Genomic DNA, 115343 nt, shown 5'->3' with positions numbered 1-115343 from the left:
TGTGTAAACACCAACACACCAGGCTTATTCCTGTGGAGTTATTATGAGCGATAAAATTATTCACCTGACTGACGACAGTTTTGACACGGATGTACTCAAAGCGGACGGAGCTATCCTCGTTGATTTCTGGGCAGAGTGGTGCGGTCCGTGCAAAATGATCGCTCCGATTCTGGATGAAATCGCTGACGAATATCAGGGCAAATTGACGGTTGCGAAACTGAACATTGACCAAAACCCAGGCACCGCGCCGAAGTATGGTATTCGTGGTATCCCGACCCTTCTGCTGTTTAAAAACGGTGAAGTTGCGGCGACTAAAGTCGGCGCGCTGTCCAAAGGTCAGTTGAAAGAGTTCCTCGACGCTAACTTAGCGTAAGGAAGTATCATGATCGGGCGGCCATACTTCGAAATGATTCGGATGACTGGACGCCCGACTTGAGTCGTGCTAAGTTAGTGTTGACTTCGTATTAAACATACCTTATTAAGTTTGAATCTAGCTTTATCCAATACTTCCCGTTGTTTCTCGTGCGAGAAGTAGACAGATTCAGGGCCTTGTCACTCAATCCGTCTTGTCGTTTCAGTTCTGCGTACTTTCCTGTGACCAGACAGCGAACAGACATGAGTCGATGGCCGTAAACAGGCATGGATGACCCTGCCATACCATTCACAACATTAAGTTCGAGATTTACCCCAAGTTTAAGAACTCACACCATTATGAATCTTACCGAATTAAAGAATACGCCGGTTTCTGAGCTGATCACTCTCGGCGAAAATATGGGCCTTGAAAACCTGGCTCGTATGCGCAAGCAGGACATTATTTTTGCCATCCTGAAGCAGCACGCAAAGAGTGGCGAAGATATCTTTGGTGACGGTGTGCTGGAGATATTGCAGGATGGATTTGGTTTCCTCCGCTCTGCAGACAGTTCCTACCTCGCCGGTCCTGATGACATCTACGTTTCTCCAAGCCAAATCCGCCGTTTCAACCTCCGCACTGGTGATACCATTTCTGGTAAGATTCGCCCGCCGAAAGAAGGTGAACGCTATTTTGCGCTGTTGAAAGTTAACGAAGTTAACTACGACAAACCGGAAAACGCCCGTAACAAAATCCTCTTCGAAAACTTAACGCCGCTGCACGCAAACTCTCGTCTGCGTATGGAGCGTGGTAATGGTTCTACCGAGGACTTAACGGCGCGCGTACTGGATCTGGCATCGCCGATCGGTCGTGGTCAACGTGGTCTGATTGTGGCACCGCCGAAAGCGGGTAAAACCATGCTGCTGCAGAACATTGCGCAGAGCATTGCCTACAACCACCCGGACTGTGTGCTGATGGTTCTGCTGATTGACGAACGTCCGGAAGAAGTGACCGAGATGCAGCGTCTGGTTAAAGGTGAAGTTGTGGCTTCTACCTTTGACGAACCCGCATCTCGCCACGTTCAGGTTGCGGAAATGGTAATCGAGAAGGCGAAACGTCTGGTTGAACACAAGAAAGACGTTATCATCCTGCTCGACTCCATCACGCGTCTGGCGCGTGCTTATAACACCGTGGTTCCGGCTTCCGGTAAAGTCCTGACCGGTGGTGTGGACGCTAACGCCCTGCACCGTCCGAAGCGTTTCTTCGGTGCGGCACGTAACGTGGAAGAGGGCGGCAGCCTGACCATCATCGCGACTGCGCTTATCGATACCGGCTCTAAAATGGATGAAGTTATCTACGAAGAGTTTAAAGGTACCGGCAACATGGAACTGCACCTCTCTCGTAAGATCGCTGAAAAACGCGTCTTCCCGGCTATCGACTACAATCGTTCCGGTACCCGTAAAGAAGAGCTGCTTACCACCCAGGAAGAGCTGCAGAAAATGTGGATCCTGCGCAAAATCATCCATCCGATGGGTGAAATTGATGCAATGGAGTTCCTCATTAACAAGCTGGCGATGACGAAGACCAATGATGACTTCTTCGATATGATGAAGCGCTCATAATTCAGGTATCATCCGAAAACGCCACGTTTTTACGTGGCGTTTTGCTTTTATGCCTGTAATCTTAACGACACGATAACAATAATACGGTATGACATACCGCCAGGTTGAAAAAGATTCGTAATTTGTATCTTGTGGTTGATAATTATACAGAACCATCGGATATGGAGACGGGTTTCCCTTCTGAATAAAGGTCTTCGTGGTTATACTTCTGCTATTAATTTTCTCTGAGAGCATGCATTGTGAATTTACTGACAGTAAGCACTGATCTCATCAGTATTTTTTTATTCACAACACTGTTTCTTTTCTTTGCGCGTAAGGTCGCAAAAAAGATTGGTTTAGTGGATAAACCCAACTTTCGCAAACGGCATCAAGGATTGATCCCGCTGGTTGGGGGGATTTCAGCTTACGCAGGTATTTGCTTTACGTTTGTGATTGCTGATTATTACATCCCGCATGCTTCTCTCTATCTGGCCTGTGCCGGCGTGCTGGTTTTGGTTGGCGCGCTGGACGATCGTTTTGATATCAGTGTAAAAATCCGCGCAACTATCCAGGCCGCGATCGGCATTATCATGATGTCGGTTGGCAAACTCTATCTTCTTAGCCTTGGGTATATTTTTGGCCCCTGGGAGATGATTCTTGGTCCGTTTGGCTATTTACTGACGCTGTTTGCCGTCTGGGCGGCAATTAATGCTTTCAATATGGTGGACGGTATTGACGGCCTGTTAGGTGGGCTGTCCAGCGTTTCATTTGCGGCGATGGGGTTTATCCTGTGGTTCGATGGGCAGACGAGTCTGGCCGTATGGTGTTTTGCGATGATCGCCGCCATTCTGCCTTATATTCTGCTGAACCTGGGCGTTCTTGGGCGCCGTTATAAAGTCTTCATGGGTGATGCCGGCAGTACGCTGATTGGTTTTACCATCATCTGGATCCTGCTGGAAACCACGCAGGGCAAAACACATCCTATAAGCCCAGTTACCGCACTGTGGATTATCGCCATCCCGTTAATGGATATGGTGGCGATCATGTACCGCCGTTTGCGTAAGGGCATGAGCCCGTTCTCAGCCGATCGCCAGCACATTCATCATTTGGTGATGCGGGCAGGGTTTACTTCCCGCCAGGCATTTGTTCTGATTACGCTGGCGGCGGCCGTGCTGGCATCGATCGGTGTGCTGGCTGAATATTTCCGTTTGGTTCCGGAATGGGCCATGCTGGTGCTGTTTTTAATGGCATTTGGCCTCTACGGATACTGTATCAAGCGTGCCTGGAAAGTGGCGAGATTTATCAAGCGAGTGAAGCGCAGACTGCGAAGAATTCGTGAAGGCAAACCAAACTTAACCAAGTGAATTGAGGATGCGATGACACAACCATTACCGGGGGAAGACGCCATGAGCGCTGAAAATGAACTGGATATCCGTGGGTTGTTTCGTACCTTATGGGCAGGGAAAGTGTGGATTGTCGGTATGGCGCTCGCATTTGCACTTATTGCTCTCGCCTATACTTTTTTCGCCCGTCAGGAGTGGAGCGCAACGGCTATTTCAGACAAGCCTACGGTGAATATGTTGGGGGGCTATTACTCTCAACAACAGTTCCTGCGCAACCTGGATATTAAGGCCAGCCTCGCATCAACGGACCAGCCGTCGGTGATGGATGAAGCCTATAAAGAATTTATCATGCAGCTTGCCTCTTGGGATACGCGTCGTGAATTCTGGCAGCAGACTGATTATTACAAGCAGCGTATGGTCGGAAACAGTAAAGCCGATGCCGCGCTGCTGGATGAACTGATCAATAACATTCAGTTTATGCCAGGTGATGCGTTGCGGAACACCAATGACAGCGTGAAGCTTATTGCGGAAACGGCGCCTGATGCCAACAATCTGCTGCGCCAGTACGTGGCCTTTGCCAGCCAGCGAGCAGCACGTCATCTGAACGATGAGCTGAAAGGCGCATGGGCTGCGCGGACGGTGCAAATGAAAGCGCAGGTCAAACGGCAGGAAGAGGTAGCAAAATCGATTTTCTCTCGCCGTGTTCATAACATTGAACAAGCGCTCAAAATTGCTGAGCAGCATAATATTTCGCGTACTTCTACCGATGTCCCTGCTGAAGAGTTGCCTGATTCTGAGTTGTTTTTACTCGGACGCCCTATGTTGCAGGCGCGACTCGAAAACCTGCAATCTGTTGGCCCAGATTTTGATATGGACTATTTTCAAAACAGAGCCATGCTGAACACGCTGAACGTAGGACCGACCCTGGATCCGCGTTTTCAGACCTATCGTTATTTGCGGACGCCGGAAGAACCGGTAAAACGTGATAGCCCACGTCGTGCTTTCCTGATGATTATGTGGGGCATCGTTGGGGCTCTGATCGGTGCTGGTGTCGCGTTAACCCGTCGCCGTTCGATTTAGCAATACCGTTGCAGTGAGGGGCTGGGCTCTCACTGCCAATCCGAAGAGAATCGATGTGAAAGTACTGACTGTATTTGGTACGCGACCGGAGGCCATTAAGATGGCTCCTCTGGTTCATGCGCTGGCTAAAGATCCTGATTTCGACGCGAAAGTTTGCGTCACTGCACAGCATCGGGAGATGCTCGATCAGGTATTGCACCTCTTTTCCATCGTACCTGACTACGATCTCAATATTATGCAGCCAGGTCAGGGACTGACAGAAATTACCTGCCGAATTCTGGAAGGATTAAAACCAATCCTCGCTGAGTTTAAACCTGATGTGGTGCTAGTCCACGGTGACACAACAACAACCCTTGCGACCAGTCTGGCCGCGTTTTATCAGCGTATTCCGGTGGGACATGTTGAGGCTGGGTTGCGAACTGGCGATCTCTATTCTCCCTGGCCGGAAGAGGCAAACCGTACACTGACCGGACGCCTGGCAATGTATCACTTTTCCCCAACTGAAAATTCACGCCAAAACCTGTTGCGTGAAACCATTCCGGATGGCCGTATTTTTGTCACGGGGAACACGGTTATTGATGCGTTGATCTGGGTTCGCGATCGTGTACTCGGAAATGAAGCGCTGCGCGCTGAACTGGCTGAGCGCTATCCTTTCCTGGATGCGGATAAGAAGATGATCCTGGTGACCGGTCATCGTCGGGAAAGCTTTGGTCGCGGCTTTGAGCAAATCTGCCATGCACTGGCGGAAATTGCCGCGGCTAATCAGAATGTACAGATTGTCTATCCGGTACACCTGAACCCCAACGTTAGCGAGCCGGTAAATCGAATCCTGGGTCATGTTGAAAACGTGATCCTGATTGAGCCACAGGACTATCTGCCATTCGTCTGGCTGATGAATCATGCCTGGCTTATCCTTACCGATTCCGGCGGGATTCAGGAGGAAGCCCCTTCTCTGGGCAAACCGGTGTTGGTGATGCGAGAAACAACGGAACGGCCAGAAGCCATTACCGCAGGCACAGTACGTCTGGTTGGGACTGACCCTCAGCGTATTGTGGCAGAAGTCACGCGCTTGCTGCATGACGAAAATGAATATCAGACCATGAGCCGCGCCCATAATCCGTATGGTGATGGGCAGGCGTGTGGCCGCATTTTACACGCGTTAAAAAATAATCGGATATCGCTATGAGTTTTACGACCATTTCTGTCATTGGGCTGGGTTATATCGGACTGCCGACGGCGGCCGCTTTTGCTTCCCGTCAAAAACATGTTATTGGCGTAGATGTAAATCAACATGCGGTGGATACCATTAACCGCGGTGAAATCCACATCGTTGAACCTGATTTGGGTGCTGTGGTGAAAACAGCAGTCGAAAATGGCTTTCTGCGTGCGGTTACAACACCTGTTGAAGCAGACGCTTATCTGATTGCTGTGCCGACCCCCTTCAAGGGGGAGCATGAACCCGATATGGTCTATGTTGAAGCCGCAGCGAAGTCGCTTGCGCCGGTGCTGAAAAAAGGGGCGTTGGTGATCCTTGAATCGACGTCACCCGTCGGGGCAACGGAACAGATGGCAGCATGGCTTGCAGAAATGCGCCCTGATCTGACTTTCCCGCAGCAGACGGGGGAACAGGCTGACGTAAATATTGCTTATTGTCCGGAGCGCGTGCTGCCAGGGCAGGTGATGGTTGAACTGATTAAAAATGACCGTGTGATTGGCGGAATGACCCCCGTTTGCTCTATGCGCGCCAGTGAACTGTACAACATCTTCCTCGAAGGTGAATGCGTGGTGACTAATGCCCGCACCGCAGAAATGTGCAAGTTGACCGAAAACAGCTTCCGCGATGTCAATATCGCCTTTGCTAATGAACTGTCGCTGATTTGCGCCGATCAGGGGATTAACGTCTGGGAACTGATCCGTCTGGCGAACCGTCACCCGCGGGTTAATATTTTGCAGCCTGGACCTGGCGTTGGCGGACACTGTATCGCAGTCGACCCGTGGTTTATTGTGGCGCAGAACCCACAGCAGGCGAGATTGATCCGCACCGCACGTGAGGTAAATGACAGTAAGCCTCATTGGGTTGTCGATCGGGTAAAAGCCGCGGTAGCGGATTGTTTGACGGAGACTAATAAACGTGCCAGCGACGTAAAAATTGCCTGTTTTGGTCTGGCGTTCAAACCGAATATTGATGATTTACGTGAAAGCCCGGCAATGGGGGTGGCGCAAAGTATCGCACGCTGGCACAGCGGTGAGACGTTGGTGGTTGAACCGAATATCCATCAGTTGCCGAAAAAACTGGATGGCCTGTGTCAACTGGCGAAACTGGATGCTGCGTTGGCAAGTGCCGATGTGCTGGTGATGCTGGTTGACCATAATGAATTTAAAGCGATTAAAGGCGATGCGGTGCACCAGCAATACGTGGTTGATACCAAAGGAGTCTGGCGCTAATGAAACGAATTCTGGTTACCGGTGGTGCAGGATTTATTGGCTCAGCGGTTGTGCGTCACATCATTAATGAGACTCGGGATGCCGTGGTAGTAGTTGATAAGTTAACCTATGCCGGAAACCTGATGTCGCTGGCGCCGGTTGCACAGAATGCCCGTTTTGCCTTTGAACACGTGGATATCTGCGATCGCCTGGCGCTCGACAACGTGTTTCAACAGTATCAGCCGGATTGCGTGATGCACCTGGCGGCAGAAAGTCATGTCGATCGTTCTATTGATGGTCCCGCCGCATTTATTGAAACCAATATTGTCGGGACCTACACGTTGCTGGAAGCCGCTCGCGCATACTGGAATGTGTTAACCGATGATAAAAAGCAGGCGTTTCGTTTCCACCATATATCAACCGACGAAGTGTACGGCGATCTGCATTCTACGGATGATTTCTTTACCGAAACGACGCCGTATGCACCGAGTAGTCCTTATTCCGCGTCAAAGGCCAGCAGCGATCATCTGGTACGAGCCTGGTTGCGTACCTACGGGCTGCCAACGTTAATGACTAACTGCTCCAACAATTATGGGCCCTACCATTTCCCGGAAAAACTGATCCCGCTGATGATACTCAATGCACTGGCGGGAAAACCTCTGCCGGTGTACGGCAACGGACAGCAGATTCGTGACTGGCTGTATGTGGAAGATCATGCCCGGGCGCTCTATTGCGTCGCGACAACAGGTGCGGTTGGCGAGACCTATAATATTGGTGGTCATAACGAGCGTAAAAACCTGGACGTGGTCGAAACGATTTGCAGCTTGTTGGAAGAACTGGCGCCGCAAAAACCAAAAGGTGTTATGCGGTATCGTGAACTGATCACCTATGTTGAAGATCGCCCAGGCCATGATTTGCGCTATGCCATTGATGCGTCAAAAATTGCGCGTGAACTTGGCTGGGTGCCGCAGGAAACGTTTGAAAGTGGGATGCGTAAAACCGTGCAATGGTATCTGGCAAATGAGGCCTGGTGGAAACCCGTGCAGGATGGCAGCTACCAGGGTGAGCGTTTGGGCCTGAAGGGCTAACAGCCTGGTTTTGGCGCCCGGAGGAGGGATCATATGAAAGGTATCATTCTGGCTGGTGGCTCAGGTACTCGCCTGTACCCCATTACGCGCGGCGTATCGAAGCAGCTATTGCCTATTTACGATAAGCCCATGATCTATTACCCGCTATCGGTACTGATGCTGGCGGGAATTCGCGAGATCCTGATTATTACCACACCGGAAGATAAAGGGTATTTCCAGCGTTTGCTGGGAGATGGCTCTGAGTTCGGTATTGCATTGCACTATGCAGAGCAGCCCAGCCCGGATGGTTTAGCACAGGCGTTCATTATTGGTGAAACGTTCCTTAACGGCGAACCGTCATGTCTGGTACTTGGGGACAATATCTTCTTTGGTCAGGGATTTAGTCCAAAACTTCGCCATGTCGCCGCCCGCACGACAGGTGCGACGGTATTTGGCTATCAGGTAATGGATCCTGAGCGTTTCGGTGTGGTGGAGTTTGATGACAATTTTCGGGCAGTCTCGCTGGAAGAGAAGCCGAAAGAACCAAAATCAAACTGGGCGGTGACAGGACTCTATTTCTACGACAGTAAGGTAGTGGAATATGCAAAGCGCGTGAAACCTTCTGAGCGTGGGGAACTGGAAATTACCTCCATTAACCAGATGTACCTTGACGATGGCAATCTGACCGTTGAGCTGCTTGGCCGTGGCTTTGCCTGGCTGGATACCGGTACGCACGACAGTCTGATTGAAGCGAGTACTTTTGTGCAGACGGTAGAGAAACGTCAGGGCTTTAAAATCGCCTGCCTGGAAGAGATAGCATGGCGCAATGGTTGGCTGGATGATGAAGGTGTAAGACGTGCCGCCAGCTCTCTGGCTAAAACAGGCTACGGCCAATATTTGCTGGAGCTTCTCCGTGCCCGTCCGCGCCAGTATTGAGCCTCTGGATTGGGAAAATACGTTCTTTGGCGTGAATAGCGCCATCGTACGGTTTGACCCGCACGCACCGATCCTGACAGCAGAAGTTTTACAGCGCTGGGAACGGGTGCAGGCAAAAATACCTTCCGCTAATGTTCATGAATTAGATGCCCTGCAGCAGTTGGGCTTTTCACTGGTCGAAGGTGAGATGGACTTTGTTCTGCCGGTGGCGTGTGCCCGTGAAAATCCCGGTGCACAGGTGGCGCAAGCTGCGGATATCCCGCTACTGCGTCGACTGGCAGGAGAGGCGTTCGCCCAAAGTCGTTTCCGCGCACCGTGGTATCCCGTGGAGGCCAGTGCGCGTTTTTATGCACAGTGGATAGAAAACGCTGTGCTGGGCACGTTCGATCATCAGTGCCTCATTTTTCGCACACAGACAGGTGGGATTCGCGGTTATGTCTCACTACGTGACGTCAATGATACTGATGCACGTATTGGCTTACTGGCTGGTCGTGGTGCGGGTGCCGAACTCATGCAAGCTGCGCTTTGCTGGGCACAGGCTCGCGGTAAAACAACATTGCGGGTGGCGACCCAGATGGGCAACACCGCCGCGCTTAAACGTTATATACAGAGCGGTGCAAATGTGGAAAGCACCGCGTACTGGTTATACAGGTGACAAAATGATTCCATTTAACGCACCGCCGGTGGTGGGAACCGAGCTTGAATACATGCAGTCAGCGATGAGCAGCGGCAAGCTGTGTGGCGATGGTGGTTTTACCCGCCGTTGCCAGCAATGGCTGGAGCAGCATTTTGGCAGTGAGAAAGTACTGCTGACGCCTTCCTGTACCGCATCACTGGAGATGGCGGCATTATTGCTGGACATCCAGCCCGGCGATGAAGTCATCATGCCCAGTTACACATTCGTTTCTACCGCGAACGCATTCGTGCTGCGTGGCGCAAAAATCGTCTTTGTCGATATCCACCCGGATACCATGAACATTGATGAGACGCTGATTGAAGCGGCGATTACCGAGAAAACCCGTGCTATTGTGCCGGTGCACTACGCCGGGGTTGCCTGTGAAATGGATACCATTATGGCGTTGGCGTCACAGTACAACCTGTTCGTGGTGGAAGATGCTGCTCAGGGCGTCATGTCGACTTACAAAGGTCGTGCGCTGGGGACCATTGGTCACATCGGCTGCTTTAGCTTCCATGAAACCAAAAACTATACCGCAGGCGGTGAGGGCGGGGCGACGCTGATCAACGACCGTAAATTAGTTGAACGTGCAGAAATCATCCGTGAAAAGGGGACGAATCGCAGTCAATTTTTCCGCGGTCAGGTTGATAAATATACCTGGCGTGATATTGGCTCCAGTTATTTGATGTCCGATCTCCAGGCGGCCTATCTGTGGGCGCAACTGGAAGCGGCAGAGCGTATTAATCATCAGCGTCTGGTGCTGTGGCAGAATTATTATGATGCCCTCGAACCGCTGGCGCGTGCCGGGCGTATTGATTTACCCGTCATCCCGGAAGGTTGTGCGCAGAACGCCCATATGTTTTATATCAAGCTGCGTGATATTGACGATCGCACGGCGTTGATTAACTTCCTGAAAGAAGCCGAAATTATGGCGGTATTCCATTATATTCCGCTGCATGATTGTCCGGCTGGCGATAAATTTGGCGTGTTTTCCGGAGTCGATCGTTACACCACCAAAGAGAGTGAACGCCTGTTGCGTCTGCCGCTGTTTTACAACCTGTCGCCGGTTAACCAGCGCACAGTGATTACGACCTTACTCAACTACTTCTCCTGATATGTCGCTGGCTAAAGCGTCCTTGTGGACGGCTACCAGTACGCTGGTAAAAATTGGTGCGGGCTTGTTGGTGGTAAAACTGCTGGCGGTCTCTTTCGGCCCTGCGGGTGTGGGCCAGGCGGGAAACTTCCGTCAGATGGTCACCGTGCTTGGCGTGTTGGCGGGCGCTGGGATTTTCAACGGCGTCACGAAATACGTTGCGCAGCACCATGATGACCCGGCGCGGTTGCGTAAGGTGGTGGGGACATCATCCGCTATGGTGTTGGGATTCTCTACGCTGATGGCGGCGATTTTTTTGCTGGCAGCAGCGCCTATCAGTCAGGGATTGTTTGGTCATACGCATTTTCAGGGGCTGGTACGCCTGGTTGCGTTGGTACAGATGGGGATTGCCTGGGCAAACCTGTTGCTGGCGTTGATGAAAGGATTCCGTGATGCCGCAGGTAATGCGCTATCGCTGATTATTGGCAGCCTGGTCGGCGTCGTGGCCTACTACGGTTGCTATCGGTTGGGCGGATACGAAGGTGCTTTGCTGGGGCTGGCGCTGGTGCCAGCGCTGGTGGTGGTGCCCGCCATGCTTATGCTGATCAAGCGTGGAGCCCTCCCTGTGCAATACCTGAAACCTTCCTGGGATAACGGGCTGGCAGGGAAACTCAGCAAGTTTACGTTGATGGCGCTCATTACCTCTGTGACGCTGCCAGTGGCGTATGTGATGATGCGAAACCTATTGGCGGCGCAATACAGCTGGGATGACGTGGGGATTTGGCAGGGGGTGAGCAGTATCTCTGATGCGTACCTGCAATTTATTACCGCTTCATTCAGTGTGTATCTGCTGCCAACACTGTCTCGCCTGACTGAAAAGCGCGACATCACGCATGAAGTTATCAAATCGCTGAAATTTGTATTGCCGGCAGTTGCCGCCGCGAGTTTTACCGTCTGGCTGTTACGTGATTTTGCTATCTGGCTGCTTTTCTCCGCTAAATTCACCGCCATGCGTGATTTGTTTGCCTGGCAACTGGTGGGGGATGTACTGAAAGTGGGTGCCTACGTATTTGGCTATCTGGTGATCGCGAAGGCCTCGCTGCGGTTTTATATTCTGGCCGAAATTAGCCAGTTCATTTTGTTGACGGCATTTGCTCACTGGTTGATCCCCGTGCATGGTGCTCTGGGCGCGGCACAGGCCTATATGGCAACGTACATCGTCTATTTTTCTCTTTGTTGTGGCGTGTTTTTACTCTGGCGTAGGCGGGTATGACTGTACTGATTCACGTTCTGGGATCGGATATCCCTCACCATAACCAAACCGTGCTGCGGTTCTTCAACGACGCGTTGGCTGCAACAAGCGAGCACGCGCGCGTGTTTATGGTTGCCGGTCAGGATACGGGATTTAGCGAGAGCTGCCCGGCATTATCACTGAGTTTCTACGGCGGAAAGAAGGCGCTGGCAGAGGCCGTTATCGCCAAAGCTAAGACGGATCGCCAGCAGCGTTTCTTCTTTCATGGGCAGTTCAATACCAGCCTGTGGCTGGCATTGCTGAGCGGGGGGATTAAGCCTGAGCAGTTTTACTGGCATATTTGGGGTGCCGATCTGTATGAAGTCTCCAGTGGGCTGAAATTCCGTCTGTTTTACCCGATTCGCCGAATGGCACAAAACCGCGTGGGTTGTGTCTTTGCCACGCGAGGCGATCTGAGTTATTTCGCTGAGCTGCATCCACGTGTACGCGGGGAATTGCTCTATTTCCCGACGCGGATGGATCCCGCGCTCAATAACATGAGCAGTGAATGTCAGCGTAGTGGCAAGATGACGATCCTGGTCGGGAACTCTGGCGATCGCAGTAATGAGCATATTGCCGCGCTACGCGCTGTTCATCAGCAGTTTGGTGATACGGTGAACGTGATTGTGCCAATGGGTTACCCGGCAAATAATGCAGGCTATATTGAAGACGTGCGCCAGGCGGGTCTGGCGTTATTTAGCGCCGATAACCTGCAAATTCTCAGTGAAAAGCTGGAGTTTGATGCCTATCTGGCGCTACTGCGTCAGTGCGATCTGGGTTACTTTATTTTTGCCCGTCAGCAGGGGATTGGTACATTGTGTCTGCTGATTCAGGCGGGGATCCCGTGCGTGCTCAATCGTGAAAACCCATTCTGGCAGGATATGGCAGAGCAAAACATCCCGGTTCTGTTTACGACAGATGTACTCAATGAAGGCATTGTACGCGAGGCGCAGCGCCAGCTGGCATCGGTTGATAAAAGTGCAATTACTTTCTTTAGCCCGAATTATCTGCAACCGTGGCATAACGCGCTGCGCATTGCCTCAGGAGAAACCGTATGAGTCTGATGCAATTCAGCGGTCTGCTGGTGGTGTGGCTGCTCTCGACTTTGTTTATCGCCACGCTGACCTGGTTTGAATTCCGACGCGTGCGGTTTAACTTCAATGTCTTCTTCTCATTGCTGTTTTTATTGACGTTTTTCTTTGGTTTTCCGTTGACCAGCGTGCTGGTCTTTCGCTTTGATGTGGCGGTGGCCCCGCCGGAAATTCTGCTGCAGGCGTTGCTGTCCGCTGCCTGTTTCTACGCAGTGTACTATGTGACCTATAAAACACGTCTGCGGAAACGGAGCCCGGAGAGAACGCGCAAACCGCTGTTTACCATCAATCGCGTTGAAGCACATTTGACCTGGATTATCCTGATGGCGATTGCGCTGGTGAGCGTGGGCATTTTCTTTATGCACAACGGTTTCCTGCTATTCAGGCTGCAATCCTATAGCCAGATTTTCTCCAGTGAAGTCTCCGGGGTGGCTCTGAAACGCTTCTTCTACTTCTTCATTCCGGCGATGCTGGTGGTCTACTTCCTGCGTCAGGACAGCAAAGCGTGGCTGTTCTTCCTGGTGAGTACCGTTGCATTTGGTTTGCTGACGTACATGATTGTTGGCGGAACCCGCGCCAATATTATTATCGCGTTTGCCATTTTCCTGTTTATCGGCATTATTCGCGGCTGGATTTCGCTGTGGATGCTGGCCGCGGCGGGTGTATTGGGTATTGTCGGGATGTTCTGGCTGGCGCTGAAACGCTACGGGATGAACGTCAGCGGCGATGAGGCGTTCTATACGTTCTTGTACCTGACGCGCGACACCTTCTCGCCGTGGGAGAATTTGGCGCTATTGCTGCAAAATTACCACAATATTGAGTTTCAGGGACTGGCGCCGATCGTCCGTGATTTCTACGTCTTTATACCGTCCTGGCTGTGGCCGGGCCGACCTGGCATTGTGCTCAATTCCGCAAACTATTTTACTTGGGAAGTGCTGAACAACCACTCGGGCCTGGCTATCTCCCCGACGCTGATTGGTTCGCTGGTGGTGATGGGAGGTGCCTTGTTTATACCGTTAGGTGCGATTGTGGTTGGCCTAATTATTAAATGGTTCGACTGGTTGTATGAATTAGGCAACCGGGAAACTAATCGCTATAAGTCGGCGATTTTGCACAGTTTCTGTTTCGGTGCCATTTTTAATATGATCGTTTTGGCACGTGAAGGGTTAGATTCGTTTGTCTCGCGAGTTGTCTTTTTCCTCGTGATTTTCGGTATTTGTCTGTTGGTGGCAAAATTGTTGTACTGGCTGTTTGATAGTGCGGGACTCATCCATAAACGAATAAAGTCGGTGCCCCGGACACAGGTTGAAGGATCGTAATGACAGATAACACAACTGCGCCGCTGTATTCACTGCGCGGATTAGAACTGATTGGCTGGCGCGATATGCAACATGCGCTGAATTACCTGTTTGCCGAGGGACGTCTCAGGCAGGGGACGCTGGTAGCAATTAACGCTGAAAAAATGCTGACAGCGGAGGATAACCCAGAGGTTCGGACGTTGATCGAAGCCGCTGAGTTTAAATATGCGGATGGGATCAGCGTGGTGCGTTCCGTGTGTAAAAAATTCCCGCAGGCGCAGGTATCACGTGTGGCGGGTGCCGATCTCTGGGAAGCGCTGATGGCACGCGCCGGGAAGGAAGGAACGCCCGTATTCCTGGTTGGCGGTAAGCCTGATGTTCTGACACAAACAGAGGCAAAACTGCGCGCACAATGGCACGTCAATATTGTTGGCAGTCAGGACGGCTATTTTACCGCCGATCAGCGTCAGGCGCTGTTTGAGCGTATTCATGCCAGCGGCGCGCAACTTGTTACCGTGGCGATGGGTTCGCCGAAACAAGAAATTTTTATGCGCGATTGTCGCCAGGTCCATCCGCATGCGCTGTATATGGGCGTGGGCGGCACCTACGATGTGTTTACCGGGCACGTAAAGCGCGCGCCCAAATTCTGGCAGAGCCTGGGATTGGAGTGGCTGTATCGCTTGCTGCTGCAACCGAGTCGTATCACCCGCCAACTTCGTTTATTACGTTATCTCCGCTGGCACTATACCGGCAATCTCTGACATCACCTCTGCGTTGTTCAGTAGCGCGTTATGCTAAACGTGCTACTTATTCACAACATAATCGCTGCTTTCTCGCACAATCTATTCATTTTTTGAATGCTTTAATTGCCATTTAGGCGATTTTAAGAAACCATTCGCAACAATCATTGCAGTGCCGTGGTGTTTTTGGCGCCAACCGTAAAGTGGTCGGTGCTGAATGGCCTGTTATGGCAAAAAAACGATGTACCCATAACGATAACCGGTAATACCGGAAACAATGCAAACACAACAAGAGGATCTATGGCAGAGAATAAATCTGAGCTACAGCGTGGGCTGGAGGCTCGTCACATCGAATTAATTGCCCTTGGCGGCACCATTGGCGTCGGACTGTTTATGGGGGCTGCCAGTACCCTGAAATGGGCTGGACCGTCGGTTCTGCTGGCGTATATCGTCGCTGGGCTGTTCGTCTTCTTCATCATGCGCTCCATGGGGGAGATGTTGTTCCTGGAGCCGGTCACCGGCTCATTCGCCGTTTACGCTCACCGTTATATGAGCCCCTTCTTTGGCTATCTTACCGCATGGTCATATTGGTTTATGTGGATGGCGGTGGGGATCTCGGAGATTACCGCCATTGGGGTCTACGTGCAGTTTTGGTTCCCGGAAATGGCGCAATGGATACCCGCGTTGATTGCGGTGGGTCTGGTGGCGCTGGCAAACCTGGCAGCAGTTCGCTTGTATGGTGAAATCGAATTCTGGTTTGCCATGATTAAAGTGACCACCATCATTGTGATGATTGTCATTGGCGTAGGGGTGATTTTCTTCGGCTTTGGTAACGGTGGTCAGGCGATCGGCTTTGGCAATTTGACCGAGCATGGCGGCTTCTTCGCGGGTGGCTGGAAAGGGTTCCTGACAGCATTGTGTATTGTTGTTGCTTCCTATCAGGGCGTGGAGCTGATCGGCATCACGGCTGGTGAAGCGAAGAATCCACAGGTCACACTACGTAGCGCAGTGGGTAAGGTCCTGTGGCGTATCCTGATTTTCTACGTGGGCGCGATTTTTGTTATCGTCACTATCTTCCCGTGGAATGAGATTGGCAGCAACGGCAGCCCGTTCGTTCTCACTTTTGCCAGGATTGGTATTACAGCAGCCGCTGGGATTATCAACTTTGTGGTCCTGACGGCGGCGCTGTCTGGCTGTAACAGCGGGATGTACAGCTGCGGGCGCATGCTCTATGCGCTGGCAAAGAATCGCCAACTACCCGCCGCTGTTGGAAAAGTTTCTCGCCATGGCGTACCGGTTGCCGGTGTGGCCATTTCTATCGCGATCCTGCTGATTGGTTCGTGCCTGAACTACATCATTCCCAACCCGCAGCGCGTATTCGTTTATGTTTATAGCGCCAGCGTACTGCCGGGGATGGTGCCATGGTTTGTGATCCTGATAAGCCAGCTGCGTTTCCGTCAGGCCCATAAGGCGGCGATCACCAGTCATCCTTTCCGCTCGATTTTGTTCCCGTGGGCGAATTATTTGACGATGGCGTTCCTGATTTGCGTATTAATTGGCATGTACTTTAATGAAGATACCCGAATGTCGCTGTTTGTTGGCATTGGCTTCTTACTGGCGGTGACGCTCATTTATAAGGTTTTTGGCCTGAATCGTCATGGCACAGCCCAAAAATTGCAGGAATAAGCGACAAAACGCACAAAGCGTGACCAAACGATAATTTATTTTAAAAAAGCACTAGACAGCAGACCGAGACCTCCGTAATATCCAGCCCCGCAACGGCGCTAAGCGCCCGTAGCTCAGCTGGATAGAGCGCTGCCCTCCGGAGGCAGAGGTCTCAGGTTCGAATCCTGTCGGGCGCACCATTTAGTAAGGTGCCGGAGCTGCGGTGGTTTTAATACCGCGTAAAAGATTTGCAGTGGTGGCTATAGCTCAGTTGGTAGAGCCCTGGATTGTGATTCCAGTTGTCGTGGGTTCGAATCCCATTAGCCACCCCATTAATTTAAAGTTGTGAAATGCGAAGGTGGCGGAATTGGTAGACGCGCTAGCTTCAGGTGTTAGTGTCCTTAGGATGTGGGGGTTCGAGTCCCCCCCCTCGCACCACGACTTAAAGAATTGAACTAAAAATTCAAAAAGCAGTAAAACGGCGAGTAGCGCAGCTTGGTAGCGCAACTGGTTTGGGACCAGTGGGTCGGAGGTTCGAATCCTCTCTCGCCGACCAATTTTGAACCCCGCTTCGGCGGGGTTTTTTGTTTTCTGTTCTTCACTTTTGTCCCTCTTCTCCCCCAAATGTCATGAAGTCCTAAAAAGCCGCAATCCCTGGTTTTTACAGTGCAATCACCGCATACGCTGTGTAATAATATGCGTGTAGATGCTCATTCCATCTCTTATGTTCGCCATCAGGCCTCATAAACTCAGGAATGATGCAGAGCCGTTTACGGTGCTTATCGTCCACTGACAGATGTCGCTTTAGCTTCATCAAACACCATGGACATAACGTTGAGTGAAGCACCCATTTATGTTGTCATACAGACCTGTTTAACGCCTGCTCCTTACCGAGCGGGCGTTTTTTTATGCATATACACGCCATCCTTCAAGCTGCTTCATGAATGATTTGCATATAGGGAGTGGGCCCGGTAAGCAAAACGCCACCGGGCAAGAGGGAGTTACTGCGGAGGGTTGTTGTTCTGCAAGGTCAACATCAGGCCATCACGCCGCATTGTTGCCGCCTCTTCTGGCTGATGCAGCCTGTCCAGTGCGTCGGCAAGCCAGGCGTAGTCGTATGCATCCGGGCGTTGTTTAAGCGCGGCACGGAAGGCGAGCGTAGCTTCCTGCCATTCACCGTGCTTCATCAATGACTGACCAAGCGTACTCCACAGCAGTGGGCGGTCGCCCACCACTTTAATTTGCTGGCGCAGTACTTTTTCTATCTGTTCCGGGTTGTTGGTTTTCAGACGTGGGATCGGCAGCACCAGGCGGTCGTCATACTGACGTTTCAGACCATCGATGATGATTTGCTGTGCCGTATCGTGATCGTCACACTCAATCAGATGTTCTGCCATCGCCACCTGCAGGGCAACCTGATGACGAGTCTTACGGCTCTGGTTTTTCCACCATGCGCGTAACCCCTCGCTGCCCTGATCGGCGCGAACCTGATCCATCAGACCCACCCATGCCTGCTGTTCCAGCATCACACGGTGTTCTTCATCACCAACATGCGCTTTCGCCATTGATGGAATGATATCCAGCAAAGAACTCCACGCACCGGTGCGAATATAAGCCTGTTCAGCCAGGCGCAAGACTTCCGGATGACGTGGCGTCACTTCCAGCAGTTTGTCTACGCTGTGGCGTGCGGCATGGTTTTCATTACGCGCCAGTTGCAGGCGAACACGGGCGATTTCGACCGGGATCGTATCATTTCCGGCGAGTTCGGCTGCGCGTTCAAGGTGTTGATTAGCTCGGGCTTCATCACCACGCTGCTGAGCCGCTTCTGCCGCCAACAGGTAATTCACCACCGGCTGTTCTGCGTGATCGGCATTTTTTGACATCAGCTTTTCAACCTGCTGATAGTCGCCTTCTGCCAGTTTAAGCAGCGCCTGCTCGGTCTGCTTACGCGCACGACGGCGTTTACGCCCCACGAACCAGCCGCGGGTATGCGCACCAGTACGGAATATACGGCGCAGCAGCCACTCAATCGCAAAAAGAATGACCATCGCGACGATCAGAATGATCACCAGACCCGTCACGCTGGTTTCGATGTTGTAGTTATCCGTCTGGATCAGAACATAGCCCTGATGACCAGCAATCATCGGACCAACGACGATCCCGGCAATCAACAGCACAAAGAGCAATAATACTTTTAGCATCATTATTCTCCCTGCGGCGCGGTTGCCGGTACGTCTGCCTGAGGTACTGGTGCAGGTGCGGCTTCAGCCGGAGATGTGGACGGCTGGGCCAGCAAATTACGCACACGAGTCTGCATTAGCTTCTCAAGAATAACCTGGCTCTGCAGCGTTTCCGGTACGTCCATGCTGATGCTTTGCTGGCTCAGTTGATCGACCTCTTCAAGGAACGCTTTTGTCGCCGCATCGTCAGTATCGTAATAGGCGCGAACCCACGTGGAGACATTTTCCAGCGCCTGGCGGTATGTTTCTTCCTGATGGCGAGGTACGGCTTGCGCCGCCACTAGCAGGCGTGAACGGATGTTCTCACGTAAGTAAACATCCTGGTTTGGTGCCAGTAGCGGGACGGCGGTTTCATCACGACGGCGAATGGTGATAAAACTGTCCATAAAGTTCTGCCAGCTTTTTTGCAGATTGACGCGCCATTCGCTAATGGAGCTGGAAAGCTCGCTGCTGTCAGAATCCATCGGTGAATCATCGGTATCGTTATCAGCCAGACGCAGGTTATCAATTTGGTTAGCGAGCTGGTTTACCTTGAGGATAATGCCGTCATAGTCGACCTGAGTTACCGCAGAGAGGCTGGCGATATCGTCGGTAATCGCGCGACGAGCGGCAATTAAACTGGGGTCATTCATGTCAGCCAGGCTGGCATCGGCGCTTTTCAGCAACGCTGCGGCGGTGGTCACGTCCTGATCGCTCCATAATTTACGCCCCGCCAGTTTCACCAGAAAATCGGCCTGCGCCAGCAGCCAGGTTTTGGCATCGCTTCCGGAGATAGTGGCGATTTTTTGCTGAACCTCATCAAGCTGTTTGGCCAGCGCAGTCTGCTGGCGATTGGCTTCATCCAGCTGTGTTGCCTGCTGCTTAATAATACCTTCCAGCTCAGCTTTTTGGCTTTCCTGCGCTTTTTGCAGTGCCGTCAGTTGGTTCGCCAGCGCATCGCTGGTTGCCGTTTGTGTTGTTGCCTGTTGTTTTCCCCAGCCGTACAGCCCAACGCCTGCTGCCAGTGCAATAGCAATCGCCACAGCGCTCAGAATCAGCGCCGTGCTGTTTTTACTCTTTTTTTCAGTATTAACTGGCTGTGACGTGGTTTCCACGGCCTCCCTGGTCTCTTCAACCACGGCGGAGGATTTTTCTTGTTCCGTCATTATGGCATCCCATTATGAGAGTTATTGTAATGCGCGTAGTAGCGCATCGTTGTCGGCGTTATCAGCGACCTTAATATCTTGCCAGCCCAGTTCCCGGGCGAGGTGCGCCAGACGCTCACTGACGACCAGCAGCCGACAGCGTAGTAACCAGTGCTCACGATACCACTGTGGAATAAGCGTCCAGAGCTGTTGTAGCATCTCTCCGCTAGTGACGACCACCGTGGTTACGCCACGGGATTGCCAGCGCATCGCTTCTTCTGCACCATCGTAATATTTTGCACTGCGTTGATAACATTCACAAAAATCGACATCGGCTCCGCGTGCCGTCAGGGTTTCACCTATCAGCTCACGGCCACCGTTGCCGCGTAATATAAGCGCGCGTTTTCCCGCAATATTTTGTAATTCAGGTAATTGTAGCAAGACTTCGCTAATTTCCCGATCCAGAGGGTAGTGAATATTGAAGCCGCTGACAGTATGCAGCGCCAGCGCCGTTGTACGGCCAATGGCAAAATATCGCGGAAGGGATGGCCAGCTTTTCTCTTGCTGCTGAAGCTCGGCATCGGCAAAGGTAACGGCGTGCTGCGAGAGGGCGAAGACCAGATCGTTCTCCGTCAGCGCCGACAGTCGGGAAGCAAGTGTTGCCAGTTCCCGACCAGGTGAAAACTCGATGAGCGGAAAACTCCAGGCCACCTGCCCCAGTGTGCGCAGACGGCTCACTAACTCTTCCCCAGCGGGAGATGGGCGGGTGACCAGAATACTCATGCGGGGGCATCTCCGTTATAAACTTCAGCCAGAATGGCGCGAGCACCGTTTTCCAGCAGCTCTTCTGCCAGAGATATGCCCATTTGTTCAGCATCCTGCGCGGCGCCACGACGTTCTCCACATACCATCTGTGAACCGTCAGGCGCGCCAACCAGCGCCCGCAGCCAAATCTCACCGTTGATGAGTTCGGCATAACTGCCGATAGGCACCTGACATCCCCCTTCCAGGCGGGTGTTCATGGCACGTTCTGCTTTTACGCGCAGGGCTGTTTCTTCATGGTTGAGTGGCGCTAACAGTGCCTGAGTGCGCTGATCGTCGAGTCGACATTCGATCCCCACCGCGCCTTGTCCGACCGCAGGCAGAGACACTTCTGGTGCCAGTGCTGCGCGGATTCGCGACTCCAGTCCTAAGCGTTTTAATCCGGCGACGGCCAAAATAATGGCGTCGTAGTCGCCGTTGTCCAGTTTGCTCAGGCGAGTGCCTACGTTGCCGCGCAGTGAGCGGATGATGAGATCCGGGCGCTGTTTTGCCAATTGGCACTGGCGACGTAAGCTGGACGTTCCAACGATGCTACCTGCTGGCAGCTCATCCAGCGTGTTGTACTTATTGGAGACAAAAGCATCACGCGGATCTTCACGCTCGCAAATAGTAACCAGCCCAAGACCCTCAGGAAATTCGACCGGCACATCCTTCATGGAATGCACGGCGATGTCTGCGCGTTTTTCCAGCAGTGCGACTTCCAGCTCTTTAACAAATAACCCTTTCCCCCCGACCTTCGCCAGCGGGGTATCCAGAATCACGTCGCCACGGGTTACCATAGGAACCAGTTCCACGATCAGACCGGGGTGGTTTGCCATTAAGGCGTCTTTGACATAATGTGCCTGCCAGAGCGCAAGGGGGCTTTGGCGTGTGGCAATTCTCAAAACATTGTCTAACATGCTTGTTACCGTCATTATCAATCATTGACCATCCTAACATCCTTATCAAAGGGATGTCAGCGTTACGCTCAAACGTAAGTGAGAGGAAAAGGCGCTGCATCATCACTGGCAGTGATTAATGACGAGAAACCTCCCGACCGTATGAAGGAATTTACACGTAACGAACGGTGCTACACTTGTATGTAGCGCATCTTTCTTTACGGTCAATGAGCAAGGTGTTAAATTGATCACGTTTTAGACCATTTTTTCATCTGTAACTAATAAAAGTGCAGGGGAAAAAGGTAACGGTTATTTTTGACATACGGTTTATCCGGATTGATGAGCGAGGGTGGTGAGCGTTTGCGCCGCCGCTATCGACACCATGATGGATGCAACATCAGGCGATACGTCTTGTACCTCTATATTGAGACTCTGAAACAGAGACTGGATGCCATAAATCAACTGCGTGTGGATCGCGCGCTTGCTGCCATGGGACCTGCTTTCCAGCAGGTATACAGTCTGCTGCCGACATTATTGCACTACCACCATCCGCTGATGCCGGGTTACCTCGATGGTAACGTTCCCAAAGGCATATGCCTTTACACGCCTGATGAAACCCAACGCCACTACCTGAACGAGCTGGAACTGTACCGCGGCATGTCGCCGCAGGACCCGCCGAAGGGCGAACTGCCGATCACTGGCGTTTACTCGATGGGCAGTACCTCTTCGGTAGGGCAAAGCTGTTCGTCTGACCTTGATATCTGGGTCTGCCATCAATCCTGGCTGGATAGCGAAGAGCGGCAGTTGCTGCAACGTAAATGCAGCCTGCTGGAAAGTTGGGCCGCTTCGCTGGGCGTGGAAGTCAGTTTCTTCCTGATTGATGAAAACCGTTTCCGTCACAATGAAAGCGGCAGTCTGGGGGGGGAAGACTGTGGCTCGACGCAGCATATCCTGTTGCTGGATGAATTCTATCGCACCGCTGTGCGCCTCGCGGGTAAACGTATTCTGTGGAATATGGTGCCGGGCGACGAAGAAGAGCACTACGACGATTACGTCATGACGCTCTACGCACAAGGGGTGCTAACGCCAAATGAATGGCTGGATCTCGGCGGGCTCAGTTCGCTCTCTGCCGAAGAGTATTTTGGCGCCAGCCTCTGGCAGCTGTACAAGAGTATCGACTCCCCGTACAAAGCGGTGCTGAAAACGCTGCTGCTGGAAGCGTATTCCTGGGAATACCCCAATCCACGCCTGTTGGCGAAAGACATTAAACAGCGCCTGCACGACGGCGAGATTGTCTCTTTTGGTCTCGACCCATACTGCATGATGCTGGAGCGCGTGACCGAATACCTCACGGCGATCGAAGACCCGACGCGTCTGGATTTAGTGCGTCGATGTTTCTACTTAAAAGTCTGTGAGAAACTGAGCCGTGAACGCGCCTGCGTGGGCTGGCGTCGTGAAGTATTAAGTCAATTAGTGACAGAGTGGGGCTGGGATGATGCTCGCCTGACCATGCTGGATAACCGCGCTAACTGGAAAATTGACCAGGTACGCGAAGCGCACAACGAACTGCTCGATGCGATGATGCAGAGCTATCGTAACCTGATCCGCTTTGCGCGGCGTAATAACCTCAGCGTCAGCGCCAGCCCGCAGGATATCGGCGTGCTGACCCGTAAGCTGTATGCCGCATTTGAAGCCTTGCCCGGCAAAGTGACGCTGGTGAACCCGCAGATCTCACCGGATCTCTCAGAACCCAATCTGACCTTTATCCACGTGCCGCCAGGTCGCGCTAACCGTTCGGGTTGGTATCTCTACAACCGTGCGCCGAACATGGACTCGATCATCAGCCATCAGCCGCTGGAATATAACCGCTACCTCAATAAGCTGGTAGCGTGGGCGTGGTTTAATGGCCTGCTGACCTCGCGTACGCATTTGTTCATTAAGGGCAACGGCATCGTTGATTTGCCGAAGCTGCAGGAAATGGTTGCCGATGTGTCGCACCACTTCCCGCTGCGTCTGCCGGCACCGACGCCAAAAGCGCTGTACAGCCCGTGCGAAATTCGCCATCTGGCGATTATTGTTAACCTCGAATATGACCCGACGGCGGCATTCCGCAATCAGGTGGTGCATTTTGATTTCCGTAAGCTGGATGTCTTCAGCTTTGGCGAAGAGCAAAATTGCCTGGTGGGTAGCGTAGACCTGCTGTATCGCAACTCGTGGAATGAAGTGCGAACCCTGCACTTCAACGGCGAGCAGGCGATGATTGAAGCGTTAAAAACGATTCTGGGCAAAATGCATCAGGATGCCGCGCCGCCGGATAGCGTTGAGGTCTTCTGCTATAGCCAGCATCTGCGCGGTTTAATTCGTACCCGCGTACAGCAACTGGTGTCTGAGTGCATCGAATTACGCCTGTCCAGTACGCGCCAGGAAACCGGACGCTTTAAAGCACTGCGTGTTTCCGGCCAGACGTGGGGGCTGTTCTTCGAACGCCTGAATGTCTCGGTACAGAAGCTGGAAAACGCGATTGAATTCTATGGCGCGATTTCGCACAACAAACTGCACGGTCTTTCCGTCCAGGTTGAGACCAACCATGTGAAATTGCCGTCGGTGGTGGACGGTTTTGCCAGCGAAGGGATCATTCAGTTCTTTTTTGAAGAGACGGGTGATGAGCAGGGCTTTAATATCTACATTCTGGACGAAAGCAATCGGGCCGAGGTGTATCACCACTGCGAAGGTAGTAAAGAGGAACTGGTACGCGACGTCAGCCGTTTCTACTCATCGTCGCACGATCGTTTTACCTACGGCTCCAGCTTCATCAACTTTAACCTGCCGCAGTTCTATCAGATTGTGAAAACCGACGGGCGCGCGCAGGTGATTCCGTTCCGCACCCAGCCGATTAGCGCTGTTCCGCCCGTCAATCAGGACAACGACGCGCCGCAGTTGCAGCAGTATTTCTCTTAAGCATAGTGCCGGATGGCGGTGTAAACACCTTATCCGGCCTACAAATGCGCGACATACCCAGGGCGGATAAGCGAAGCGCATCCGGCACTACAACTTAACGGAAGCTAACCTCTTCACCCGCTTGTTGCGTTGCCGCCTGTTCCAGCAGATCCCAGAACGTTTCGCCGCTACGATCGCAGATCCACTCGTCGCCTTTCAGATCAAAGTGGTAGCCGCCCTGTTTGGTCGCCAGCCACACCTGGTGCAGCGGCTCCTGACGGTTAATAATAATTTTGCTGCCGTTTTCGAAGCTGATGGTCAGCACGCCGCCGTTGATTTCACAATCGATATCGCTGTCGCCATCCCAGTCGTCCAGGCGCTCTTCAATGGTCATCCACAGGGTGTCGGCAAGGCGATGAAATTCACTGTCGTTCATTTTTTTATCCTGTTTTTCGTGATGGTCGCAGTATAACGCGGAATAAATCACGTTGCAGTTTTTAGCCAAACTCTTGCTTTTACGCCTTCTCCTGCGATGATAGAAAACAGAAAGCATGAACTTACAGGCAATCCATAATGAAAAACGTGTTTCAGGCACTCGCTGTACTTTTTACACTGTTCAGCCTGACGGGCTGTGGTCTGAAGGGACCTCTCTATTTCCCGCCAGCAGACAAAAACGCGCCGCCTCCGACGAAGAGCATTCAGTCACCAGCACAATCTACGACGCCGGATAAAAACGATCGTGGAATCAGTGATGGACCTTCTCAGGTGAATTACTGACGGTAAGTTTCTGTACCCGCGTGAACGGAGTGAATGATGCAATTCTCTAAAATGCATGGCCTTGGCAACGATTTTATGGTCGTCGACGCGGTAACGCAGAATGTCTTTTTCTCACCCGAGCTGATCCGTCGCTTGTCTGACAGACATCTGGGTGTTGGGTTCGATCAACTGCTGGTCGTCGAGCCGCCGTACGATCCGGAGCTGGATTTCCATTACCGCATTTTTAATGCTGATGGCAGTGAAGTGTCACAGTGTGGCAATGGCGCTCGTTGCTTTGCCCGCTTTGTGCGCCTGAAAGGGCTGACCAATAAGCGTGATATTCGTGTCAGTACTGCGAATGGCCGCATGGTATTAAGCGTAACGGATGATGAGCTGGTGCGGGTCAACATGGGGGAACCCAACTTTGAACCCTCGCAGGTTCCTTTCCGTGCCAATAAAGCAGAGAAGACCTATATTATGCGAGTGGCCGAGCAGACAGTATTGTGCGGCGTGGTTTCAATGGGTAATCCGCACTGCGTAATTCAGGTTGATGATGTTGATACAGCCACGGTAGAAACACTGGGGCCGGTTCTGGAAAGCCATGAACGCTTCCCTGAACGCGCTAATATTGGCTTTATGCAGGTGGTGAAGCGCGAGCATATCCGACTGCGCGTCTATGAGCGTGGTGCGGGTGAAACGCAGGCTTGTGGCAGCGGCGCGTGTGCGGCTGTCGCTGTCGGTATTCAGCAGGGCCTGCTGGCAGATGAAGTGAGGGTGGAATTACCGGGCGGCCGACTTGATATCGCCTGGAAAGGTCCGGGTCATCCGTTATATATGACTGGCCCGGCGGCACATGTCTACGACGGATTTATTCACTTATGAAGCAACCAGGGGAAGAACTACAGGAAACGCTCATGGAACTGGACGACCGGGCGGTCGTCGATTATCTGCAACGTAATCCTGAGTTTTTTATCCGTAATGCTCAAGCGGTTGAAGCGATGCGCGTCCCGCACCCGGTGCGGGGTACGGTCTCTTTAGTTGAATGGCATATGGCTCGGGCACGCAATCATATCAACGTGCTGGAAGAGAATATGGCGTTGTTGATGGAACAAGCGAATGCCAACGAAAGCCTGTTCTATCGACTGTTAAATCTGCAAGGACGACTGGTGTCCGCGAACAGTCTCGACGACATGCTGATGCGACTTCATCGCTGGGCGCGTGAGTTAGGGCTGGCGGGAGCGACGGTTCGTTTGTTCCCGGATCGCTGGCGACTTGGCGCGCCCTCAAAATTCACCCATCTGGCATTAAGCCGCCAGGCTTTCGAACCGCTGCGCATTCAGCGTCTTGGTCAGTCACAGCACTACCTTGGGCCACTCCACGGCCCGGAACTGTTGATCATGATGCCGGAAGCGAAAGCCATCGGCTCGGTGGCGATGTCGATGCTCGGGCAGGATGGATCCCTTGGCGTGATGTTGTTCAGCAGTCGTGACGTTAATCATTACCAGCAAGGGCAAGGAACACAGTTATTGCAGGAAATCTCGCTGATGTTGCCGGAGCTGTTGGAGCGCTGGATTGAACGCATATGACCGATTCACCCCTTTCTCAGGATGTGGCGCGCTTTCTGCGCTATCTGGGCGTTGAGCGCCAGCTTAGCCCGATCACCTTGCTTAATTATCAGCGTCAGCTTGATGCCATTATCGCTTTAGCCGGTGAAACCGGTCTGAAAAGCTGGCAGCAGTGTGATGCGCTCATGGTTCGTAGTTTTGCCGTGCGCAGTCGCCGTAAAGGGTTGGGACCGGCGAGCCTGGCTTTGCGACTTTCCGCGTTACGCAGTTTCTTCGACTGGCTGGTTAATCAGGGCGAGCTGAAAGCCAATCCGGCAAAAAGCGTTTCCGCACCCAAAGCACCGCGTCATCTGCCTAAAAATATCGATGTCGACGACGTTAATCGCCTGCTGGATATCGATCTCAACGATCCCCTCGCCGTGCGCGACCGCGCGATGCTGGAAGTGATGTACGGCGCGGGACTGCGTTTATCTGAACTGGTTGGGCTGGATATTAAACATCTCGATCTCGACACCGGTGAAGTGTGGGTGATGGGTAAAGGCAGCAAAGAGCGACGTCTGCCGATTGGCCGCAATGCGGTGGCGTGGATTGAACACTGGCTGGATCTGCGCGGGCTATTTGGCAGCGATGACGATGCGCTATTTTTGTCAAAACTGGGCAAACGTATCTCGGCGCGGAACGTGCAGAAACGCTTTGCTGAATGGGGTATCAGGCAGGGGCTGAACAGCCACGTACATCCCCACAAATTACGCCACTCCTTTGCGACGCATATGCTGGAGTCGAGCGGCGATCTGCGTGGCGTGCAGGAGTTATTGGGTCATGCCAATCTCTCCACGACCCAAATCTATACCCATCTTGATTTTCAACACCTGGCTTCAGTGTACGATGCGGCGCATCCGCGCGCCAAACGGGGGAAATAATGCGTTTTTACCGGCCTTTGGGGCGCATTTCTGCGCTCACCTTTGACCTTGATGACACCCTTTACGATAACCGTCCCGTTATCACACGCACCGAGCAGGAAGCGCTCGCGTTTGTACAGAATTACCATCCGGCGCTGAGTTCGCTGCAAAATAGCGACCTCCAGCGCTTACGTCAGGCCGTTCGCGACGCCGAGCCGGAAATCTACCACGACGTTACCCAATGGCGTCACCGTGCTGTAGAGCGCGCTATGCTGGAGGCGGGGTTGTCAGCGGCAGAAGCCAGAATGGGAGCGAATGCGGCGATGATGAATTTCGCCAAATGGCGTAGCCGTATTGATGTCCCGCAGGCGACGCATGACACGCTGAAGGCGCTGGCCCGCAAATGGCCGCTGGTGGCGATTACCAACGGTAACGCGCAGCCGGAACTGTTTGGCCTGGGCGATTATTTTGAGTTTGTGCTGCGCGCCGGTCCCGACGGACGATCAAAACCGTTCAGCGACATGTACGCGCTGGCGGCGGAAAAACTGAACATGCCCGTTGGCGAGATTCTGCACGTGGGCGATGACCTGATGACAGACGTCGCGGGCGCCATCCGTTGTGGTATGCAGGCCTGCTGGATCAAACCGGAAAATGCCGACCTGATGCACACCGCAGATAGTCGTTTGCTGCCGCATATCGAAATTTCACAGTTGGCATCTCTGACCTCGCTGATATAATCACCAACAACTCTGTATAAATTCCCAGGGGTCCGGCTGGGCCCTGTTGATTCCGGCGGTGCCAATGGACGTTTCTTACCTGCTCGATAGCCTCAATGACGAACAGCGCCAGGCTGTGGCCGCGCCACGCAGCAACATGTTGGTTCTGGCAGGCGCGGGGAGTGGTAAAACGCGCGTGCTGGTGCACCGTATCGCCTGGTTACTGACGGTAGAGAACAACTCGCCATACTCCATTATGGCAGTAACCTTTACCAACAAAGCGGCGGCGGAAATGCGCCACCGTATTGGTCAGATCATGGGAACCAGCCAGGGCGGTATGTGGGTGGGTACGTTCCACGGTCTGGCGCACCGTCTGTTGCGCGCGCACCATATGGATGCCAACCTGCCGCAGGATTTCCAGATCCTCGACAGCGAAGACCAGTTGCGTCTGCTCAAGCGCCTGATCAAAGCGATGAACCTGGATGAGAAGCAGTGGCCGCCGCGTCAGGCGATGTGGTTTATCAATAGTCAGAAAGACGAAGGGCTGCGCCCGCACCATCTGCAGAGCTATGGCAACCCGGTTGAGCAAACCTGGCAGAAAGTGTATCAGGCTTACCAGGAAGCGTGCGATCGCGCCGGGTTGGTGGATTTCGCCGAGCTGCTGCTGCGCGCCCATGAACTGTGGCTCAACAAACCGCATATTCTGCAGCACTATCGCGAACGCTTTACCAATATCCTGGTGGACGAATTCCAGGATACCAACAACATTCAATACGCCTGGATCCGCTTACTGGCGGGCGACACCGGCAAAGTGATGATCGTGGGTGATGACGACCAGTCGATCTACGGCTGGCGCGGGGCGCAGGTAGAAAACATCCAGCGCTTCCTCACAGATTTCCCGGGCGCAGAAACCATTCGCCTGGAGCAGAATTACCGCTCGACCAACAATATCCTCAGCGCGGCTAACGCCCTGATTGAGAACAACAACGGGCGTCTGGGTAAAAAGCTGTGGACCGATGGCGTCGACGGTGAACCGATTTCGCTGTACTGCGCATTCAATGAACTCGATGAAGCGCGCTTTGTCGTTAACCGCATCAAGACCTGGCAGGACAACGGCGGCGCGCTTGAACAATGCGCTATTCTGTACCGCAGCAACGCCCAGTCGCGCGTACTGGAGGAAGCGTTGTTACAAGCCAGCATGCCGTACCGTATTTATGGCGGGATGCGCTTCTTCGAACGCCAGGAAATCAAAGATGCGCTCTCCTACCTGCGCCTGATCGCTAACCGTAATGACGACGCGGCGTTTGAACGCGTGGTGAATACACCGACGCGCGGGATTGGCGATCGTACGCTGGATGTGGTGCGCCAGACCTCACGTGACCGCCAGCTAACGCTGTGGCAGGCCTGTCGTGAACTGTTGCAGGAAAAAGCCCTTGCGGGTCGTGCCGCCAGCGCCTTACAGCGTTTTATGGAACTGATTGATGCCCTGGCGCAGGAGACCGCCGATATGCCGCTGCACGTGCAGACTGACCGGGTGATTAAAGACTCCGGGCTGCGCATGATGTACGAGCAGGAAAAAGGCGAGAAGGGCCAGACGCGTATTGAAAACTTAGACGAACTGGTAACGGCAACGCGCCAGTTCAGCTACAACGAAGAAGACGAAGATTTAATGCCGCTGCAGGCGTTCCTGTCTCACGCCGCGCTGGAGGCGGGCGAAGGGCAGGCGGATACCTGGCAGGACGCGGTGCAACTGATGACCCTGCACTCGGCGAAAGGTCTGGAGTTCCCGCAGGTGTTTATCGTCGGCATGGAAGAAGGCATGTTCCCCAGCCAGATGTCGCTGGACGAAGGCGGACGTCTCGAAGAGGAACGCCGCCTGGCCTACGTCGGCGTAACCCGTGCGATGCAAAAACTGACGCTGACCTACGCCGAAACGCGTCGTCTGTACGGCAAAGAGGTTTACCATCGCCCGTCGCGATTTATTGGTGAACTGCCGGAGGCGTGTGTTGAAGAGGTACGTCTGCGCGCCACGGTCAGTCGTCCGGTGAGCCATCAGCGAATGGGCACGCCAATGGCGGAAAACGATACCGGCTACAAGCTTGGCCAGCGCGTGCGCCATGCCAAGTTTGGCGAGGGCACTATTGTCAATCTGGAAGGCAGCGGCGAGCACAGTCGTTTGCAGGTCGCGTTTCAGGGGCAGGGGATCAAATGGTTGGTCGCGGCCTATGCCCGACTTGAAACGGTATAACTTTCAGAAAAATATCATTATTTTGTAACGATCTGCTAGCCTTACTGATGAGAAGGTAATTTATCCAGGCTAGCGTTTCGTTGCGTGTTGACGTCAAAATTTTGCTGGCGTAACATGCGCGCACGATTACGCTAAGAGGACATTCGCCTTGGACACACCCAGTAGATACTGGCTCATTATCCTGTCATCCAGGATCAACTCCTAAGGCTATCCCTTTTTGCTGATAGCCTTCGCGGTTGTCAGCGACCTTCTGTTTTTTCCCGTCGCGCTGAGTCAGGCTGTTTAATGGTCTGAAACCCAATTTGTTTCTGTGTGCCCTCCGAACTGTCCGATAATTTTTTGCATTGGGAGTCCCGGTCATGCTGAGCGCATTTCAACTGGAAAACAATCGTTTAACTCGCCTTGAGGCAGACGAGATCGAGCACCTGGCCAGTTCGGTTTGGGTCGATTTAGTCGAGCCGGATGACGAAGAACGAAACCGTGTGCAAAAGGACTTGGGCCAGAATCTGGCTACGCGCCCTGAACTGGAAGACATCGAAGCATCCGCGCGTTTTTTTGAAGACGAAGACGGCTTGCACATTCACTCCTTCTTCTTTTATGAAGACGCTGACGATCACGCGGGTAACTCAACCGTCGCATTTACTATTCGCGAAGGTCGCCTGTTTACCCTGCGTGAGCGCGAATTGCCGGCCTTTCGTCTGTATCGCATGCGTGCGCGTAACCAGGCGATGGTGGATGGCAACGCCTACGAGCTGTTGCTCGACCTGTTCGAAACCAAAATTGAACAGCTGGCGGATGAGATCGAAAACATCTATAGCGACCTGGAAAAACTCAGTCGTGTGATCATGGAAGGGCGTCAGGGCGATGAATATGACGAAGCGCTTTCGACGTTGGCGGAACTGGAAGATATCGGCTGGAAGGTACGCTTGTGTCTGATGGATACCCAGCGTGCGCTGAACTTCCTGGTGCGTAAAGCGCGGTTGCCGGGCAGCCAACTGGAGCAGGCGCGTGAAATCCTGCGCGATATCGAATCCCTGCTGCCGCACAACGAATCACTGTTCCAGAAGGTTAACTTCCTGATGCAGGCGGCGATGGGCTTTATCAACATTGAGCAGAACCGCATCATCAAGATCTTCTCAGTGGTTTCTGTGGTGTTCCTGCCGCCGACGCTGGTGGCTTCCAGCTATGGGATGAACTTTGAGTTCATGCCGGAACTGCACTGGAGCTTCGGTTATCCTGGGGCGATTGTCTTTATGATGCTCGCGGGTCTGGCGCCGTATCTGTACTTTAAGCGCAAGAACTGGTTGTAAGGGCTGTGACTTATCCGGCCTACGGTGATGTGCTTTTGTAGGCCGGATAAGCGAAGCGCCATCCGGCAATCCCCTAGCTCCGACGAACTTGTCGTTGTGTATAAATCGCATCCATTACGAAAATCGCCAGCGCGACCCAGATAAACGCGAAGGTCACCATCTTGTCCGCACCCGGTACTTCACCGTAGAACGTTACCGCCAGCAGGAACATCAGCGTAGGGCCAATGTACTGGAAAAAACCCAGCGTCGACAGACGCAGGCGGGTTGCCGCGCCGGTAAAGCACAGCAGCGGTATGGTGGTCACGACACCCGCAGCAATCAGCAGCAGATTGAGCGACATCGGGTTTTGCCCCATATGGCTGGTTGGGCTGTCCGCAATACCAAACAGATAGATTGCCGCAATGGGCAAGAGCCACAGGGTTTCGATCAGCATGCCGGTTTGCGCTTCTACGGCAATCTTCTTGCGCACCAGACCATAAAAAGCAAAGCTGAACGCCAGTCCCAGCGCGATGATTGGCAGCGATCCGAAGGTCCATAGCTGTACCAGTACGCCGCAGGCGGCTAACAGTACCGCCAGCCACTGCATGCGACGAAAGCGTTCGCCGAGGAAAAGCATTCCCAGCACAATATTCACCAGCGGGTTAATAAAATAGCCGAGGCTGGCTTCCAGCATATGGTGATTATTGACCGCCCAAATGAACAGCAGCCAGTTTCCGCCGATGAGCACCGCAGAGAGCGCCAGCAAGAAGATTTTCTTTGGCGTTTGTAGTAGCGTTTTGACACCCGACCACTGGCGGCTGATGCTCATCAGCACCACCATGAAGAAAAATGACCAGATGACGCGGTGCGTCAGGATTTCATCCGCCGGGACATAGTAAATCAGCTTGAAGTAGGCAGGTGCGATACCCCAAATAAAATAAGCAGCAAGAGCGAGTAACACGCCCTGCCGCGTTTGCTTAGCATCCATCGGGAAAACTCATTGCAGAAATGTAACCGCAGTTTACCTTTTTTTGGCCGCTTACCCCACCATATAAGTGGCGGTTGCGCTGGCAATATAAAGCTGTTCTTCGTTATGCAGTTCCACGCGCGCTACAGCGACTTTATTACCCGCCCGCAGCAGGCTGCTGGTGGCGGTAAAGCGATTCCCTCTCCCCGGGCGCAGGTAATCGACGCGCAAATCGATGGTTCCCATGCGTGACATCCGCTGACGCAGTTCGTCCTCGCTGATCGTCTCATGGCGGGTCAGCGTACTACCAACGCACACCAGCCCGGCGGCGACGTCCAGCGCCGAGGCGATCACGCCGCCATGCAAAATACTTTGCGCCCAGTTACCTACCATCATCGGTTGGTTATTAAAGGCTAATTGAGCAAATTCTTTCTCATAGCGTTCAAGCTCCAGTCCCAGCGCCCGGTTAAACGGCATATGATAGACAAACATTTCACCCACTAATTTCAGCGCTTGCTCAGCAGTAAGTACGGCAGACATACGATCCCTACATCTCAATGGTTAATGAAATGTTGATATTATGCTTATTATTTGTTGTTTTCTACTTTGGGACGGGATGATTAACGAGGAACTCGCTAAGTATGTATACCCGTCATACTTCAAGTTGCATGTGCGTTGGCAGCGCCTGCTCACCCCAGTCACTTACTTTAGTAAGCTCCTGGGGTTTACAGACTTGCCGCCTTCCTGCAATTTGAATTATTTAGGGTATAGAATACCTGCCAGATAATTATACAATTCATCAATATTTTGGTTCAGGAGAACAGTACCGATGCGGGCGATTCTGGGATGGTTACTACCAGCAGTCATGCTGCCGTTGACCGCGTATGCGCAGGAAGCGACAGTGAAAGAGATTCATGATGCACCGGCGGTTCGAGGCAGTATTATCGCCAACATGCTGCAGGAGCATGACAATCCTTTCACGCTGTACCCCTATGACACTAACTATCTTATCTACACCAATACCAGCGACATGAACAAAGAGGCGATCAGCAGCTATAGCTGGTCCGAAAATGCGCGCAAAGATGAGGTTAAGTTTCAGCTAAGCCTAGCGTTTCCGCTTTGGCGCGGGATTTTAGGCCCGAACTCGGTGCTTGGTGGCTCCTATACCCAGAAATCCTGGTGGCAGCTTTCGAATAGCGAAGAGTCTTCCCCGTTTCGCGAAACCAATTATGAACCGCAATTGTTCCTCGGTTTCGCCACCGATTATCGCTTTGCCGGTTGGACGCTCCGCGATGTCGAAATGGGGTACAACCATGACTCCAACGGTCGTTCCGATCCGACCTCGCGTAGCTGGAACCGTCTGTACACTCGTCTGATGGCTGAAAATGGTAACTGGCTGGTGGAGGTTAAACCGTGGTACGTCATCGGCAGCACCGACGATAACCCCGACATCACCAAATATATGGGCTACTATCAGCTCAAACTGGGTTATCACCTCGGTGACGCCGTCTTAAGTGCGAAAGGTCAGTACAACTGGAATACCGGTTACGGCGGCGCTGAATTGGGTGTCAGTTACCCCATTACGAAGCATGTGCGTCTTTACACCCAGGTTTACAGCGGTTACGGCGAATCGCTGATTGACTATAACTTCAATCAGACCCGCGTTGGCGTGGGCGTGATGCTCAACGATATCTTCTGACTGGTATTGAGAGTATTTTAATCATTGCAGTTTCTCTCTCAGGCGCTGAAAATAGCGCCTGTTTTTATTTCAGGCTAATGGGGTTAATGTGGCGCAGGCGGAAGTGTTGAATCTGGAAATGGGCGCTAAGCAGGTTTTGCAGGAAACCTTTGGCTACCAACAGTTTCGCCCTGGTCAGGAAGAAATCATTGATACCGTGCTCTCTGGTCGCGACTGCCTGGTCGTTATGCCGACCGGTGGCGGTAAATCCCTGTGCTATCAGATTCCCGCATTATTGCTCAACGGACTCACCGTTGTTGTCTCGCCGCTTATTTCCCTGATGAAAGATCAGGTCGACCAATTATTAGCAAACGGCGTTGCGGCAGCGTGTCTGAACTCTACCCAAAGCCGTGAACAGCAGCTTGAGGTGATGGCTGGCTGTCGCAGCGGGCAGATTCGCCTGTTGTACATTGCGCCTGAACGCCTGATGCTGGATAACTTCCTTGAAAATCTGGCGCACTGGAATCCGGTGCTGCTGGCGGTTGATGAAGCGCACTGTATTTCGCAGTGGGGACATGATTTCCGCCCGGAATACGCGGCGCTGGGACAGTTGCGTCAACGTTTCCCAACCCTGCCGTTTGTGGCGCTGACCGCGACCGCGGACGAAACCACCCGGCTGGACATTGTGCGTCTGCTGGGGCTCAACGACCCGTTAATTCAGATCAGCAGCTTTGACCGCCCAAATATTCGCTACATGCTGATGGAGAAGTTTAAGCCGCTCGATCAGCTGATGCGCTATGTGCAAGAGCAGCGCGGTAAGTCCGGCATTATCTACTGTAACAGTCGCGCCAAGGTAGAAGACACCGCCGCGCGTCTGCAAAGCCGTGGCATCAGCGCCGGGGCTTATCATGCCGGGCTGGAAAATGCCGTACGCGCCGAGGTGCAGGAGAAATTCCAGCGCGATGATCTGCAAATCGTGGTGGCAACCGTGGCGTTCGGCATGGGGATCAACAAACCCAACGTGCGTTTCGTGGTGCATTTCGATATTCCGCGCAACATCGAGTCCTACTACCAGGAAACCGGCCGCGCCGGGCGTGACGGCCTGCCTGCGGAAGCGATGCTGTTTTACGATCCGGCAGATATGGCGTGGCTACGCCGTTGTCTCGAAGAAAAACCCGCCGGACAGCTGCTGGATATCGAACGCCATAAGCTCAATGCGATGGGGGCATTTGCCGAGGCGCAAACCTGTCGTCGCCTGGTGCTGCTGAACTACTTTGGCGAAGGGCGTCAGGAGCCGTGCGGTAACTGCGATATTTGCCTCGATCCGCCAAAACAGTACGACGGACTCATGGATGCGCGTAAAGCGCTGTCGACGATCTACCGCGTTAACCAACGTTTTGGTATGGGCTATGTCGTCGAGGTTCTGCGAGGCGCGAATAACCAGCGTATTCGCGAACTGGCTCATGACAAACTGCCGGTCTATGGCATTGGTCGCGAGCAAAGCCACGAACACTGGGTGAGCGTTATTCGCCAGCTTATTCACCTGGGCCTGGTGACGCAGAATATTGCTCATCACTCCGCGTTACAGTTAACCGAAGCCGCGCGTCCGGTGCTGCGCGGTGAAGTTCCACTACAGCTTGCCGTGCCGCGTATTGTGGCGCTGAAACCGCGCGCGATGCAGAAATCCTTCGGCGGCAACTACGATCGCAAACTGTTCGCCAAATTGCGTAAGCTGCGTAAAGCCATTGCCGATGAAGAAAATATCCCTCCGTATGTGGTGTTCAACGACGCCACGCTGATTGAAATGGCTGAACAGATGCCGGTTTCACCGAGCGAAATGCTGAGTGTCAACGGTGTGGGAATGCGTAAACTTGAGCGTTTTGGCAAAGAGTTTATGGCACTTATCCGCGCACATGTTGATGGTGACGACGAAGAGTAGTCAGCCAGGCAAAAAAGTGCCAGGATGGTGACTCACTGAACTATTCCCCCGCGAGTCATTTTTATGTTAACGCTATTTTTCACCGTTGCGTTGGTGCATATCGTTGCACTGATGAGTCCCGGTCCCGATTTTTTCTTTGTCTCTCAAACGGCCGTTAGCCGTTCGCGTAAAGAGGCGATGATGGGGGTACTGGGCATTACCTGCGGCGTCATGGTCTGGGCGGGCGTGGCGCTGCTCGGTTTACACCTGATCATCGAAAAAATGGCCTGGCTGCACACCATTATTATGGTCGGCGGTGGTCTGTACCTGTGCTGGATGGGGTATCAGATGCTGCGCGGTGCGTTTAAAAAACAGGACGTTGCGGCACCCGCACCGCAGGTTGAACTGGCGCAGAGCGGACGCAGCTTCTTGAAAGGTCTGCTGACCAATCTGGCGAACCCTAAAGCCATTATCTATTTTGGCTCAGTTTTCTCGTTATTTGTTGGCGACAGCGTGGGAACGGGCGCGCGTTGGGGGATTTTTGCCCTGATTATAGTGGAAACGCTGGCGTGGTTTACCGTGGTCGCCAGCCTGTTTGCGCTGCCGAAAATGCGTCGTGGCTATCAGCGCCTGGCGAAGTGGATTGACGGTTTTGCCGGGGCGCTGTTCGCGGGCTTCGGTATTCACCTGATTATTTCACGCTAAGTTTGTTATCCGCCTGGGAGCTCCAGGCGGAGTATGGTTTATTGCGCAAGCTTTTGTAATTCGTCCTTCGAAAGGCCGGTCATTTCCATAATCGCGTCGGTATCAAGACCTCGCTTGAGCATTGCTTTTGCTACATCAGTGAGGGCTATGCGCCGCCCTTCTTCGCGACCTATCTGCTTTAGTTGATCCGCCATTGTCATCAATTTTTCTCCATGCTGCGGCACACGCTGTGCCAGCTGATACAATAATGTCTGAACATCTTGTGTATTCCCTGCTTGCACCATGTAGTTTACCAGTACGGTTATTTGTTGTCCGCTCATCTTCTCCAGCATAAACAGGCGGGTAAGTTTATCCAGCAGCTGCGCCATGTCGCGCTGGCGAATGTGTTTTTGTACTAATGTCAGCGCCGCCATACTGCGATGCTGCATGATCTCATCGTCGGGAATAACCGTCACATCCACCAACGGAAACGGTGTGCTGTAAAGTTGAAGGGCGGTTCCCGAATCCTCAAAGTGATCCAGCCAGTTCATTGAGCCTTGCCATGGGCTTTGCTTGCCATGGTAAAAGAGCACTGGAATCACCAGCGGTAGAGTGTCGTTTCCAGCCTCAAGATGACGCTGCATCGCTGCGATAGCGTAGCGCATCAGGCGAAATGACATATGCTTGTCAGGTGAGCTTTGATGCTCAATAAGCACATGTACATAGCCTTGTCCGCTGGTGGTTTCCAGTGAGTAGAGAATATCGCTGAAGTAGGGGCGCAGATCGTCCTCCACAAAACTGCCTGATTCCAGATGAAGTGTTTCCAGTTTGCAGATTTTGATTAACGAAGGCGGAAGATGAAGTTCAATAAAGTCCCGCGCGGTTTCCACGCGGGAGAGGAAGGTCTTAAATACTGTGTCATGGGGTGTCGTAGCTTCCGCCATCGTCCATCATCCGTGAGAAGTGAAAGTGGCGGCATTCTGGCATTAGCTATCAGCCTCTAACAGTGCAGAATAAAAGATGTTTCCCCCTTTGCGGAGAGTCTCGAAAAGACATACAGCGATGCTCAGAACACTCACATTTTACTGCGAGCACTATTCCAGTTTTCTAGGCATGCCTTGCCGATGCCAGCAGGGCGCCTATCAGCATAAACAGTGAACCAAACACTTTGTTCAGCGCCTTCATTTGCTTTGGCCCTTTAATCCATCCTGCAATGCGCGTAGCCAGCGTCGCGTAACCGATCATCACAATGATATCGACCACGATGGTCGTAACGCCAAGCACCACGTACTGCATCAGCTGCGGTGCCTGCGGCAGGATGAACTGCGGGAACAGGGCGGCAAGAAAAACAATGCTTTTAGGGTTGGTCAGATTCACAAAGACCGCGCGTTTGAACAGGCGACTGCGCGATTGCGTATTCGCCATGGTGTTCAGATCGATAGCGCCCGCTGCCCGCCATTGCTGAATACCCAGCCAAATCAGATAGGCCGCTCCCGCCCACTTCAGCACCTCAAACGCGATCACCGAACGAGAAAATAGCGTTCCCAGCCCCACGCCAACCAAAACGATATGAATGCCCAGCCCGGTCTGTAAACCCGCAATCGACGCGCTGGCACCGCGATAACCGTGGCTGATGGCGGTGGTCATGGTGTTGATTGCGCCAGAGCCTGGAGACAAGCTCAAAATAATAGAGGTTAGCAGGTAGGCGAACCACCATTCAAAGGTCATGAGAAACTCCCGGATTGTCTATTTTTATGCCACAATACGCTACTGCCGTTAGGTTGTGTCAGCGACGGCGAAAAAAACGATTTTACTTGGTCAGCGAGGCTGGATACCCGATGTTTCAGCAGCAAAAAGACTGGGAAACAAGAGAAAACGCGTTTGCTGCTTTTTCCATGGGGCCACTGACAGATTTCTGGCGTCAGCGGGAAGAAGCGGAATTTACGGGTGTGGATGATATCCCCGTACATTTTGTTCGTTTTCATGCAGAAAAAAACGATCGCGTCATCGTCGTCTGTCCTGGACGCATTGAAAGCTACGTGAAATACGCTGAACTGGCGTATGACCTGTTTCATTCTGGTTTTGACGTGCTCATTATCGACCACCGTGGCCAGGGGCGTTCCGGGCGTATGCTGTCAGATCCGCATCGTGGTCATGTCGATAACTTTAATGACTATGTCGACGATTTAACCGCCTTCTGGCAGCAGGAAGTGCTACCCGGTCCGTGGAGAAAACGCTATATACTGGCGCATTCTATGGGTGGAGCGATTGCCACATTGTTCCTGCAGCGCCACCCGAATCAGTGTGATGCCATCGCGCTTTGTGCGCCGATGTTTGGTATTGTGATGCGCTTTCCTGACTGGATGGTGCGCCACATTCTGGACTGGGCTGAAGGGCATCCACGGATCCGCGAAGGCTATGCGATGGGAACCGGGCGCTGGCGGGCGCTACCCTTCGGTATGAATGCGCTAACCCATAGTCGACAGCGCTATCGGCGCAATCTACGCTTCTATGCTGATGAGCCACGGCTACGCGTAGGCGGCCCGACCTACCATTGGGTGCGTGAAGGTATTCTGGCTGGCGAACAGGTTCTGGCTGGCGCGGGAGACGACGCGACGCCGACGTTGCTGATTCAGGCCGAAGAAGAGCGTGTAGTGGATAACCGCATGCACGATCGTTTTTGTGAACTCCGCGCCGCAGCGGGCCATCCTGTAGAAGGAGGTCAGCCGCTTGTCATAAAAGGCGCGTACCATGAGATCCTTTTTGAAAAGGACGCAATGCGCTCAGTCGCGCTTAACGCTATTGTCGAATTTTTCGACAAGCATAACTCATCCAGCGGAACCCGCTTTGCCTAGAGGTTGAATTTTCTTATGTATCAGGTTGTTGCGTCTGATTTAGACGGTACGCTGCTTTCCCCCGACCATACTCTGTCCCCATATGCTAAAGAGACGCTGAAATTACTGACTGCTCGTGGCGTTAACTTCGTGTTTGCGACTGGCCGTCATCATGTTGATGTGGGACAAATTCGCGATAACCTCGGCATTAAAACCTACATGATCACCTCCAATGGCGCGCGGGTGCATGATTCTGACGGAAACCTGGTGTTTTCGCATAACCTGGATCGCGACATTGCCAGCGACCTGTTTGGCGTAGTGAATGCAAACCCGGACATCGTGACCAACGTTTATCGCGATGATGAGTGGTTTATGAACCGCCATCGCCCCGACGAAATGCGCTTTTTCAAAGAAGCGGTGTTTAACTATTCTCTGTTTGAACCTGCGCTACTGGAGCCGGAGGGCGTCAGCAAAGTGTTCTTCACCACCGATTCTCACGAAAGGCTGCTGCCGCTGGAGCAGGCGATTAACGCCCGCTGGGGCGATCGCGTTAACGTCAGCTTCTCTACGCTTACCTGTCTGGAAGTCATGGCGGGCGGCGTGTCGAAAGGTCATGCGCTGGAAGCGGTGGCGAAAGCGATGGGCTACAGCCTGAAAGACTGCATCGCTTTTGGCGACGGGATGAACGATGCGGAAATGCTCTCCATGGCGGGCAAAGGCTGCATCATGGGCAATGCCCACCAGCGCCTGAAGGATCTGCACCCAGAACTGGAAGTCATTGGTCTTAATGCTGACGATGCCGTGCCGCACTACCTGCGCGATCTCTTTTTAAAGTGATTGTTCTTTAGTTGACCAGTTGTCAACTAAACTCTCCGCTACAATGGATGTTCCCTGTTCTAAGAGGCATCCATTGTGGCGCTACTCATCATTACCACTATTTTGTGGGCCTTTTCCTTCAGCCTGTTTGGCGAGTACCTTGCCGGTCATGTCGATAGCTATTTTGCGGTGCTGGTGCGCGTTGGACTCGCGTTGCTGGTGTTCCTGCCGTTTTTACGTACCCGCGGGCACAGCGTAAAAACGATCGCGCTGTATATGCTGGTGGGGGCCATGCAGCTTGGCATTATGTATATGCTGAGTTTTCACGCCTACCTGTATCTGACGGTTTCAGAACTGTTGCTTTTCACCGTGCTGACGCCGCTCTACATCACGCTGATTTATGACCTGATGAGCGGACGCCGTCTGCGCTGGAGCTACGCTTTCAGTGCGTTACTGGCGGTGATTGGCGCGGGGATTATTCGTTACGATCAGGTAACCAGCCACTTCTGGACTGGCCTGATACTGGTGCAGCTTTCTAATATTAGTTTTGCCATCGGTATGGTGGGCTATAAGCGTCTGATGGAAACCCGCCCAATGCCACAGCACAACGCTTTTGCCTGGTTTTACATGGGGGCCTTTCTGGTGGCTGTCGTGGCCTGGTTCATGCTGGGTAATGCGCAGAAAATGCCTGCAACCACGCTGCAGTGGGGAATTCTGGTCTTTCTTGGCGTGGCGGCGTCCGGCATTGGTTACTTTATGTGGAACTACGGTGCGACCCAGGTAGATGCAGGTACGTTGGGCATCATGAACAATATGCATGTGCCGGCCGGGCTGTTGGTCAACCTGGCTATCTGGCATCAACAGCCTCACTGGCCAAGCTTCATCATTGGCGCGGCTGTGATAGTGGCCTCACTGTGGGTACATCGAAAGTGGGTCGTTCCGCACTCCGCACAAACGGCAGATGATCGCAGGCGTGATTCCGCGCTGAGCGAATAAACGCTTCCGTGACTGGCTGTCGCTGCTCGCCATCACGCACGGCGGCGTACAGTCGGCTCCACAATCCATCGCCCAGGGTTTTGGTCACCACCAGGCCCTGGCGTTCAAAACTCTCCACCACCCAGTGTGGTAACGCGGCGATACCCATTCTGGCGGCAACCATTTGAATCAGCAGCAGGGTGTTATCCACGCTCTTCAGCGACGGGCTCACGCCCGCAGGCTGTAAGAAATGCCGCCAGACATCCAGTCGACTCCGTTGCACCGGGTAAATAAGCAGCGTCTCGCTAGCTAAATCTTCCGGCGTGATTTGCGTTTTACTGGCTAACGGGTGATCCGGCGCCAGGACCAGGCGGACTTCAAAATCGAACATCGGCGAGTAGTGCAGTCCGCTGCGCGGCAGAATGTCGGAGGTTAACACCAGATCCAGCTCATCCTGCTGTAGCGCCGGTTGCGGATCGAACGTCACGCCGGATTTAAAGTCCATCTCCACCTGCGGCCAGTTGGCACGAAAATTCTCCAGCGCGGGCGTCAGCCATTGAATACAGCTGTGACATTCAATCGCGATACGCAGTCGGGTTTGCTGCGGTTCGTTGCAGGCCTGCAGCGCCCGACCAATTTGCGGCAATACCTGATTTGCCAGCTGCAGCAAAATTTCGCCCTGCGGCGTAAAGCGCAGCGGCTGGCTTTTACGGACAAAGAGTCGAAAGCCAAGGCGCTGCTCCAGATCGCTGAACTGGTGAGAAAGGGCGGATTGGGTCTGATGCAACGTCGCCGCAGCGGCTGCCAGCGAACCACTATTCCGCAACGCCTGGAGCGTTTTCAGATGTTTAATCTCGATCATGAAAGTCCTTCACTTCGGCATGAACAAATTGCGCTTGAGGAATATACAGTAACCGCCAATTATGGATGTGTAAACATCTGGACGGCTAAAATCCTTCGTCTTTTAAATTTATGGTGCGTTGGCTTCGTTTCCCCACCCCAGTCACTTACTTCAGTAAGCTCCTGGGGATGAGTAAACTTGCCGCCTTCCCTAAATTCAAAATCCATAGGATTTACATATAATTAGAGGAAGAAAAATGACAATATTGAATCACACCCTCGGTTTCCCTCGCGTTGGCCTGCGTCGCGAGTTGAAGAAAGCGCAAGAAAGTTACTGGGCGGGAAATTCTTCCCGTGAAGAATTGCTGACCGTTGGTCGCGAGCTGCGTGCCCGCCACTGGGATCAGCAGAAGCAGGCGGGCGTTGACCTGCTGCCGGTGGGCGATTTTGCCTGGTACGATCACGTGCTGACCACCAGCCTGCTGCTCGGCAACGTTCCGGCTCGTCATCAGAATAAAGACGGCTCGGTTGATATCGATACCTTATTCCGCATTGGCCGTGGCCGCGCACCGACCGGTGAGCCCGCGGCGGCGGCAGAAATGACCAAATGGTTTAACACCAACTATCACTACATGGTGCCGGAGTTCACCAAAGGTCAGCAGTTCAAACTGACCTGGACCCAACTGCTGGATGAAGTAGACGAAGCGCTGGCGCTTGGCCATAAGGTGAAACCTGTGCTGCTGGGGCCGGTAACTTACCTGTGGCTAGGGAAAGTGAAGGGCGAACAGTTTGACCGCCTGAGTCTGTTGAACGACATTCTGCCGGTTTACCAGCAGGTGCTGGCGGAACTGGCAAAACGGGGTATTGAGTGGGTACAAATCGATGAACCTGCTCTGGTACTGGAGCTGCCGCAAGCGTGGCTGGATGCCTTTAAACCGGCTTATGACGCTCTGCAGGGTCAGGTGAAGCTGCTACTGACCACCTACTTCGAAGGCGTAACGCCAAACCTGGATACCATTACCGCGCTGCCGGTGCAGGGGCTGCACGTTGACTTCGTGCACGGTAAAGATGATGTCGCCGAGCTGCACAAACGTCTGCCTGCCGACTGGCTGCTGTCAGCGGGTCTGGTGAACGGACGCAACGTCTGGCGCGCCGACCTCAGCGAAAAATACGCGCAAATTAAAGATATCGTCGGGAAACGTGACCTGTGGGTGGCTTCTTCCTGCTCCCTGCTGCACAGCCCCATCGATCTCAGCGTGGAAACCCGCCTTGATGCAGAGGTGAAGAGCTGGTTTGCCTTCGCCCTGCAAAAATGCGGCGAGCTGGCGCTACTGCGTGATGCGTTGAACAGCGGCGATACCGCGGCGCTGATTGAATGGAGCGCACCGATTCAGGCGCGTCGCCACTCTACTCGTGTCCACAACGCCGCAGTGGAAAAACGTCTGGCGGCGATCACTGCCCAGGACAGCCAGCGTGCCAACGCTTATCCGGTTCGTGCCGAGGCACAGCGTGCCCGCTTTAATCTGCCGGCATGGCCGACCACGACTATCGGCTCATTCCCGCAAACCACGGAAATTCGCGGCCTGCGCCTGGACTTCAAAAAAGGCAACCTGGATGCCGGTAACTACCGCACCGGTATCGCGGAACATATCAAACAGGCGATCGTTGAACAGGAACGTCTGGGGCTCGACGTGCTGGTGCACGGTGAAGCCGAACGTAACGACATGGTGGAATACTTTGGTGAACATCTGGACGGGTTCGTCTTTACCCAGAACGGTTGGGTGCAGAGCTACGGTTCTCGCTGCGTGAAGCCACCGGTAGTCATTGGCGACGTCAGCCGCCCGGAAGCGATCACCGTGGAGTGGGCGAAGTATGCCCAGTCGCTGACCGACAAACCGGTAAAAGGTATGCTGACCGGTCCGGTGACCATTCTTTGCTGGTCATTCCCGCGTGAAGACGTGACGCGTGAAACCATCGCGAAGCAGATTGCGCTGGCGTTGCGTGATGAAGTTGCGGATCTGGAAGCGGCGGGGATCGGTATTATCCAGATTGATGAGCCGGCGCTGCGCGAAGGTCTGCCATTGCGTCGCAGCGACTGGGCGGCGTATCTGGAGTGGGGCGTGGAAGCCTTCCGCATTAACGCGGCGGTGGCGAAGGATGAAACCCAGATCCACACCCACATGTGTTACTGCGAGTTCAACGACATCATGGACTCCATTGCGGCGCTGGACGCGGACGTGATCACCATTGAAACCTCTCGTTCTGATATGGAGTTACTGGAGTCGTTTGAAGAGTTCGATTACCCGAACGAAATCGGGCCGGGCGTCTACGACATTCACTCGCCGAACGTCCCGAGCGTGGAGTGGATTGAAGCCCTGCTGAAAAAAGCCGAACAGCGTATTCCGGCAGAGCGTCTGTGGGTGAACCCGGACTGCGGTCTGAAAACGCGCGGCTGGCCGGAAACCCGTGCCGCGCTGGCAAACATGGTTAAAGCGGCGCAGAATCTGCGTCAGGCGTAAAAACAAAACGGAGGCTGATGCCTCCGTTTTGTTTATTGGTTTGCCTGGCGGAAATTATTTCTTTCCACCGTATTGCGCGAACCACTCCAGCATCCTCTGCCAGCCGTCTTTTGCGGACTCTTCGTGGTAACTTGGGCGATAATCGGCGTTGAACGCATGCCCGGCATCGGGATAGACCACGATTTCCGCTTTCGCATTGGCGGCGCGCAGCGCCTGACGCATTGTTTCAACGGTATCTTGTGGAATACTGGTATCCTGGCCGCCATACAGTCCCAAAACGGGAGCGTTAAGATCGGTTGCGATATCAACGGGATGTTTGGGGGAGTTCAGCGTTTTATCGCCCACCAGTTTGCCGTACCACGCCACCGCCGCTTTTAGCTGTGGATTGTGTGCGGCATACAGCCAGGTAATGCGCCCGCCCCAGCAAAATCCGGTGATCATCAGTTGGTGCGCATCTCCCCCGTTGCGGGAGGCCCAACTGGCGACGTGATCCAAATCGGCCAGTACCTGAGAGTCAGGCACTTTGGCGACAAGGCCGCTGAGCAGCGTCGGGATATCGGCAAAGTCATTGGGATCGCCTTCGCGAAAATAGAGTTCTGGTGCGATAGCCAGATACCCTTCCAGAGCCAGACGGCGGCAAACGTCACGAATGTGTTCATGAATGCCAAAAATCTCCTGCACGACAATAACCACGGGCAGCGGGCCATCGGTTTGCTTTGGTCGTGCGTGATACGCTGGCATATCATCGCCTTGTGAAGGTATGGACGTTACACCGGCGATAATCGCGTTATCCGGAGTGTGAACCGTGGTAGATGTCGGTGGAGATACAGCAGGTGCAAAGCCAGATTGTCGTGTTGTCATGGTATTCTCCGTACCCTTAAATATTCAGCCCAAAAGCGCATTGTTAACTATAGACACATGCAACGAACCACATTGCCTTAAACGGTCTATCTTTTGTGCAGGGCTTCCTTACATTGCATTGTTTATGTGATGTGTATCACTATTTCATGGTAATTGAATGCAATTGATTTACATCATAGTGATGACTGTCACGAAAATATGTTCATGCCTTCGGTAAAGTATGTTTTTGCTTCTTCTGACAAAACCGATTCACAGAGGAGTTTTTATGTCTAAGTCTGATGTTTTTCATCTCGGCCTCACTAAGAGCGATTTACAAGGGGCTACGCTTGCTATCGTCCCTGGCGACCCGGAGCGTGTGGAAAAGATCGCCGCGCTGATGGATAAGCCGGTTAAGCTGGCATCTCATCGCGAGTTCACTACCTGGCGTGCTGAGCTGGATGGTAAAGCCGTGATCGTTTGCTCTACCGGTATCGGCGGCCCGTCAACCTCTATTGCCGTAGAAGAACTGGCACAGCTGGGCATTCGTACCTTCCTGCGTATCGGTACGACTGGCGCTATCCAGCCGCATATCAACGTGGGTGATGTCCTGGTCACCACGGCGTCTGTCCGTCTGGATGGTGCAAGCCTGCACTTCGCGCCAATGGAGTTCCCGGCCGTTGCCGACTTCGAGTGCACCACTGCGCTGGTGGAAGCGGCGAAATCTATCGGCGCCACTACCCACGTTGGCGTTACCGCGTCTTCTGATACCTTCTACCCGGGCCAGGAGCGTTACGACACCTTCTCTGGTCGCGTAGTGAGCCGTTTCAAAGGCTCGATGGAAGAGTGGCAGTCGATGGGCGTCATGAACTACGAAATGGAATCTGCCACGCTGCTGACCATGTGCGCCAGCCAGGGTCTGCGTGCTGGTATGGTCGCGGGTGTTATCGTGAACCGTACTCAGCAAGAGATCCCGAATGCGGAAACGATGAAACAAACGGAAAGCCACGCGGTGAAAATCGTGGTGGAAGCTGCGCGTCGTTTACTGTAATTCTCCCTTCTTTGCTAAAAGGCCGACGCGTTCGGCCTTTTTATTTTGCGTAGTGCCTCGCAGGAAATTCCTTTTAAACTGGACGTTTATACAGCACAATTCTATTTTGTGCGGGTAAGTTGTTGCTGTAAGGGGGCGTTGTGGATATTTCAATTATGATGAGTGCCGTGCTGGCGTTAGCCGCAGGGCTGCTGGTTGGGTGGCTGGCAACAAAAGCGCACGCCGACAGGATCCGTGCCGACCTCATCGAAGAACGACGTGAACTGGATATCGCGCTAAGCGCCGCCCGGCAGCAACTCTCACAGGAGGCCCACTGGCGCGACGAATGCGAACTGCTGAATAACGAACTCCGCAGCCTGCAGAGTATCAATACCTCGCTGGAGGCCGATCTCCGGGAAGTCACCACTCGTCTGGAAGCAACGCAACAGCATGCGGAAGATAAAATTCGCCAGATGATCAACAGCGAACAGCGCTTGAGCGAACAGTTTGAGAATCTGGCGAACCGCATTTTCGAGCACAGTAACCGTCGGGTAGATGAGCAAAATCGCCAAAGCCTGAACAGCCTGCTGGCACCGCTTCGCGAACAACTGGACGGTTTTCGACGCCAGGTTCAGGATAGCTTTGGTAAAGAGGCACAGGAACGTCATACTCTGGCGCACGAAATTCGTAATCTCCAGCAACTGAACGCGCAGATGGCACAGGAAGCAGTAAACCTGACGCGTGCATTAAAAGGGGATAACAAAACGCAGGGTAACTGGGGCGAGGTGGTACTCACGCGGGTGCTTGAGGCTTCCGGTCTGCGTGAAGGCTATGAATACGAAACCCAGGTCAGCATCGAAAACGACGCCCGCTCGCGGATGCAGCCAGATGTTATTGTCCGGTTACCGCAGGGCAAAGATGTGGTGATCGACGCGAAAATGACGCTGGTTGCCTATGAACGCTATTTTAACGCTGAAGATGAACTCACCCGCGAGAGTGCGTTGCAGGAGCATATCGCCTCGGTGCGAAACCACATTCGTCTGCTGGGTCGCAAAGACTATCAGCAGCTTCCTGGGTTACGTACGCTTGACTATGTGCTGATGTTTATCCCCGTTGAGCCTGCTTTTTTACTGGCGCTCGACAGGCAGCCTGAACTGATTACCGAAGCGCTTAGAAATAATATTATGCTGGTCAGTCCCACTACGCTGTTGGTGGCATTGCGTACGATTGCCAATCTGTGGCGCTACGAGCATCAGAGCCGTAATGCGCAACAAATTGCCGATCGGGCCAGCAAACTTTATGACAAGATGCGGTTGTTTGTGGATGATATGTCGGCAATAGGTCAAAGCCTGGATAAAGCCCAGGACAACTACCGACAGGCGATGAAAAAACTCTCTTCCGGTCGTGGAAACGTCCTGTCGCAGGCAGAAGCGTTTCGCAGTTTAGGGGTGGAAATTAAGCGCGAGATTAATCCTGAACTGGCTGAACAAGCCACGACCCAGGATGAAGAGTACCGTTTGCGCTCGGTCCCTGAGACGCAACCGGATGAGCCTTACCCCGATGATGAAGCGGTAAATCAGCAATCAAGCTAGTCCATTTGGGGTAGTTGAACCCGGCAGAAGGGTAGGGCAAATTGACCCAATCTGTTACACTTCTCGAACATTTTTTGAATGAGCAGGCACTGAGATGGTGGATAATTCACAAGAAACGACGCACTTTGGCTTTCAGACCGTCGCTAAAGAGCAGAAAGCTGACATGGTGGCTCACGTTTTTCATTCTGTGGCCTCTAAATATGACGTTATGAATGACTTAATGTCATTCGGCATTCATCGTTTGTGGAAGCGCTTCACCATTGACTGCAGTGGCGTGCGTCGCGGACAAACCGTTCTCGATTTGGCTGGCGGTACCGGCGATCTGACGGCGAAATTCTCTCGCATGGTAGGCGAAACCGGCAAAGTTGTGCTGGCAGATATCAATGACTCAATGCTCAAAATGGGTCGCGAAAAGCTGCGCAATATCGGTGTAGTGGGGAACGTTGAGTACGTTCAGGCGAATGCGGAAGCGTTACCTTTCCCTGACAACACGTTTGACTGCATCACCATCTCTTTTGGTCTGCGCAACGTGACGGATAAAGACAAAGCATTACGCTCAATGTATCGCGTGTTGAAGCCGGGCGGGCGTTTACTGGTGCTGGAATTCTCCAAGCCGATTATCGAACCGTTGAGCAAAGCCTACGACGCGTACTCTTTCCACGTTCTGCCGCGAATTGGCTCCATGGTAGCAAGCGATGCAGACAGTTATCGCTATTTGGCGGAGTCCATCCGCATGCATCCCGATCAGGACACCTTAAAAGCAATGATGCAAGATGCCGGGTTCGAAAGCGTTGATTACTACAACCTGACGGCAGGTGTCGTTGCGCTGCATCGTGGCTACAAGTTCTGACAGGAGATTGGGGATGCCTTTAAAACCCTTAGTGACCGCAGGCGTTGAAAATCTGCTCAACACCTTTCTGTACCGTTCCCCTGCGCTCAAGTCAGCCAGAACGCGTTTACAGGGCCAAGTGCTACGTGTTGATCTCAAAGGATTTTCAACACCGTTAGTCCTGGTGTTTAGTGAGCGCCAGGTCGATGTGCTGGGGGCATGGGAAGGCGAAGCCGATTGCACCGTAATCACACATGCCAGCGTGTTACCGAAACTACGCGATCGGCAGCAACTCACCACGCTTATTCGCAGCGGTGAGCTGGAAGTCCAGGGCGATATTCAGGTCGTGCAGAACTTTGTGGCGTTGGCCGATCTGGCGGAGTTTGATCCCGCTGAACTGTTAGCGCCCTATACTGGCGATATCGTCGCGGAAGGAGTCAGTAAAGTGTTGCGTGGTGGAGCTAAGTTCCTGCGCCGCAACATTCAGCGCCAGCAGCGTTATGTTGCTGAAGCGATCACCGAAGAGTGGCGCATGGCTCCGGGTTCGCTTGAGGTTGCATGGTTTGCAGAAGAAACGGCAGCCGTTGAGCGCGCGGTCGAATCTCTGGCTACACGGCTGGAAAAACTGGAGGCCAAATGACGCCAGGTGAAGTACGGCGCCTTTATTTCATCATTCGCACTTTTTTAAGCTACGGTCTTGATGAACTCATCCCTAAAATGCGTATCACGCTGCCGCTCCGGCTGTGGCGTTACTCGCTGTTCTGGATGCCCAACCGACACAAAGATAAGCCGTTGGGAGAAAGGCTGAGACTGGCTTTGCAGGAATTGGGGCCGGTGTGGATCAAATTTGGTCAAATGCTCTCAACCCGTCGTGATCTTTTCCCTCCGCACATTGCCGATCAGCTAGCGCTACTGCAGGATCGGGTTGCGCCATTCGATGGGCAACGCGCGAAAGAACAAATCGAAGAGGCGATGGGGGGGCTACCCGTCGAGGAATGGTTTGATGATTTTGAGATCACACCGCTGGCATCTGCGTCTATTGCTCAGGTTCACACCGCGCGGCTGAAATCGAATGGCAAAGAGGTGGTAATCAAAGTTATTCGTCCGGATATCTTGCCAGTAATCAAAGCCGATTTAAAACTGATCTATCGCCTTGCTCGCTGGGTTCCTCGCCTGCTGCCGGACGGTCGTCGCCTGCGGCCAACAGAAGTGGTTCGTGAATATGAAAAAACATTGATCGACGAGCTGAACCTGCTGCGTGAGTCGGCAAACGCCATTCAACTGCGACGTAATTTTGAAGACAGCCCGATGTTGTACATCCCGGAAGTGTATTCCGACTATTGCAGTCAGAACATGATGGTGATGGAGCGCATTTACGGTATTCCCGTTTCAGATGTCGCCACGCTTGAGAAGAACGGCACCAACATGAAGCTGCTGGCCGAACGCGGTGTTCAGGTCTTCTTTACTCAGGTTTTCCGCGACAGCTTTTTCCATGCCGACATGCACCCCGGGAACATTTTCGTGAGTTATGAGCACCCTGAAAACCCGAAATACATTGGTATTGATTGCGGGATCGTGGGTTCCTTAAACAAAGAAGATAAGCGCTACCTGGCTGAAAACTTTATTGCGTTCTTTAACCGCGACTACCGCAAAGTAGCTGAACTGCACGTGGATTCTGGCTGGGTTCCGCCGGATACCAACGTTGAAGAGTTCGAATTCGCCATTCGTACCGTGTGCGAGCCGATCTTCGAAAAGCCGCTGGCAGAGATCTCCTTTGGTCACGTGCTGTTGAATCTGTTCAATACGGCACGTCGATTTAATATGGAAGTCCAGCCTCAACTGGTGTTGTTACAGAAGACGCTGTTGTACGTTGAGGGTGTTGGCCGACAGCTCTATCCTCAGTTAGATCTGTGGAAAACGGCCAAGCCTTTCCTTGAATCCTGGATTAAAGATCAGGTAGGTATTCCGGCGCTTGTCAGGGCATTTAAAGAAAAAGCACCATTCTGGGTCGAAAAAATGCCAGAAATACCTGAACTTGTGTATGACAGTTTGCGCCAGGGCAAATATTTACAGCACAGTGTTGATAAGATTGCGCGCGAGCTTCATGCGAATCACGTACGTCAGGGACAATCCCGTTATTTATTGGGTATTGGCGCAACGTTGCTGTTAAGTGGGACATTCCTGCTGGTAAGCCGCCCTGAGTGGGGGCTTATGCCGGGCTGGTTAATCGCGGGTGGTGTTATCGCCTGGCTGATCGGCTGGCGCAAAATGCGCTGATTTTTTCATCGCCCAAGGCAGGTCGTGTAACGTATACTACGACCTTATTAATTCATCATCTATGACAGAGGAACATGTATGGGTGGTATCAGTATTTGGCAGTTGTTGATCATTGCCGTCATCGTTGTACTGCTATTTGGCACCAAGAAACTCGGCTCCATCGGTTCCGACCTTGGCGCGTCTATTAAAGGCTTCAAGAAAGCGATGGGTGATGATGAACCTAAGCAGGATAAAACCAGCCAGGACGCTGATTTTACCGCTAAATCCATCACCGATAAGCAGGGTGAAGTGAAGAAAGAAGACGCCAAAAACCAAGATAAAGAGCAGGTATAATCCGTGTTTGATATCGGTTTTAGCGAACTGTTATTGGTGTTCGTTATCGGCCTCATCGTACTGGGGCCGCAACGATTGCCAGTGGCAGTAAAAACGGTCGCGGGCTGGGTCCGTGCGCTGCGCTCTCTTGCAACTACCGTGCAGAATGAACTGACCCAGGAGCTTAAGCTTCAGGAGTTTCAGGACAGCCTGAAGAAAGTAGAGAAAGCGAGCCTGACAAATTTGACGCCGGAGCTGAAAGCATCGATGGATGAGCTGCGCGAAGCGGCTGAGTCGATGAAGCGTTCTTACAGCGTGCACGATCCTGAGAAAGCGAGCGATGAAGCGCACACTATCCATAATCCGGTAGTGAAAGAAGCGGAAGCGCAGCGAGAAGGAGTTACCCCTGCAGCCGCTGAAAACCAGGCCAGTTCGCCGGAGCAAAAACCGGAATCCACGGCCGCTGACACGCCGGAGTTGAAGGAAACTGCTTCCGTTACGTCGATGGACGCGGAAAAGAAACCTGCTGCACCAGCTGTCGAATCCTCACCCTCGTCGAGTGATAAACCGTAAACATGTCTGTAGAAGATACTCAACCGCTCATCACGCATCTTATTGAGCTGCGTAAGCGACTCCTGAACTGCATTATTGCGGTTATGGTGATCTTTCTGGCGTTGGTTTATTTTGCCAACGACATTTACCATATGGTTGCAGCGCCGCTGATTAAACAGATGCCGCAGGGTGCAACGATGATCGCCACCGATGTGGCTTCACCGTTCTTTACCCCGATAAAGCTAACCTTTATGGTGTCGCTGATCCTGTCGGCACCGGTGATCCTGTACCAGGTATGGGCATTTATTGCGCCTGCTTTATATAAGCATGAACGCCGCCTTGTCGTGCCGCTGCTGGTCTCAAGTTCGCTGTTGTTCTATATCGGGATGGCATTCGCCTATTTTGTCGTCTTCCCGCTGGCGTTTGGCTTCCTTGCCAACACAGCTCCGCAAGGCGTGCAGGTTTCGACAGACATTGCCAGTTATCTCAGCTTTGTCATGGCACTGTTTATGGCGTTTGGTGTCTCTTTTGAAGTTCCGGTCGCCATCGTCCTGTTATGCTGGATGGGCATTACGACACCTGATGATTTACGTAAGAAACGCCCTTACGTAGTTGTCGGGGCATTTGTCGTGGGGATGTTACTGACTCCACCAGATGTCTTCTCGCAAACGCTGTTGGCTATACCGATGTACTGCCTGTTTGAAGTGGGTGTTTTCTTCTCTCGTTTTTATGTCGGTAAGCGACGTACGCGGGACGAAGACAACGAGGCAGAGAATGCGAAAGAAGCCGAAGCCACCGAGAAAACCGAAGAGTAAATTCAGCCGCCCGTCAGGGCGGTTGTCATATGGGAGGATGCATGTTTGATATTGGCGTTAATTTAACCAGTTCACAATTTGCGAAAGACCGGGATGAGGTCGTGGCGCGCGCCTTTGCTGCGGGCGTAAACGGTATGCTTCTGACCGGCACAAACCTGCATGAAAGCCAGCAGGCGCTAAAGTTGGCACAGCATTATCCGCATTGCTGGTCCACGGCTGGCGTGCACCCGCATGACAGCAGCCAATGGCAATCCTCAACGGAAGACGAGATTATCGCGCTGGCGAACCAGTCCGAAGTGGTCGCCATTGGTGAATGCGGCCTGGATTTTAATCGTAATTACTCCACTGCGCAGGAACAGGAACGGGCTTTTGAGGCGCAATTGCGTATTGCCGCCGAATTGCAGATGCCTGTTTTCATGCATTGTCGGGATGCCCACGAACGTTTTCTTACGCTGCTGGAACCCTGGCTGGACAGCCTCCCCGGCGCAGTGCTGCACTGTTTCACCGGTTCGCGCCGGGAGATGCAGGACTGCGTGGACCGAGGGCTTTATATCGGGATTACCGGATGGGTCTGCGATGAGCGTCGGGGGATGGAACTACGGGAGCTACTGCCTTTTATCCCGGTGGAAAGGCTGCTGATAGAAACAGACGCGCCCTATTTACTCCCACGCGATCTGGCCCCGAAGCCGACTTCCCGACGCAATGAACCTGCACACCTGCCGCATATTCTTGAGCGTATTGCGCACTGGCGCGGGGAAGATCCTCAGTGGCTATCAACGGCGATTGATGCCAACGTCAGAACGTTATTCGAAGTGACCTTCTAAACGGCTTAAATTTTTCGAAAGCCGGTATTTTTCACGCTCTGCTTAACCTCTTTATTCAACAGGTTAAGCAGTAGCATGGAACGTGCTTCGCCATCCGGTTCGGTGAAGATCGCTTTTAGCCCCTCAAACGCCCCTTCAGTAATAATTACGCTGTCCCCTGGCTGAGGAGTTTGCGGGTCAACAATTCCTTCTGGCTTGTAGATAGAAAGCTGGTGAATAACGGGAGAAGGAACTGTCGCAGGCGTCGCGCCAAAACGGACGAAATGGCTGACGCCACGTGTCGCATTGATGGTCGTGGTGTGGATCACTTCCGGATCGAACTCGACAAACATGTAATTAGGGAAAAGTGGCTCACTGACTGTGGTACGTTTACCACGCACCATTTTTTCCAGGGTGATCATTGGCGTCAAACAGTTTACTGCTTGTCTTTCCAGGTGTTCCTGGGCACGCTGAAGTTGCCCGCGTTTGCAGTACAGTAAATACCAGGCTTGCATAATAACTCTTATCCGCTTGTTCTGAGCGCAAGCATAGCAAAAGTCATTATACACTTCATCTTTCAAGCCTCATCGGTGTTGGTTGCCAGAGTTCACGCTAATTTAACAAAAATACAGCATCACAATGATGAACGCCGTATAATGACGCGCTTACACAGAGGCCATAATGGACGCCATGAAATATCACGACTTACGCGACTTCCTGACGCAGCTTGAACAGCAGGGCGAGCTCAAACGCATTACGCTTCCAGTGGATCCCCATCTGGAGATCACTGAAATTGCCGATCGCACTTTGCGTGCCGGTGGGCCTGCGCTGCTGTTTGAGAATCCAAAAGGCTATTCAATGCCGGTACTGTGCAATCTGTTTGGCACTCCGAAGCGTGTCGCCATGGGGATGGGGCAAGAAGATGTCTCAGCACTACGGGAAGTTGGTAAGCTGTTGGCGTTTTTGAAAGAGCCGGAGCCGCCGAAAGGATTCCGCGATCTGTTTGATAAGCTGCCGCAGTTCAAGCAGGTACTGAACATGCCGACCAAACGGCTACGCGGTGCGCCTTGTCAGCAAAAAATTTCTTCAGGTGATGACGTTGATTTAAACCGTATACCGATCATGACCTGCTGGCCGGAAGATGCTGCGCCGCTGATTACATGGGGACTCACCGTCACGCGTGGTCCGCATAAAGAGCGACAGAATCTGGGTATTTATCGCCAACAGCTGATTGGCAAAAACAAGCTCATTATGCGTTGGCTTTCACATCGTGGCGGCGCGCTGGATTATCAGGAGTGGTGCGCGGCACACCCTGGTGAGCGTTTCCCAGTCTCCGTTGCGTTAGGGGCAGACCCGGCGACCATTCTGGGCGCTGTGACCCCTGTACCTGATACATTATCAGAGTACGCCTTCGCCGGGCTGCTGCGTGGCACCAAGACCGAAGTCGTCAAATGCATCTCCAACGATCTCGAAGTACCCGCCAGCGCTGAAATTGTTCTGGAAGGCTATATCGAGCCGGGTGAACTGGCACCGGAAGGACCGTATGGCGATCATACGGGTTATTACAATGAAGTGGATAGCTTCCCGGTTTTCACCGTCACACACATCACCCAACGCGAAGATGCGATTTATCACTCCACCTACACCGGACGTCCACCAGATGAGCCAGCGGTGCTCGGTGTGGCGCTGAATGAGGTCTTTGTCCCTATTCTGCAAAAGCAGTTCCCGGAAATCGTCGATTTTTACCTACCTCCGGAAGGTTGTTCATATCGCCTGGCCGTGGTGACGATGAAAAAACAGTACGCGGGTCATGCCAAACGCGTCATGATGGGTGTTTGGTCGTTTTTGCGTCAGTTTATGTACACTAAATTTGTTATTGTCTGCGATGATGACGTCAACGCGCGTGACTGGAATGATGTGATTTGGGCAATTACTACCCGTATGGACCCGGCCCGGGATACGGTACTGGTAGAGAATACGCCGATTGATTACCTGGACTTTGCCTCGCCGGTATCCGGTCTTGGTTCAAAAATGGGGCTGGATGCCACAAATAAATGGCCGGGTGAAACCCAACGAGAGTGGGGACGCCCGATTAAAAAAGATCCTGAAGTGACTGCGCGTATTGACGCAATTTGGGATGAACTGGCCATCTTTAATGACGGCAAAAGCGCCTGAGGCGCGATCGTTTTGCCTATTGATCCGACAGAGAGAGCGCATGACAACCTTAAGCTGTAAAGTGACCTCGGTAGAAGCTATCACTGACACCGTATATCGCGTTCGTTTAGTGCCTGACGCGGCATTTTCCTTTCGTGCAGGTCAGTATTTAATGGTCGTGATGGATGAAAGGGATAAGCGTCCGTTTTCCATGGCATCAACGCCGGACGAGCAAGGATTCATTGAGCTGCACGTTGGCGCTTCTGAGCTAAATCTTTATGCCATGGCGGTGATGGATCGCATTCTGAAAGACCGGGAAATCAAGGTCGATATTCCGCATGGCGAAGCCTGGCTGCGTGATGAAGATGAGCGTCCGCTGATGCTGATCGCGGGCGGCACAGGGTTCTCTTACGTGCGTTCCATTCTGCTCACCGCGCTGGCGCGTAATCCCAACCGCGATATCACCATTTACTGGGGCGGGCGCGAAGAGAAGCATCTCTACGATCTCTCTGAGCTGGAAGCGTTGTCGGTGAATCACCCGAACCTGCGCGTTGAGCCAGTGGTAGAGCAGCCTGAAGACGGCTGGCGTGGTCGTACGGGAACCGTGTTAACGGCAGTATTGCAGGATTACGGTACTCTGGCGGAACACGATATCTACATCGCCGGGCGTTTCGAGATGGCTAAAATCGCGCGCGACCTGTTCTGCAATGAACGTCAGGCACGTGAAGATCGTCTGTTTGGTGACGCGTTCGCGTTTATTTAAGCGATGTGCGCCGGAACCCCGCCGGCGCATTGATAAATTCCCCACCTTCCACATGACGGTTGCTGTCTTGGCATCTTTGCATATCTCCTGACTTACAAAACCTAATTATTTTTAGTAAACAAAATCATTTCCTGTTTATATGCAAATATCACAGCATTTTGTGATACCTCACTATTTGTTTAGTAAACAAATCAGGCACTCTATGCAGCATCATAATTGCGAGATGCCAATGAGAGGAGAGGCCACCATGAGGCTCGGACTGGATATCGGCGGGACTAAAATTGAAGCGGTGGTAATTGATAACGCGGGTGAAATTGTTTTCCGCGAGCGATGTGCGACACCAAAGCAGAGTTACGGTGATTTTTTCCAGGCTGTGACCGGGATGATTGCTAAGGCGAGACAGGCCGTTAATCAGCCTTTCTCAATTGGCGTTGGGGTGCCCGGCGCGGTGGATAGCGAAGGTTTGATTAAGAATTCCAATATTCTGGTGCTGAATCAGCAGGCATTTTCACAAGATCTTGAGCGTGCATTAGGAATGCCTGTGCCCGTAACCAATGACGCCAACTGCTTTACCCTGTCGGAAGCGATGGACGGTAGCGGACGGGACTATCGTGTCGTATTTGGCGTGATCCTTGGTACCGGATGCGGCGGCGGTCTGTGCTTCGATAATCGGTTGATCTCCGGCCCCAACGCCTGTGCCGGAGAGTGGGGACATAATGCATTGCCGCGCTACCACGAATCTCGGGACGGGGCTGAAGTGACATGCTATTGCGGACAGGTGAACTGTATTGAGAGCTTTATTTCCGGCAGCGGCCTGGAGCGTCAGTATATGAATCACACCGCGCAACATGCAGGTGTGCCACATATTATGCAGCGTGTAGAATCGGGTGATACGGTAGCCTGCTTGGTATGGGAACGCTATTGCGATCAGCTGGCACGTGCGTTGGCGGGTATTGTGAATACACTCGACCCTGATGTCATTGTGCTGGGAGGGGGGGTATCCAATATCACATTACTGTATTCGGGTTTGCAGGCACGCGTGGCACAGTACGTGTTTGGTAAACAGTGCTGTACACCGATCGTTCAGGCCCGACACGGCGACAGCAGCGGTGTCCGTGGCGCAGCCTGGCTGGGAGCACAAAAGGCCAGCGTAAATCAATGAGAGTGACATGACGAAACCTGTACGAATCAGAGATATTGCCGAAGCCTGCGGCGTTTCAGTTGGCGCTGTATCCCGCGCACTAAAAGGGCAGCCAGGGCTACGTGAAGACACCCGGCTGCGCATTATTTCTGTGGCGCAGCAGCAGGGCTATGATTTTTCTCGCCTGCGCGCAGACAAGATCAAACGCGTCCTGTTTTTACTGCATCGTCAGCACAATATCAGCCGGGCTTTACCGTTTTACTCTCAACTGCTGCTGGGTATCGATGATGCCTGCCGGGAGCAGGGTATTGCGCTGAGCTTTCTGTCTATCGGTCCGGGCGATGCAGTGAGTGAGCAGGTGATGCTGCACCAGCCTGATGCGCTGATCTGCGCCGGTTTTTTTGAACCTGAGTTGCTTGGGCTGCTGCAACAGATGAAATTGCCGTTGGTGCTGGTGGATCTCTGGGCGCCGGGGCTGCCTTGCGTGAATCCGGATAATACCCAGGGTGGCTATCTGGCTACGCAACATCTGATTACGCAAGGGCGCAGGCGTATCGCTTTTCTTGCCAGTTCGCTTGCGCACTACAGCATCCGTCAGCGCGAGAAGGGCTACCGTCAGGCATTGTATGAGGCCCGCTTGCTGATGCCGCCAGAGTACGACGCCGTTGCGCCGCCACTGCTGGATACTGAACAATCGTTGGTGGAAGCGGTTAATGAGCTGCTCAGGCTGCCGGAACCGCCTGATGCCATTTTTGCCTATAACGACGCGGCAGCGCTGGTTGTTCAGCGGGTGTGCGCGCAGCAGGGTATACGTATCCCGGAAGATCTTGCGCTGGTGGGGTTTGATGATATCGATGCTGCGGCCTGGTCACATCCGCCGCTGACTACGATTGCGGTTGATAAACAGCAACTGGGGCGTGAAGCGCTGCGTTTATTGCTGGAAGAGAAACAGGAAGAGAATCTGCTGTTGCCGGTGCAGTTAGTGGTGCGTGTTAGTTCAGGGAAATAAAAAACCCGCCCCTGACAGGCGGGAAGAACGGCAACTAAACCTTTCCCCGTCATAATTCACTCTGCCTCTTTGTTGGCTGCCTTTGCTCACCCCGGTCACATAGTTATCTATGCTCCCGGGGATTCGCTCAGTTGCCGCCGCGATGCAGCGCGAATTATTTAGGGGAATTTATCTTTGATTAAACTCGCTCAAATACCGTTGCGATGCCCTGACCTAACCCGATACACATCGTTGCCAGACCAAATTGCACGTCTTTGCGTTCCATCAGGTTGAGCAGGGTGGTACTGATACGCGCACCAGAGCATCCCAGTGGGTGACCCAGGGCGATCGCGCCGCCGTTGAGGTTGATCTTCTCGTCTATCTGCTCCATCAGCCCCAGATCTTTAATGCACGGCAGGATCTGGGCGGCAAAGGCTTCGTTCATCTCAAACAAGCCGATGTCGCTGGCGGAGAGTCCGGCTTTTTTCAGCGCCAGCTTTGAGGCCGGAACCGGACCATAACCCATGATTGAGGGGTCGCAGCCGACAACAGCCATCGAACGAATACGGGCTCGCGGCGTCAGACCCAGCTCACGAGCACGGCTCTCACTCATCACCAGCATCGCCGCTGCGCCGTCGGAGAGCGCGGAGGAGGTACCCGCAGTGACCGTTCCGCTCACCGGATCGAACGCCGGGCGCAGGGTGGACAGCGCTTCAACGGTTGTCTCCGGGCGGATAACCTCATCGTAGTTAAACTGCTTCAGCACGCCGTCGGCATCATGGCCGCCGGTCGGGATGATTTCGTTTTTAAATGCGCCAGACTGTGTTGCAGCCCAGGCGCGAGCATGTGAACGTGCGGCGAAAGCATCCTGCATTTCACGGCTGATGCCGTGCATGCGGGAGAGCATTTCTGCGGTCAGACCCATCATCCCCGCCGCTTTTGCTACGTTGCGGCTCATGCCCGGATGGAAATCAACGCCGTGGCTCATTGGTACATGGCCCATATGCTCCACGCCGCCCACCAGGCACGCCTGAGCATCGCCGGTCATGATCATGCGCGCAGCGTCGTGCAACGCCTGCATCGAAGAGCCACACAGACGGTTCACGGTGACCGCCGGAACGGAGTGCGGGATTTCCGCCAGCAGCGCGGCGTTACGGGCAATGTTAAAACCCTGCTCCAGCGTTTGCTGCACACAGCCCCAGTAAATATCATCCAGCGCGGTTGGCTCCAGCGCGGGATTACGCGCCAGCAGGCTACGCATTAAATGTGCGGAGAGATCTTCTGCCCGCACGTTACGAAACGCCCCCCCTTTCGAACGGCCCATCGGGGTACGGATCGCATCAACAATTACAACCTGTTCCATTGTGACTCCTTAAGCCGTTTTCAGGCTGCCAACCGGGCGGGCAGGCTCAACCTGGGGATAATACGGTTCGTTATGGCGTGCTTTATCACGCAGGCCAGCCGGAACTTCATACAGCGGGCCAAGGTGCTGATACTGCTGAGCCATATCGAGATACTTCGCGCTGCCGAGCGTATCCAGCCAGCGGAACGCGCCGCCGTGGAACGGGGGGAAGCCCAGGCCATAAACCAGCGCCATATCGGCTTCTGCCGGACTGGCGATAATGCCTTCTTCCAGACAACGCACCACTTCGTTGACCATTGGGATCATCATGCGGGCGATAATTTCTTCATCGCTAAAGTCGCGTTTCGGCTGGCTGACTTCTGCCAGCAGATCATCAACGGTGGCATCCTCTTCTTTCTTCGGCTTGCCCTTGTTGTCTTCTTTATAACGCCAGAATCCAAGACCGTTTTTCTGTCCGAAACGGTTAGCATCAAACAGGGCGTCTATCGCGTCGCGATAATCTTTTTGCATACGCTGAGGGAAGCCTGCGGACATCACTGCCTGCGCGTGATGTGCGGTATCAATACCCACCACGTCCAGCAGATAAGCCGGGCCCATCGGCCAGCCAAACTGTTTTTCCATGACTTTGTCGACTTTGCGGAAATCCGCCCCATCACGCAGCAGCTGGCTGAAACCGGCAAAATAGGGGAAGAGTACGCGGTTCACGAAGAAACCGGGGCAGTCATTCACCACAATTGGCGTTTTGCCCATCTGACTTGCCCAGGCGACAACCCTGGCGATGGTTTCATCCGAGCTTTTCTCACCGCGAATGATCTCAACCAGCGGCATACGGTGCACCGGGTTAAAGAAGTGCATCCCACAGAAGTTTTCCGGGCGCTTGAGCGCGCTGGCCAGCTCGTTGATTGGGATGGTAGAGGTATTCGACGCCAGTACGGTGTCCGGGCGAACTTTGTCTTCAGTCTCCGCCAGCACCGCTTTTTTCACTTTCGGGTTTTCCACGACCGCTTCAACCACCACGTCCACACGCTCAAAGCCGCTATAGTCGAGGGTTGGATGAATGGTGGAAATCACGCCCGCCATTTTCAGACCGTCAATTTTGCCGCGCTCAAGCTGTTTGTTCAGTAGCTTGGCCGCTTCGGTCATGCCGAGCGTTAATGATTTGTCATTGATATCTTTCATCACAACCGGCACGCCTTTCCAGGCTGACTGGTACGCGATGCCGCCACCCATAATACCTGCACCCAGCACTGCCGCTTGCTTTGGTGCCTCAATATTTTTGGTGAGTTTTTTGGCTTTGGCTTTCACGAACTGATCGTTCAGGAATATCCCAACCAGCGCGCGAGCTTCACTGGTGTGCGCCAGTGGCACAAAGCTTTTATTTTCCAGATTCAGCGCTTCATCACGGCCAAAACGGGCCGCTGCTTCAATGGTTTTTACTGCGGTAATCGGCGCGGGATAGTGCTTACCTGCCGTCTGCGCTACCATACCTTTGGCAATGGTAAAGCTCATAGCCGCTTCAATTTTGCTGAGTTTCAACGGCTCCAGCTTCGGCTGACGTTTGGCTTTCCAGTCAAGATCGCCATTAATTGCCTGACGTAATACCGCAATCGCGCCATCAAGCAGTTTGTCTTGCTTCACCACGCCATCGACCAGGCCGATTTTCAGCGCTTGCTCAGCGCCAACATCTTTACCTGCCGCAATGATTTCCAGCGCGCTGTCTGCACCCAGCATACGTGGCATACGCACGGAGCCACCAAAGCCCGGCATAATACCCAGCTTAGTTTCCGGCAGGCCGATGCGCAGGTCCGGCGTTGCCAGACGATAATCGGTTGCCAGGACACACTCGCAGCCGCCGCCCAGCGCGTAGCCGTTTACCGCAGAGAGGGTCGGAACAGGCAGATCTTCGAGGCGGTTAAAGACGCTGTTGGCAAAATGCAGCCACTGGCTCAACTGCTCTTCAGGCACGAGGAACAGTGAAAGGAATTCGGTGATATCGGCACCAACAATAAAGGCTGCTTTGTTAGAACGCAGCAGCAGCCCTTTTAAATTCGGTTGTTTTTCCAGCACGTCAAGCGCATGGCCCAGGCTGGCAACGGTGGCCGTGTCGAGTTTATTGACCGAACCAGGGGCATCGAACACCAGTTCGGCGATGCCATCTTCCAGCCAGTCGAGGTACAGGGTGTCGCCTTTGTAAAGCATGTCAGTCTCCTGAATCCGCAAGGTGATCTGGTCATACCAGATGAATCGAAGTGTGTATTTTGTGTTAATAAAATGCAAATGAATGATTAAAGAAATGACGATTTGATCACGCTCGGCAGAAATCACGCACTCACAAGGCGATGTGCTAAGATGCGGAGACTTGAGGTCAAAAAAACAGAAGGATAGAAAATGGAATCACTGGCCGCACTCTATAAAAATCATATCGTTACCCTACAGGAACGGACGCGCGACGCGCTGGCGCGCTTCAAGCTGGATGCGTTACTTATTCATTCAGGTGAGCTGATTAACGTCTTTCTCGACGATCATCCGTATCCGTTTAAGGTCAACCCGCAGTTTAAAGCCTGGGTTCCCGTAACGCAGGTTCCCAACTGCTGGTTGCTGGTGGATGGTGTGAATAAGCCAAAGCTGTGGTTCTACCTGCCGGTCGATTACTGGCACAACGTTGAACCGCTGCCGACCTCTTTCTGGACGGAAGAGGTCGAGATCATCGCGCTGCCGAAAGCGGATGGTATCGGTAGCCAACTGCCTGCTGCTCGCGGCAATATCGGTTATATCGGTCCGGTTCCGGAACGCGCACTGCAACTGGACATCGCGGCCAGTAACATCAACCCGAAAGGGGTGATTGACTACCTGCATTATTACCGTGCTTATAAAACGGATTACGAACTGGCCTGCATGCGCGAAGCGCAGAAAATGGCGGTGAATGGACACCGTGCCGCGGAAGAAGCGTTCCGTTCCGGAATGAGCGAGTTTGACATCAACCTCGCTTACCTGACGGCTACCGGTCATCGCGACACCGACGTGCCATACAGCAACATCGTGGCGCTTAACGAGCATGCTTCGGTTCTTCATTACACCAAGCTGGATCATCAGGCGCCGTCTGAAATCCGCAGCTTCCTGCTCGACGCTGGCGCGGAATACAACGGCTATGCGGCAGACCTGACGCGAACCTGGTCGGCGAAAAGCGACAACGACTATGCGCATCTGGTGAAAGACGTTAACGACGAAGAGCTGGCGCTGATTGCCACCATGAAAGCAGGTACCAGCTACGTGGATTACCACATTCAGTTCCATCAGCGCATCGCGAAGCTGCTGCGTAAGCATCAAATCATCACCGATATGAGTGAAGAGGCGATGGTAGAAAACGATCTTACCGGGCCGTTTATGCCACACGGCATTGGTCACCCGCTGGGCCTGCAGGTACATGATGTCGCTGGCTTTATGCAGGATGACAGTGGTACCCATCTGGCCGCGCCGTCGAAGTATCCTTACCTGCGTTGCACCCGCGTATTGCAACCGGGCATGGTTCTGACCATCGAACCGGGCATTTACTTCATTGAATCTCTGCTGGCGCCATGGCGTGAAGGGCAGTTCAGCAAACACTTCAACTGGCAGAAAATTGAAGCCCTGAAACCGTTCGGCGGTATTCGTATTGAAGACAACGTGGTGGTCCACGAAAACAATATCGAAAACATGACGCGGGATTTGAAACTGGCGTAATGGACAGTTGGTTAATCCCTGCGGCGCCGGTTAGCGTCGTCGAAGAGATCAAAAAAAGCCGCTTCATTACGCTGCTCGCCCATACGGACGGCGTAGAAGCGGCAAAAGCGTTTGTTGAGTCAGTCAAAGCGGAACACCCGGACGCCCGCCACCATTGTGTGGCGTGGGTGGCGGGTGCGCCCAATGACTCGCAGCAGCTGGGATTTTCAGACGATGGCGAACCGGCGGGTACGGCAGGTAAACCGATGCTCGCACAGCTGATGGGGAGCAGTGTCGGTGAGATTACTGCGGTGGTGGTGCGCTACTACGGCGGTATCCTTCTCGGTACGGGAGGACTGGTAAAAGCCTACGGTGGTGGGGTGAATCAGGCGCTGCGGCAGTTAACGACACAGCGCAAGACGCCATTAACCGAATATACTTTGCTGTGTGAGTACGGTCAGCTGGCAGGCATTGAAGCCTTGCTGGGGCAGTTTGACGGTAAAGTCGTTGCCAGTGATTACCAGGCTTTTGTTCGACTCAGGGTGGCGCTTCCTTTTGCCAAAGTGGATGAGTTTTCGGCAAAACTGGCGGATTTTAGTCGTGGTTCATTGCAATTGTTAGCGATTGAAGAATAATCCCCACCTCATTTTAAAGAACTAAGGAAGCGGCAGAGATGCATTTTCGCGCCATCACCCGAATCGTTGGACTACTGGTCATCTTATTCTCGGGGACAATGATTATCCCTGGACTGGTAGCGCTCATCTACCGTGACGGGGCAGGGCGTGCATTCACCCAAACTTTCTTCGTTGCTTTGGCGATCGGCTCCATGCTGTGGTGGCCAAACCGTAAAGAGAAGGGCGAGCTAAAATCACGCGAAGGATTTCTGATTGTCGTTTTGTTCTGGACCGTGCTGGGGAGCGTGGGTGCGCTGCCATTTATTTTTGCGGAAAGCCCTAACCTCACGATAACCGACGCTTTTTTTGAATCCTTTTCCGGATTGACCACTACCGGTGCGACGACGCTGGTGGGGCTGGATTCATTGCCACACGCGATTCTCTTTTATCGCCAGATGCTGCAATGGTTCGGCGGGATGGGGATCATCGTGCTGGCGGTGGCTATCCTGCCTATTCTTGGTGTGGGTGGCATGCAGCTCTATCGGGCAGAAATGCCTGGGCCGCTGAAAGATAATAAAATGCGCCCGCGTATTGCCGAAACGGCAAAAACGTTGTGGCTTATCTATGTATTACTGACGGTGGCCTGCGCACTGGCGCTATGGTTTGCCGGGATGCCCGCGTTTGATGCCATTGGGCACAGTTTTGCCACAATTGCCATTGGCGGCTTTTCCACACACGATGCCAGCGTGGGCTATTTCGACAGTCCCACGATTAACACTATTATTGCTATCTTCTTGCTGATCTCCGGTTGTAACTATGGTCTGCACTTCTCTTTATTAAGCGGGCGTAGTTTGAAGGTCTACTGGCGCGATCCGGAATTCCGCATGTTCATCGGCGTACAGTTGACGCTGGTGGCTGTCTGTACGCTGGTGTTGTGGATACACAATACCTATGGATCTGCGCTCACGACGATCAACCAGGCCTTTTTCCAGGTGGTATCGATGGCGACGACCGCCGGATTTACTACAGACAGTATTGCCCGCTGGCCGCTGTTCCTGCCGGTGCTGTTGCTGTGTTCTGCGTTTATCGGCGGGTGTGCCGGGTCGACGGGCGGTGGCTTGAAGGTGATTCGTATCCTGCTGCTGTTTAAGCAGGGTAACCGTGAATTGAAACGACTGGTCCATCCGAATGCGGTTTACAGTATCAAACTGGGTAATCGTGCGTTGCCGGAGCGAATTCTTGAAGCCGTATGGGGATTCTTCTCTGCCTATGCGCTGGTCTTTATTATCAGTATGCTGGCGATTATTGCGACTGGCGTAGATGACTTCTCTGCGTTTGCCTCCGTGGTCGCGACGCTGAATAACCTGGGGCCAGGGCTGGGGGTTGTCGCCGACAACTTTGCCAGTATGAACCCCGTAGCGAAGTGGATCCTGATTGCCAATATGCTGTTTGGTCGTCTGGAGGTCTTTACTCTGCTGGTACTCTTTACCCCTACCTTCTGGCGTGAATAATGGAGTAACACGTGAAAACACTGATTCTTTTTTCTTCCCGGGACGGACAAACGCGCGAAATCGCCGAGTATCTGGCTTCTGAGCTCAAAGAGCTGGGTGTTTGGGCGGATGTGCTTAATTTGCATCGTACCGCGGAGCCTGACTGGCAAAATTATGACAGCGTGGTGATTGGCGCCTCGATTCGCTATGGTCATTACCATGCTGCTTTTCAGGAATTTGTGAAAAAGCATGCTACGCGGCTGAATGCGATGCCGAGTGCGTTCTACTCCGTTAACTTGGTTGCCCGTAAACCGGAAAAACGCACGCCTCAAACTAACAGCTATGCGCGCAAGTTCCTGATGAGTTCGCCGTGGCGGCCAGACCGTAGCGCGGTTATTGCCGGCGCTTTGCGGTATCCCCGTTATCGCTGGTATGACCGCGTTATGATCCAACTGATAATGAAGATGTCAGGCGGTGAAACGGATACGCATAAAGAAGTGGTGTATACCGATTGGGAACAGGTCGCGGGTTTCGCGCGGGAAATCGCCCAATTAACCCACAAAACGGTGTCAAAATAAGCGTAAAGAATAAAAAATAATCACTCGGAAAATTATTTTAAATTTCCTCTTGTCAGCCTGAAATAACTCCCTATAATGCGCCTCCACTGACACGGAACAACGGCACGCAAGCCGCCGGGTCGGCGGGGTTTCACTGAGAACCTCGGCGAAGAAAGCACAATTAAATGCTTGACTTCGTGGCGGGATGGCGTAATATGCACACCCCGCGCCGCTGAGAAAAGCGAAGCGGCACTGCTCTTTAACAATTTATCAGACAATCTGTGTGGGCACTCGAAGATACGGATTCTTAACGTCGCAAGACGAAAAATGAATACCAAGTCTCTGAGTGAACATACGTAATTCATTACGAAGTTTAATTCACGAGCATCAAACTTAAATTGAAGAGTTTGATCATGGCTCAGATTGAACGCTGGCGGCAGGCCTAACACATGCAAGTCGAACGGTAGCACAGAGAGCTTGCTCTCGGGTGACGAGTGGCGGACGGGTGAGTAATGTCTGGGAAACTGCCCGATGGAGGGGGATAACTACTGGAAACGGTAGCTAATACCGCATAACGTCGCAAGACCAAAGAGGGGGACCTTCGGGCCTCTTGCCATCGGATGTGCCCAGATGGGATTAGCTAGTAGGTGGGGTAACGGCTCACCTAGGCGACGATCCCTAGCTGGTCTGAGAGGATGACCAGCCACACTGGAACTGAGACACGGTCCAGACTCCTACGGGAGGCAGCAGTGGGGAATATTGCACAATGGGCGCAAGCCTGATGCAGCCATGCCGCGTGTATGAAGAAGGCCTTCGGGTTGTAAAGTACTTTCAGCGAGGAGGAAGGTGCTGAGGTTAATAACCGCAGCAATTGACGTTACTCGCAGAAGAAGCACCGGCTAACTCCGTGCCAGCAGCCGCGGTAATACGGAGGGTGCAAGCGTTAATCGGAATTACTGGGCGTAAAGCGCACGCAGGCGGTCTGTCAAGTCGGATGTGAAATCCCCGGGCTCAACCTGGGAACTGCATCCGAAACTGGCAGGCTAGAGTCTTGTAGAGGGGGGTAGAATTCCAGGTGTAGCGGTGAAATGCGTAGAGATCTGGAGGAATACCGGTGGCGAAGGCGGCCCCCTGGACAAAGACTGACGCTCAGGTGCGAAAGCGTGGGGAGCAAACAGGATTAGATACCCTGGTAGTCCACGCCGTAAACGATGTCGACTTGGAGGTTGTGCCCTTGAGGCGTGGCTTCCGGAGCTAACGCGTTAAGTCGACCGCCTGGGGAGTACGGCCGCAAGGTTAAAACTCAAATGAATTGACGGGGGCCCGCACAAGCGGTGGAGCATGTGGTTTAATTCGATGCAACGCGAAGAACCTTACCTACTCTTGACATCCACGGAATTTAGCAGAGATGCTTTAGTGCCTTCGGGAACCGTGAGACAGGTGCTGCATGGCTGTCGTCAGCTCGTGTTGTGAAATGTTGGGTTAAGTCCCGCAACGAGCGCAACCCTTATCCTTTGTTGCCAGCGGTCCGGCCGGGAACTCAAAGGAGACTGCCAGTGATAAACTGGAGGAAGGTGGGGATGACGTCAAGTCATCATGGCCCTTACGAGTAGGGCTACACACGTGCTACAATGGCATATACAAAGAGAAGCGACCTCGCGAGAGCAAGCGGACCTCATAAAGTATGTCGTAGTCCGGATTGGAGTCTGCAACTCGACTCCATGAAGTCGGAATCGCTAGTAATCGTGGATCAGAATGCCACGGTGAATACGTTCCCGGGCCTTGTACACACCGCCCGTCACACCATGGGAGTGGGTTGCAAAAGAAGTAGGTAGCTTAACCTTCGGGAGGGCGCTTACCACTTTGTGATTCATGACTGGGGTGAAGTCGTAACAAGGTAACCGTAGGGGAACCTGCGGTTGGATCACCTCCTTACCTTAAAGAAACGTTCTTTGTAGTGCTCACACAGATTGTCTGATGAAAAATTAGCAGTAAAAATCTCTGCAGGCTTGTAGCTCAGGTGGTTAGAGCGCACCCCTGATAAGGGTGAGGTCGGTGGTTCAAGTCCACTCAGGCCTACCAAATTCTTTCTGATACCGCGTTGTGAAACGACTCGCATACTTCAGTATGCTTCGCCGCTCCACGCCTTGTCTCAGCAAGAATTAAGGTGAATGAGATAACTACGATGGGGCTATAGCTCAGCTGGGAGAGCGCCTGCTTTGCACGCAGGAGGTCTGCGGTTCGATCCCGCATAGCTCCACCATCTTTACTGCAACAATACAAGAAAACTTCAGAGTGTACCTGAAAAGGTTCACTGCGAAGTTTTGCTCTTTAAAAATCTGGATCAAGCTGAAAATTGAAACGACACACTGTTTCATTTCTCCGTAATAAGAAATGAAAAGCGGTGTGTTCGAGTCTCTCAAATTTTCGCAACACGGTGGTGTTTTACGAAACATCTTCGGGTTGTGAGGTTAAGCGACTAAGCGTACACGGTGGATGCCCTGGCAGTCAGAGGCGATGAAGGACGTGCTAATCTGCGATAAGCGTCGGTAAGGTGATATGAACCGTTATAACCGGCGATTTCCGAATGGGGAAACCCAGTGTGATTCGTCACACTATCATTACGTGAATACATAGCGTAATGAAGCGAACCGGGGGAACTGAAACATCTAAGTACCCCGAGGAAAAGAAATCAACCGAGATTCCCCCAGTAGCGGCGAGCGAACGGGGAGCAGCCCAGAGTCTGAATCAGCTTGTGTGTTAGTGGAACGGTCTGGAAAGTCCGACGGTACAGGGTGATAGTCCCGTACACCAAAATGCACAGGCTGTGAACTCGAAGAGTAGGGCGGGACACGTGGTATCCTGTCTGAATATGGGGGGACCATCCTCCAAGGCTAAATACTCCTGACTGACCGATAGTGAACCAGTACCGTGAGGGAAAGGCGAAAAGAACCCCGGCGAGGGGAGTGAAAAAGAACCTGAAACCGTGTACGTACAAGCAGTGGGAGCCTCTTAATGGGGTGACTGCGTACCTTTTGTATAATGGGTCAGCGACTTATATTCTGTAGCAAGGTTAACCGTATAGGGGAGCCGAAGGGAAACCGAGTCTTAACTGGGCGTTAAGTTGCAGGGTATAGACCCGAAACCCGGTGATCTAGCCATGGGCAGGTTGAAGGTTGGGTAACACTAACTGGAGGACCGAACCGACTAATGTTGAAAAATTAGCGGATGACTTGTGGCTGGGGGTGAAAGGCCAATCAAACCGGGAGATAGCTGGTTCTCCCCGAAAGCTATTTAGGTAGCGCCTCGTGAACTCATCTTCGGGGGTAGAGCACTGTTTCGGCTAGGGGGTCATCCCGACTTACCAACCCGATGCAAACTGCGAATACCGAAGAATGTTATCACGGGAGACACACGGCGGGTGCTAACGTCCGTCGTGAAGAGGGAAACAACCCAGACCGCCAGCTAAGGTCCCAAAGTCACAGTTAAGTGGGAAACGATGTGGGAAGGCACAGACAGCCAGGATGTTGGCTTAGAAGCAGCCATCATTTAAAGAAAGCGTAATAGCTCACTGGTCGAGTCGGCCTGCGCGGAAGATGTAACGGGGCTAAACTGTGCACCGAAGCTGCGGCAGCGACACTATGTGTTGTTGGGTAGGGGAGCGTTCTGTAAGCCGTTGAAGGTGTGTCGTGAGGCATGCTGGAGGTATCAGAAGTGCGAATGCTGACATAAGTAACGATAATGCGGGTGAAAAACCCGCACGCCGGAAGACCAAGGGTTCCTGTCCAACGTTAATCGGGGCAGGGTGAGTCGACCCCTAAGGCGAGGCCGAAAGGCGTAGTCGATGGGAAACAGGTTAATATTCCTGTACTTGGTGTTACTGCGAAGGGGGGACGGAGAAGGCTATGTTAGCCGGGCGACGGTTGTCCCGGTTTAAGCATGTAGGCGGAGGTTCCAGGTAAATCCGGTACCTTATTAACGCTGAGGTGTGATGACGAGGCACTACGGTGCTGAAGTAACAAATGCCCTGCTTCCAGGAAAAGCCTCTAAGCATCAGGTAACACGAAATCGTACCCCAAACCGACACAGGTGGTCAGGTAGAGAATACCAAGGCGCTTGAGAGAACTCGGGTGAAGGAACTAGGCAAAATGGTGCCGTAACTTCGGGAGAAGGCACGCTGATATGTAGGTGAAGTGATTTACTCATGGAGCTGAAATCAGTCGAAGATACCAGCTGGCTGCAACTGTTTATTAAAAACACAGCACTGTGCAAACACGAAAGTGGACGTATACGGTGTGACGCCTGCCCGGTGCCGGAAGGTTAATTGATGGGGTTATCCGTAAGGAGAAGCTCTTGATCGAAGCCCCGGTAAACGGCGGCCGTAACTATAACGGTCCTAAGGTAGCGAAATTCCTTGTCGGGTAAGTTCCGACCTGCACGAATGGCGTAATGATGGCCAGGCTGTCTCCACCCGAGACTCAGTGAAATTGAACTCGCTGTGAAGATGCAGTGTACCCGCGGCAAGACGGAAAGACCCCGTGAACCTTTACTATAGCTTGACACTGAACACTGGTCCTTGATGTGTAGGATAGGTGGGAGGCTTTGAAGTGTGGACGCCAGTCTGCATGGAGCCAACCTTGAAATACCACCCTTTAATGGCTGGTGTTCTAACGTGGGCCCGTAATCCGGGTTGCGGACAGTGTCTGGTGGGTAGTTTGACTGGGGCGGTCTCCTCCTAAAGAGTAACGGAGGAGCACGAAGGTTAGCTAATCCTGGTCGGACATCAGGAGGTTAGTGCAAAGGCATAAGCTAGCTTGACTGCGAGAGTGACGGCTCGAGCAGGTGCGAAAGCAGGTCTTAGTGATCCGGTGGTTCTGAATGGAAGGGCCATCGCTCAACGGATAAAAGGTACTCCGGGGATAACAGGCTGATACCGCCCAAGAGTTCATATCGACGGCGGTGTTTGGCACCTCGATGTCGGCTCATCACATCCTGGGGCTGAAGTAGGTCCCAAGGGTATGGCTGTTCGCCATTTAAAGTGGTACGCGAGCTGGGTTTAGAACGTCGTGAGACAGTTCGGTCCCTATCTGCCGTGGGCGCTGGAGAATTGAGGGGGGCTGCTCCTAGTACGAGAGGACCGGAGTGGACGCATCACTGGTGTTCGGGTTGTCATGCCAATGGCATTGCCCGGTAGCTAAATGCGGAAGAGATAAGTGCTGAAAGCATCTAAGCACGAAACTTGCCCCGAGATGAGTTCTCCCTGAGACTGTAAGTCTCCTGAAGGAACGTTGAAGACGACGACGTTGATAGGTCGGGTGTGTAAGCGTAGCGATACGTTGAGCTAACCGATACTAATGAACCGTGAGGCTTAACCTTACAACGCCGAAGATGTTTTGGCGAAGAGAGACGATTTTCAGCCTGATACAGATTGTAAGTACGCAATAGTTTGCGCAGCAGCAAGGCGGCAAGTGAAGCGACGGAAGGAGCATACAGAAGTATGTGACTGAGGTTCGCGAAAGCAGCCAACGCGGCGGGTGCGATAAAGTATTGCGTACAGAGCACAAAGAATTTGCCTGGCGGCTGTAGCGCGGTGGTCCCACCTGACCCCATGCCGAACTCAGAAGTGAAACGCCGTAGCGCCGATGGTAGTGTGGGGTCTCCCCATGCGAGAGTAGGGAACTGCCAGGCATTAATTAAAGTGAAGAAGCCCATCCTGACGGATGGGCTTCTTTGCGTCTGTGCGGGGTAAAAACCGCCGGATGCAGCGTCCCGCCTTATCCGGCCTGCGCTGGACTGAATGTATTTTGTAGGCGCTGATAAGCGCAGCGCATCAGGCTCATCACAACACCACAGTTACCATCTTATCCATTGCGTAACAAAATCAGCAAGTTGCTGTATATCGTTGATATCTAACAATGGCACATCCACCGCCAGCGGAACATCACTGGCAACTGCGATAACATATTCGTCTATCGCCAATTCCTCAGGACTGTGCCCGCAACCGTCGCGAAACAGCACGATCTTAGCGACAGGTTCATGCTTAAAGCCCTCAACCAACACCATATCCAACGTTGAAGCGTCCATCCGGCTTACCAGATACGCTAAATCCAGTTCTGGCTCTTCCGGTGTTTCTACCATTAACGCCCATCGTTGCTGGCTGGCGACTAGCGTTTGTGCAGCACCCGCTTTACGAAGCTCATAGCTATCTTTGCCGGGTTTATCGACATCCATATTGTGATGAGTATGCTTAATTAATCCGGGACGTATACCTCTGGCACGTAGCTCAGGAATCAATTTTTTGAGCAGAGTGGTTTTTCCCGTTCCGCTCCATGCTGCAATGGCGAGTAATGGGATCATGATTTTTCCTGCCATTTTGCGAGTTCTTCGGGGGTGTTCACGTTCACGAACGCATCTTTGTGATCGCTGAAATCGACGGCATGGCCGCCAGCCTGGCGCATAAAGACCATAACGCGTCTTTCACCGGACTGAAGATAATCCTGCAGTAAGGGCTGCATGGAGCGGTGCATCAGCGCAATGGTCGGATGATCTCTTTCACCATCATGCACCCAGACAACCGGTGCAGCTTTGCGCTGCTCTTTTAAACGAGCGACCAGATCGTGAGGAATATAGGGCATATCGCACGGGCAGAACAAAAACCATTCCCCCGTTTGTTGCAGGAATACCGACAGCATCCCGGCCAGTGGGCCAGGGAAATCGGCCAATGAATCAGGAATAACTTTCAGGCCGCTTTGCTGGTATATATCCCTGTGGCGATTGGCATTAACCACCACGGTTTCGACCTGCAAAGCGAGAATGTCGGCCACATGTCGCCAAAGAGGTTTACTGTCCAGCTCAAGCAGACCTTTGTCGGTTCCACCCATCCGTCTGGCCTTACCACCTGCCAGCACAACCCCTGTTATTGCACTATCCAGAATCACTGATATCGCCTCTTTTAATGTGGGATTGACCCTGCTAACGTATCCGTATTGAGCCTAAGGAGCACAACCATGAAATGTAAACGTCTGAATGAAGTTATTGAACTCCTCCAGCCGGCCTGGCAAAAGGAACCCGATCTTAACCTGATGCAATTTTTACAGAAACTGGCGCAAGAGTCAGGTTTTGACGGCGAACTGGCGGATTTAACTGATGACATTCTGATCTATCATCTGAAAATGCGTGACTCGGCGAAAGACGCTGTCATCCCTGGTATTCAGAAAGATTATGAAGAAGATTTTAAAACTGCACTACTCCGCGCACGTGGCGTAATTAAAGAGTAAAAGCTTGTAATCGCCGCCACCGAAAGCGCTGCGAAATGATATCCTGAATCATTCGTAGTATTTTCCGGATGATGGGATGAACGACAACGCTTTTAATTTCCAGACGCTACACCCGGATACCATCATGGATGCACTGTTTGAGCAGGGGATCCGGGTGGATTCCGGGCTTACCCCGCTTAACAGCTATGAAAACCGTGTCTATCAATTCCAGGACGAAGACCGTCGACGCTTTGTCGTTAAATTTTATCGCCCTGAACGTTGGTCTGTCGATCAGATCCAGGAAGAACACCAGTTTGCTCTGGAACTGGTGAGCGATGAAGTCCCGGTAGCTGCGCCTCTGGTTCTGAATGGTCAAACGCTGTTGAGCCATCAGGGTTTTCACTATGCGATCTTCCCCAGCGTAGGTGGTCGTCAGTTTGAAGCCGACAACATCGATCAGATGGAGGCCGTGGGTCGCTATCTGGGGCGTATGCATCAGACCGGCTGCAAGCGTACTTTTGCCTTTCGCCCAACGATTGGCCTTGAAGAATACCTGACTGAGCCGCGTAACGTTTTTGAACACGCACCGCTGATCCCATCAGGGCAAAAAGCGGCCTTCTTTAAGGCAACGGATGCGCTGATCGCGCTCGTTACCGATCGCTGGCATACGCGTTTTACTACGTTACGCCTGCACGGTGATTGTCATGCCGGTAATATTCTGTGGCGCGATGGCCCAATGTTTGTCGATTTAGATGATGCCCGCAACGGTCCGGCTATTCAGGATTTATGGATGCTCCTCAATGGCGATAAAGCTGAACAACGCATGCAGCTTGAAACCATTATCGAGGCTTATGAAGAGTTTAGTGAGTTCGACATCTCTGAAATCGGACTGATAGAACCTTTACGCGCTATGCGTTTAGTTTATTATCTTGCCTGGCTAATTCGACGTTGGGCTGACCCTGCGTTTCCAAAAAACTTCCCGTGGTTAACCGGGGAAGATTACTGGCACCGTCAGACCGCGACCTTTATTGAGCAGGCAAAAATTCTGCAAGAGCCCCCCTTACAATTAACGCCAATGTATTAATCGGAGAAACGTGAACATGAAAAAAATATGGCTGGCGCTGGCTGGTATGGTTTTAGCTTTTAGCGCATCTGCAGCACAGTTCCAGGATGGCAAACAATACATCACCCTGGAGAAGCCTGTTGCAGGTGAACCGCAAGTGTTGGAGTTTTTCTCCTTCTACTGCCCGCACTGCTACCAGTTTGAAGAAGTGCTTCACGTGTCTGATAACGTGAAGAAAAAGCTACCGGAAGGCACCAAGATGACCAAGTACCACGTCGAATTTCTGGGGCCTTTGGGGAAAGATCTGACGCAGGCATGGGCGGTTGCTATGGCGCTGGGCGTTGAAGATCAGGTCACTGTTCCGCTGTTTGAAGGGGTTCAGAAAACTCAGACCGTTCAATCTGTTGCAGATATCCGCAAAGTGTTTGTCGACGCAGGTATTAAAGGCGAAGACTACGATGCGGCATGGAACAGCTTCGTGGTGAAATCACTCGTGGCGCAGCAGGAAAAAGCGGCGGCTGATTTGCAGCTGCAGGGCGTTCCGGCGATGTTCGTGAATGGCAAATATCAGGTAAACCCGCAGGGTATGGATACCAGCAGCATGGATATCTTTGTACAGCAGTATGCGGATACCGTGAAGTATCTGGTCGGTCAGAAGTAAAAGAAAAGCCGGTCACTGACCGGCTTTTTTATTTGAGGCTTTAATCGCGTCGAGCAGCGCGTCTTTCTCACTCCACAGTGTGTTTAGCCATAGCTGAAACCGACGCTTGAATCCCTTATCGTTCACGTAATCACCGTGCAACTCTTCATGGATTGGCTCCAGATTCACCCGCACGACAATCCGCGTTAACTTACCGCTCAGCATATCGTAGAACGGTCGACTGCTGTTTTCCGGATAGCACAACGTGACGTTCAACATTTTATCGAACTGTGAACCCAGTACATTCAATGCCATTGCAATACCGGCCGCCTTGGGAGGAAGCAGGTTTTGATAGGGTGAACGGGTTTGCTCGCGTTTTTCTTTGGTAAACCGTGAACCTTCAACAAAATTCACAATGGTTGTCGGATGCGCGCGAAATTTCTCGCAGGAACGACGTGTAGTTTCGACATCTTTACCGCGCCGTTCCGGATGACGGAGCAAGTAGCCACGCGAATAGCGTTTCATAAACGGCATATCCAGCGCCCAGCAGGCCAGGCCAATAAAGGGTACCCAGGCTAACTGCTGCTTGAGGAAGTATTTATTCATCGGGATGTGCTTACGGAACAGAACGCAAAGCACAACGATATCGGCCCAGCTGTAATGGTTACAAATGAGCAGATACCAGTTTTTCTTGCTAAGACCTTCCAGCCCTTCGACATCCCACTTCAGTCGTGGATTGAGGTGCAGCAGTAGCGCCAGACCCTCACACCAGCAGTACATCATGAAATTACAGAACACGGAAACCTTGCGCCAGACGACAGGAATGGGCAAAAGGAGTTTTACAACCCCCGCAAGGATGATCGGCACAGAACAAAAAATCGTGACCAATATGGTCAATATGATACTCAGCAACAGCGTTATCGCAGCGAGTATTCTCGTCATAATTAAATTATTCAAAAGGTTAGCCATAGATAGTGCGCTAAATGGGGCGCAAGGGGCTGATTTTATCAGAAAACCAACCAAATGATGGATCTTCCCTGGATAGAAAAAACAGGAATATCTATCCACATCAGGATATAAGCTGTAAAAATGGAATAAAATGCTGTGTCTTTATCTAATGTTTTGAAATTTATATAAAAATATTATGAAGTGATAATTTTGTTGCTACATTTAAAGAGCTGAAAATTATTTATTCACAAAGTTATCCACATCCGTGTTTGCGAGCAACGCAGAAGATCTGCAAAAGTTTTTCGACAAATGCGGCGAAAAACTCATGTTTTCATCCCGTCTGTGGCATCCTTTACCCATAATCTGATAAACAGGCACGGACATTATGGTTCAGATCCCAGAAAACCCACTTATCCTTGTAGACGGTTCATCTTACCTGTATCGCGCATACCACGCGTTCCCGCCGCTGACGAACAGCGCAGGAGAGCCTACTGGTGCGATGTATGGCGTCCTCAACATGCTGCGTAGCTTGATTCTGCAATATCAGCCTACGCATGCTGCGGTGGTATTCGACGCTAAGGGTAAAACCTTCCGTGATGAATTATTCGAACACTACAAGTCGCACCGCCCGCCAATGCCGGACGATTTACGTGCGCAGATTGAACCTCTGCATGCGATGGTAAAAGCGATGGGGCTGCCATTGCTGGCGGTTTCAGGCGTGGAAGCGGACGATGTCATCGGTACGCTGGCACGTGAGGCAGAGAAGGTGGGGCGTCCGGTGCTGATTAGCACCGGCGATAAAGATATGGCTCAGCTGGTGACGCCGAACATCACCCTGATCAACACTATGACTAATACGATCCTTGGTCCGGATGAGGTCGTGAATAAGTACGGTGTTCCGCCTGAACTGATCATTGATTTCCTGGCGCTGATGGGTGACTCCTCAGATAATATTCCGGGCGTTCCTGGCGTGGGTGAAAAAACGGCTCAGGCGCTGCTGCAGGGGCTGGGCGGGCTGGATACTCTCTATGCTGAATCAGACAAAATTGCGGGGCTGACCTTCCGTGGTGCGAAAACCATGGCGGGCAAGCTTGAGCAGAACAAAGAGGTGGCGTACCTCTCGTATAAGCTGGCTACCATCAAAACGGATGTTGAGCTGGAGTTGACCTGCGAGCAGCTGGAAGTCCGTCAGCCGGCAGCAGAAGAACTGCTTGGCTTGTTTAAACAGTATGAATTTAAGCGTTGGGTTAGCGACGTTGAAGCCGGTAAATGGCTACAGGCGAAAGGAACAAAACCGGCGGCAAAACCGCAGGAAACCATCGTCGTCGATGAAACGCCTGCGCAACCAGCCACGGTTCTCTCGTACGATAATTACGTGACGATTCTGGACGAAGAAACGCTGGAAGCGTGGATTGCAAAGCTGAAAAAAGCCCCCGTCTTTGCTTTTGATACAGAAACTGACAGCCTGGATAACATCTCCGCGAATCTGGTTGGCCTCTCCTTTGCTATTGAACCAGGTATGGCTGCGTATGTTCCTGTCGCTCATGATTACCTGGATGCCCCCGATCAGATTTCTCGTGATCGTGCGCTGGCGTTACTGAAGCCACTGTTGGAAGATGAGAACGCGCATAAAGTTGGGCAGAACCTGAAGTACGATCGCGGTATCCTGGCAAACTATGGCATCGAGCTGCGTGGCATCACCTTTGATACCATGCTCGAATCCTACATTCTTAACAGCGTCGCTGGCCGACACGATATGGACAGCCTGTCGGACCGCTGGCTGAAACATAAAACAATCACCTTTGAAGAGATCGCTGGAAAAGGCAAAAACCAGCTGACCTTTAACCAGATAGCATTGGAAGAAGCCGGGCGTTACGCTGCGGAAGACGCCGACGTTACGCTACAGCTGCATCTGAAAATGTGGCCAGAATTACAGCAGCATAAAGGGCCACTGAACGTCTTTGAAAATATCGATATGCCGCTGGTTCCGGTTCTGTCCCGCGTTGAGCGCAACGGTGTGAAAATCGATCCGGCTGTTCTGCACAAGCATTCAGAAGAGCTGACGCTGCGTTTGAGCGAGCTGGAGCAAAAAGCACACGAGATTGCCGGAGAAGCGTTTAACCTTTCTTCCACCAAGCAGTTGCAAACTATCCTGTTTGAAAAGCAAGGTATTAAGCCGCTGAAGAAAACGCCGGGCGGCGCGCCATCAACGTCGGAAGAGGTGCTGGAAGAGTTAGCGCTGGATTATCCGTTGCCGAAAGTTATCCTGGAATATCGTGGGTTAGCAAAACTAAAGTCGACCTACACGGATAAGCTTCCGTTGATGATCAACCCAAAAACCGGGCGTGTGCATACCTCATATCACCAGGCTGTCACGGCGACCGGACGTTTGTCTTCAACCGATCCGAACCTGCAAAACATCCCGGTACGTAATGATGAAGGTCGTCGTATTCGTCAGGCGTTTATTGCGCCAGAAGACTACGTGATTGTCTCTGCGGACTACTCGCAGATCGAGCTGCGTATTATGGCGCATCTCTCGCGCGATAAAGGCCTGCTTACCGCGTTTGCCGAAGGAAAAGATATTCACCGTGCAACGGCGGCAGAAGTTTTTGGTTTACCGCTGGATTCAGTGACCAGCGAACAGCGTCGTAGTGCAAAAGCCATCAACTTCGGTCTGATCTATGGCATGAGTGCTTTCGGTCTGGCGCGCCAGTTGAATATTCTGCGTAAAGAAGCACAGAAGTACATGGATCTCTACTTCGAACGCTACCCAGGCGTGTTGGAATATATGGAACGCACCCGCGCGCAGGCGAAAGAGCAGGGTTATGTAGAAACGCTGGAAGGTCGCCGTCTCTATTTACCGGATATTAAGTCCAGTAATGGCGCTCGTCGCGCGGGTGCAGAACGCGCGGCAATTAACGCCCCGATGCAGGGTACTGCCGCAGACATTATCAAGCGAGCGATGATTGCCGTGGACGGATGGCTGCAAACCGAGCAGCCGCGTGTGCGTATGATCATGCAGGTACACGATGAACTGGTGTTTGAAGTGCATAAAGATGACCTCGAAAGCGTCTCGAAAAAGATCCACCAACTGATGGAAAACGAGACCCAGATTGACGTGCCATTGCTGGTGGAAGTCGGTAGTGGCGAAAACTGGGATCAGGCGCACTAAGGGTTTACTGAATAACGGCTCTTTTTCGTAACTAAGCAACATAAGATAGAACTTTTTGTGATGTCCATTAGAATTCCCTATGTAAGGAATGAAAAAAAATTACAAAAAATGCTTTCTGAGCTGCTCAAAAAAGAGTAAAGTTATTCACGTAGGGTACAGAGGTAAGATGTTCTATCTTTCAGACCTTTTACTTCACGTAATCGGATTTGGCTGAATATTTTAGCCGCCCCAGTCAGTAATGACTGGGGCGTTTTTTATTGTGCGAAAGAAAAGTTTTGTACATGCTGTAGGCCGGATAAGACGCGCAGCGGTGCCATCCGGCAATACCGTGGGCTACTCCCCGTCCTGCATCTCTTCAATCGGTGCCAGCTCACTAAACCAGCTATCCAGCTTCTGACGCAGTTTGTCCACACCCAGCTTCTTCAATGATGAAAATGCTTCTACCTGCACATCACCGTTAAATGCCAGTACGGCTTCACGCACCATATTCAGCTGTGCTTTGCGGGCACCACTGGCCAGCTTATCTGCTTTAGTCAGTAGAACCAGAACCTGAACGTTGCTCTCAACAGCCCACAGGATCATCTGCTGGTCGAGATCTTTTAGCGGGTGACGAATATCCATTAATACCACCAGACCCTGCAGGCTCTGGCGTTTTTCCAGGTATTCGGCCAGTGCGCGCTGCCATTTACGTTTCATCTCTTCCGGCACTTCGGCATAGCCGTAACCTGGCAAATCGACCAGGCGTTTACCATCCACAACTTCAAACAGGTTGATGAGCTGAGTACGGCCTGGTGTTTTAGAGGTACGCGCCAGACTCTTTTGATTGGTCAGGGTATTTAGTGCACTGGATTTGCCTGCGTTGGAACGGCCAGCAAAAGCCACTTCAATTCCCGTATCAGAAGGTAAATGGCGAATATCAGGCGCACTCATCACAAAATGCGTCTGTTGATAATTCAAGTTAGTCAACGTGGTCGTCTCCATCAATCAAGGCTTTGCAGCGATTATACCTGAACACCAGCAAAAGGCTGGTTTTTCGACGAGTGGGATGTGTAAGTCAAAACCTCGCACTTTGTGAGACATTGCCGATAGTATCTATGCGAGAAAACAGAGTAGAAAATAATATTGATCATGTAAATCAGCATATTACGTTTGGGCTGAATTCTGAAAAGTTGAAATTGTTACCTGGCTTACTTGTGTGTTTATCTTAAGAAGGTAAAGTAGCATCCATAGCGAGGAAGCTGACAGGATAGACGACTCAGGATGAGGGTCAGGAGCGCCAGGAGGCGAAGACACAGGATTGTCAGGAAGACAAACGTCCGGAGACGTTAGTAAAAGGAAATGGAAACAACACGGAATATTAGAGGCTAAGGGAAAAACAGGGTGTGTTGATAGCCAACAGGGATTGTAGAGCCCGTAAGGGTTGAGAGTCAGGAAAAAAGGCGACAGATTACTCTGTCGCCTTTTTTCTTTATTTCTGCTAGATTCCGGCGCAATTATATACTGAATAAAACAGCCAAAGACGAATCATGATGAAACCAACTTCTACACCACGCGGTAAAGGTCCTGCAAAAGCGCGTCGTAAAACACGCGAAGAAATTAACCAGGAAGCTCGCGACCGTAAGCGCCAGAAAAAACACCGTGGTCATGCGGCAGGTAGCCGTGCGTCCGGTAGCGAAGGCGCATCTGGTGGCGGAAACCAAAATAAGCAAAAAGATCCTCGTATTGGCAGCAAAACCCCCATTCCATTGGGCGTGACCGAAAAAGTCACCAAACAGCACAAACCGAAAAGTGAGAAACCTATGCTTTCACCACAGGCTGAGTTGGATTTACTGGAAACGGATGAGCGCCTGGATGCGCTGCTGGAGCGTCTTGAAGCCGGAGAAACCCTGAGCACAGAAGATCAGACCTGGGTTGATGCCAAACTGGATCGCATCGACGAGCTGATGCAAAAGTTAGGTCTTTCTTACGATGACGAGGAAGAAGAGGATGAGGAAGAAAAGCAGGAAGACATGATGCGCCTGCTGAAAGGTGGCAACTAACGGTTTTACACCGTGGGTCTTCCCGTCCTGCTTATAACCCTTCCGGTTATATGTTATCTGGTGTGGTTATTCGTTAAACTACAGCGGTTGTCGCGGCGACAGAAGTGGCTGCGCAACCGGCTTTGCACCCGCACTGGGGTTAAGCCGGTACGCCGTACCCGCCAGAGACGCCATCGGAAGGAGTGAGCATGTCTGAACAGCTAATAGACTGGGACCTGGCCCTGATCCAGAAATATAACTATTCCGGGCCACGATATACCTCGTACCCGACCGCGCTGGAGTTCTCTGAAGACTACGGTGCAGAAGCGTTTTTACACGCCGTGGCGCGTTATCCTGAGCGCCCACTTTCGTTATACGTTCACATCCCGTTCTGCCATAAACTGTGTTACTTCTGTGGCTGCAATAAGATTGTGACCCGTCAGCAGCATAAAGCCGATCAATACCTCGATGCCCTGGAACAAGAAATTATTCACCGCGCACCGTTGTTTTCTGGACGGCATGTCAGCCAGCTACACTGGGGTGGCGGCACGCCAACTTACTTAAATAAAGCGCAAATCAGCCGTTTGATGTCGCTGCTGCGTGGTAACTTCAACTTTAACGATGATGCCGAAATCTCGATCGAAGTTGATCCGCGCGAAATTGAGCTGGATGTGCTCGATCATTTACGCGCTGAAGGTTTTAACCGCCTGAGCATGGGGGTGCAGGACTTCAACAAAGAAGTTCAGCGCCTGGTGAACCGTGAGCAGGACGAGGCGTTTATCTTTGCGCTACTTAACCATGCGCGTGAGATCGGTTTCACCTCAACAAATATTGATCTGATTTATGGCCTGCCAAAACAGACGCCGGAAAGCTTCGCCTTCACCCTGAAACGCGTGTCTGAGCTGAATCCAGACCGTCTGAGCGTCTTTAACTACGCGCATCTGCCAACGCTTTTCGCAGCCCAGCGCAAGATCAAAGATGCTGACCTGCCCAGCGCGCAGCAGAAGCTGGATATTCTGCAGGAGACCATCTCTTCACTGACCGACGCCGGCTATCAGTTCATTGGCATGGATCACTTTGCCCGCCCGGATGATGAACTGGCCATTGCTCAACGCAAAGGCGTGCTGCATCGTAATTTCCAGGGTTATACCACCCAGGGCGATACTGATTTACTGGGGATGGGCGTATCGGCCATTAGCATGATTGGCGACAACTACGCGCAGAACCAGAAAGAGCTGAAGCACTATTACCAGCAGGTCGACGAGCAAGGTAACGCACTGTGGCGCGGAATTACGCTGACCCGCGACGACTGCATTCGTCGGGATGTTATTAAGCTTTTGATCTGCAACTTCCGCCTCGACTATGCTGCCGTGGAACAGCAATGGGATCTGAACTTCGCTGACTATTTTGCTGAAGACCTGAAACTGCTGGCGCCACTGGCGAAAGATGGGCTGGTGGATGTGGATGAGAATGGGATTCAGGTTACACCGAAGGGGCGCCTGCTAATTCGTAATATTTGTATGTGCTTTGATGCATATCTGCGCCAGAAAGCACGCATGCAGCAGTTCTCCCGCGTCATTTAACCGGGTTGCCCGGTGGCGCTACGCTTACCGGGCCTACACGTCGCGATAATCTGTAGGCCGGATAAGCGTTAGCGCCATCCGGCGCACCTTCAGCTGAACAGCCCAACCAGCGCCGCACACAGCACTGCGGCAACCGCAGTTTGTGGCGTGTGGCTGTCGACTGAGCCGCTCGACAGCAGATTAATCATTGATTCCAGCATGATGACTTCCCCCCATTTGCCGGGCACGATCATACTTAACTCATCGGAACAGTAAAGCGCAAAATAGCAGCAATTTGCGCTCAATGATCAATCTTTACACAGTGATGAATCGTCACTCCATTCCGAGTTCTTTTAACTTGCGCGTCAAGGTATTACGCCCCCAGCCGAGCAAGCGCGCTGCTTCCTGTTTATGTCCCTGGGTATGACGTAGCGCGGTGGTCAACAGCGTGCGCTCCATTTCCGGTTGAGCCTCAGAAAGCAGGTTTTGATGACCGGAACGCAAGGCTCGGTCTGCCCACTGTGCCAACAGGGTTGCCCAGCTGTCCGGCTGCATGTGTGAAGGCGCATTGGGCACGCTGGCTTCAAACAGTTCGGCCGGTAAGTCCTGAATCAGTACTTCCTGGCCGGCGGCCATGACGGTTAACCAGCGACAGGTGTTCTCAAGCTGACGTACGTTACCCGGCCAGGCCAGACGCGTAAGCGCCGCTTCGGTTTCAGGGTGGAGTTGCTTGGCTTCCACACCCAACTCGCGGGCGGCTTCCTGCAGGAAATGACGTGCCAGACGGGGGATATCTTCCCTGCGCTCACGCAGCGGGGGCAAATGGACGCGAATTACGTTCAGACGGTGGAATAAATCCTCACGGAATTTGCCTTCCTGCACGCGCAGTTCCAGATTCTGGTGGGTGGCTGCGATAATTCGAACATCTACCTTTACGGGCGCGTATCCGCCAACGCGGTAAAACTGCCCATCGGCTAATACGCGCAACAAACGTGTCTGTACGTCCAGCGGCATATCGCCAATTTCATCAAGGAAGAGGGTGCCGCCATCAGCCTGTTCGAAACGCCCCTGACGAATGGTATTTGCCCCGGTAAACGCCCCTTTTTCGTGGCCAAATAGCTCAGACTCGATCAAATCTTTCGGAATAGCCGCCATGTTCAGCGCGATAAATGGCGCTTTGACGCGCGGGCTATGACGATGCAACGCATGGGCGACCAGCTCTTTACCGGTCCCGGACTCTCCGTTAATCAATACGCTGATTGACGATCGGGACAGTCGGCCAATTATGCGAAAGACGTCCTGCATTGCCGGCGCTTCGCCGATGATGTCGGTTGTTGGGCCATTGATCTGAACATTGCGCGGCTGCTGCTGTTCCTGATAATGGCTGATGGCACGTTCGACCAGCGCCACGGCTTCATCGATATCAAAAGGTTTGGGCAGATAATCAAACGCCCCTTGCTGGTAGGCGCTGACGGCAGCATCCAGATCGGAGTGTGCGGTCATTATGATGACCGGAAGCATCGGATGCCGCGCTTTGATCTGTTTTAACAGCGTCAGACCGTCCATGCCCGGCATGCGAATATCCGACAACAGTACGTCAGGCGTTTTGCTGGCCAGCGCATCCAGCACCTCTTTACCGCTTTCAAATGTGGTGCAGCTTAGTCCTGCCCCTGCGAGCGCACGTTCAAGCACCCAACGGATGGAACTATCGTCATCAACTACCCAGACTATTCCTCGTTGCATAAACGTCACCTTTATTTCCTGATAGGCAGGTAAACCGAGAACTCGGTATGACCCGGCCAGCTGGTAAATTCAATTTTGCCGGAATGTTGATCAATCAAATTACGGGCGATGGATAATCCAAGGCCGGTACCGCCTTCGCGACCGCTGACCATTGGGTAGAACAGCGTGTCCTGCAAATGCGAGGGAATACCCGGACCGTTATCCTCAACATCAATCCGTGCCGCCAGGCGATAACGTACGCCGTGCAGCGTGAGCTGAAACGCGGTGCGGGTACGCAGAATGATCTCTCCGCCTTCCGGTCCCAGCGCCTGTAGAGCATTACGCACGATATTCAGCAGAACTTGTTCTATCTGATCCGGATCGTGCAGCAGTTCTGGCAGGCTAGGGTCGTAATCACGAATCAGCGTGACGTTTTCCGGGAGCTCCATTGAGACCAGCGCCACCACACGCTCCGCCACCTTGTGAATACTTTCCGTGACATGCATACCTGGCTGTTGCGGTCCCAGCAGGCGATCAACCAGATTACGCAGGCGGTCGGCCTGCTCAATAATGACTTTGGTATATTCAGTCAACGCCGGATCCGGAAGCGCTTTGCTGAGAAGTTGCGCCGCCCCGCGCAGGCCGCCCAACGGGTTTTTAATTTCGTGTGCCAGACCACGTACCAGATCGCGGGCGGCAATCTGCTGGGCGTGCTGGAGCTGCTCCTGACTCAGACGACGCTGGTTATCCATTGGCGCCATCTCCAGCAGGATAAGGCCATCAGGCAGCCTCTGAGCGGTCACTGAGAGGATATGTGAGTGGCTGTCTATCACCAGCGTCACTTCGTTATCCGTAAAGCCCTGGCCTGCTTCCAGGCTCTCTCGCATCAGTCCGATGTTTAAGGAGAAATAACTCAACAGATCGGGAAGCGGTGTACCAAACAGTTTGCGGGAGCTTTGGGCGAGCAGCTGTTGCGCAGCCGGGTTGGCGTAATGCACCGCCAGCTCATCGTCGACGAGTAAAATGCTGTTGATTAACGAATTAAGGATCTGCCCAGCATCGGGCAGCGTGCCGGTTGCCATTCAGCAGTCTCCTGAAAAGTATTGCACCAATTTAGTGCATTATAGCTTTTTACGCATAAAAAGCGCGAGAAAGCAGGTTGTTAGTGGAGAAAAAAGCCCATCCTGGGATGGGCTACAGATGACTGGCAAACGCAGATGCCGGATGGCGGCTTTACCTTATCCGGCCTACAAGGTGATGTTACCGGTAGGCCTGATAAGCTTGCGCCATCAGGCATCCTATCATTCGCCATCGATCTCAAGCCTGCCTGAGCAGGCTAAAAGTTCCACGGCAACTCAAACGATTAAACGCTGTAGTACAGCTCAAACTCTACCGGGTGCGGAGTCATACGCACACGGTCATCTTCTTCGCGACGCAGCGCAATGTACGCATCGATCGCTTCATTGGTGAACACGCCGCCTGCGGTCAGGAACTCGCGATCCAGATCCAGTTCTTTCAGTGCTTCTTCCAGAGAACCAGCAACCTGTGGGATTTCTTTCGCTTCTTCCGGCGGCAGGTCATACAGGTTTTTGTCCATGGCTTCGCCCGGGTGGATCTTGTTCTTGATACCGTCAAGACCGGCCATCAGCAGTGCAGCGAAGCACAGATACGGGTTAGCAGCTGGGTCCGGGAAGCGCACTTCAATACGACGCGCTTTCGGGGAAGCAACAACCGGAATACGGATAGAAGCAGAACGGTTACGGGCAGAGTAAGCCAGCATAACCGGCGCTTCGTAGCCTGGGACCAGACGCTTGTAGGAGTTGGTGGTCGGGTTCGCCAGGGCGTTGATCGCTTTAGCGTGTTTGATTACGCCGCCGATGTAGAACAGCGCCTGCTCAGACAGACCCGCATATTTGTCGCCAGAGAACAGGTTTACGCCGTTCTTGGACAGGGACATGTGGCAGTGCATGCCGGAACCGTTATCGCCAAACATAGGTTTTGGCATAAAGGTCGCAGTTTTACCGAAACGGTGCGCAACGTTGTGAACCACATATTTGTAGATCTGAATTTCGTCCGCTTTTTTAGTCATGGTGTTAAAGCGGGTCGCGATTTCGTTCTGGCCAGCGGTCGCCACTTCATGGTGGTGCGCTTCAACAACCAGACCCATCTCTTCCATGATCAGACACATGGTAGAACGGATGTCCTGAGAAGAATCTACCGGAGGAACCGGGAAGTAACCGCCTTTCACACCAGGACGGTGACCTTTGTTACCACCTTCGTATTTGGTGGAGGAGTTCCATGCGCCTTCGATGTCATCGATAGCCACGTGGGAACCGGAAATAGACGCGCCGAAACGGATGTCGTCAAACAGGAAGAATTCTGGCTCTGGCCCGAACAGAACGGTGTCTGCGATGCCGGTGGAACGCAGATACTCTTCAGCGCGTTTTGCGATGGAGCGCGGGTCGCGGTCATAGCCCTGCAGCGTGCCGGGTTCCAGGATATCGCAACGGATGATCAGGGTTGACTCTTCAAAGAACGGGTCGATGAGTGCAGTCGACGCATCTGGCATCAGAACCATGTCTGATTCGTTAATGCCTTTCCAGCCACCGATTGAGGAGCCGTCAAACATTTTGCCTTCTTCAAAGAATTCGGCATTTACCTGGTGAGCAGGAATAGTGACGTGCTGTTCTTTACCTTTGGTATCGGTGAAGCGCAAATCAACAAACTTCACTTCGTGTTCATTCAGCATCGTCAAAACGTGTTCAGCGGACATACTTACTCTCCCGGATTGGTCGTGGTCGTCGTGGTAACGAAGTCTTCAATTCTGCAAAAATTGGCCGTGTCGCCGTAAAAAATATAAAGCGAAATCTGTGCCAACTTTTAAATTGCCCCTAAAAGGCGTTATCATGCGCACCATCGTGCAAAGGGGCTGCACCATGAAGGTTGTATTGCACCATTATAGTGCTTTAATGTGAACATTAAGCACCATATTGGTGCAAAGCATGTCAGATTACCCCTTTTAACGCTCCGTGAATGTGATCACAAAGAAACTCTGCAATACTTGTTTGCGGAGGATGTTTGTGATCCTGTTTTGTACTGCGATTAATCCGTGTACAATAACGCGCTATTTCTAAAATGCCTGAGGCAAAGTTGTGATCGAAAATTTGCGTAACATCGCCATCATCGCGCACGTAGACCATGGTAAAACGACCCTGGTAGACAAGCTGCTCCAACAATCCGGTACGTTCGATGCACGTGCTGAAACCCAAGAGCGCGTGATGGACTCCAACGATTTGGAGAAAGAGCGTGGGATTACCATCCTCGCTAAAAACACCGCTATCAAATGGAATGACTACCGTATCAACATCGTTGATACCCCGGGGCACGCCGACTTCGGTGGTGAAGTTGAACGTGTAATGTCCATGGTCGACTCCGTGCTGCTGGTGGTGGATGCAATGGACGGTCCGATGCCGCAGACGCGCTTCGTGACCAAAAAAGCCTTTGCCCATGGCCTGAAGCCAATTGTTGTTATCAACAAAGTTGACCGTCCTGGCGCGCGTCCTGACTGGGTTGTTGATCAGGTATTCGACCTGTTCGTTAACCTCGACGCTACCGACGAACAGCTGGACTTCCCGATCGTTTACGCTTCCGCGCTGAACGGTATCGCAGGTCTGGATCACGAAGATATGGCTGAAGACATGACTCCGCTGTATCAGACCATCGTTGATCGCGTACCGGCTCCGAACGTAGACCTTGATGGCCCGCTGCAGATGCAAATCTCCCAGCTGGACTACAACAACTACGTTGGCGTAATCGGCATCGGCCGCATTAAACGCGGTAAAGTTAAACCGAACCAGCAGATCACTATCATTGATAGCGAAGGCAAAACCCGTAACGGTAAAGTCGGTAAAGTCCTGACTCATCTGGGTCTGGAACGTATCGAGAGCGATATTGCCGAAGCAGGCGATATCATCGCGATCACCGGTCTGGGCGAACTGAACATCTCCGACACCATCTGCGACCCGCAGAACGTCGAAGCGCTGCCGGCTCTGTCCGTTGATGAACCGACCGTAACCATGTTCTTCTGCGTAAACACTTCTCCGTTCTGTGGTAAAGAAGGTAAATATGTTACCTCTCGTCAGATCCTTGATCGCCTGAACAAAGAGCTGGTGCACAACGTTGCGCTGCGCGTTGAAGAAACCGAAGATGCGGATGCGTTCCGTGTATCCGGTCGTGGTGAGCTGCACCTGTCTGTTCTGATTGAAAACATGCGTCGTGAAGGTTTCGAAATGGCGGTTTCCCGTCCGAAAGTTATCTTCCGCGAAATCGATGGCCGTAAACAAGAGCCGTTCGAAAACGTAACGCTGGACGTCGAAGAGCAGCATCAGGGTTCTGTCATGCAGGCTCTGGGTGAGCGTAAAGGCGACCTGAAAAACATGAATCCAGATGGCAAAGGCCGCGTACGTCTTGACTACGTGATCCCAAGCCGTGGCCTGATCGGCTTCCGTTCAGAATTCATGACCATGACTTCCGGTACCGGTCTGCTGTACTCCACCTTCAGCCACTACGACGACGTTCGTGCGGGTGATGTGGGTCAGCGTCAGAACGGCGTACTGATCTCCAACGGCCAGGGTAAAGCAGTTGCGTTCGCACTGTTCAGCCTGCAGGACCGCGGTAAGCTGTTCCTGGGTCACGGTGCTGAAGTTTACGAAGGCCAGATCATCGGTATTCACAGCCGCTCTAACGACCTGACGGTAAACTGCCTGACCGGTAAGAAACTGACCAACATGCGTGCGTCCGGTACTGACGAAGCAACGGTTCTGGTTCCGCCGGTTAAGATGACTCTGGAGCAGGCTCTGGAATTCATCGATGACGACGAACTGGTAGAAGTTACCCCAACCTCTATCCGTATCCGTAAGCGTCACCTGACTGAAAACGATCGTCGCCGTGCAATGCGTGGCGCGAAAGAAGAGTAATACGGACAATCCGTAGGCCGGGTAAGCGTAAGCACCACCCTGCAAGTAAAAGCCGCTGATAATCAGCGGCTTTTTTTATCATCAGCAGTATCAGAAGAAATACTTTGCCCCAACACGAATCTGGTTTTGTTCGCGATGATAAGGTTCAACATTGCGATCTAACCAGCGTAATTCCAGGTAGGGCAACCAGTGTTCATTGATCCGATACTTAAAGGTATTGGTAATTTCCCAGTGATGATCTTTTCCATTGCTGCTATTGAAATCATTGACGCGCATAAAATAGTGCGGTTCAAAGGTATAGGAAAATTTATCGGTAATGGCAAAGTTCCAGTAATTGCCTATTTCATAGGTATCATTATTATCCAGGTCACCGTTCAGGTCGGTTGAACTGTAGTTATTATGGTTATATCGGTTACGTACGGTAAGATTAAACCATGGGGTAAATTTATAGTTAACATCCAGATAAGCAGCACCACCGGAACCAGTACTCTTATCGTTTATTAGCCCGCCGGGCTGGATGGTTAATTTATCTGTCGGTTTAAATAACGGATACCAGCCTTCAATTTCGTTATAGCCGTGTTTTAACTCATCCTTGCGTTGCATAGTGTAGGTGTTGGTGAGCATGATGCCCGCGCCCATATCGGAGTTATAGCCGACGCGCATCATCACTTCTATCTGATCGGAAGCCAGATTATATGCTTCGCGGTTCTCGATATAGGCACCCGCAAAAACAGAAGTGGAAACAACAGAGGATAAGAGAATTATTGTATTTAATTTTTTCATGATAAATCCATTTTTTAAGCGTAGGGAGGCCGCCATCCATTAAGATGGAATAAGCGGCAATCATTTTTATACGTTTACAGCAGAGGTTTTCTTTTTATGGCTAATGCGTTCTGGTTGAATGTTATTTTTCTTCCGTTGGCTGATTTCCTCAATAATAAAAGCAAAACGGGCTTCGCTGAGTTTATAAAAGAAGCCCATCGTGATTGCCGCAATAATTGCCAGCCCGCAGGGCCAGAGAAAAATAAGCTGACGCAAACCAAGCAGGGTTGCATCACTCTGGGCGATGTTGGGGATATAACCGATTTGCGTCAGCATAATACCTGGCAGGAAGCCTGCGAGCGCCGCGGAAATTTTGCGAGAAAAGGTATAACCCGTATATACCGAGCCTTCCGCACGGATCCCCGTCTTCCATTCGCCATAATCGACCGTATCCGGAACCAGCGCCCAGTTCAGGCTGTTAACAAAAGCGGTTCCGAAGAAGGCCATGCAGGAAAACGTTACGAATAAAAATGACGTACTGCCCCAGAAAAAGTTCAGCACATCGCCGATTGCCCATAGCGCCAGACCGCCGAGGTAAACCTGTTTTTTACCGAAGCGTTTTACAGCTGTGGGCACCAGCAGTACCCCAAGCAGAATGCACCCCATGCTGAAAAACCCCATCCAGGAGAGCAGGTGGATATCGTTGAGCACGTACTGGGTGTAATACACCTGGATTGCCAGCTTAATGTTGAATGCCGCCAGCGTGCACAGGTTGGCAATACACAGCACCAGCAGCGGAGGGTTACGGAAAATGGCGCAAAACGACTTGAGAATACTGGGCTTATGATGGTCCGGTACGATTTCGATATAGCGTTCCTTCACACCGCTAAAGCACCACCACATGCTGAATAACCCGCAGACGGAGAAGATCAGTGCGGCAATCAGATAACCCAGCGAAGGCGAACTGACAAATAGCGCCTGAATTGGCATAAAGCCAACGGTACACAGTAACAGGCCTACGGTAGCGCCGCCCTGACGCCAGGCGGCGAGCTGAGCGCGCTCATGCGGATTTTTAGTAATTGCAGGCACCATCGCGCCGTAGGAGCAGTTCATCAGGCTATAGAACAGGCCGAACAGCATGAACAACACCGTCGCCAGCCCGGTTTTCACCGTCAGCGTAAAGCCTGTCGCTAAAAACTGCGCGCTGGCGACGACGGCGACAGGAAATGACGCATACAAAATAAAGGGTCTGAATTTCCCCTTTGCGCCAATATTACGCCTTGAGTCCAGCAATACACCGGTCAACATATCAGTGAAGGCGGTGAAGAACTTCGCCACCAAAAAGATAATCCCACCGTAATACGCCGGCATCCCTAGTTCATCGGTATAAAATTTAAGCAGATACAGCGTGCCGATACACAGCATCAAATTTGAGCCGAAGTCACCCACTCCGTAGGCGAATTTTTCACGCAGGCTCAGTTTTAGCGTTAGCGGATCATGAAAAGACATAATCGCTCCTCAATAGCGCCCCGTAGAGCGCTATTCATTATTATTATCAAACGGTTTGTTTACGCGCTTCTATCTCTTCAACGATGCGGACATACATCTTCTCGTTAAGGTTGTAGAAACAGCCCATAGCTACAATGGTGATCACCGCCAACGCGCAGGGATAAATAAAGATCAGCTGACGCAATCCTTCGACCGTACTGGCAGATTGCACCACGTTGGGGACATAGCCGATTTGCGTCAGCATCCAGCCAGGGAAGAATCCCGCCAGCGCTTGTGACACTTTACGGAAGAAGGTAAATCCGGTGTACACCGTCCCTTCCGAACGCACGCCGGTACGCCATTCGCCATATTCCACCGTGTCGGAGACCAGCGCCCAGTTCAGGCTGTTGACGAATGCTGAGCCGAAGAACGCCAGGCAGGAGAAGGCAACAAAACTGACTGAGCCGCCGCCAAAGAAGTAGTTAAGCAGATCACCCGCGACCCAAATCAGCAGGCCGCCGATGTAGACCTTTTTCTTGCCGAAACGTCTGACCATTCCCGGCATTAAGAACACGCCGATGAAGATACAGCCCATGCTGAAAAAGCCCATCCACGAAAGGAGGATCGGGTCGTTCAGTACGTACTGGGTGTAATAGACCTGAATCGCCAGCTTGACGTTAAACGCGCCAAGCGTGCAAAGGTTGGCCACGCACAGAATAAACAGTGGACGGTTACCCGCGATGGCGCGGAATGATTGTAATAATCCCGGTTTTTGCGTGGCATCAACGGGTTTCACTTCCACATAGCGTTCTTTTACCCCGGCATAGCACAGCCACATAAACAGCAGGCCGAACAGAGAGAACAAGGTGGCGGCGAAGATATAGCCCAACTGTGAGTTGCCTTCGATCAGGTTCATCACTGGCACAAAACCGACGGTGCACAGCAGCAGGCCAAGAGTGGCTCCGCCCTGTCGCCAGGCCGCCAGAGAGGCGCGTTCGTCCGGGTTTTTGGTGATCGCGGGAACCATCGCACCGTAAGAGCAGTTCATCATGCTGAAAAACAGTCCGTACAGCATAAACAGTATCGTCGCCATCACCGTTTTGCCGGTGACTTCAAATGGTGTACCGACAAAATTCGCAATCGCCAGCAGGGTTACCGGAAATGCGGCATACAGAACGAACGGGCGGAATTTACCTTTCGGACCGATTTTGCGTCGCGAGTCGAGCATAATCCCGGTGCCCATATCGGTAAACGCGGTAAAAAACTTGGCAATAAGGAAAATGATACCGCCGTAAGTTCCCGGTAAACCAAGGACATCGGTATAAAACTTGAGTAAATAGAGCGTGCCAATGTCCAGCAGGATATTGGAACCCAAATCACCCATCCCATAGGCGAGTTTTTCTTTGAACGGCAAGCGTAGGGTTGCCGGATTAGAGGAATTCTGACTCATTATTATTCTCCATGTGCCCGTGAGTTTCCCCACGGGCGAGCCGTATTAGATGTTGCGTAACGTGGCAAACAGTGACGCCCACTCACTCTTCGCGCGATAAAACACCGGAGGCTTGCCAATTGGCGCATCCACGGTGATGTCACCGCCCTGGTAAGTTTCCCCGGTCCAGATATTTACCCAGCTATCCTCCGGCAGATACAGGGTCCAGTCAGGCTTGCCTTGTTCGTGAACCGGCGCAACCAGCAGATCCTGTCCCAGCAGGTACTGATATTTCAGGGTGTAGGTGTGTGCATCGTCTTCGTAATGCAGGAACAGCGGGCGCATCACCGGCAGACCGGTAGCGCTGTTTTGCGCGACGGCCTGTTTCAGATACGGTTTCAGGGTGGTAAAGACGGTGGTCATGCGGGCAAAGTGGGCGATGGTTTCAGCATCACCATCAAACTGCCAGTTATCGCCAGGGCGGTTACCTTCGTGGGTGCGCATCATCGGCGTGAAGGCGCTGAAGTCGCACCAGCGCAGCAGCAGTTCTTTGCTGCGTTTCATGTCAAACAGGGTGGTGTAGCCGCCGATATCGCTGTGGTGCAGACCGTGGCCGGTCATCGCCAGAGACAGCGCCGCAGGAACGACGGAAGCCAGACCGTCGTCAAGGCTCCAGTCCACGTTCTGATCGCCTGCCCACATCATGGTGGAGTACTTCTGGCTACCGGTGTAACCCGCACGCATAAAGAACAGGATCTCGCCGAGTTTGCCGGTCTCCTGTAGCGCTTCGTAGTTACATTTCGCCCACAGTGCGGGCCAGGCGTTGTGCATGATCTCGGCGCTGACGCCGTTGTGCAGATACGTATCTGTCGGCAGGTATTCGCCAAAATCTGCCATCCAGCCGCCGCAGCCCAGTTCGATCATATTTTTCTTGATGACCTCTTTGAACCAGTCGTAGGCTTCCGGGTTGGTCAGATCGACCACACCGCCGTAAAACTCGCCAAACTCTACGAGGTAATCGCCGCCGGATGCATCTTTCGCCAGATAACCGTGTTTGGCCGCTTCGGCACAGAGATCTTTATCGCTGGCGACGTACGGGTTGATGTAGGAGAGGAACTGCACGCCCTCTTCTTTCCACTGCTTAATACGGCTATCCAACTGCGGATAATTGTCGCTGTTCCACTTCCAGTTCCACATCACGCGCTTGCCAAAGGAGGTCATGCGGATCCCGGACCAGTCCTGCGCCCAGATGCCGTTTACCTTCACGCCAGCGTTACGCATGGTGTCCAGTTTGCTCTGGCAAACCTCAGTACCGCCCTGAATACCGAGCGTGACGCCATCGTAGATCCAGTCCGGCAGCTCCGGCTGACGACCCAGCAGCGCGGTCAGTTTTTCCAGCAAGGAGATGTAGGTATCAGCGCACTCAAAGCGCAGGGTGGTTTTGTCCTCCCACAGCGCCAGTTCGTGATACCCCGGCGCGCTGAAGTCGAAATTCATATAGCAACTGTTATCAACGTGGCAGTAGTACTTCTGCGTGCTGACGAAGGTCGGCTGTGGGAAGAAGGTCCAGTAGTAGTCGCCGCCGGCGTTCTCTTTACAGTCGGCTTGCCAGGTGACATAGCTGTTTTTGTTTCGGCCCACGCCCTGTTCGCTGGTCCACAGCGGGAACGGCTTCCCGCGTAAGTCGAAGTAAGAGAACTGTTCGCCGCAGCCGTAGATATGATCGTCCGCCCTTGCGGCCAGACGCAGCCAGATGCGGTTATGGCTGAGATCGCCGTTGTGCAGATCCAGCTTCAGACGACCCTGTTCATCGGTGGAAATATGCAGCGTGGCGTTGATGGTATCACCGCGGCTGAAATACACCCGCCAGCCGTCAGGCGACTCGCTGACCGTGGCGTCGGTCAGGGCAATTTTCTCATTGAGCTTGTCTTTAATACTGAAGTTGCCGCGAAACATATCGATATCGGCAACGCCCGCGCCGATCCACAGGCAGGGAGTTTCTGTACTGTGGCGTAAAATCAGGCGCTGGTGGTACGTTAGAGCAAATCCATCAGGTAATGATGTGAGTTCTAAGGCGGTTGACCGTTGTTGTAGCGAATTCATTATCGTCTCCGTAAAAATAGGGTAATTCGGTAATTTGTCGGAAATCTGTTATTCACTGCCGATTAAAAAATGCATCTGATGTTGTTCTCCGGGCGCGAGATGAATCAGGCTAATTCCGGAGTTAAAGGCGTCTGGCGGGCAGGTCATCGGTTCAACCGCCAGGCCGCGCCTTGCTAATTTTTCGCCGGTATACACTTGCAGCCAGGGCTGGTGGCTGCGTAAAAAAGTGGACATGTTTTGCGCTGGGCTGGTCATCCTGACTTCCCACTCAGCGCCAGGTGGCAAAGTCCTGAACGTATGATCGATAGCGGTCTGCGCAATGCGTTGCGGCGTGGTGAAATATCGTTCATCGCATGCTCCTTCACTCGCCGGGAGCGTCAATTCACAGTCATCAATGGGTTGCAGATTGCAGGTCAAATAGGGATGTGCTCCCGCGCCATACGGCGCGATTTCGTCACCCACATTCTGTGTGCAAATAAAAACGTGCAGTCCACGGGTTGCCTCCAGTCGGTAAATCACCTCTGAAACCAGCGAGAAGGGATAACCATAAGAAGGCGGCAGAAAAATCGTCAGCGACACTTCCGATGCCGACTGCTGGTTAATCTGCCAGTCCCGCCAGGCCAGTAACCCATGAATAGCGGTATGTGAAACTGAGTCGTTAACGGCAAGCTGGTAATCCTTGCCGTTATAGTGATAGCTGCCATCTACAACGCGGTTTGGCCAGGGGATTAACACTTTCCCCAAATGTGCCAGCGGCATTTCTTCCGGTTTGTGGGGAATAACGATATGACGCCCACGGTGCGTCAATTCTGCTAGCCCAGCGCCAACCGTGACGATTTTCGCCTGGTAGTGTCCGGCCTGAAGATGAAGGGTTTTTCCACCGCTATGCATGGCAGCCCACCTTGTTACTTATTTAGCGTTGATATCCAGCAGACCGGCGGCAACAGCCGGAGCAAGACCCGGAGCCAGCGGCAGACGCGGGATCACCAGGCAGTGCAGCAGGTGATAAATGTCCTGCTTGCCGTCCCAGACTTTGGTGGTCACCTTGTTATCGGTGTCCAGCTCCTGCCACCATGAACCGGTCTCGTAATCCATCAGGTAAGTGATGCAGTAATCCCACCATTTCTGGTACCAGGCTTCGTACTGGCTGTCGCCTGTGAGGGTGTACAGGGCGTAGGCGGTGCCCATCGCTTCGACTATCGGCCAACGCACTCTTTCGCGAACGATCGGTGTGCCGTCCCAATCCACCGAATAGACAAAACCGTCTGCGCCGTCCGGTGCCCAGGCATCGCGGATAGTGGCGTGGAAAAGCCCTTTTGCATCTTCCAGCAGCCAGGCGGGTGGTGTTTCGAAGCGAGCTTCCAGCGCGGCATGCAGATGCAGCATCAGGCGGCCCCACTCGATCCAGTGACCCGGCGTGCCACCGTAGGCGCGAAAACGGTGAGCTGGGTTGTCCTTGTTGTAATCGCGGATTGGATTCCACTGTGAATCGAAGTGTTCATTGACGCGGTACTCCCCGCTACGGGCCACGTCGTGAATAATCACTGAAGCGATACGCAGTGCGCGATCGAGCCATTTACGGTCATGAGTAACGTCATACACGATCAGGAAAGCCTCGACCGCGTGCATGTTAGCGTTGCCGCCGCGATAATCTTCCGTCTGGCTGAAGGCTTCGTCCCAGGATTCCAGGCACATTTGTTCGTCTTCGCTCCAGAAGTACTTCTCAATCACCTCGATGGCGTCATCCAGCAATTTTCTGGCCTGTGGATGACCGGTAGTGACCGCGCTTGCCGCGCCAAGTAAAACGAAGAAATGCTGATAACCCTGCTTGGAGGCATCCATCACGCCTTCGTCATTGACGCAGGCGTACCAACCGCCGTAGCGTGTGTCGCGTAGCGCGCCGTTCAGCGCCTTAATGCCGTGGTCGACGAGTTGATATGCACCTGGGCGACCCATGGAGGCGGCAACGGAATAGACGTGCAGCATGCGGGCGGTGATCCACAGATGTGTTCCCATATCCGTTCTGACCTGACCACTGTTTCCCAGCCAGCCAAATCCAGTAGGGACAGCCGCATTTTTACCAAAGTTAAAGATGCGGTCGGTTTCCTGTTCCAGCCAGCGGTTGTGGCTTAGGGTGTTAAACCATTTCATGCTTTGATCCTCTATTAGCGGCGGGTCATCATTTCGTCGACGATATCGCCCAGACGCTGCAACTTCGGTGCGGAAACATCACGCAGCATCAGTTCGGTATCCGGCAGACCCACAACGGATGACCAGACCGCACGTCCGGCCAGGAAGCCGGATGCGCCTGCGGTCATTGCTACGCTGACCGCGCGTGGGAACAGTTTTTCATCCACACCAGAGGAAAGAATGACCCACGGCATGTTGATGTTTTCATTCAGGCGCTGAGAAGCGCTAAGCAATTCCTGTTGGGTTCCTTTGCCGTACAGCGGCATTTCGACCTTGTAGAGATCGGCACCGCTGTCACCCAGTTCTTTTGCGGCATCGATAATGGCCTGTTCGCGATCGAACTTATCGCCACGACGCGGTGGGCGAACCACCGGCTCGATGATGCTCAGCAGTCCATTGGAATGGCATAGCTCATTAAATTCTTTCACCATGTCCAGACGCTGTTGGGCATCTTCATCGCTACGCCACAGCACCAGCAGTTTGAGGGCCTTGGCGCCATCTTGCTTCACCGCCTGCGGGTTGATTTTTTTATCAATCACTACGCTATCGACAGGAATACCGTTACCCGGTATGAACTCATCAGCGGCCACAATCATGGCGCAGCTTTTGGCGACCGCGTTTTGCTCTACAACCTGGCGGTAGCAGAACTGCTGATCCACCAGAATGGCGGAGGCATAAGGGGACAAGATCTTCGCCGCATTGACTTTGAAATCAGTCAGTACGCTGTCACTAACCGGAGATTTTGCGCCTGCTGCGGCAAACATTAAGCGCATAGCTTCGCGCTGATCGACTGCCAGCATGGCAAAACCGCCGGAAGCTCGGGTGATATTTTTCAGGGTGTACTTCGTCATTGTTCAGTCCTTACTTATCTGTGTGTTTATTTAGCCCGGCGGATGCGCGAACCTGTTCAAGAATGGCCGTCCAGTCTTCCCGGCCACGGCCAGCGGCGCGTGCCTGGTTATAGACTTCGCGGGAGGCGGCACCGAGCGGCATCGGTACGTGTAATTGGTTGGCAACGTCCAGAGCGATACCAAGATCCTTATGCGCTAAATCGATCATAAAGGCCGGGGAAAGATCGCCTTTCAGCACCTTGTTCGGCCATGAGGTAGTGAAGTGGCCTTTCCCGGCGGGAGTGCCGCTCATGACTTGCAAGGCCACATCGAAGGAGAGGCCGAGCGCTTCGCACAACACGGCGGCTTCAGCAGACAAGGCGTTTAACGCGATGCTCATGTAGTTGTTGATGAGCTTGACGCGAATGCCCATACCGGGGCCGCCTGCGTTGATCAATTCATTACCCATCGCCATCAGAACCGGTGTGGCGCGTTCTACCTGCTGTGCCGTGCCACCCGCCAGCAGTAACAGTGTCCCCGCGATAGCGTGATCGGAGGTACGTCCAACCGGGCAATCCATCATGTCGAAGCCTTTGGCACGCATATCGGCGATCAATTTGTCGGTTTGCAGTGGGTGAATAGTCGACATATCAATCACTAATGCCTGCGGGGAGAGGTTTTCGCAGATACCCTGCTCACCGAACAGTACGCTGCGCACCAGATCGCCGTTTGGCAGCATTGTGATGACAAATTCTGCCCCTTTTACTGCCTGAGCCGGGCTGCTGGCAGGTTGGGCTCCTTTTTCCACCAGGCGCTGAACGGCATCCGGGTTAACGTCAAAGACGCTGAGTTGATGACCCTGCTTCAGCAAGTTGCTCGCCATGGGTGAACCCATCTGACCTAATCCGATAAATGCTATAACTGCCATAACGTTCTCCTGAGACGTGGATGTCATTTTTTGTCATTTAAGGTCGTTTGTTTTTGTCTGTTTTTGATCGTATTTGTAATTTATGGTCAAAAAATTGACAGCCGTCACTTTTTAAACATTTTGTGAAATTAAAATGATCCCATCTTGAAATGCCTAAGGAATGACCATGATTCGTATTGCTTGTGTAGGTATTGCCGTGATGGATCGCATCTATTACGTGGAAGGTTTACCGACTGAAGGAGGTAAGTATGTGGCGAAGCGTTATACGGAAGTGGGCGGCGGGCCTGCTGCGACGGCCGCAGTGGCTGCAGCGAAGCTGGGCGCGCAAGTGGACTTTATTGGCCGTGTGGGCGATGACGACACCGGAAACAGCCTGCTGGCGGAGCTGGAATCCCTGGGGGTAAACACCCGCTACACCCGGCGCTACGCCGGGGCAAAGTCTTCGCAATCGGCGATTATGGTGGATGCGCAAGGAGAACGGATTATCGTTAACTACCCCAGCCCGGACTTACTGCATGACGCTGACTGGCTCAACGAGATCGATTTTTCCCAGTGGGATGTGGTTCTGGCGGATGTTCGCTGGCACGAAGGCACCAGGCAGGCGTTCACGCTGGCGCGTCGGGCGGGAGTGATGACGGTACTGGATGGTGACGTCACGCCACAAGATATCAGTGAACTGGTGGCGTTAAGCGATCATGCTGCGTTCTCTGAACCGGGTCTGGCGCGTTTAACCGGGATAAATGATTCTGAAGCTGGACTTAAACAAGCAAAAACGCTCACAAATGGTCATGTTTATGTGACGCGTGGCAGTGAGGGCTGCGACTGGATAAAAAATAATGCGTTGCAGCATCAATCTGGATTTAAAGTCGACGTTGTGGATACTACGGGGGCCGGAGACGTTTTCCACGGTGCGCTCGCATTCAGCCTGGCGGGTGGTGATGCCCCGGAAGACGCGGTCAGGTTCGCCAGTGGGGTTGCTGCGCTAAAATGCACGCGTCCGGGAGGAAGGGCCGGAATCCCTGACTGTGATCAAACCCGATCTTTTCTGTCACTTTTTGTATAAAATGCCAGGGCAATGGTTTTTCGAGGAAATTTCATGAGCCTTACCGAACTGACCGGTAACCCGCGGCACGATCAGCTGTTGATGCTGATCAGCGAGCGCGGTTATATGAATATCGACGAGCTGGCCAGCCTGCTGGACGTGTCCACGCAGACCGTGCGTCGTGATATTCGTAAACTCAGCGAGCAGGGATTAATTACGCGTCATCATGGTGGGGCGGGCAGGGCCTCCAGCGTGGTGAATACGGCGTTTGAGCAGCGTGAAGTCTCGTGGACGGAAGAGAAGAAAGCCATCGCGGAGGCGGTGGCTGACTACATCCCTGACGGTTCGACGGTGTTCATTACCATAGGCACCACCGTTGAGCAGGTTGCCCGCGCGCTGTTAAACCATAATCATTTGCGCATTATTACCAATAGCCTGCGCGTGGCGCATATTCTGTATAACAACCCGCGTTTTGAAGTAATGGTTCCCGGAGGGACGCTGCGCCCGCATAACAGCGGCATCATTGGCCCTTCTGCCTCGGCATTTGTGGCTGATTTTCGTGCCGACTACCTGGTTACCAGCGTTGGCGCGATTGAAAGTGATGGCGCGCTGCTGGAGTTTGATGTTAACGAGGCCAGCGTAGTGAAAACGATGATGTCGCATTCAAGACACATTCTGCTGGCGGCGGATCATACGAAATATACGGCTTCTGCCGCGGTAGAAATTGGTAATGTGTCGCAGGTAACTGCGCTGTTTACTGATGAATATCCAGGTCCGGCATTGCACAATTTACTCCAGTCACAGCAGGTTGAAATTGTACAGGTGAGTCCTTCACAGGATGATGCTCTGGCCGTGTAATTCTTCCCAATGATGGCCCGATAAGTTCGCAGCCATCACTCTCGCATAGTCAAACTTCTCCTTTCCCGCTACAGTTATTCATCCACGGCGAATAAGGAGAAGGGCATGCTCTATATCTTTGATTTGGGTAATGTGATTGTCGATATCGACTTCAACCGCGTGTTGGGCACATGGAGCGATCTGAGCCGTGTACCGTTGGCTTCGCTAAAGCAAAGTTTCACTATGGGGGAGGTTTTTCACCAGCACGAGCGAGGCGAAATAACCGATGAAGCCTTTGCCGAGGCGCTATGTCATGAGATGGCGCTGCCGCTAAGTTACGAGCAGTTCTCTCACGGCTGGCAGGCCGTGTTTGTCGCCTTGCGCCCTGAGGTCATCGACATCATGCAGAAGCTGCGTGAGCAGGGGCATAGGGTGGTCGTCTTATCGAATACCAACCGCCTGCACACCACGTTTTGGCCGGACGAATACCCCGAGATCCGTCAGGCTGCTGACCATATTTACCTTTCCCAGGAACTGGGCATGCGTAAACCGGAAGCGCGAATTTACCAGCACGTCCTGCAGTCTGAAGGTTTTTCTGCGCACGATGCGGTCTTTTTTGACGATAACGCCGATAATATTGAAGGGGCTAACCGGTTAGGGATCACCAGTATCCAGGTCGTCGATAAAACGACCATTCCTGACTATTTCGCGACGTTGTTATGCTAAAAAATGTTCAGCAACAGGCCAGGCATCATACGCGTCCTGTACGAGACTGGCTGAAGCTACTATGGCAGCGGATTGATGAGGACAATATGACGACGCTGGCAGGGAATCTTGCCTACGTTTCATTGCTCTCATTAGTGCCGCTTATTGCCGTCGTATTTGCGCTTTTCGCCGCATTTCCGATGTTTTCCGACGTCAGTGTCCAGTTACGTCATTTTATTTTCGCAAACTTTATCCCGGCGACGGGGGACGTCATCCAGCGTTATATCGAACAGTTTGTCGCCAACTCGAACAAAATGACGGCCGTCGGGGCATGTGGGTTGATTGTCACAGCATTATTGCTGATGTATTCCATTGATAACGCTCTGAATACTATCTGGCGCAGCAAGCGCACTCGTCCCAAAGTGTACTCTTTCGCCGTCTACTGGATGATTTTAACGCTGGGGCCGCTGCTGGCGGGAGCCAGTCTGGCAATCAGTTCTTATCTGTTGTCATTGCGCTGGGCCAGCGATCTCAACACGGTGATTGATAACATCCTGCGTATTTTCCCGCTGGTGCTTTCCTGGCTCTCGTTCTGGCTCCTCTACAGCATTGTACCGACTACGCGCGTCCCTAATCGTGATGCGGTGATTGGCGCCTTTGTGGCCGCTGTGTTGTTCGAAGCCGGAAAGAAAGGATTTGCGCTCTACATCACCATGTTCCCGTCGTATCAGCTCATTTACGGTGTCCTGGCGGTGATCCCCATTTTATTTGTCTGGGTATACTGGACGTGGTGTATCGTCTTGCTAGGCGCGGAAATAACTGTCACTCTCGGGGAATACCGCAAACTTAAACAAGCCGCAAAACAAGAAGAAGCAGAGCAACCATGATTGCATTAATTCAGCGCGTAACCCGTGCCAGCGTCACCGTGGAGGGCGAGGTGACGGGTGAAATTGGCCCAGGACTTTTGGTCTTGTTAGGTGTCGAAAGGGATGATGACGAACAGAAAGCGAACCGCCTGTGCGAGCGCGTACTCGGTTATCGAATCTTTAGCGATGCCGAAGGCAAAATGAACCTCAACGTGCAGCAGTCAGGCGGCAGCGTGCTGGTGGTTTCACAGTTTACGCTGGCGGCAGATACCGAACGCGGCATGCGTCCGGGGTTTTCGAAAGGCGCAGCGCCCGAGCGAGCAGAAGCGCTGTATGAATACTTTGTTGAGCGTTGCCGCCAACAGGAAATGAATACGCAAACCGGTCGATTCGCTGCGGATATGCAGGTTTCACTGGTTAATGATGGCCCCGTGACGTTTTGGTTACAAGTATGAACCAGCTACCGGTATGGCCGCGGACAACAAGAGAGAATACGACGATGTATCACCTTCGAGTACCGCAAACAGAAGAAGAATTGGAGCGCTACTACCAGTTTCGCTGGGAGATGCTGCGTAAGCCATTGCATCAGCCAAAAGGCTCCGAACGAGATGCATGGGACGCGATGGCGCATCACCAGATGGTGGTGGACGAAGAGGGGAATCTGGTTGCGGTAGGGCGTCTGTATATCAATGCGGATAACGAAGCTTCCATACGCTTTATGGCAGTAGACCCTTCCGTGCAAGAGAAAGGGTTGGGCACGCTGATGGCGATGACTCTGGAGTCTGTGGCGCGTCAGGAAGGGGTCAAACGCGTAACCTGTAGCGCCCGTGAAGATGCGGTCGAATTTTTCGCCAAGCTCGGGTTTGTGAGCCAGGGAGAAATCACCACGCCGCAAACCACGCCGGTGCGCCACTTTTTGATGATTAAGCCCATTGCGACGCTGGACGATATTCTCCATCGCGGGGACTGGTGCGGACAGCTACAGCAAGCCTGGTACGAACATATTCCATTGAGTGAGAAAATGGGCGTGCGCATTCAGCAGTACACCGGGCAGAAATTTATTACCACGATGCCCGAGACGGGCAATCAGAATCCGCACCATACCCTGTTTGCCGGTAGCCTGTTTTCACTGGCGACGCTAACGGGCTGGGGACTTATCTGGCTGATGCTGCGCGAGCGTCATCTGGGAGGAACGATCATTCTCGCCGACGCGCATATCCGCTACAGCAGGCCGATCACCGGGAAACCAACTGCTATTGCCGATCTGGGTTCGCTGAGCGGCGACCTCGACCGTCTGGCAAGAGGCCGCAAGGCGCGTGTGCAGATGCAGGTCGGGGTGTTTGGCGATGACACACCGGGCGTCGTGTTTGAAGGTACTTACATTGTGCTACCCGCAAAACCGTTTGGCGCATATGAAGAAGGCGGTAACGAGGAAGAGTAGGGGGATACCCTCTACTCGATAAATGCATCTGCCGGAAGTTTAAAGCGTTCTGCAAGCGCTTTAATATGGCTTACAGTCAGTGCTCTACGGCCATTTAGGATGTTGCTGACGTTCGATTTAGAACCAAGTTCGTTGGCGAGGTCGGTGGCTTTTAATCCGTACTGATCCATGAGCGTACGCAATACGGAAACGCCAGAGGGGATTTGTTTCAGGTGTTGATTGAGCGCTCTGAATTCTGGTGCATGTTTTTCGTATTCACTGATTCGGGCACTAAGTAATTCAAATAGTGGGTTTTCAAGATCGTCGTGGTCAACCAGAAACTCTACTAGCGCTAGTGCCCTTCGATACTCCGTTTCATTGCGTTCTTCCCCCAAAAGAGGGATCGTTTTTACAGCACAACTGAAGGTGTCAACGATCTTTTTTGCGCTGGCTGCGTCCATATGACGATGAGATCTCATTCTTTATGGTCCCGATAATATTCTGTCAGTTTGTCATATTCGGCGTGGAGAACGATATGCTTCACAAATACCTTATGTAACCTGAAATCTATGTAGGCAATGAGTCTCAGGTTGTTACCAGAAACATCAATTACCCACCATTTATTCCTGTACTTAAAATTATCAAGAGAAGGAATATACTGTTTCATCTCTTCAGGGTGATGGAATGTTTTTTTCTCCAAAACATGCAGCAACTCAGAGAGAGCAAGCCCATGGTTTGGATACATGAGCATACCCTCATTGAATGGTTTTCGGCTGATAACATGCACGATGTAGTTCCATTACATAGTTTTCAACCTGAAAACAATCTAACGCAATGCCATCATATTTTCAAGTTGAAAACAACATTGAATATTAAGAAATTATCTCCGCTGATGGGCTTTTAACACGCCAGGCCACGTCGCGCATTGCGTTTCGCGCTGTCTGGCTTACGCCTCCTAACTGAAAAAATCCGTGGATAACGCCGGGATAGCGCTGACAGGTGCAGTCCACACCTTGCTTCTGGAGCTGGTGAAACAGGGCCTCTCCTTCATCGCACAGTGGGTCAAATTCAGCGGTAATGATGTGCGTGGGCGGCAAGCCGTTGAAGTCTTCACGCCAGAGTGGGCTGACTTCTGGATGCAATGGATCGGTGTTCGGCATATACATCTCGTAGCCCGAAAGCAGTGTATCGCGAGTGATAATGTAATCCCGTCCATTATGGTCATAGCTCGCAAAGCTGGCAGTTGCGTCCAGCATCGGGTAGATCAGCATAAGCTGTGCAGGTTGCCATTGCCTGGCCGCTTTCAGGCGTAGTGCCGTGACCAGCGCCAGGTGCCCGCCCGCGCTGTCGCCAGCAAGGGTTATGCGCTCGCGATCGACTCCCAGTTTCTGGGCATATTTCCAGATGATATTGGCCCCGGTTTCAGCGTCGTTATGTGCTGCCGGGAAAGTATGCTCTGGCGCAAGGCGGTACTGTACTGCAATGACCCGACAGCCGCTGAACCAGGCGAGCTGCCTTAGTTGGTTATCATGCGTAGCAAACCCACCGCTGACAAAACATCCGCCATGATAATAAATGACGCAGGGCAGCGTTCCCGCAGAGTTAAGAGGCGAAACAACGCGAAACGTCATGGTATCGAGTTCAATATCTTCAACCTGTACGCGGGTTTCAGTTTCTCCGGCCAGCGCCGTACTGGCAATATAGCCAGCTCTCCGGTCATCAATATTCTGTTCGCGGGAAGAAGGGCGTCCCGCCGCGATAAATGCCTCAACTAACTGCGCAATCCCGCTTTCCAGTGCCATTTTTAAATACTCTTATCTGTATGGATATACAGGTTTATAACCTGGATACTCACAAATGAAAATGGGAAAAATAGGGATGGGTATGATTCTGGAAAGCGGCTCGCAAAAGTAAAAATCGTTCACGTGAAAGCTATTTTCCCGCTTTTCCCAGGTGTATGTTGTGTGGAAATTAATCGCTGATGATATACTGGAGGTATATGTGAGTATGATGGCTGGGATGGATATGGGCAGAATTTTACTCGATTTATCAGACGAAGTGATTAAACGTCTTGATGACCTCAAGGTGCAGCGTAACCTGCCGCGAGCTGAACTCTTGCGGGAGGCCGTTGAGCAGTATCTGGAAAGGCAGGAACAGGCTGAAACGACTATTTCCAGCGCTCTCGGACTCTGGAAAGGTTGTGAAGAAGATGGCGTTGAGTACCAACGCAAACTTCGTGAGGAATGGTAATGGTCAAAGGATCCGCGCTTTTTGATACCAACATCCTCATCGACCTGTTTAGTGGACGGAGTGAAGCAAAGCAAGCGATAGAAACATGGCCGCCGCAGAATGCGATCAGCCTTATCACCTGGATGGAAGTGATGGTTGGGGCAAAGAAATACCATCAGGAATCCTGCACACGCGTTGCGTTGAGCGCTTTTAACGTGATCGGTGTTTCACAGGATATTGCTGAACGAAGCGTGAGTATCAGGCAGGAATATGGGATGAAATTGCCGGATGCCATTATTCTGGCAACAGCACAGATTCATCGTCTTACGCTGGTTACGCGAAATACTAAGGATTTTGCAGGCCTATCCGGTGTGGTCACACCGTATACATTATAACCCGGGCGACCTACGCCGCCCGGTAGTGTGAAGACCTTACTCCCCTTCACCCGGGAACAGGAACGGGTTGATGGAACTGCGGGCAAAGCCCTCCTGCTCCATGTGCGCGTCCAGCATCAGTGAAGCGAGATCGTCGGCCACGGCTTCGACTTTCGGGTCTTTTTCCTGATAGAGAATCTTCAGGTAAGTCCCACAGTCGCCGCAGCTTTCAGCTTTGATCGCCGACTGTTCGTTATCCAGTGACCAGTAGTTCAAGTCACGGCTCTGCTCACAGTTGCTGCACTTCACGCGCACCACGTGCCACTCGGTTTCGCACAGGTTGCAGTGCAGATAACGCAGACCCTGGGTGGTACCGATTTGCACCATGCTGGAGACCGGCATTGAACCACACACCGGGCAGTACTGACGCTGTTCACCGTATTCCGCACGGGCTTTGCCGGGGATCAGGCTTGCCATCTGCGCCCAGTAGAGCGACAGGGCAGCCCAAATGAACGGTGCTTTGTCGCTGCTGACGGAGGCAAAATCGGAGGCAAACAGCGCGCTGGCCATCAGCTCCAGCTCCTGCTCTGAGGCTTTTTCCAGATTCTCGATCACGGCGAGCGCCGGACCGCTCATCTCTGGCTTCAGCTCAGCAATCAACGACTGCAGCAGCTTTTGCCAGTGCTTGTCGCGTGGCAGGACGTGGATATCCAGCGGCGGTTTGCCCTGATCGTTCGCTTCTTTGATGCGCGCGGTCAGGTCCATCTGCAGTGGATGGTCGTATAGCACCACTTCCTGCGCGTGGGCGATCAGCGCGGCAAAGCGCAGGTAATCGCCCAGCGGGTTGCTTTCGGCCAGCTCGCGCAGACGTTCAGCGCGGCGGTTATACAAATTTTTGAGTCTGGGGAATAATAACGGCGGAATCATATCCGCCGTGCGTTTCTCGCTCTTCTCCAGCTCATCTTGCGGGATTATGCGAATACTCATTCAGTTTTCTTTTCCGTTGTCTTTCGGACTTCACGGTACCAGCGCGGGTGATGTTTCTTCGCCCATGAACTGGTAACCCATCCTTCCACCATCGCGGTAATGGTGCCTTTCACCCAAAGGGCGGCGTAAATGTGCACCATGATAACCACAATTAACGCTACTGCGGCAAATGAATGCAGCATTAACGCGAATCGGATCACCGGGATTGAGAAAGCAGGTGCAAAATACGGACGCCAGATGACCACTCCGCTCACCAGCAACAGGACCAGGAAGATAATCGCCGCCCAGAATACGCATTTCTGGCCGAAGTTATAACGTCCCGTGTCACCTACTTCCTCGTTGACGACAATCTTACGAATATTCTTCGCCCAAAAGATATCATCCCGATTGATTAGATTGTGGTGCCAGTAACGGAAAAACATGATGATAAACGAGGCAAACATGACAACGCCGACAAACGGGTGCACAATTCGCGCCAGTTGCGGCGTGCCCATGATGTGCATCAGCCAGTTAAAAGACGGGAAGAGAAAGCCCATCCCGCTCACTGCCGCCAGAATGAAGCAGAAGGCAGTGATCCAGTGGTTGATGCGTTCCGGCGCCGTGTAGCGCACGATGGTGTCACGTCGTTTCATTTGCGCACCTCGTCTTTTTCTTCATGCAGGTTGTCTTCTTCCTCTTCCGCGCGGTTCGGGCCTACACCGACGTAGTGGAAGATACTGGCCGCAAATGTCGCTGCAAAGCCGACGGCTGCGAGAGGTTTCCAGATGCCTTTCCAGAATTTCACGGTGGCGCTGATTTCCGGGTTCTCCGGCAGGCCGTGATACAGATTCGGCTTGTCAGCATGGTGCAATACGTACATGACGTGCGTACCGCCAACGCCTGCCGGATCGTACAGACCCGCGTTTTCGTAACCACGCGTTTTCAGCTCCACCACACGCTCGCCTGCCAGCGTTTTCATCGACTCTTTGGTGCCGAAATGAATGGCGCCTGTTGGGCAGGTCTTCACGCAGGCCGGTTCTTGCCCGACCACAACACGGTCAACGCACAGCGTACATTTGTAGACGCGGTTGTCTTCCGGGTTGAGGCGCGGCACATCGAACGGACAGCCTGCGATACAGTAGCCACAGCCGATACACTGCTCGGACTGGAAGTCGACGATACCGTTGGCATACTGAATGATTGCGCCTTCAGCCGGACACGCCTTCAGACAGCCCGGATCGGCACAGTGCATACAGCCATCCTTGCGGATAAGCCACTCCAGTTTGTCGTTCTGTTCCACTTCTGAGAAGCGCATTACCGTCCAGGATTTAGCGGTCAAATCAGCCGGGTTGTCGTACACCCCAACGTTGTTGCCCACTTCATCACGGATGTCGTTCCATTCCGAACAGGCCACCTGACACGCTTTACAGCCAATACAGGTGGTGACGTCGATAAGCTTCGCCACCTCTTCCTGGTGATCCCGCGCCTGAGGCGCGGGGGTGAAACTGTTGGTCGCAGAACGGCGGATAATATCTTGAGTTTGATAAGCCATAATTCGTCTCCGTTTACCCTTCATCTTTCAGTTTGCAGGTTCGTTGGTTTCCTTCGGCATTCCAGTCACGTAGTTTTCTACGCTCCCGGAATGCCTGGCGTCACCGCCTGCCTGCAATCTGAAATCTATTGGGTATCCACCTTTTCCACGTTCACGAGGAAGGACTTAAATTCCGGCGTCTGCGTGTTCGCATCACCGACGAATGGCGTTAACGTGTTAGCGATAAAGCCTTTTTTCGCCACCCCTTCGTAGCCCCAGTGAATCGGAATACCGATGGTGTCGATATCCTGACCGTTGGCCTTCAGCGTGCGAATACGTTTAGTCACCACTGCTTTGGCTTTAATGTAGCCGCGGTTAGAGGAGACTTTGACGGTATCGCCATGAGAGATACCGAGCTTATTCGCCAGCTTCTCGCCAATTTCCACAAACTGTTCCGGCTGTGCGATGGCATTGAGCAGTGCATGTTTGGTCCAGTAGTGGAAGTGCTCGGTCAGACGATAGGTCGTACCGACGTACGGGAATTTATCCGCTTTACCCAGCGCTTGTGCGTCACCTTTGAAGATACGCGCGGCAGGGTTAGAGATAACGTTCGGGTGCAGCGGGTTAGTCCCCAGCGGTGTTTCAAACGGCTCGTAGTGTTCCGGGAACGGACCTTCCGCCATCTTATCGATAGCAAACAGGCGTCCCATCCCTTCCGGCTGCATGATGAACGGCCCAACGTTGCTGCCAGGTGCGGCGGCGCTGTAGTCCGGAATATCCATCCCGCTCCATTTCGCCCCATCCCATTTCAGGATCTGACGTTTTGGATCCCACGGATTCCCCTGCGGGTCAGCAGACGCGCGGTTATACAGAATGCGTCGGTTGAGCGGCCACGCCCATGCCCAGCCCAGCGTATTGCCAAGACCTGACGGGTCGGCGTTATCGCGACGTGCCATCTGGTTGCCTTCCGGCGTCCAGCTCCCGGCAAAAATCCAGCAGCCACTGGAAGTGGTGCCGTCGTCTCGCAGTTGGGCGAACGAGCTAAGCTGTTGGCCTTTCTTGACGATGACTGCACCTGTTGCCGGGTCGGTAATGTCGGCCAGCGCTTTACCGTTGCTCTCCATCGCCACTTCTTCCGAAGCCGGTTCGTGTGGTGTGGAGTAGTTCCAGGTCATGCTCAGCACCTGTTCCGGGTTCGCGCCACCCTGCTCGGCATACATCTTGCGCATGCGCAGGAAGATACCGGCGAGGATTTCACCATCGGTAACGGCAATCCCCGGGGCGTCCGCGCCTTTCCAGTGCCACTGCAGCCAGCGACCGGAGTTGACGATAGAACCGTTCTCTTCGGCGAAGCAGGTGGACGGCAGACGGAATACTTCGGTCTGGATTTTCGACGGGTCAACATCGTTCGACTCACCGTGGTTCTGCCAGAAGGTAGACGTCTCGGTGTTGAGTGGGTCGATGGTGACCAGGAATTTCAGTTTGGACAGTGAAGCCACGACCTTGTTTTTATTCGGGAATGACGCGACCGGGTTAAAGCCCTGGCAGATATAGCCATTCACTTTGCCCTGGTTCATCATCTCGAAGTACTGCAGCACGTCGTACCCTTTGTCCCACTTCGGCAGCAAGTCGAAGCCCCAGCTGTTTTCCGCTGTCGCTTTATCGCCAAAGAAGGCTTTCATCATCGAAACGAAGAATTTCGGGTAGTTACCCCAGTAGTTCACCTGACCTTCCAGCAACGGTTTTGGCGTGTTGGCGGCAAGGTAGGTTTGCAGGTCAGTCTGTTTTTCGCTCGGCAGCGTCATATAGCCCGGCAGGCTTTGTGACAGCAGGCCTAAGTCGGTCAGACCCTGAATGTTGGAGTGACCGCGCAGGGCATTAACACCGCCGCCGGCCATCCCCATGTTGCCAAGCAGCAACTGGATCATCGCCATGGTACGGATGTTCTGCGCACCTACGGAGTGTTGTGTCCAGCCAAGGGCGTACAGGAACGACGCGGTTTTATCTTTGGCACTGGTTTCTGCGATGTACTCACAGACCTTCAGGAAGTCAGCCTTTGGCGTACCGCAGATATTTTCTACGACATCCGGCGTGTAGCGGGAAACGTGCTGTTTCAGCAGGTTCCACACACAGCGCGGGTGTTGCAGGGTGACATCGCGTTTAGCGAAGCCTTTTTCATCCAGTTCGTAGTTCCAGCTGGTTTTGTCATACTTGCGTTTGTCCGCGTCGTAGCCAGTGAACAGGCCATCTTCGAAACCGTAATCCTCACGCACGATCAGGCTGGCGTTGGTATAGGCTTCAGTGTATTCGCGGTTGAATTTTTCGTTGTTCAGCAGGTACAGCAAGACGCCTGACAAGAAGGCAATGTCAGTACCGGAACGAATCGGCGCATAGAAATCAGCCACCGCTGCGGTTCGCGTAAAGCGCGGATCGATCACAATCAGCTTCGCGCCGTTGTGAATTTTAGCTTCCATCGCCCAGCGGAACCCGACCGGGTGAGCTTCAGCGGCGTTACCGCCCATCACCACAACGAGGTTGGCGTTTTTAATGTCGACCCAGTGGTTGGTCATCGCACCGCGACCAAATGTTGGAGCAAGACTTGCTACCGTTGGTCCGTGTCAGACGCGTGCCTGGTTGTCGACCGCGAGCATACCCAGCGCGCGGGAGAATTTTTGCGTTAAATAGCCGGTTTCGTTACTGGACGCGGAAGCACACAGCATCCCGGTGGAAAGCCAGCGGTTAACGGTTACGCCTTCGGCGTTTTGTGCAACGTAGTTTGCGTCGCGGTCTTCTTTCATCAGCTTAGCGATGCGGTCAAATGCCTCATCCCAGCTAATCTGTTGCCACTTATCAGAGCCTGGTGCGCGGTATTCCGGGAATTTCAGACGGCTTTCTGAGTGGATGAAGTCCACTAGTCCTGCCCCTTTCGGGCACAGCGCGCCACGGTTCACCGGGTGATCCGGGTCCCCTTCGATATGGAAGATGGATGCTTTGGCGTTTTTTGCGCCGTCACCGAGACTGTACATTAACAGTCCACAGCCAACGGAACAGTAAGTGCAGGTATTACGGGTTTCGCGGGTACGCAGCAGTTTATATTGCCGTGTTTCCGCGAGCGCTACGCCGGGTGCAAAACCCAGTGCCGCTGCCGTGGTGCCTGCCATACCGCCAGCGCAGATCTTAAAGAACTGCCTTCTGCTGACCTGCATGGTTCGCTCCTTGTTTCGACATTGTCACGTTCCCTTCACTTTTCCGTTACTCGAGCGCGAGGGAAGTGGTTGTTTTTTTCTTTGCGGACGGGACCGCAAAGGTCCAGAATTGGGTGAATTTCCCTCCGTCCAGGAGGGGTTTGTAAAGAATACCACAATGTTGGTATGTGTGTTCCAATATAGTTAAAAGAAAGTGAATAAGATTATTCGAGAAAACATCAAAAATGTGACGGCTTTGACAGGATCGCGCCAGCTGACCCTCTGGAAACGCGAGGATTTGCAACATCCTCAGCCGGATGTCGTCGCTGAAGAAGTACCGGTTGCGTTGGTTTACAACGGGATTTCGCACGTGGTGATGATGGCGTCACCGAAAGATCTTGAGCACTTTGCGATGGGCTTTTCACTTTCTGAAGGCATTATTGAGCGCCCGCAGGATATCTACGCAATGGAAGTGGTTCCTTCCTGTAACGGATTAGAAGTGCAGGTTGAGCTGTCCAGCCGTCGTTTTATGGGGTTGAAGGAGCGACGTCGTGCGCTGGCCGGTCGTACCGGTTGTGGCGTTTGCGGCGTTGAACAACTCAATGACATTGGCAAGCCAGTCCAGCCGCTGCCGTTTACCCAGACATTCGATCTGGCACATCTTGATAACGCCTTAAGGCATCTCCCTGATTTCCAGCCCGTGGGGCAACTGACAGGCTGCACGCACGCGGCGGCCTGGGTACAGCCGTCAGGCCATCTGGTAGGGGGTCATGAAGATGTTGGGCGTCATGTTGCGCTGGATAAACTGTTGGGTCGACGTGCAATCGAAGGGGAAACCTGGCAACAGGGCGCGGTGTTAGTTTCCAGCCGAGCCAGCTACGAGATGGTGCAAAAGTCGGCGATGTGTGGCGTGGAGATTTTGTTTGCTGTGTCTGCCGCGACAACACTGGCGGTAGAAGTTGCCGAACGTTGCAACCTGACGCTGGTGGGCTTTTGTAAACCGGGCAGGGCGACGATTTATACACACCCCGAGCGTCTGATAGCTGAATAACAAATATTCAATTAATTTGAATAAGACTGGCAAATCCTTCCGCTTTTAGTTGTGTGATGTGAGGGCTATTATTTATCAAATCAAGGCACGGTGCCTTACTCAAACAACTAAGTTAAAGGGTTTATATCATGAAAAGCATCAAAACTTTTGTCGCAGTTATCGCTCTGGCTACTTCTTTCGGTTCTTTCGCTGCTCAGACAGTTACCGCAACCGGTTCTACGCTGGAAAGCGCCGAAGCAAAAATTGCCGCTCAGGCTGAACGCGCAGGAGCCAGCGATTACAAAATTACTCAGGCATACACTGGCAACCGCGTGCATATGACCGCTGAACTGCTGAAATAAAAGACCTTAGTACTGTCGAAAGAGCGCCCTTGAGGCGCTTTTTTCGTTTCCGGCATTCACTGCCTGAGCAATGCCAGAAACGTGTCATAGCTTTTCAATCCCGCAATAGTTTCTGACGGATGGCTGCTCAATACGCTGGATAAAAAACTAAAGATTTTTAGTTCATGCCTGACTTCGGCGGCGGCACAGGTGATGAGTACATGGCTGACCGGTTCGTTATTCACCTGAAGAGGGTGCGCGAGAGTGACAAAGAAACCACGAAAGCGACGCCCCTGTTCGCTCAAGCAATGAGGGATCGCCAGGCGATTCACTATCAGGTTTTCGCCTTCATGTTCTCGGGCGCAAATGCGCAGCGCTTCGTCCTCGCTGATGTGGCTCTGTGCCACAAGCTGCCCGCAGATCCGACCAATGATGCTCTGCCAGCTTTCGTCCTTCTTATTGGCGTAATGGAAGCTACCCTGCTGTAAAAAGAATCGCTCGGGCTGCTGGCGGATGAAGGCTGTCGCGAGGAAGTGTTTGATCTGTTCGGTACCC

General features: G+C 52.7%; 106 protein-coding genes, 6 tRNA genes, 3 rRNA genes and 1 pseudogene (1 of these 116 running past the window's edge). 78 read left to right on the top strand and 38 right to left on the bottom strand.

The window, feature by feature from the left end:
• Window positions 1–43 precede the first annotated feature (43 nt).
• The 20 genes from trxA to I6L54_RS01060 all read left to right on the top strand — a co-directional run bounded on the left by trxA (window position 44) and on the right by I6L54_RS01060 (window position 17210).
• Window positions 44–373: a thioredoxin TrxA gene (gene trxA / locus I6L54_RS01155; protein WP_001280776.1), complete on the top strand. Its 330-nt coding sequence runs from the start codon at window positions 44–46 to the stop codon at window positions 371–373.
• 176 nt (window positions 374–549) lie between these two features.
• Window positions 550–633 (top strand): rho operon leader peptide, encoded by an 84-nt coding sequence (locus tag I6L54_RS01150; protein WP_101743114.1) that lies wholly within the window; start codon window positions 550–552, stop codon window positions 631–633.
• Window positions 634–711: 78 nt separating this feature from the next.
• A complete protein-coding gene (gene rho, locus I6L54_RS01145; RefSeq protein ID WP_002437993.1) occupies window positions 712–1971 on the top strand; it encodes a transcription termination factor Rho in 1260 nt (419 codons plus the stop codon).
• Between the two features lie 239 nt (window positions 1972–2210).
• The gene (gene wecA, locus I6L54_RS01140) at window positions 2211–3314 is read left to right on the top strand and encodes a UDP-N-acetylglucosamine--undecaprenyl-phosphate N-acetylglucosaminephosphotransferase (RefSeq protein ID WP_005133353.1); all 1104 of its coding nucleotides are present in this window, start codon (window positions 2211–2213) and stop codon (window positions 3312–3314) included.
• Between the two features lie 12 nt (window positions 3315–3326).
• A complete protein-coding gene (wzzE, locus tag I6L54_RS01135) occupies window positions 3327–4373 on the top strand; it encodes an ECA polysaccharide chain length modulation protein (protein WP_005133352.1) in 1047 nt (348 codons plus the stop codon).
• A gap of 55 nt (window positions 4374–4428) precedes the next feature.
• Window positions 4429–5559 carry a non-hydrolyzing UDP-N-acetylglucosamine 2-epimerase gene (gene wecB / locus I6L54_RS01130; RefSeq protein WP_005133351.1) on the top strand — a complete coding sequence of 377 codons (1131 nt, stop codon included), beginning with the start codon at window positions 4429–4431 and terminating at the stop codon, window positions 5557–5559.
• Window positions 5556–6818, top strand: coding sequence for a UDP-N-acetyl-D-mannosamine dehydrogenase (wecC, locus tag I6L54_RS01125; protein ID WP_040230063.1), 1263 nt, complete (start codon window positions 5556–5558; stop codon window positions 6816–6818). Before wecB ends, wecC begins: the two co-directional genes overlap by 4 nt.
• Window positions 6818–7885, top strand: a complete 1068-nt coding sequence (gene rffG / locus I6L54_RS01120) for a dTDP-glucose 4,6-dehydratase (RefSeq protein ID WP_040230065.1) — start codon at window positions 6818–6820, stop codon at window positions 7883–7885. Before wecC ends, rffG begins: the two co-directional genes overlap by 1 nt.
• A 33-nt stretch (window positions 7886–7918) precedes the next feature.
• Window positions 7919–8800, top strand: a complete 882-nt coding sequence (gene rfbA / locus I6L54_RS01115; protein WP_005133346.1) for a glucose-1-phosphate thymidylyltransferase RfbA — start codon at window positions 7919–7921, stop codon at window positions 8798–8800.
• Window positions 8778–9455, top strand: coding sequence for a dTDP-4-amino-4,6-dideoxy-D-galactose acyltransferase (gene rffC / locus I6L54_RS01110; RefSeq protein WP_040230066.1), 678 nt, complete (start codon window positions 8778–8780; stop codon window positions 9453–9455). Before rfbA ends, rffC begins: the two co-directional genes overlap by 23 nt.
• A 4-nt stretch (window positions 9456–9459) precedes the next feature.
• Window positions 9460–10590: a dTDP-4-amino-4,6-dideoxygalactose transaminase gene (gene rffA, locus I6L54_RS01105; protein WP_040230067.1), complete on the top strand. Its 1131-nt coding sequence runs from the start codon at window positions 9460–9462 to the stop codon at window positions 10588–10590.
• 1 nt (window position 10591) lies between these two features.
• Complete coding sequence (wzxE, locus tag I6L54_RS01100) at window positions 10592–11842, top strand: lipid III flippase WzxE (RefSeq protein WP_005133335.1); 1251 nt, start codon at window positions 10592–10594, stop codon at window positions 11840–11842.
• Window positions 11839–12918, top strand: coding sequence for a TDP-N-acetylfucosamine:lipid II N-acetylfucosaminyltransferase (locus tag I6L54_RS01095; RefSeq protein ID WP_005133334.1), 1080 nt, complete (start codon window positions 11839–11841; stop codon window positions 12916–12918). The genes wzxE and I6L54_RS01095 overlap by 4 nt, the downstream gene beginning before the upstream one ends.
• Entirely contained in the window at window positions 12915–14270 is a 1356-nt protein-coding gene (gene wzyE, locus I6L54_RS01090; RefSeq protein ID WP_040230069.1) for an ECA oligosaccharide polymerase, read from the top strand. Before I6L54_RS01095 ends, wzyE begins: the two co-directional genes overlap by 4 nt.
• Complete coding sequence (wecG, locus tag I6L54_RS01085; RefSeq protein ID WP_005133328.1) at window positions 14270–15010, top strand: lipopolysaccharide N-acetylmannosaminouronosyltransferase; 741 nt, start codon at window positions 14270–14272, stop codon at window positions 15008–15010. The genes wzyE and wecG overlap by 1 nt, the downstream gene beginning before the upstream one ends.
• A gap of 279 nt (window positions 15011–15289) precedes the next feature.
• Window positions 15290–16675 (top strand): bifunctional threonine/serine APC transporter ThrP, encoded by a 1386-nt coding sequence (thrP, locus tag I6L54_RS01080; RefSeq protein ID WP_040230070.1) that lies wholly within the window; start codon window positions 15290–15292, stop codon window positions 16673–16675.
• A gap of 102 nt (window positions 16676–16777) precedes the next feature.
• Window positions 16778–16854 (top strand) — tRNA-Arg (locus tag I6L54_RS01075).
• A 56-nt stretch (window positions 16855–16910) separates the two neighbouring features.
• Window positions 16911–16986: transfer RNA gene (locus I6L54_RS01070), tRNA-His, on the top strand.
• A gap of 20 nt (window positions 16987–17006) precedes the next feature.
• Window positions 17007–17092 (top strand) — tRNA-Leu (locus I6L54_RS01065).
• A 41-nt stretch (window positions 17093–17133) separates the two neighbouring features.
• Window positions 17134–17210 (top strand) — tRNA-Pro (locus I6L54_RS01060).
• 445 nt (window positions 17211–17655) lie between these two features.
• Here I6L54_RS01060 and hemY read toward each other — a convergent pair.
• The 4 genes from hemY to hemC are packed head-to-tail and all read right to left on the bottom strand — an operon-like array spanning window position 17656 to window position 21739.
• The gene (gene hemY / locus I6L54_RS01055) at window positions 17656–18855 is read right to left on the bottom strand and encodes a protoheme IX biogenesis protein HemY (RefSeq protein ID WP_005133325.1); all 1200 of its coding nucleotides are present in this window, start codon (window positions 18853–18855) and stop codon (window positions 17656–17658) included.
• Between the two features lie 2 nt (window positions 18856–18857).
• Window positions 18858–20039, bottom strand: a complete 1182-nt coding sequence (hemX, locus tag I6L54_RS01050; RefSeq protein ID WP_005133324.1) for a uroporphyrinogen-III C-methyltransferase — start codon at window positions 20037–20039, stop codon at window positions 18858–18860.
• A gap of 21 nt (window positions 20040–20060) precedes the next feature.
• The gene (hemD, locus tag I6L54_RS01045) at window positions 20061–20801 is read right to left on the bottom strand and encodes a uroporphyrinogen-III synthase (RefSeq protein ID WP_005133323.1); all 741 of its coding nucleotides are present in this window, start codon (window positions 20799–20801) and stop codon (window positions 20061–20063) included.
• A complete protein-coding gene (gene hemC / locus I6L54_RS01040; protein ID WP_005133320.1) occupies window positions 20798–21739 on the bottom strand; it encodes a hydroxymethylbilane synthase in 942 nt (313 codons plus the stop codon). Before hemC ends, hemD begins: the two co-directional genes overlap by 4 nt.
• Window positions 21740–22129: 390 nt before the next feature.
• On the opposite strand from hemC, the gene cyaA reads away from it, so the two are divergent.
• On the top strand, window positions 22130–24676 hold the full coding sequence (cyaA, locus tag I6L54_RS01035; RefSeq protein ID WP_040230071.1) for a class I adenylate cyclase: 2547 nt from the start codon (window positions 22130–22132) through the stop codon (window positions 24674–24676).
• A gap of 94 nt (window positions 24677–24770) precedes the next feature.
• Here the strand turns inward: cyaA and cyaY are convergent, their stop codons facing one another.
• Window positions 24771–25091 carry an iron donor protein CyaY gene (gene cyaY, locus I6L54_RS01030; protein ID WP_003828967.1) on the bottom strand — a complete coding sequence of 107 codons (321 nt, stop codon included), beginning with the start codon at window positions 25089–25091 and terminating at the stop codon, window positions 24771–24773.
• Between the two features lie 137 nt (window positions 25092–25228).
• Between cyaY and lptM the strand changes: the two genes are divergently transcribed.
• From lptM to corA, 8 genes are all read left to right on the top strand, one after another.
• Window positions 25229–25432 (top strand): LPS translocon maturation chaperone LptM, encoded by a 204-nt coding sequence (gene lptM / locus I6L54_RS01025; RefSeq protein WP_005133315.1) that lies wholly within the window; start codon window positions 25229–25231, stop codon window positions 25430–25432.
• 36 nt (window positions 25433–25468) lie between these two features.
• Entirely contained in the window at window positions 25469–26293 is an 825-nt protein-coding gene (gene dapF, locus I6L54_RS01020) for a diaminopimelate epimerase (protein ID WP_040230073.1), read from the top strand.
• The gene (locus I6L54_RS01015; RefSeq protein WP_040230075.1) at window positions 26290–26997 is read left to right on the top strand and encodes a DUF484 domain-containing protein; all 708 of its coding nucleotides are present in this window, start codon (window positions 26290–26292) and stop codon (window positions 26995–26997) included. Before dapF ends, I6L54_RS01015 begins: the two co-directional genes overlap by 4 nt.
• The gene (gene xerC, locus I6L54_RS01010; RefSeq protein WP_040230076.1) at window positions 26994–27896 is read left to right on the top strand and encodes a tyrosine recombinase XerC; all 903 of its coding nucleotides are present in this window, start codon (window positions 26994–26996) and stop codon (window positions 27894–27896) included. The genes I6L54_RS01015 and xerC overlap by 4 nt, the downstream gene beginning before the upstream one ends.
• Window positions 27896–28612 (top strand): 5-amino-6-(5-phospho-D-ribitylamino)uracil phosphatase YigB, encoded by a 717-nt coding sequence (yigB, locus tag I6L54_RS01005; RefSeq protein ID WP_005133304.1) that lies wholly within the window; start codon window positions 27896–27898, stop codon window positions 28610–28612. The genes xerC and yigB overlap by 1 nt, the downstream gene beginning before the upstream one ends.
• Before the next feature lie 64 nt (window positions 28613–28676).
• Window positions 28677–30839, top strand: a complete 2163-nt coding sequence (gene uvrD, locus I6L54_RS01000) for a DNA helicase II (protein ID WP_003017922.1) — start codon at window positions 28677–28679, stop codon at window positions 30837–30839.
• A gap of 148 nt (window positions 30840–30987) precedes the next feature.
• The gene (gene ysgD / locus I6L54_RS00995; RefSeq protein WP_212723238.1) at window positions 30988–31044 is read left to right on the top strand and encodes a YsgD/CorL family protein; all 57 of its coding nucleotides are present in this window, start codon (window positions 30988–30990) and stop codon (window positions 31042–31044) included.
• Between the two features lie 154 nt (window positions 31045–31198).
• Window positions 31199–32149 (top strand): magnesium/cobalt transporter CorA, encoded by a 951-nt coding sequence (gene corA / locus I6L54_RS00990; protein WP_003017920.1) that lies wholly within the window; start codon window positions 31199–31201, stop codon window positions 32147–32149.
• Between the two features lie 73 nt (window positions 32150–32222).
• On the opposite strand, the gene rarD is transcribed toward corA, so the two are convergent.
• Window positions 32223–33116, bottom strand: a complete 894-nt coding sequence (gene rarD, locus I6L54_RS00985; protein ID WP_040230078.1) for an EamA family transporter RarD — start codon at window positions 33114–33116, stop codon at window positions 32223–32225.
• Window positions 33117–33167: 51 nt separating this feature from the next.
• On the bottom strand, window positions 33168–33635 hold the full coding sequence (gene yigI, locus I6L54_RS00980; RefSeq protein ID WP_005133301.1) for an acyl-CoA thioesterase YigI: 468 nt from the start codon (window positions 33633–33635) through the stop codon (window positions 33168–33170).
• 289 nt (window positions 33636–33924) lie between these two features.
• Between yigI and pldA the strand changes: the two genes are divergently transcribed.
• The 3 genes from pldA to rhtC all read left to right on the top strand — a co-directional run bounded on the left by pldA (window position 33925) and on the right by rhtC (window position 37396).
• Window positions 33925–34794: a phospholipase A gene (gene pldA / locus I6L54_RS00975; RefSeq protein WP_003017916.1), complete on the top strand. Its 870-nt coding sequence runs from the start codon at window positions 33925–33927 to the stop codon at window positions 34792–34794.
• Window positions 34795–34882: 88 nt separating this feature from the next.
• Entirely contained in the window at window positions 34883–36712 is a 1830-nt protein-coding gene (recQ, locus tag I6L54_RS00970; protein WP_040230080.1) for an ATP-dependent DNA helicase RecQ, read from the top strand.
• Window positions 36713–36775: 63 nt separating this feature from the next.
• Window positions 36776–37396, top strand: coding sequence for a threonine export protein RhtC (gene rhtC / locus I6L54_RS00965; protein ID WP_038634488.1), 621 nt, complete (start codon window positions 36776–36778; stop codon window positions 37394–37396).
• Window positions 37397–37434: 38 nt separating this feature from the next.
• Here rhtC and I6L54_RS00960 read toward each other — a convergent pair whose 3' ends face one another.
• Both I6L54_RS00960 and rhtB read right to left on the bottom strand, forming a co-directional pair.
• Window positions 37435–38319, bottom strand: coding sequence for an Rpn family recombination-promoting nuclease/putative transposase (locus tag I6L54_RS00960; protein ID WP_040230081.1), 885 nt, complete (start codon window positions 38317–38319; stop codon window positions 37435–37437).
• Between the two features lie 163 nt (window positions 38320–38482).
• Window positions 38483–39103: a homoserine/homoserine lactone efflux protein gene (gene rhtB / locus I6L54_RS00955; protein ID WP_005133285.1), complete on the bottom strand. Its 621-nt coding sequence runs from the start codon at window positions 39101–39103 to the stop codon at window positions 38483–38485.
• 110 nt (window positions 39104–39213) lie between these two features.
• On the opposite strand from rhtB, the gene pldB reads away from it, so the two are divergent.
• From pldB to I6L54_RS00940, 3 genes are all read left to right on the top strand, one after another.
• Complete coding sequence (pldB, locus tag I6L54_RS00950; RefSeq protein ID WP_003017911.1) at window positions 39214–40230, top strand: lysophospholipase L2; 1017 nt, start codon at window positions 39214–39216, stop codon at window positions 40228–40230.
• Between the two features lie 15 nt (window positions 40231–40245).
• Window positions 40246–41046, top strand: a complete 801-nt coding sequence (gene yigL, locus I6L54_RS00945) for a sugar/pyridoxal phosphate phosphatase YigL (protein WP_003017910.1) — start codon at window positions 40246–40248, stop codon at window positions 41044–41046.
• Window positions 41047–41121: 75 nt separating this feature from the next.
• Complete coding sequence (locus I6L54_RS00940; protein ID WP_040230082.1) at window positions 41122–42021, top strand: carboxylate/amino acid/amine transporter; 900 nt, start codon at window positions 41122–41124, stop codon at window positions 42019–42021.
• Here the strand turns inward: I6L54_RS00940 and metR are convergent.
• Window positions 41909–42862, bottom strand: coding sequence for an HTH-type transcriptional regulator MetR (gene metR / locus I6L54_RS00935; RefSeq protein WP_040230083.1), 954 nt, complete (start codon window positions 42860–42862; stop codon window positions 41909–41911). The genes I6L54_RS00940 and metR overlap by 113 nt on opposite strands.
• Window positions 42863–43097: 235 nt before the next feature.
• Here metR and metE point away from each other — a divergent pair, with 235 nt between their 5' ends.
• Window positions 43098–45359, top strand: a complete 2262-nt coding sequence (gene metE / locus I6L54_RS00930) for a 5-methyltetrahydropteroyltriglutamate--homocysteine S-methyltransferase (protein WP_040230084.1) — start codon at window positions 43098–43100, stop codon at window positions 45357–45359.
• A 54-nt stretch (window positions 45360–45413) separates the two neighbouring features.
• On the opposite strand, the gene I6L54_RS00925 is transcribed toward metE, so the two are convergent.
• Window positions 45414–46220 carry a dienelactone hydrolase family protein gene (locus I6L54_RS00925; protein ID WP_040230086.1) on the bottom strand — a complete coding sequence of 269 codons (807 nt, stop codon included), beginning with the start codon at window positions 46218–46220 and terminating at the stop codon, window positions 45414–45416.
• 265 nt (window positions 46221–46485) lie between these two features.
• Between I6L54_RS00925 and udp the strand changes: the two genes are divergently transcribed.
• From udp to tatD, 9 genes are all read left to right on the top strand, one after another.
• On the top strand, window positions 46486–47247 hold the full coding sequence (udp, locus tag I6L54_RS00920; protein WP_003017903.1) for a uridine phosphorylase: 762 nt from the start codon (window positions 46486–46488) through the stop codon (window positions 47245–47247).
• A 140-nt stretch (window positions 47248–47387) separates the two neighbouring features.
• The gene (gene rmuC / locus I6L54_RS00915) at window positions 47388–48818 is read left to right on the top strand and encodes a DNA recombination protein RmuC (protein ID WP_137378406.1); all 1431 of its coding nucleotides are present in this window, start codon (window positions 47388–47390) and stop codon (window positions 48816–48818) included.
• Between the two features lie 94 nt (window positions 48819–48912).
• Complete coding sequence (gene ubiE / locus I6L54_RS00910) at window positions 48913–49668, top strand: bifunctional demethylmenaquinone methyltransferase/2-methoxy-6-polyprenyl-1,4-benzoquinol methylase UbiE (protein WP_003017897.1); 756 nt, start codon at window positions 48913–48915, stop codon at window positions 49666–49668.
• Window positions 49669–49681: 13 nt separating this feature from the next.
• A complete protein-coding gene (gene ubiJ, locus I6L54_RS00905; RefSeq protein WP_040230088.1) occupies window positions 49682–50287 on the top strand; it encodes a ubiquinone biosynthesis protein UbiJ in 606 nt (201 codons plus the stop codon).
• Window positions 50284–51924, top strand: a complete 1641-nt coding sequence (gene ubiB, locus I6L54_RS00900) for a ubiquinone biosynthesis regulatory protein kinase UbiB (RefSeq protein WP_005133256.1) — start codon at window positions 50284–50286, stop codon at window positions 51922–51924. Before ubiJ ends, ubiB begins: the two co-directional genes overlap by 4 nt.
• 78 nt (window positions 51925–52002) lie before the next feature.
• Entirely contained in the window at window positions 52003–52257 is a 255-nt protein-coding gene (gene tatA, locus I6L54_RS00895) for a Sec-independent protein translocase subunit TatA (RefSeq protein WP_040230091.1), read from the top strand.
• A 3-nt stretch (window positions 52258–52260) separates the two neighbouring features.
• Window positions 52261–52809 carry a Sec-independent protein translocase protein TatB gene (gene tatB, locus I6L54_RS00890; RefSeq protein WP_005133254.1) on the top strand — a complete coding sequence of 183 codons (549 nt, stop codon included), beginning with the start codon at window positions 52261–52263 and terminating at the stop codon, window positions 52807–52809.
• A 2-nt stretch (window positions 52810–52811) separates the two neighbouring features.
• Entirely contained in the window at window positions 52812–53603 is a 792-nt protein-coding gene (gene tatC, locus I6L54_RS00885; protein ID WP_005133252.1) for a Sec-independent protein translocase subunit TatC, read from the top strand.
• A 41-nt stretch (window positions 53604–53644) separates the two neighbouring features.
• Window positions 53645–54427, top strand: a complete 783-nt coding sequence (tatD, locus tag I6L54_RS00880) for a 3'-5' ssDNA/RNA exonuclease TatD (protein ID WP_040230092.1) — start codon at window positions 53645–53647, stop codon at window positions 54425–54427.
• Between the two features lie 5 nt (window positions 54428–54432).
• Here the strand turns inward: tatD and rfaH are convergent, their stop codons facing one another.
• Window positions 54433–54921, bottom strand: a complete 489-nt coding sequence (gene rfaH / locus I6L54_RS00875; RefSeq protein WP_040230093.1) for a transcription/translation regulatory transformer protein RfaH — start codon at window positions 54919–54921, stop codon at window positions 54433–54435.
• A gap of 166 nt (window positions 54922–55087) precedes the next feature.
• Between rfaH and ubiD the strand changes: the two genes are divergently transcribed.
• The 4 genes from ubiD (at window position 55088) to I6L54_RS00855 (ending at window position 59473) form a co-directional block, all read left to right on the top strand.
• On the top strand, window positions 55088–56581 hold the full coding sequence (gene ubiD, locus I6L54_RS00870; RefSeq protein ID WP_040230095.1) for a 4-hydroxy-3-polyprenylbenzoate decarboxylase: 1494 nt from the start codon (window positions 55088–55090) through the stop codon (window positions 56579–56581).
• A 40-nt stretch (window positions 56582–56621) separates the two neighbouring features.
• On the top strand, window positions 56622–57323 hold the full coding sequence (gene fre / locus I6L54_RS00865; protein WP_040230096.1) for an NAD(P)H-flavin reductase: 702 nt from the start codon (window positions 56622–56624) through the stop codon (window positions 57321–57323).
• A gap of 247 nt (window positions 57324–57570) precedes the next feature.
• Window positions 57571–58485, top strand: coding sequence for an ROK family protein (locus I6L54_RS00860; protein ID WP_040230098.1), 915 nt, complete (start codon window positions 57571–57573; stop codon window positions 58483–58485).
• A 7-nt stretch (window positions 58486–58492) separates the two neighbouring features.
• Window positions 58493–59473 carry a LacI family DNA-binding transcriptional regulator gene (locus tag I6L54_RS00855; RefSeq protein WP_040230100.1) on the top strand — a complete coding sequence of 327 codons (981 nt, stop codon included), beginning with the start codon at window positions 58493–58495 and terminating at the stop codon, window positions 59471–59473.
• 178 nt (window positions 59474–59651) lie between these two features.
• On the opposite strand, the gene fadA is transcribed toward I6L54_RS00855, so the two are convergent.
• Both fadA and fadB read right to left on the bottom strand, forming a co-directional pair.
• Entirely contained in the window at window positions 59652–60815 is a 1164-nt protein-coding gene (gene fadA, locus I6L54_RS00850) for an acetyl-CoA C-acyltransferase FadA (RefSeq protein ID WP_005133237.1), read from the bottom strand.
• Between the two features lie 9 nt (window positions 60816–60824).
• Window positions 60825–63014 carry a fatty acid oxidation complex subunit alpha FadB gene (gene fadB / locus I6L54_RS00845; protein WP_040230101.1) on the bottom strand — a complete coding sequence of 730 codons (2190 nt, stop codon included), beginning with the start codon at window positions 63012–63014 and terminating at the stop codon, window positions 60825–60827.
• Window positions 63015–63203: 189 nt separating this feature from the next.
• On the opposite strand from fadB, the gene pepQ reads away from it, so the two are divergent.
• The 9 genes from pepQ (at window position 63204) to rrf (ending at window position 72863) form a co-directional block, all read left to right on the top strand.
• Window positions 63204–64535: a Xaa-Pro dipeptidase gene (gene pepQ, locus I6L54_RS00840; protein WP_040230102.1), complete on the top strand. Its 1332-nt coding sequence runs from the start codon at window positions 63204–63206 to the stop codon at window positions 64533–64535.
• Window positions 64535–65149 carry an IMPACT family protein gene (locus tag I6L54_RS00835; protein WP_040230103.1) on the top strand — a complete coding sequence of 205 codons (615 nt, stop codon included), beginning with the start codon at window positions 64535–64537 and terminating at the stop codon, window positions 65147–65149. Before pepQ ends, I6L54_RS00835 begins: the two co-directional genes overlap by 1 nt.
• A 38-nt stretch (window positions 65150–65187) precedes the next feature.
• On the top strand, window positions 65188–66639 hold the full coding sequence (gene trkH / locus I6L54_RS00830) for a Trk system potassium transporter TrkH (protein ID WP_003017848.1): 1452 nt from the start codon (window positions 65188–65190) through the stop codon (window positions 66637–66639).
• An 11-nt stretch (window positions 66640–66650) separates the two neighbouring features.
• A complete protein-coding gene (hemG, locus tag I6L54_RS00825; RefSeq protein ID WP_040230104.1) occupies window positions 66651–67196 on the top strand; it encodes a menaquinone-dependent protoporphyrinogen IX dehydrogenase in 546 nt (181 codons plus the stop codon).
• 374 nt (window positions 67197–67570) lie between these two features.
• Window positions 67571–69110 (top strand): 16S ribosomal RNA (locus I6L54_RS00820).
• A 70-nt stretch (window positions 69111–69180) separates the two neighbouring features.
• A tRNA-Ile gene (locus I6L54_RS00815) sits at window positions 69181–69257 on the top strand.
• 105 nt (window positions 69258–69362) lie between these two features.
• A tRNA-Ala gene (locus I6L54_RS00810) sits at window positions 69363–69438 on the top strand.
• 206 nt (window positions 69439–69644) lie between these two features.
• Window positions 69645–72551: ribosomal RNA gene (locus I6L54_RS00805) — 23S ribosomal RNA — on the top strand.
• A 196-nt stretch (window positions 72552–72747) separates the two neighbouring features.
• A 5S ribosomal RNA gene (gene rrf, locus I6L54_RS00800) occupies window positions 72748–72863 on the top strand.
• Together the 16S, 23S and 5S rRNA genes with 2 tRNA genes alongside form the textbook arrangement of a ribosomal RNA operon.
• Window positions 72864–73028: 165 nt before the next feature.
• On the opposite strand, the gene mobB is transcribed toward rrf, so the two are convergent.
• Window positions 73029–73547 carry a molybdopterin-guanine dinucleotide biosynthesis protein MobB gene (gene mobB / locus I6L54_RS00795; RefSeq protein WP_149692153.1) on the bottom strand — a complete coding sequence of 173 codons (519 nt, stop codon included), beginning with the start codon at window positions 73545–73547 and terminating at the stop codon, window positions 73029–73031.
• Window positions 73529–74056 carry a molybdenum cofactor guanylyltransferase MobA gene (gene mobA, locus I6L54_RS00790; protein WP_425514910.1) on the bottom strand — a complete coding sequence of 176 codons (528 nt, stop codon included), beginning with the start codon at window positions 74054–74056 and terminating at the stop codon, window positions 73529–73531. The genes mobB and mobA overlap by 19 nt, the downstream gene beginning before the upstream one ends.
• Before the next feature lie 126 nt (window positions 74057–74182).
• Here mobA and I6L54_RS00785 point away from each other — a divergent pair, with 126 nt between their 5' ends.
• The 3 genes from I6L54_RS00785 (at window position 74183) to dsbA (ending at window position 76155) form a co-directional block, all read left to right on the top strand.
• Window positions 74183–74452 carry a YihD family protein gene (locus I6L54_RS00785; RefSeq protein ID WP_003028616.1) on the top strand — a complete coding sequence of 90 codons (270 nt, stop codon included), beginning with the start codon at window positions 74183–74185 and terminating at the stop codon, window positions 74450–74452.
• A gap of 76 nt (window positions 74453–74528) precedes the next feature.
• Window positions 74529–75515, top strand: a complete 987-nt coding sequence (locus I6L54_RS00780) for a serine/threonine protein kinase (protein ID WP_040233104.1) — start codon at window positions 74529–74531, stop codon at window positions 75513–75515.
• A 16-nt stretch (window positions 75516–75531) separates the two neighbouring features.
• Window positions 75532–76155, top strand: coding sequence for a thiol:disulfide interchange protein DsbA (gene dsbA / locus I6L54_RS00775; protein WP_003028621.1), 624 nt, complete (start codon window positions 75532–75534; stop codon window positions 76153–76155).
• Between the two features lie 12 nt (window positions 76156–76167).
• Here dsbA and I6L54_RS00770 read toward each other — a convergent pair whose 3' ends face one another.
• Window positions 76168–77022 (bottom strand): 1-acylglycerol-3-phosphate O-acyltransferase, YihG family, encoded by an 855-nt coding sequence (locus tag I6L54_RS00770; protein ID WP_233614764.1) that lies wholly within the window; start codon window positions 77020–77022, stop codon window positions 76168–76170.
• On the opposite strand from I6L54_RS00770, the gene I6L54_RS24195 reads away from it, so the two are divergent.
• From I6L54_RS24195 to spfP, 3 genes are all read left to right on the top strand, one after another.
• Window positions 76916–77161, top strand: coding sequence for a hypothetical protein (locus I6L54_RS24195; RefSeq protein ID WP_223237011.1), 246 nt, complete (start codon window positions 76916–76918; stop codon window positions 77159–77161). The two genes, I6L54_RS00770 and I6L54_RS24195, sit on opposite strands and share 107 nt — an antisense overlap.
• 306 nt (window positions 77162–77467) lie before the next feature.
• Window positions 77468–80254: a DNA polymerase I gene (polA, locus tag I6L54_RS00765; protein WP_040233100.1), complete on the top strand. Its 2787-nt coding sequence runs from the start codon at window positions 77468–77470 to the stop codon at window positions 80252–80254.
• A 166-nt stretch (window positions 80255–80420) separates the two neighbouring features.
• A complete protein-coding gene (gene spfP, locus I6L54_RS24660; protein WP_071892919.1) occupies window positions 80421–80468 on the top strand; it encodes a small protein SpfP in 48 nt (15 codons plus the stop codon).
• 119 nt (window positions 80469–80587) lie between these two features.
• Here the strand turns inward: spfP and yihA are convergent, their stop codons facing one another.
• Complete coding sequence (yihA, locus tag I6L54_RS00760; RefSeq protein ID WP_005121851.1) at window positions 80588–81220, bottom strand: ribosome biogenesis GTP-binding protein YihA/YsxC; 633 nt, start codon at window positions 81218–81220, stop codon at window positions 80588–80590.
• A 260-nt stretch (window positions 81221–81480) separates the two neighbouring features.
• Here yihA and I6L54_RS24190 point away from each other — a divergent pair.
• The 3 genes and pseudogenes from I6L54_RS24190 to hemN all read left to right on the top strand — a co-directional run bounded on the left by I6L54_RS24190 (window position 81481) and on the right by hemN (window position 83855).
• Window positions 81481–81615 (top strand): annotated as a pseudogene (locus I6L54_RS24190) (hypothetical protein).
• Between the two features lie 168 nt (window positions 81616–81783).
• On the top strand, window positions 81784–82293 hold the full coding sequence (yihI, locus tag I6L54_RS00755) for a Der GTPase-activating protein YihI (RefSeq protein WP_005121849.1): 510 nt from the start codon (window positions 81784–81786) through the stop codon (window positions 82291–82293).
• 188 nt (window positions 82294–82481) lie between these two features.
• The gene (gene hemN, locus I6L54_RS00750) at window positions 82482–83855 is read left to right on the top strand and encodes an oxygen-independent coproporphyrinogen III oxidase (RefSeq protein ID WP_005121847.1); all 1374 of its coding nucleotides are present in this window, start codon (window positions 82482–82484) and stop codon (window positions 83853–83855) included.
• Between the two features lie 89 nt (window positions 83856–83944).
• Here the strand turns inward: hemN and I6L54_RS00745 are convergent, their stop codons facing one another.
• The 4 genes from I6L54_RS00745 to glnA form a co-directional block, all read right to left on the bottom strand.
• On the bottom strand, window positions 83945–84055 hold the full coding sequence (locus I6L54_RS00745; RefSeq protein ID WP_137378399.1) for a YshB family small membrane protein: 111 nt from the start codon (window positions 84053–84055) through the stop codon (window positions 83945–83947).
• A 112-nt stretch (window positions 84056–84167) separates the two neighbouring features.
• Complete coding sequence (glnG, locus tag I6L54_RS00740) at window positions 84168–85577, bottom strand: nitrogen regulation protein NR(I) (protein WP_040233111.1); 1410 nt, start codon at window positions 85575–85577, stop codon at window positions 84168–84170.
• Window positions 85578–85588: 11 nt separating this feature from the next.
• Entirely contained in the window at window positions 85589–86638 is a 1050-nt protein-coding gene (glnL, locus tag I6L54_RS00735; RefSeq protein ID WP_005121842.1) for a nitrogen regulation protein NR(II), read from the bottom strand.
• A 281-nt stretch (window positions 86639–86919) separates the two neighbouring features.
• The gene (glnA, locus tag I6L54_RS00730; RefSeq protein WP_006686119.1) at window positions 86920–88329 is read right to left on the bottom strand and encodes a glutamate--ammonia ligase; all 1410 of its coding nucleotides are present in this window, start codon (window positions 88327–88329) and stop codon (window positions 86920–86922) included.
• Window positions 88330–88708: 379 nt separating this feature from the next.
• Between glnA and typA the strand changes: the two genes are divergently transcribed.
• Window positions 88709–90532, top strand: a complete 1824-nt coding sequence (gene typA / locus I6L54_RS00725; RefSeq protein ID WP_003028641.1) for a ribosome-dependent GTPase TypA — start codon at window positions 88709–88711, stop codon at window positions 90530–90532.
• A gap of 90 nt (window positions 90533–90622) precedes the next feature.
• On the opposite strand, the gene ompL is transcribed toward typA, so the two are convergent.
• The 8 genes from ompL to yihU form a co-directional block, all read right to left on the bottom strand.
• Window positions 90623–91315: a porin OmpL gene (gene ompL / locus I6L54_RS00720; RefSeq protein ID WP_040233095.1), complete on the bottom strand. Its 693-nt coding sequence runs from the start codon at window positions 91313–91315 to the stop codon at window positions 90623–90625.
• Window positions 91316–91381: 66 nt separating this feature from the next.
• Window positions 91382–92803, bottom strand: coding sequence for an MFS transporter (locus I6L54_RS00715; RefSeq protein ID WP_005121836.1), 1422 nt, complete (start codon window positions 92801–92803; stop codon window positions 91382–91384).
• A 46-nt stretch (window positions 92804–92849) separates the two neighbouring features.
• On the bottom strand, window positions 92850–94232 hold the full coding sequence (locus tag I6L54_RS00710; RefSeq protein ID WP_040233093.1) for an MFS transporter: 1383 nt from the start codon (window positions 94230–94232) through the stop codon (window positions 92850–92852).
• Window positions 94233–94277: 45 nt separating this feature from the next.
• Complete coding sequence (locus I6L54_RS00705) at window positions 94278–96314, bottom strand: alpha-glucosidase (protein ID WP_040233092.1); 2037 nt, start codon at window positions 96312–96314, stop codon at window positions 94278–94280.
• A gap of 48 nt (window positions 96315–96362) precedes the next feature.
• The gene (locus I6L54_RS00700) at window positions 96363–97205 is read right to left on the bottom strand and encodes an aldose-1-epimerase (RefSeq protein WP_040233090.1); all 843 of its coding nucleotides are present in this window, start codon (window positions 97203–97205) and stop codon (window positions 96363–96365) included.
• An 18-nt stretch (window positions 97206–97223) separates the two neighbouring features.
• Window positions 97224–98465: a sulfoquinovose isomerase gene (gene yihS, locus I6L54_RS00695; protein WP_005121832.1), complete on the bottom strand. Its 1242-nt coding sequence runs from the start codon at window positions 98463–98465 to the stop codon at window positions 97224–97226.
• A 14-nt stretch (window positions 98466–98479) separates the two neighbouring features.
• Window positions 98480–99355 (bottom strand): sulfofructosephosphate aldolase, encoded by an 876-nt coding sequence (gene yihT / locus I6L54_RS00690; RefSeq protein ID WP_040233089.1) that lies wholly within the window; start codon window positions 99353–99355, stop codon window positions 98480–98482.
• Window positions 99356–99365: 10 nt separating this feature from the next.
• Window positions 99366–100262 (bottom strand): sulfolactaldehyde 3-reductase, encoded by an 897-nt coding sequence (gene yihU, locus I6L54_RS00685; protein WP_040233088.1) that lies wholly within the window; start codon window positions 100260–100262, stop codon window positions 99366–99368.
• 166 nt (window positions 100263–100428) lie between these two features.
• On the opposite strand from yihU, the gene I6L54_RS00680 reads away from it, so the two are divergent.
• The 6 genes from I6L54_RS00680 to fabY all read left to right on the top strand — a co-directional run bounded on the left by I6L54_RS00680 (window position 100429) and on the right by fabY (window position 105153).
• Window positions 100429–101325 carry a sugar kinase gene (locus I6L54_RS00680; protein ID WP_040233085.1) on the top strand — a complete coding sequence of 299 codons (897 nt, stop codon included), beginning with the start codon at window positions 100429–100431 and terminating at the stop codon, window positions 101323–101325.
• Between the two features lie 33 nt (window positions 101326–101358).
• On the top strand, window positions 101359–102162 hold the full coding sequence (locus tag I6L54_RS00675; protein WP_003847907.1) for a DeoR/GlpR family DNA-binding transcription regulator: 804 nt from the start codon (window positions 101359–101361) through the stop codon (window positions 102160–102162).
• 105 nt (window positions 102163–102267) lie between these two features.
• Entirely contained in the window at window positions 102268–102867 is a 600-nt protein-coding gene (gene yihX, locus I6L54_RS00670; protein WP_040233083.1) for a glucose-1-phosphatase, read from the top strand.
• Window positions 102861–103733 (top strand): virulence factor BrkB family protein, encoded by an 873-nt coding sequence (locus tag I6L54_RS00665; RefSeq protein WP_040233081.1) that lies wholly within the window; start codon window positions 102861–102863, stop codon window positions 103731–103733. The genes yihX and I6L54_RS00665 overlap by 7 nt, the downstream gene beginning before the upstream one ends.
• Window positions 103730–104167 (top strand): D-aminoacyl-tRNA deacylase, encoded by a 438-nt coding sequence (gene dtd / locus I6L54_RS00660; RefSeq protein WP_003028671.1) that lies wholly within the window; start codon window positions 103730–103732, stop codon window positions 104165–104167. The genes I6L54_RS00665 and dtd overlap by 4 nt, the downstream gene beginning before the upstream one ends.
• A 44-nt stretch (window positions 104168–104211) precedes the next feature.
• The gene (gene fabY, locus I6L54_RS00655; RefSeq protein WP_003825286.1) at window positions 104212–105153 is read left to right on the top strand and encodes a fatty acid biosynthesis protein FabY; all 942 of its coding nucleotides are present in this window, start codon (window positions 104212–104214) and stop codon (window positions 105151–105153) included.
• Window positions 105154–105164: 11 nt separating this feature from the next.
• Here fabY and I6L54_RS00650 read toward each other — a convergent pair whose 3' ends face one another.
• The 3 genes from I6L54_RS00650 to I6L54_RS00640 all read right to left on the bottom strand — a co-directional run bounded on the left by I6L54_RS00650 (window position 105165) and on the right by I6L54_RS00640 (window position 106934).
• The gene (locus I6L54_RS00650) at window positions 105165–105611 is read right to left on the bottom strand and encodes a helix-turn-helix domain-containing protein (RefSeq protein ID WP_040233078.1); all 447 of its coding nucleotides are present in this window, start codon (window positions 105609–105611) and stop codon (window positions 105165–105167) included.
• Window positions 105608–105919, bottom strand: coding sequence for a type II toxin-antitoxin system HigB family toxin (locus tag I6L54_RS00645; RefSeq protein ID WP_040233077.1), 312 nt, complete (start codon window positions 105917–105919; stop codon window positions 105608–105610). The genes I6L54_RS00650 and I6L54_RS00645 overlap by 4 nt, the downstream gene beginning before the upstream one ends.
• An 85-nt stretch (window positions 105920–106004) precedes the next feature.
• Window positions 106005–106934, bottom strand: coding sequence for an alpha/beta hydrolase (locus I6L54_RS00640; protein ID WP_005121823.1), 930 nt, complete (start codon window positions 106932–106934; stop codon window positions 106005–106007).
• 205 nt (window positions 106935–107139) lie between these two features.
• On the opposite strand from I6L54_RS00640, the gene I6L54_RS00635 reads away from it, so the two are divergent.
• Complete coding sequence (locus I6L54_RS00635; RefSeq protein ID WP_005121822.1) at window positions 107140–107382, top strand: ribbon-helix-helix domain-containing protein; 243 nt, start codon at window positions 107140–107142, stop codon at window positions 107380–107382.
• A complete protein-coding gene (locus tag I6L54_RS00630; RefSeq protein WP_005121821.1) occupies window positions 107382–107756 on the top strand; it encodes a type II toxin-antitoxin system VapC family toxin in 375 nt (124 codons plus the stop codon). Before I6L54_RS00635 ends, I6L54_RS00630 begins: the two co-directional genes overlap by 1 nt.
• A gap of 36 nt (window positions 107757–107792) precedes the next feature.
• On the opposite strand, the gene fdhE is transcribed toward I6L54_RS00630, so the two are convergent.
• The 4 genes from fdhE to fdnG all read right to left on the bottom strand — a co-directional run bounded on the left by fdhE (window position 107793) and on the right by fdnG (window position 113438).
• Entirely contained in the window at window positions 107793–108722 is a 930-nt protein-coding gene (gene fdhE, locus I6L54_RS00625) for a formate dehydrogenase accessory protein FdhE (RefSeq protein ID WP_005121819.1), read from the bottom strand.
• The gene (gene fdoI / locus I6L54_RS00620; protein ID WP_040233076.1) at window positions 108719–109354 is read right to left on the bottom strand and encodes a formate dehydrogenase cytochrome b556 subunit; all 636 of its coding nucleotides are present in this window, start codon (window positions 109352–109354) and stop codon (window positions 108719–108721) included. Before fdoI ends, fdhE begins: the two co-directional genes overlap by 4 nt.
• Window positions 109351–110253: a formate dehydrogenase O subunit beta gene (gene fdoH, locus I6L54_RS00615; protein WP_005121817.1), complete on the bottom strand. Its 903-nt coding sequence runs from the start codon at window positions 110251–110253 to the stop codon at window positions 109351–109353. The genes fdoI and fdoH overlap by 4 nt, the downstream gene beginning before the upstream one ends.
• Window positions 110254–110378: 125 nt before the next feature.
• Window positions 110379–113438 carry a formate dehydrogenase-N subunit alpha gene (gene fdnG / locus I6L54_RS00610; protein ID WP_137378396.1) on the bottom strand — a complete coding sequence of 1020 codons (3060 nt, stop codon included), beginning with the start codon at window positions 113436–113438 and terminating at the stop codon, window positions 110379–110381.
• A gap of 193 nt (window positions 113439–113631) precedes the next feature.
• Between fdnG and fdhD the strand changes: the two genes are divergently transcribed.
• The gene (gene fdhD / locus I6L54_RS00605) at window positions 113632–114468 is read left to right on the top strand and encodes a formate dehydrogenase accessory sulfurtransferase FdhD (RefSeq protein ID WP_005121813.1); all 837 of its coding nucleotides are present in this window, start codon (window positions 113632–113634) and stop codon (window positions 114466–114468) included.
• Window positions 114469–114596: 128 nt separating this feature from the next.
• The gene (locus tag I6L54_RS00600; RefSeq protein ID WP_003825262.1) at window positions 114597–114809 is read left to right on the top strand and encodes a YdgH/BhsA/McbA family protein; all 213 of its coding nucleotides are present in this window, start codon (window positions 114597–114599) and stop codon (window positions 114807–114809) included.
• A gap of 56 nt (window positions 114810–114865) precedes the next feature.
• Here the strand turns inward: I6L54_RS00600 and I6L54_RS00595 are convergent, their stop codons facing one another.
• Window positions 114866–115343, bottom strand: the 3' end of a protein-coding gene (locus I6L54_RS00595; protein ID WP_040233071.1) for a putative frv operon regulatory protein. 1268 nt of this gene lie beyond the right edge of the window; the window shows 478 of its 1746 coding nt (coding positions 1269–1746); the start codon falls outside the window, past its right edge; the stop codon is at window positions 114866–114868.

It is taken from the genome of Citrobacter pasteurii, from assembly GCF_019047765.1.
In the GTDB taxonomy this organism is placed as follows: Bacteria; Pseudomonadota; Gammaproteobacteria; order Enterobacterales; family Enterobacteriaceae; genus Citrobacter; species Citrobacter pasteurii.
Note: the sequence above shows the minus strand (reverse complement) of the source record. Positions and strands in the feature narration are given on the sequence as shown.

Coding starts and splice junctions, on each gene's coding strand:
- trxA (WP_001280776.1), top strand. CDS start 44: ATGAGCGATAAAATTATTCACCTGACTGACGACAGTTTTGACACGGAT.
- rho (WP_002437993.1), top strand. CDS start 712: ATGAATCTTACCGAATTAAAGAATACGCCGGTTTCTGAGCTGATCACT.
- wzzE (WP_005133352.1), top strand. CDS start 3,327: ATGACACAACCATTACCGGGGGAAGACGCCATGAGCGCTGAAAATGAA.
- wecC (WP_040230063.1), top strand. CDS start 5,556: ATGAGTTTTACGACCATTTCTGTCATTGGGCTGGGTTATATCGGACTG.
- rffG (WP_040230065.1), top strand. CDS start 6,818: ATGAAACGAATTCTGGTTACCGGTGGTGCAGGATTTATTGGCTCAGCG.
- rfbA (WP_005133346.1), top strand. CDS start 7,919: ATGAAAGGTATCATTCTGGCTGGTGGCTCAGGTACTCGCCTGTACCCC.
- rffA (WP_040230067.1), top strand. CDS start 9,460: ATGATTCCATTTAACGCACCGCCGGTGGTGGGAACCGAGCTTGAATAC.
- wzxE (WP_005133335.1), top strand. CDS start 10,592: ATGTCGCTGGCTAAAGCGTCCTTGTGGACGGCTACCAGTACGCTGGTA.
- I6L54_RS01095 (WP_005133334.1), top strand. CDS start 11,839: ATGACTGTACTGATTCACGTTCTGGGATCGGATATCCCTCACCATAAC.
- wzyE (WP_040230069.1), top strand. CDS start 12,915: ATGAGTCTGATGCAATTCAGCGGTCTGCTGGTGGTGTGGCTGCTCTCG.
- wecG (WP_005133328.1), top strand. CDS start 14,270: ATGACAGATAACACAACTGCGCCGCTGTATTCACTGCGCGGATTAGAA.
- thrP (WP_040230070.1), top strand. CDS start 15,290: ATGGCAGAGAATAAATCTGAGCTACAGCGTGGGCTGGAGGCTCGTCAC.
- hemY (WP_005133325.1), bottom strand. CDS start 18,855: ATGCTAAAAGTATTATTGCTCTTTGTGCTGTTGATTGCCGGGATCGTC.
- hemX (WP_005133324.1), bottom strand. CDS start 20,039: ATGACGGAACAAGAAAAATCCTCCGCCGTGGTTGAAGAGACCAGGGAG.
- hemD (WP_005133323.1), bottom strand. CDS start 20,801: ATGAGTATTCTGGTCACCCGCCCATCTCCCGCTGGGGAAGAGTTAGTG.
- hemC (WP_005133320.1), bottom strand. CDS start 21,739: ATGTTAGACAATGTTTTGAGAATTGCCACACGCCAAAGCCCCCTTGCG.
- cyaY (WP_003828967.1), bottom strand. CDS start 25,091: ATGAACGACAGTGAATTTCATCGCCTTGCCGACACCCTGTGGATGACC.
- lptM (WP_005133315.1), top strand. CDS start 25,229: ATGAAAAACGTGTTTCAGGCACTCGCTGTACTTTTTACACTGTTCAGC.
- dapF (WP_040230073.1), top strand. CDS start 25,469: ATGCAATTCTCTAAAATGCATGGCCTTGGCAACGATTTTATGGTCGTC.
- I6L54_RS01015 (WP_040230075.1), top strand. CDS start 26,290: ATGAAGCAACCAGGGGAAGAACTACAGGAAACGCTCATGGAACTGGAC.
- xerC (WP_040230076.1), top strand. CDS start 26,994: ATGACCGATTCACCCCTTTCTCAGGATGTGGCGCGCTTTCTGCGCTAT.
- yigB (WP_005133304.1), top strand. CDS start 27,896: ATGCGTTTTTACCGGCCTTTGGGGCGCATTTCTGCGCTCACCTTTGAC.
- uvrD (WP_003017922.1), top strand. CDS start 28,677: ATGGACGTTTCTTACCTGCTCGATAGCCTCAATGACGAACAGCGCCAG.
- corA (WP_003017920.1), top strand. CDS start 31,199: ATGCTGAGCGCATTTCAACTGGAAAACAATCGTTTAACTCGCCTTGAG.
- rarD (WP_040230078.1), bottom strand. CDS start 33,116: ATGGATGCTAAGCAAACGCGGCAGGGCGTGTTACTCGCTCTTGCTGCT.
- yigI (WP_005133301.1), bottom strand. CDS start 33,635: ATGTCTGCCGTACTTACTGCTGAGCAAGCGCTGAAATTAGTGGGTGAA.
- pldA (WP_003017916.1), top strand. CDS start 33,925: ATGCGGGCGATTCTGGGATGGTTACTACCAGCAGTCATGCTGCCGTTG.
- rhtC (WP_038634488.1), top strand. CDS start 36,776: ATGTTAACGCTATTTTTCACCGTTGCGTTGGTGCATATCGTTGCACTG.
- I6L54_RS00960 (WP_040230081.1), bottom strand. CDS start 38,319: ATGGCGGAAGCTACGACACCCCATGACACAGTATTTAAGACCTTCCTC.
- rhtB (WP_005133285.1), bottom strand. CDS start 39,103: ATGACCTTTGAATGGTGGTTCGCCTACCTGCTAACCTCTATTATTTTG.
- pldB (WP_003017911.1), top strand. CDS start 39,214: ATGTTTCAGCAGCAAAAAGACTGGGAAACAAGAGAAAACGCGTTTGCT.
- yigL (WP_003017910.1), top strand. CDS start 40,246: ATGTATCAGGTTGTTGCGTCTGATTTAGACGGTACGCTGCTTTCCCCC.
- metR (WP_040230083.1), bottom strand. CDS start 42,862: ATGATCGAGATTAAACATCTGAAAACGCTCCAGGCGTTGCGGAATAGT.
- metE (WP_040230084.1), top strand. CDS start 43,098: ATGACAATATTGAATCACACCCTCGGTTTCCCTCGCGTTGGCCTGCGT.
- I6L54_RS00925 (WP_040230086.1), bottom strand. CDS start 46,220: ATGACAACACGACAATCTGGCTTTGCACCTGCTGTATCTCCACCGACA.
- udp (WP_003017903.1), top strand. CDS start 46,486: ATGTCTAAGTCTGATGTTTTTCATCTCGGCCTCACTAAGAGCGATTTA.
- ubiE (WP_003017897.1), top strand. CDS start 48,913: ATGGTGGATAATTCACAAGAAACGACGCACTTTGGCTTTCAGACCGTC.
- ubiJ (WP_040230088.1), top strand. CDS start 49,682: ATGCCTTTAAAACCCTTAGTGACCGCAGGCGTTGAAAATCTGCTCAAC.
- ubiB (WP_005133256.1), top strand. CDS start 50,284: ATGACGCCAGGTGAAGTACGGCGCCTTTATTTCATCATTCGCACTTTT.
- tatA (WP_040230091.1), top strand. CDS start 52,003: ATGGGTGGTATCAGTATTTGGCAGTTGTTGATCATTGCCGTCATCGTT.
- tatC (WP_005133252.1), top strand. CDS start 52,812: ATGTCTGTAGAAGATACTCAACCGCTCATCACGCATCTTATTGAGCTG.
- tatD (WP_040230092.1), top strand. CDS start 53,645: ATGTTTGATATTGGCGTTAATTTAACCAGTTCACAATTTGCGAAAGAC.
- rfaH (WP_040230093.1), bottom strand. CDS start 54,921: ATGCAAGCCTGGTATTTACTGTACTGCAAACGCGGGCAACTTCAGCGT.
- ubiD (WP_040230095.1), top strand. CDS start 55,088: ATGGACGCCATGAAATATCACGACTTACGCGACTTCCTGACGCAGCTT.
- fre (WP_040230096.1), top strand. CDS start 56,622: ATGACAACCTTAAGCTGTAAAGTGACCTCGGTAGAAGCTATCACTGAC.
- I6L54_RS00860 (WP_040230098.1), top strand. CDS start 57,571: ATGAGGCTCGGACTGGATATCGGCGGGACTAAAATTGAAGCGGTGGTA.
- I6L54_RS00855 (WP_040230100.1), top strand. CDS start 58,493: ATGACGAAACCTGTACGAATCAGAGATATTGCCGAAGCCTGCGGCGTT.
- fadA (WP_005133237.1), bottom strand. CDS start 60,815: ATGGAACAGGTTGTAATTGTTGATGCGATCCGTACCCCGATGGGCCGT.
- fadB (WP_040230101.1), bottom strand. CDS start 63,014: ATGCTTTACAAAGGCGACACCCTGTACCTCGACTGGCTGGAAGATGGC.
- pepQ (WP_040230102.1), top strand. CDS start 63,204: ATGGAATCACTGGCCGCACTCTATAAAAATCATATCGTTACCCTACAG.
- I6L54_RS00835 (WP_040230103.1), top strand. CDS start 64,535: ATGGACAGTTGGTTAATCCCTGCGGCGCCGGTTAGCGTCGTCGAAGAG.
- trkH (WP_003017848.1), top strand. CDS start 65,188: ATGCATTTTCGCGCCATCACCCGAATCGTTGGACTACTGGTCATCTTA.
- mobB (WP_149692153.1), bottom strand. CDS start 73,547: ATGGCAGGAAAAATCATGATCCCATTACTCGCCATTGCAGCATGGAGC.
- mobA (WP_425514910.1), bottom strand. CDS start 74,056: ATGGGTGGAACCGACAAAGGTCTGCTTGAGCTGGACAGTAAACCTCTT.
- I6L54_RS00785 (WP_003028616.1), top strand. CDS start 74,183: ATGAAATGTAAACGTCTGAATGAAGTTATTGAACTCCTCCAGCCGGCC.
- I6L54_RS00780 (WP_040233104.1), top strand. CDS start 74,529: ATGAACGACAACGCTTTTAATTTCCAGACGCTACACCCGGATACCATC.
- dsbA (WP_003028621.1), top strand. CDS start 75,532: ATGAAAAAAATATGGCTGGCGCTGGCTGGTATGGTTTTAGCTTTTAGC.
- I6L54_RS24195 (WP_223237011.1), top strand. CDS start 76,916: ATGAAATTACAGAACACGGAAACCTTGCGCCAGACGACAGGAATGGGC.
- polA (WP_040233100.1), top strand. CDS start 77,468: ATGGTTCAGATCCCAGAAAACCCACTTATCCTTGTAGACGGTTCATCT.
- yihI (WP_005121849.1), top strand. CDS start 81,784: ATGAAACCAACTTCTACACCACGCGGTAAAGGTCCTGCAAAAGCGCGT.
- hemN (WP_005121847.1), top strand. CDS start 82,482: ATGTCTGAACAGCTAATAGACTGGGACCTGGCCCTGATCCAGAAATAT.
- I6L54_RS00745 (WP_137378399.1), bottom strand. CDS start 84,055: ATGCTGGAATCAATGATTAATCTGCTGTCGAGCGGCTCAGTCGACAGC.
- glnG (WP_040233111.1), bottom strand. CDS start 85,577: ATGCAACGAGGAATAGTCTGGGTAGTTGATGACGATAGTTCCATCCGT.
- glnL (WP_005121842.1), bottom strand. CDS start 86,638: ATGGCAACCGGCACGCTGCCCGATGCTGGGCAGATCCTTAATTCGTTA.
- glnA (WP_006686119.1), bottom strand. CDS start 88,329: ATGTCCGCTGAACACGTTTTGACGATGCTGAATGAACACGAAGTGAAG.
- ompL (WP_040233095.1), bottom strand. CDS start 91,315: ATGAAAAAATTAAATACAATAATTCTCTTATCCTCTGTTGTTTCCACT.
- I6L54_RS00715 (WP_005121836.1), bottom strand. CDS start 92,803: ATGTCTTTTCATGATCCGCTAACGCTAAAACTGAGCCTGCGTGAAAAA.
- I6L54_RS00710 (WP_040233093.1), bottom strand. CDS start 94,232: ATGAGTCAGAATTCCTCTAATCCGGCAACCCTACGCTTGCCGTTCAAA.
- I6L54_RS00705 (WP_040233092.1), bottom strand. CDS start 96,314: ATGAATTCGCTACAACAACGGTCAACCGCCTTAGAACTCACATCATTA.
- I6L54_RS00700 (WP_040233090.1), bottom strand. CDS start 97,205: ATGCATAGCGGTGGAAAAACCCTTCATCTTCAGGCCGGACACTACCAG.
- yihS (WP_005121832.1), bottom strand. CDS start 98,465: ATGAAATGGTTTAACACCCTAAGCCACAACCGCTGGCTGGAACAGGAA.
- yihT (WP_040233089.1), bottom strand. CDS start 99,355: ATGACGAAGTACACCCTGAAAAATATCACCCGAGCTTCCGGCGGTTTT.
- yihU (WP_040233088.1), bottom strand. CDS start 100,262: ATGGCAGTTATAGCATTTATCGGATTAGGTCAGATGGGTTCACCCATG.
- I6L54_RS00680 (WP_040233085.1), top strand. CDS start 100,429: ATGATTCGTATTGCTTGTGTAGGTATTGCCGTGATGGATCGCATCTAT.
- I6L54_RS00675 (WP_003847907.1), top strand. CDS start 101,359: ATGAGCCTTACCGAACTGACCGGTAACCCGCGGCACGATCAGCTGTTG.
- yihX (WP_040233083.1), top strand. CDS start 102,268: ATGCTCTATATCTTTGATTTGGGTAATGTGATTGTCGATATCGACTTC.
- I6L54_RS00665 (WP_040233081.1), top strand. CDS start 102,861: ATGCTAAAAAATGTTCAGCAACAGGCCAGGCATCATACGCGTCCTGTA.
- dtd (WP_003028671.1), top strand. CDS start 103,730: ATGATTGCATTAATTCAGCGCGTAACCCGTGCCAGCGTCACCGTGGAG.
- fabY (WP_003825286.1), top strand. CDS start 104,212: ATGTATCACCTTCGAGTACCGCAAACAGAAGAAGAATTGGAGCGCTAC.
- I6L54_RS00650 (WP_040233078.1), bottom strand. CDS start 105,611: ATGAGATCTCATCGTCATATGGACGCAGCCAGCGCAAAAAAGATCGTT.
- I6L54_RS00640 (WP_005121823.1), bottom strand. CDS start 106,934: ATGGCACTGGAAAGCGGGATTGCGCAGTTAGTTGAGGCATTTATCGCG.
- I6L54_RS00635 (WP_005121822.1), top strand. CDS start 107,140: ATGATGGCTGGGATGGATATGGGCAGAATTTTACTCGATTTATCAGAC.
- I6L54_RS00630 (WP_005121821.1), top strand. CDS start 107,382: ATGGTCAAAGGATCCGCGCTTTTTGATACCAACATCCTCATCGACCTG.
- fdhE (WP_005121819.1), bottom strand. CDS start 108,722: ATGAGTATTCGCATAATCCCGCAAGATGAGCTGGAGAAGAGCGAGAAA.
- fdoI (WP_040233076.1), bottom strand. CDS start 109,354: ATGAAACGACGTGACACCATCGTGCGCTACACGGCGCCGGAACGCATC.
- fdoH (WP_005121817.1), bottom strand. CDS start 110,253: ATGGCTTATCAAACTCAAGATATTATCCGCCGTTCTGCGACCAACAGT.
- I6L54_RS00600 (WP_003825262.1), top strand. CDS start 114,597: ATGAAAAGCATCAAAACTTTTGTCGCAGTTATCGCTCTGGCTACTTCT.